At 43.8% G+C, this 115,343-nt stretch carries 93 protein-coding genes, 1 pseudogene and 1 riboswitch (2 of these 95 running past the window's edge); of the genes and pseudogenes, 29 read left to right on the top strand and 65 right to left on the bottom strand.

Annotated elements, in window-relative coordinates; genetic code table 11:
- Window positions 1–1,079: the 3' portion of a HAMP domain-containing sensor histidine kinase gene (locus MHI52_RS16495; RefSeq protein WP_341344019.1), read on the top strand. 229 nt of this gene lie to the left of the window's left edge; only the last 1,079 of its 1,308 coding nucleotides appear in the window; its start codon lies beyond the left edge, outside the window; the stop codon is at window positions 1,077–1,079.
- Window positions 1,080–1,202: 123 nt separating this feature from the next.
- Here MHI52_RS16495 and MHI52_RS16490 read toward each other — a convergent pair whose 3' ends face one another.
- From MHI52_RS16490 to MHI52_RS16480, 3 genes are all read right to left on the bottom strand, one after another.
- Window positions 1,203–1,907, bottom strand: coding sequence for a hypothetical protein (locus MHI52_RS16490; protein WP_340386376.1), 705 nt, complete (start codon window positions 1,905–1,907; stop codon window positions 1,203–1,205).
- A gap of 101 nt (window positions 1,908–2,008) precedes the next feature.
- Window positions 2,009–3,403: a cell wall metabolism sensor histidine kinase WalK gene (locus MHI52_RS16485; RefSeq protein ID WP_101313848.1), complete on the bottom strand. Its 1,395-nt coding sequence runs from the start codon at window positions 3,401–3,403 to the stop codon at window positions 2,009–2,011.
- A 41-nt stretch (window positions 3,404–3,444) separates the two neighbouring features.
- Window positions 3,445–4,152: a response regulator transcription factor gene (locus tag MHI52_RS16480; RefSeq protein ID WP_076250590.1), complete on the bottom strand. Its 708-nt coding sequence runs from the start codon at window positions 4,150–4,152 to the stop codon at window positions 3,445–3,447.
- Between the two features lie 157 nt (window positions 4,153–4,309).
- Here MHI52_RS16480 and MHI52_RS16475 point away from each other — a divergent pair, with 157 nt between their 5' ends.
- The gene (locus tag MHI52_RS16475; RefSeq protein ID WP_024630063.1) at window positions 4,310–4,567 is read left to right on the top strand and encodes a GlsB/YeaQ/YmgE family stress response membrane protein; all 258 of its coding nucleotides are present in this window, start codon (window positions 4,310–4,312) and stop codon (window positions 4,565–4,567) included.
- A gap of 224 nt (window positions 4,568–4,791) precedes the next feature.
- On the opposite strand, the gene MHI52_RS16470 is transcribed toward MHI52_RS16475, so the two are convergent.
- From MHI52_RS16470 to MHI52_RS16435, 8 genes are all read right to left on the bottom strand, one after another.
- Window positions 4,792–5,145 carry a hypothetical protein gene (locus tag MHI52_RS16470; protein ID WP_036671514.1) on the bottom strand — a complete coding sequence of 118 codons (354 nt, stop codon included), beginning with the start codon at window positions 5,143–5,145 and terminating at the stop codon, window positions 4,792–4,794.
- A 51-nt stretch (window positions 5,146–5,196) separates the two neighbouring features.
- Window positions 5,197–6,405 (bottom strand): hypothetical protein, encoded by a 1,209-nt coding sequence (locus tag MHI52_RS16465; protein ID WP_341344018.1) that lies wholly within the window; start codon window positions 6,403–6,405, stop codon window positions 5,197–5,199.
- A gap of 55 nt (window positions 6,406–6,460) precedes the next feature.
- Window positions 6,461–8,128 carry a hypothetical protein gene (locus tag MHI52_RS16460; protein WP_341344017.1) on the bottom strand — a complete coding sequence of 556 codons (1,668 nt, stop codon included), beginning with the start codon at window positions 8,126–8,128 and terminating at the stop codon, window positions 6,461–6,463.
- Between the two features lie 107 nt (window positions 8,129–8,235).
- Window positions 8,236–9,819, bottom strand: a complete 1,584-nt coding sequence (locus MHI52_RS16455; protein WP_405157317.1) for a beta strand repeat-containing protein — start codon at window positions 9,817–9,819, stop codon at window positions 8,236–8,238.
- Window positions 9,820–9,998: 179 nt separating this feature from the next.
- The gene (locus MHI52_RS16450) at window positions 9,999–10,238 is read right to left on the bottom strand and encodes a sensor histidine kinase KdpD (RefSeq protein WP_257467845.1); all 240 of its coding nucleotides are present in this window, start codon (window positions 10,236–10,238) and stop codon (window positions 9,999–10,001) included.
- Between the two features lie 133 nt (window positions 10,239–10,371).
- On the bottom strand, window positions 10,372–10,905 hold the full coding sequence (locus tag MHI52_RS16445) for a DUF1572 family protein (RefSeq protein ID WP_101313845.1): 534 nt from the start codon (window positions 10,903–10,905) through the stop codon (window positions 10,372–10,374).
- On the bottom strand, window positions 10,898–11,023 hold the full coding sequence (locus tag MHI52_RS16440) for a hypothetical protein (RefSeq protein WP_257467838.1): 126 nt from the start codon (window positions 11,021–11,023) through the stop codon (window positions 10,898–10,900). The genes MHI52_RS16445 and MHI52_RS16440 overlap by 8 nt, the downstream gene beginning before the upstream one ends.
- A 423-nt stretch (window positions 11,024–11,446) precedes the next feature.
- Entirely contained in the window at window positions 11,447–12,382 is a 936-nt protein-coding gene (locus MHI52_RS16435; RefSeq protein WP_047843194.1) for an NADP-dependent oxidoreductase, read from the bottom strand.
- Between the two features lie 287 nt (window positions 12,383–12,669).
- Here MHI52_RS16435 and MHI52_RS16430 point away from each other — a divergent pair, with 287 nt between their 5' ends.
- The 3 genes from MHI52_RS16430 (at window position 12,670) to MHI52_RS16420 (ending at window position 15,684) form a co-directional block, all read left to right on the top strand.
- Window positions 12,670–13,308, top strand: a complete 639-nt coding sequence (locus tag MHI52_RS16430; RefSeq protein ID WP_036615355.1) for a nitroreductase family protein — start codon at window positions 12,670–12,672, stop codon at window positions 13,306–13,308.
- A 132-nt stretch (window positions 13,309–13,440) separates the two neighbouring features.
- Window positions 13,441–13,866: a MarR family winged helix-turn-helix transcriptional regulator gene (locus MHI52_RS16425; RefSeq protein ID WP_036671493.1), complete on the top strand. Its 426-nt coding sequence runs from the start codon at window positions 13,441–13,443 to the stop codon at window positions 13,864–13,866.
- 261 nt (window positions 13,867–14,127) lie between these two features.
- Window positions 14,128–15,684 (top strand): BCCT family transporter, encoded by a 1,557-nt coding sequence (locus MHI52_RS16420; protein ID WP_036671491.1) that lies wholly within the window; start codon window positions 14,128–14,130, stop codon window positions 15,682–15,684.
- 52 nt (window positions 15,685–15,736) lie between these two features.
- On the opposite strand, the pseudogene MHI52_RS16415 reads toward MHI52_RS16420, so the two are convergent.
- Window positions 15,737–16,039, bottom strand: a pseudogene (locus MHI52_RS16415) (MFS transporter); the annotation flags it as partial.
- Between the two features lie 177 nt (window positions 16,040–16,216).
- Between MHI52_RS16415 and MHI52_RS16410 the strand changes: the two are divergent.
- On the top strand, window positions 16,217–17,161 hold the full coding sequence (locus tag MHI52_RS16410; RefSeq protein WP_076253201.1) for a D-isomer specific 2-hydroxyacid dehydrogenase family protein: 945 nt from the start codon (window positions 16,217–16,219) through the stop codon (window positions 17,159–17,161).
- 504 nt (window positions 17,162–17,665) lie between these two features.
- Here the strand turns inward: MHI52_RS16410 and MHI52_RS16405 are convergent.
- From MHI52_RS16405 to MHI52_RS16390, 4 genes are all read right to left on the bottom strand, one after another.
- Complete coding sequence (locus tag MHI52_RS16405) at window positions 17,666–17,812, bottom strand: hypothetical protein (protein WP_179087923.1); 147 nt, start codon at window positions 17,810–17,812, stop codon at window positions 17,666–17,668.
- Between the two features lie 184 nt (window positions 17,813–17,996).
- A complete protein-coding gene (locus tag MHI52_RS16400) occupies window positions 17,997–18,482 on the bottom strand; it encodes a nitroreductase family protein (RefSeq protein ID WP_076253200.1) in 486 nt (161 codons plus the stop codon).
- Window positions 18,483–18,499: 17 nt separating this feature from the next.
- Complete coding sequence (locus MHI52_RS16395) at window positions 18,500–19,075, bottom strand: nitroreductase (RefSeq protein ID WP_076253199.1); 576 nt, start codon at window positions 19,073–19,075, stop codon at window positions 18,500–18,502.
- 20 nt (window positions 19,076–19,095) lie between these two features.
- Entirely contained in the window at window positions 19,096–19,578 is a 483-nt protein-coding gene (locus MHI52_RS16390; protein WP_017688279.1) for a MarR family transcriptional regulator, read from the bottom strand.
- Window positions 19,579–19,963: 385 nt separating this feature from the next.
- Here MHI52_RS16390 and arr point away from each other — a divergent pair, with 385 nt between their 5' ends.
- The gene (gene arr / locus MHI52_RS16385) at window positions 19,964–20,380 is read left to right on the top strand and encodes an NAD(+)--rifampin ADP-ribosyltransferase (RefSeq protein WP_047843187.1); all 417 of its coding nucleotides are present in this window, start codon (window positions 19,964–19,966) and stop codon (window positions 20,378–20,380) included.
- A gap of 122 nt (window positions 20,381–20,502) precedes the next feature.
- Here the strand turns inward: arr and MHI52_RS16380 are convergent, their stop codons facing one another.
- From MHI52_RS16380 to MHI52_RS16365, 4 genes are all read right to left on the bottom strand, one after another.
- Complete coding sequence (locus MHI52_RS16380) at window positions 20,503–24,306, bottom strand: GH32 C-terminal domain-containing protein (RefSeq protein ID WP_076253198.1); 3,804 nt, start codon at window positions 24,304–24,306, stop codon at window positions 20,503–20,505.
- A gap of 127 nt (window positions 24,307–24,433) precedes the next feature.
- On the bottom strand, window positions 24,434–26,026 hold the full coding sequence (locus MHI52_RS16375) for a glycoside hydrolase family 32 protein (protein WP_076253197.1): 1,593 nt from the start codon (window positions 26,024–26,026) through the stop codon (window positions 24,434–24,436).
- A gap of 397 nt (window positions 26,027–26,423) precedes the next feature.
- Window positions 26,424–26,573: a hypothetical protein gene (locus MHI52_RS16370; protein ID WP_164783315.1), complete on the bottom strand. Its 150-nt coding sequence runs from the start codon at window positions 26,571–26,573 to the stop codon at window positions 26,424–26,426.
- 228 nt (window positions 26,574–26,801) lie between these two features.
- Complete coding sequence (locus MHI52_RS16365) at window positions 26,802–27,683, bottom strand: LysR family transcriptional regulator (RefSeq protein ID WP_076253196.1); 882 nt, start codon at window positions 27,681–27,683, stop codon at window positions 26,802–26,804.
- A 176-nt stretch (window positions 27,684–27,859) separates the two neighbouring features.
- Here MHI52_RS16365 and MHI52_RS16360 point away from each other — a divergent pair, with 176 nt between their 5' ends.
- Window positions 27,860–28,654: an SDR family oxidoreductase gene (locus MHI52_RS16360; RefSeq protein WP_036615385.1), complete on the top strand. Its 795-nt coding sequence runs from the start codon at window positions 27,860–27,862 to the stop codon at window positions 28,652–28,654.
- Window positions 28,655–28,682: 28 nt separating this feature from the next.
- Window positions 28,683–29,024: a nuclear transport factor 2 family protein gene (locus tag MHI52_RS16355; protein ID WP_036615388.1), complete on the top strand. Its 342-nt coding sequence runs from the start codon at window positions 28,683–28,685 to the stop codon at window positions 29,022–29,024.
- A 118-nt stretch (window positions 29,025–29,142) separates the two neighbouring features.
- Here the strand turns inward: MHI52_RS16355 and MHI52_RS16350 are convergent, their stop codons facing one another.
- The 5 genes from MHI52_RS16350 to MHI52_RS16330 form a co-directional block, all read right to left on the bottom strand.
- The gene (locus MHI52_RS16350) at window positions 29,143–30,237 is read right to left on the bottom strand and encodes a Ger(x)C family spore germination C-terminal domain-containing protein (protein WP_076253195.1); all 1,095 of its coding nucleotides are present in this window, start codon (window positions 30,235–30,237) and stop codon (window positions 29,143–29,145) included.
- Window positions 30,238–30,239: 2 nt separating this feature from the next.
- Entirely contained in the window at window positions 30,240–31,355 is a 1,116-nt protein-coding gene (locus MHI52_RS16345) for a GerAB/ArcD/ProY family transporter (protein ID WP_076253194.1), read from the bottom strand.
- Window positions 31,352–32,812: a spore germination protein gene (locus MHI52_RS16340; RefSeq protein WP_076253193.1), complete on the bottom strand. Its 1,461-nt coding sequence runs from the start codon at window positions 32,810–32,812 to the stop codon at window positions 31,352–31,354. The genes MHI52_RS16345 and MHI52_RS16340 overlap by 4 nt, the downstream gene beginning before the upstream one ends.
- Window positions 32,813–33,158: 346 nt before the next feature.
- Window positions 33,159–34,244, bottom strand: a complete 1,086-nt coding sequence (locus MHI52_RS16335) for an L-dopachrome tautomerase-related protein (RefSeq protein ID WP_179087922.1) — start codon at window positions 34,242–34,244, stop codon at window positions 33,159–33,161.
- A 253-nt stretch (window positions 34,245–34,497) separates the two neighbouring features.
- Window positions 34,498–34,782 carry a hypothetical protein gene (locus MHI52_RS16330; protein WP_076253191.1) on the bottom strand — a complete coding sequence of 95 codons (285 nt, stop codon included), beginning with the start codon at window positions 34,780–34,782 and terminating at the stop codon, window positions 34,498–34,500.
- A gap of 188 nt (window positions 34,783–34,970) precedes the next feature.
- Here MHI52_RS16330 and MHI52_RS16325 point away from each other — a divergent pair, with 188 nt between their 5' ends.
- Genes MHI52_RS16325 through MHI52_RS16305 form a run of 5 tightly spaced genes read left to right on the top strand, consistent with a single transcriptional unit; the run spans window position 34,971 to window position 37,284 of the window.
- Complete coding sequence (locus tag MHI52_RS16325; RefSeq protein ID WP_076253190.1) at window positions 34,971–35,213, top strand: spore gernimation protein GerQ; 243 nt, start codon at window positions 34,971–34,973, stop codon at window positions 35,211–35,213.
- Window positions 35,214–35,224: 11 nt separating this feature from the next.
- A complete protein-coding gene (locus MHI52_RS16320; RefSeq protein ID WP_076253189.1) occupies window positions 35,225–35,611 on the top strand; it encodes a spore coat protein in 387 nt (128 codons plus the stop codon).
- Window positions 35,608–36,744, top strand: coding sequence for a zinc-dependent alcohol dehydrogenase (locus tag MHI52_RS16315; RefSeq protein ID WP_036615410.1), 1,137 nt, complete (start codon window positions 35,608–35,610; stop codon window positions 36,742–36,744). Before MHI52_RS16320 ends, MHI52_RS16315 begins: the two co-directional genes overlap by 4 nt.
- Before the next feature lie 31 nt (window positions 36,745–36,775).
- Complete coding sequence (locus MHI52_RS16310; protein WP_076253188.1) at window positions 36,776–36,976, top strand: hypothetical protein; 201 nt, start codon at window positions 36,776–36,778, stop codon at window positions 36,974–36,976.
- Between the two features lie 11 nt (window positions 36,977–36,987).
- Window positions 36,988–37,284, top strand: a complete 297-nt coding sequence (locus MHI52_RS16305; protein WP_036615415.1) for a spore coat protein — start codon at window positions 36,988–36,990, stop codon at window positions 37,282–37,284.
- Window positions 37,285–37,495: 211 nt separating this feature from the next.
- Here MHI52_RS16305 and tenA read toward each other — a convergent pair whose 3' ends face one another.
- The 5 genes from tenA to MHI52_RS16280 form a co-directional block, all read right to left on the bottom strand.
- The gene (gene tenA, locus MHI52_RS16300) at window positions 37,496–38,158 is read right to left on the bottom strand and encodes a thiaminase II (RefSeq protein WP_076253187.1); all 663 of its coding nucleotides are present in this window, start codon (window positions 38,156–38,158) and stop codon (window positions 37,496–37,498) included.
- A 112-nt stretch (window positions 38,159–38,270) separates the two neighbouring features.
- Window positions 38,271–38,368: riboswitch (TPP riboswitch) on the bottom strand.
- Between the two features lie 206 nt (window positions 38,369–38,574).
- On the bottom strand, window positions 38,575–41,247 hold the full coding sequence (locus tag MHI52_RS16295) for an endo-1,4-beta-xylanase (RefSeq protein ID WP_076253186.1): 2,673 nt from the start codon (window positions 41,245–41,247) through the stop codon (window positions 38,575–38,577).
- 295 nt (window positions 41,248–41,542) lie between these two features.
- On the bottom strand, window positions 41,543–42,394 hold the full coding sequence (locus MHI52_RS16290; RefSeq protein ID WP_076253218.1) for a PRD domain-containing protein: 852 nt from the start codon (window positions 42,392–42,394) through the stop codon (window positions 41,543–41,545).
- A 17-nt stretch (window positions 42,395–42,411) separates the two neighbouring features.
- Entirely contained in the window at window positions 42,412–43,854 is a 1,443-nt protein-coding gene (locus MHI52_RS16285) for a glycoside hydrolase family 1 protein (protein WP_076253185.1), read from the bottom strand.
- A 61-nt stretch (window positions 43,855–43,915) separates the two neighbouring features.
- Complete coding sequence (locus tag MHI52_RS16280; RefSeq protein WP_076253184.1) at window positions 43,916–45,874, bottom strand: beta-glucoside-specific PTS transporter subunit IIABC; 1,959 nt, start codon at window positions 45,872–45,874, stop codon at window positions 43,916–43,918.
- 339 nt (window positions 45,875–46,213) lie between these two features.
- Between MHI52_RS16280 and MHI52_RS16275 the strand changes: the two genes are divergently transcribed.
- Window positions 46,214–46,387, top strand: a complete 174-nt coding sequence (locus tag MHI52_RS16275; protein ID WP_076253183.1) for a tryptophan RNA-binding attenuation protein — start codon at window positions 46,214–46,216, stop codon at window positions 46,385–46,387.
- A 286-nt stretch (window positions 46,388–46,673) separates the two neighbouring features.
- Window positions 46,674–47,057, top strand: a complete 384-nt coding sequence (locus MHI52_RS16270) for a hypothetical protein (protein ID WP_047843165.1) — start codon at window positions 46,674–46,676, stop codon at window positions 47,055–47,057.
- Between the two features lie 70 nt (window positions 47,058–47,127).
- Here MHI52_RS16270 and MHI52_RS16265 read toward each other — a convergent pair whose 3' ends face one another.
- Window positions 47,128–48,867 (bottom strand): ABC-F family ATP-binding cassette domain-containing protein, encoded by a 1,740-nt coding sequence (locus MHI52_RS16265; RefSeq protein WP_076253182.1) that lies wholly within the window; start codon window positions 48,865–48,867, stop codon window positions 47,128–47,130.
- Between the two features lie 307 nt (window positions 48,868–49,174).
- Between MHI52_RS16265 and MHI52_RS16260 the strand changes: the two genes are divergently transcribed.
- Window positions 49,175–49,579 carry a VOC family protein gene (locus MHI52_RS16260; protein WP_076253181.1) on the top strand — a complete coding sequence of 135 codons (405 nt, stop codon included), beginning with the start codon at window positions 49,175–49,177 and terminating at the stop codon, window positions 49,577–49,579.
- 18 nt (window positions 49,580–49,597) lie between these two features.
- On the opposite strand, the gene MHI52_RS16255 is transcribed toward MHI52_RS16260, so the two are convergent.
- On the bottom strand, window positions 49,598–50,461 hold the full coding sequence (locus MHI52_RS16255; protein WP_083684771.1) for a LysR family transcriptional regulator: 864 nt from the start codon (window positions 50,459–50,461) through the stop codon (window positions 49,598–49,600).
- 151 nt (window positions 50,462–50,612) lie between these two features.
- Here MHI52_RS16255 and MHI52_RS16250 point away from each other — a divergent pair, with 151 nt between their 5' ends.
- From MHI52_RS16250 to MHI52_RS16235, 4 genes are all read left to right on the top strand, one after another.
- Window positions 50,613–51,452 carry an alpha/beta fold hydrolase gene (locus MHI52_RS16250; protein ID WP_076253179.1) on the top strand — a complete coding sequence of 280 codons (840 nt, stop codon included), beginning with the start codon at window positions 50,613–50,615 and terminating at the stop codon, window positions 51,450–51,452.
- A 283-nt stretch (window positions 51,453–51,735) separates the two neighbouring features.
- Window positions 51,736–53,490: a methyl-accepting chemotaxis protein gene (locus MHI52_RS16245; protein ID WP_076253178.1), complete on the top strand. Its 1,755-nt coding sequence runs from the start codon at window positions 51,736–51,738 to the stop codon at window positions 53,488–53,490.
- A gap of 270 nt (window positions 53,491–53,760) precedes the next feature.
- Window positions 53,761–54,012, top strand: coding sequence for a (4Fe-4S)-binding protein (locus MHI52_RS16240; protein ID WP_036616061.1), 252 nt, complete (start codon window positions 53,761–53,763; stop codon window positions 54,010–54,012).
- Window positions 54,005–54,286, top strand: coding sequence for a GNAT family N-acetyltransferase (locus MHI52_RS16235; RefSeq protein ID WP_036615433.1), 282 nt, complete (start codon window positions 54,005–54,007; stop codon window positions 54,284–54,286). Before MHI52_RS16240 ends, MHI52_RS16235 begins: the two co-directional genes overlap by 8 nt.
- A gap of 104 nt (window positions 54,287–54,390) precedes the next feature.
- Here MHI52_RS16235 and MHI52_RS16230 read toward each other — a convergent pair whose 3' ends face one another.
- The 8 genes from MHI52_RS16230 to MHI52_RS16195 form a co-directional block, all read right to left on the bottom strand.
- A complete protein-coding gene (locus MHI52_RS16230; protein WP_076253177.1) occupies window positions 54,391–56,061 on the bottom strand; it encodes an alpha-glucosidase in 1,671 nt (556 codons plus the stop codon).
- A 52-nt stretch (window positions 56,062–56,113) separates the two neighbouring features.
- On the bottom strand, window positions 56,114–57,742 hold the full coding sequence (locus tag MHI52_RS16225) for an alpha-glucosidase (RefSeq protein WP_076253176.1): 1,629 nt from the start codon (window positions 57,740–57,742) through the stop codon (window positions 56,114–56,116).
- Between the two features lie 22 nt (window positions 57,743–57,764).
- On the bottom strand, window positions 57,765–58,658 hold the full coding sequence (locus tag MHI52_RS16220; protein WP_076253175.1) for a carbohydrate ABC transporter permease: 894 nt from the start codon (window positions 58,656–58,658) through the stop codon (window positions 57,765–57,767).
- Between the two features lie 13 nt (window positions 58,659–58,671).
- Window positions 58,672–59,586: a sugar ABC transporter permease gene (locus tag MHI52_RS16215; protein ID WP_076253174.1), complete on the bottom strand. Its 915-nt coding sequence runs from the start codon at window positions 59,584–59,586 to the stop codon at window positions 58,672–58,674.
- Between the two features lie 61 nt (window positions 59,587–59,647).
- On the bottom strand, window positions 59,648–61,384 hold the full coding sequence (locus tag MHI52_RS16210) for an extracellular solute-binding protein (protein WP_076253173.1): 1,737 nt from the start codon (window positions 61,382–61,384) through the stop codon (window positions 59,648–59,650).
- Between the two features lie 251 nt (window positions 61,385–61,635).
- The gene (locus MHI52_RS16205; protein WP_076253172.1) at window positions 61,636–63,042 is read right to left on the bottom strand and encodes a response regulator; all 1,407 of its coding nucleotides are present in this window, start codon (window positions 63,040–63,042) and stop codon (window positions 61,636–61,638) included.
- The gene (locus tag MHI52_RS16200; protein WP_076253171.1) at window positions 63,039–64,751 is read right to left on the bottom strand and encodes a sensor histidine kinase; all 1,713 of its coding nucleotides are present in this window, start codon (window positions 64,749–64,751) and stop codon (window positions 63,039–63,041) included. The genes MHI52_RS16205 and MHI52_RS16200 overlap by 4 nt, the downstream gene beginning before the upstream one ends.
- Window positions 64,752–65,025: 274 nt before the next feature.
- Complete coding sequence (locus MHI52_RS16195; protein WP_076253170.1) at window positions 65,026–71,412, bottom strand: GDSL-type esterase/lipase family protein; 6,387 nt, start codon at window positions 71,410–71,412, stop codon at window positions 65,026–65,028.
- A 208-nt stretch (window positions 71,413–71,620) separates the two neighbouring features.
- Here MHI52_RS16195 and MHI52_RS16190 point away from each other — a divergent pair, with 208 nt between their 5' ends.
- A complete protein-coding gene (locus MHI52_RS16190; protein ID WP_076253169.1) occupies window positions 71,621–72,493 on the top strand; it encodes an AraC family transcriptional regulator in 873 nt (290 codons plus the stop codon).
- 131 nt (window positions 72,494–72,624) lie between these two features.
- On the opposite strand, the gene MHI52_RS16185 is transcribed toward MHI52_RS16190, so the two are convergent.
- On the bottom strand, window positions 72,625–73,362 hold the full coding sequence (locus MHI52_RS16185) for an SDR family NAD(P)-dependent oxidoreductase (protein ID WP_076210575.1): 738 nt from the start codon (window positions 73,360–73,362) through the stop codon (window positions 72,625–72,627).
- A 176-nt stretch (window positions 73,363–73,538) separates the two neighbouring features.
- On the opposite strand from MHI52_RS16185, the gene MHI52_RS16180 reads away from it, so the two are divergent.
- Window positions 73,539–74,153, top strand: coding sequence for a TetR/AcrR family transcriptional regulator (locus MHI52_RS16180; protein ID WP_076253168.1), 615 nt, complete (start codon window positions 73,539–73,541; stop codon window positions 74,151–74,153).
- 196 nt (window positions 74,154–74,349) lie between these two features.
- On the opposite strand, the gene MHI52_RS16175 is transcribed toward MHI52_RS16180, so the two are convergent.
- The 3 genes from MHI52_RS16175 to MHI52_RS16165 all read right to left on the bottom strand — a co-directional run bounded on the left by MHI52_RS16175 (window position 74,350) and on the right by MHI52_RS16165 (window position 76,179).
- Entirely contained in the window at window positions 74,350–74,724 is a 375-nt protein-coding gene (locus MHI52_RS16175) for a DUF2750 domain-containing protein (protein ID WP_076253167.1), read from the bottom strand.
- A 376-nt stretch (window positions 74,725–75,100) separates the two neighbouring features.
- Window positions 75,101–75,835 (bottom strand): hypothetical protein, encoded by a 735-nt coding sequence (locus tag MHI52_RS16170; protein ID WP_076253166.1) that lies wholly within the window; start codon window positions 75,833–75,835, stop codon window positions 75,101–75,103.
- A 41-nt stretch (window positions 75,836–75,876) separates the two neighbouring features.
- The gene (locus MHI52_RS16165) at window positions 75,877–76,179 is read right to left on the bottom strand and encodes an immunity 53 family protein (RefSeq protein ID WP_340386366.1); all 303 of its coding nucleotides are present in this window, start codon (window positions 76,177–76,179) and stop codon (window positions 75,877–75,879) included.
- 158 nt (window positions 76,180–76,337) lie between these two features.
- Between MHI52_RS16165 and MHI52_RS16160 the strand changes: the two genes are divergently transcribed.
- The gene (locus MHI52_RS16160) at window positions 76,338–76,694 is read left to right on the top strand and encodes a DUF3221 domain-containing protein (protein ID WP_076253164.1); all 357 of its coding nucleotides are present in this window, start codon (window positions 76,338–76,340) and stop codon (window positions 76,692–76,694) included.
- Window positions 76,695–76,858: 164 nt separating this feature from the next.
- Here the strand turns inward: MHI52_RS16160 and MHI52_RS16155 are convergent, their stop codons facing one another.
- From MHI52_RS16155 to MHI52_RS16125, 7 genes are all read right to left on the bottom strand, one after another.
- Window positions 76,859–78,133 (bottom strand): choline esterase, encoded by a 1,275-nt coding sequence (locus MHI52_RS16155; protein WP_340386362.1) that lies wholly within the window; start codon window positions 78,131–78,133, stop codon window positions 76,859–76,861.
- 112 nt (window positions 78,134–78,245) lie between these two features.
- Window positions 78,246–78,893, bottom strand: a complete 648-nt coding sequence (locus MHI52_RS16150; protein WP_076253163.1) for a response regulator transcription factor — start codon at window positions 78,891–78,893, stop codon at window positions 78,246–78,248.
- The gene (locus tag MHI52_RS16145) at window positions 78,890–80,113 is read right to left on the bottom strand and encodes a sensor histidine kinase (protein WP_076253162.1); all 1,224 of its coding nucleotides are present in this window, start codon (window positions 80,111–80,113) and stop codon (window positions 78,890–78,892) included. The genes MHI52_RS16150 and MHI52_RS16145 overlap by 4 nt, the downstream gene beginning before the upstream one ends.
- A 272-nt stretch (window positions 80,114–80,385) precedes the next feature.
- The gene (locus MHI52_RS16140; RefSeq protein ID WP_083684768.1) at window positions 80,386–82,002 is read right to left on the bottom strand and encodes a glycoside hydrolase family 43 protein; all 1,617 of its coding nucleotides are present in this window, start codon (window positions 82,000–82,002) and stop codon (window positions 80,386–80,388) included.
- Between the two features lie 62 nt (window positions 82,003–82,064).
- The gene (locus MHI52_RS16135; RefSeq protein ID WP_076253161.1) at window positions 82,065–84,041 is read right to left on the bottom strand and encodes a YjhG/YagF family D-xylonate dehydratase; all 1,977 of its coding nucleotides are present in this window, start codon (window positions 84,039–84,041) and stop codon (window positions 82,065–82,067) included.
- Window positions 84,042–84,057: 16 nt separating this feature from the next.
- Entirely contained in the window at window positions 84,058–85,524 is a 1,467-nt protein-coding gene (gucD, locus tag MHI52_RS16130; RefSeq protein WP_036671416.1) for an alpha-ketoglutaric semialdehyde dehydrogenase GucD, read from the bottom strand.
- Between the two features lie 21 nt (window positions 85,525–85,545).
- Window positions 85,546–86,421, bottom strand: a complete 876-nt coding sequence (locus tag MHI52_RS16125) for a fumarylacetoacetate hydrolase family protein (RefSeq protein ID WP_076253160.1) — start codon at window positions 86,419–86,421, stop codon at window positions 85,546–85,548.
- A 216-nt stretch (window positions 86,422–86,637) separates the two neighbouring features.
- Between MHI52_RS16125 and MHI52_RS16120 the strand changes: the two genes are divergently transcribed.
- Window positions 86,638–87,552 (top strand): AraC family transcriptional regulator, encoded by a 915-nt coding sequence (locus MHI52_RS16120; RefSeq protein WP_076253159.1) that lies wholly within the window; start codon window positions 86,638–86,640, stop codon window positions 87,550–87,552.
- Between the two features lie 122 nt (window positions 87,553–87,674).
- Here MHI52_RS16120 and MHI52_RS16115 read toward each other — a convergent pair whose 3' ends face one another.
- Window positions 87,675–89,096 carry a family 43 glycosylhydrolase gene (locus tag MHI52_RS16115; RefSeq protein ID WP_076253158.1) on the bottom strand — a complete coding sequence of 474 codons (1,422 nt, stop codon included), beginning with the start codon at window positions 89,094–89,096 and terminating at the stop codon, window positions 87,675–87,677.
- A gap of 135 nt (window positions 89,097–89,231) precedes the next feature.
- On the opposite strand from MHI52_RS16115, the gene MHI52_RS16110 reads away from it, so the two are divergent.
- Window positions 89,232–90,041 carry an AraC family transcriptional regulator gene (locus tag MHI52_RS16110; protein WP_076253157.1) on the top strand — a complete coding sequence of 270 codons (810 nt, stop codon included), beginning with the start codon at window positions 89,232–89,234 and terminating at the stop codon, window positions 90,039–90,041.
- A gap of 316 nt (window positions 90,042–90,357) precedes the next feature.
- Here the strand turns inward: MHI52_RS16110 and MHI52_RS16105 are convergent, their stop codons facing one another.
- From MHI52_RS16105 to MHI52_RS16085, 5 genes are all read right to left on the bottom strand, one after another.
- A complete protein-coding gene (locus MHI52_RS16105; RefSeq protein ID WP_076253156.1) occupies window positions 90,358–91,530 on the bottom strand; it encodes an MFS transporter in 1,173 nt (390 codons plus the stop codon).
- Window positions 91,531–91,569: 39 nt separating this feature from the next.
- Window positions 91,570–92,388 carry a MerR family transcriptional regulator gene (locus MHI52_RS16100; RefSeq protein WP_076253155.1) on the bottom strand — a complete coding sequence of 273 codons (819 nt, stop codon included), beginning with the start codon at window positions 92,386–92,388 and terminating at the stop codon, window positions 91,570–91,572.
- Between the two features lie 254 nt (window positions 92,389–92,642).
- The gene (locus MHI52_RS16095; protein WP_076253154.1) at window positions 92,643–95,099 is read right to left on the bottom strand and encodes an FAD-dependent oxidoreductase; all 2,457 of its coding nucleotides are present in this window, start codon (window positions 95,097–95,099) and stop codon (window positions 92,643–92,645) included.
- The gene (locus tag MHI52_RS16090; protein WP_036615511.1) at window positions 95,096–95,410 is read right to left on the bottom strand and encodes a helix-turn-helix transcriptional regulator; all 315 of its coding nucleotides are present in this window, start codon (window positions 95,408–95,410) and stop codon (window positions 95,096–95,098) included. Before MHI52_RS16090 ends, MHI52_RS16095 begins: the two co-directional genes overlap by 4 nt.
- Before the next feature lie 231 nt (window positions 95,411–95,641).
- Window positions 95,642–97,456, bottom strand: a complete 1,815-nt coding sequence (locus MHI52_RS16085; RefSeq protein ID WP_076253153.1) for a family 43 glycosylhydrolase — start codon at window positions 97,454–97,456, stop codon at window positions 95,642–95,644.
- 352 nt (window positions 97,457–97,808) lie between these two features.
- Between MHI52_RS16085 and MHI52_RS16080 the strand changes: the two genes are divergently transcribed.
- Entirely contained in the window at window positions 97,809–99,173 is a 1,365-nt protein-coding gene (locus tag MHI52_RS16080) for an alkaline phosphatase (protein WP_076253152.1), read from the top strand.
- A gap of 26 nt (window positions 99,174–99,199) precedes the next feature.
- On the opposite strand, the gene MHI52_RS16075 is transcribed toward MHI52_RS16080, so the two are convergent.
- Entirely contained in the window at window positions 99,200–99,322 is a 123-nt protein-coding gene (locus MHI52_RS16075) for a hypothetical protein (RefSeq protein ID WP_256720127.1), read from the bottom strand.
- A 187-nt stretch (window positions 99,323–99,509) separates the two neighbouring features.
- Here MHI52_RS16075 and MHI52_RS16070 point away from each other — a divergent pair, with 187 nt between their 5' ends.
- Both MHI52_RS16070 and MHI52_RS16065 read left to right on the top strand, forming a co-directional pair.
- Window positions 99,510–99,950 (top strand): CBO0543 family protein, encoded by a 441-nt coding sequence (locus tag MHI52_RS16070; protein WP_076253151.1) that lies wholly within the window; start codon window positions 99,510–99,512, stop codon window positions 99,948–99,950.
- Window positions 99,951–100,056: 106 nt separating this feature from the next.
- On the top strand, window positions 100,057–100,527 hold the full coding sequence (locus MHI52_RS16065) for a ferritin family protein (protein ID WP_076253150.1): 471 nt from the start codon (window positions 100,057–100,059) through the stop codon (window positions 100,525–100,527).
- A gap of 128 nt (window positions 100,528–100,655) precedes the next feature.
- Here MHI52_RS16065 and MHI52_RS16060 read toward each other — a convergent pair whose 3' ends face one another.
- The 7 genes from MHI52_RS16060 to MHI52_RS16030 all read right to left on the bottom strand — a co-directional run.
- Window positions 100,656–101,543, bottom strand: coding sequence for a cation diffusion facilitator family transporter (locus MHI52_RS16060; RefSeq protein ID WP_076253149.1), 888 nt, complete (start codon window positions 101,541–101,543; stop codon window positions 100,656–100,658).
- Window positions 101,544–101,881: 338 nt separating this feature from the next.
- Window positions 101,882–106,945: a hypothetical protein gene (locus MHI52_RS16055; RefSeq protein ID WP_076253148.1), complete on the bottom strand. Its 5,064-nt coding sequence runs from the start codon at window positions 106,943–106,945 to the stop codon at window positions 101,882–101,884.
- A 270-nt stretch (window positions 106,946–107,215) separates the two neighbouring features.
- Window positions 107,216–108,424: an SGNH/GDSL hydrolase family protein gene (locus tag MHI52_RS16050; protein ID WP_076253147.1), complete on the bottom strand. Its 1,209-nt coding sequence runs from the start codon at window positions 108,422–108,424 to the stop codon at window positions 107,216–107,218.
- Window positions 108,425–108,441: 17 nt separating this feature from the next.
- A complete protein-coding gene (locus tag MHI52_RS16045) occupies window positions 108,442–110,673 on the bottom strand; it encodes an FAD-dependent oxidoreductase (protein ID WP_076253146.1) in 2,232 nt (743 codons plus the stop codon).
- Between the two features lie 97 nt (window positions 110,674–110,770).
- Window positions 110,771–112,381 carry a response regulator gene (locus MHI52_RS16040; protein ID WP_076253145.1) on the bottom strand — a complete coding sequence of 537 codons (1,611 nt, stop codon included), beginning with the start codon at window positions 112,379–112,381 and terminating at the stop codon, window positions 110,771–110,773.
- The gene (locus tag MHI52_RS16035; protein ID WP_405157316.1) at window positions 112,381–114,102 is read right to left on the bottom strand and encodes a histidine kinase; all 1,722 of its coding nucleotides are present in this window, start codon (window positions 114,100–114,102) and stop codon (window positions 112,381–112,383) included. The genes MHI52_RS16040 and MHI52_RS16035 overlap by 1 nt, the downstream gene beginning before the upstream one ends.
- A 111-nt stretch (window positions 114,103–114,213) precedes the next feature.
- Window positions 114,214–115,343, bottom strand: the 3' portion of a protein-coding gene (locus MHI52_RS16030) for an extracellular solute-binding protein (protein ID WP_076253143.1). Its footprint extends 457 nt past the window's final position; the window shows 1,130 of its 1,587 coding nt (coding positions 458–1,587); its start codon lies off the right edge, out of view; its stop codon occupies window positions 114,214–114,216.

Raw genomic sequence — 115,343 nt, 5'->3', positions numbered from 1 at the left:
GGCGTTCCTTCTGGCATGGCAGTCTGCTGATGGATTACTTTCATATTTGGAGAACCGGTCTTAGAGCCAGTTTACAAAACGGGAGACTAACGTTTGGCCTCATCATGATGCTTTTGCTAACCGCGATAGCCGGCATTTGTATTTGGCAGGCAGTCACATATTACGGACAGGGGTGGCTTCTACTTTATTTGTTGCTCTACGTGTTGTTCTTGGTTCCATATATACTTTCCAAGCTTAGAAGATTCATCGCCATTATCAACGGGAGCAAAGAGATTGCCGAAGGAAATATTCAAAACACAATTCAGGATACCGGCAAGGATGATCTATCCAAGCTTGCTGGTTATATTAACAATATGAAAGCCGGGTATCAAAGCGCGCTGGAGAATCAAATGAAGAGCGAACGGTTAAAAACAGAGCTGATTACCAACGTATCACATGATTTGAAGACCCCACTTACTTCTATTATCAACTATGTTGATTTATTAAAAAAAGAAAATCTGTCTACAGAGACCACCCGATCCTATATTGAAACCCTGGACCGGAAGGCGCTACGGATGAAGCTGTTGATTGAAGACCTGTTCGAAATCTCAAAGATGGCCAGTGGTACAGTAGAGCTGGATATTGAGTACGTCGATGTCGCGACATTGTTGACACAGGCAATTGCCGAGTCCAACACCAGTATGGGACAAGCGTCGCCTGTGATTCGGGAGAGGATTGCGAAATTCCCGATCCATGCACATTTGGACGGCAATAAAATTTGGCGTGTATTCGAAAATTTAATTGGCAACGCGCAGAAATATTCGCTTCCGGGAACCAGAATCTATATTTATTTGGATGAGTCTGATGATCTGGTGCTATTCAAAATTCAAAATACTGCTGCTTATGAGATTGATTTTGCTGCGGAAGAGTTGTTCGAACGTTTCAAAAGAGCAGATGAATCCCGCCAGACAGAAGGCTCCGGCCTAGGGCTGTCCATTGTGAAAAGTATCGTTGAGCTGCACGGCGGGGAGATCAAAATCGAAATTCATGGTGATCAATTCAACGTTATTCTGCATTTGCCCAAGCAGCGCTTAATTTAAAAGTCCTAAAACTACGTTAACCCTCAATGCTCCTTTTCAGGAGTATGAGGGTTAACTTTTCATTTTTATTCAGGTATAAAAGGTGAATCGTATGAATGGCTTACCAACATCGATTCCTAAATATTAGTCCAGAAGGCTGTAGATCTGAATGCTCTCCACCTTGGCATCCTTGATATGGAACGACATCACATCCACATAATTGGATGGCTCGTAACGGAAGTCATCCTCCTCATTAGGGGCTCCATCACCAAGCAGTTTCCCCTCAGGGTAGGCGTTTTTGAGTGTATCCAGGCTATCTCCTGCTTTAATGTTTCGCACTGTCGCGTACTTGGGATCTGTGATTTCGATATGAAAGATGGAGTCTTGTTTTCCCTCTGGTATACTGATTGTTTTAATCTCCAGACCAGGATACGTATAGACCTTTTCTGTAAAACCGATTAACGTATCCATGTTTGTTCCATCGTCGGCACTGTACGTATGAGATTTCAGGTTATCCGGTTTGCCCAGCATCTGTTCCATCTGATCTTCATTCGCTGTATCCGAAATCGCAATGGTGTGCTCATTATAGACAAAAGCAAGCTCCTTCAGCACCACATTGCCTTCCTTCTCCATCGAACCTTCCTTAATAGCTTCAGTCCCCTTTTCTTCAGAACTTTCGGAAGCAGGAGCATTAGCATTTGTTGCTCCTTCGCCTTTGCTTTGTTCATTCGCTGTGTTCTGTCCGGTTGCTGGGGGCGTAGCATCATTGGACTGACAGCCCGCTAATGCCACCGTTAGTAGAGCACCTAGTACGATAACACCTGTTGCTTTGTTTATCAATTTCATCATGATCCCTCCATAAATGTGTGATTTGTTCTTATGAAGTGATTATAAATAAAACATTTGTTAGTCTCATAACAGAAATGTACCAATCTTGTAACGTTAATTATTTACGATTGTGTTTCCGCACGGGGCAACACAATCGTAACGGTTGTTCCTTCCCCGATTTGACTTTCCATGTCAATATAACCATTAAACCGCTCGACAATCTCCTTGCAAATAGAAAGCCCAAGACCTGAACCGTTCGCTGTGCTAGCATTTTTCGCCCGGTAAAAACGTTCCTGTACTCTCTCCAGCTCATCGCCCGCGATACCAATACCTTGATCACGTATCCGTATAACCACCTCACTTGGCGTATGCTCCATCTCTACTTTAATCTGTGAGTGACTTCCTGAGTATTTGATGGCATTGTCCACAAGATTGGCGATGGCATGGGACATCAACATGGGATTGACATCGGAGTAGACTTTTGTCAGACCTCCATCTGTTGATCCTCCCTCCACTTTACTAACCATAATCTCAATTCCTTTATCTTTGGCCTTGGCACCCATACTCGTTGCGACTTGCTGAATCAGTTCGTTTATTTCCGTTTTCTCGACTTCCAGTTCGTTAGAACCAGCCTTGTCGAATCGGGATAACAACAACAGTTCATTAATCAAGCGCGTCAGCCGATCTGATTCCTGCAACAGATGAGCATAGATTTTTTGTAACTCCTTGTCCTCGTTCTCCCCTTCAACCAAGTATTGAGAGAAACCACGAATGGCTGCCAAGGGTGTTTTTAACTCGTGAGATACGTTGGAGACGAATTGCCTCTGGTACTGAATGTAATCATGAAGCTGCCGCCCCATGGAATCCAGTCCATCTGCCAGCATGCCCAGCTCATCCTTACGGTTTAGATGAACTCTCCGAAACTCCTGCCTAGAGAAACTTTGCGCAGCGTCAAGCAACAGTTTAATCGGCTTGGTTGTGTTGCGGGCAATCCACAGACTGGATAACGTAATCAGTACAATAAATCCGCCTGCACCCGCAAACAGGATATAACGGATTTGATCCATAATCGCATAAAAGTAGGAAATGTCCTCCACGAACTCATACACATAAGCGTTCTCGTAGAATTGATCCTGAATGGGCGTCGCGAAATAAAGCAGATGATCTTCCGTTACGGTGTAGGCATAACTGCCGCTCAGGGCTTTCTCAATATTCTTTTCGAAAATAAGAGGTTTGCCATCATTAATGATGATGCCATCCACAGCCAAGCCCAGCAACTGCTTGGAGCTGTCATAGATACGTACTTCCTTGCCTGAAGCTTTCAGCTTCTCCAGAGCGAGTCTGACAATTTCCTTGGTCTGGGGCTCTCCTGAAGATGACCTATGCTGAGATAACACCTCACGGAAGGACAACTCGGACAGATCCGCCTTCTCCATCATCTGTTTCTCAATGGTAATGAAGCTGTAGTAATCGATGGCTTTATTCACCGCAAAAATGATGATGCCAAAGGACAGCACGGAGAAAAATAAATAATTCAGCAGTAACCGGGTTGCATACTTCAGGCCTCGCCACCTCCAAGTTGATAGCCAAATCCATAGATCGTCCTGACATACTTCGGTTCGTCCGCGTTATCCTCCAGCTTCTTCCGTAATCGCATGATGGTCATATCCACACTGCGACTGTCTCCCATAAAATCATATCCCCATCCGATCTGCAGCAGCTCATCCCGGGTAAAGATTTTGTCTGGCCTTTTGAGTAACGTTTCCAGAATTTTAAACTCTTTGGCCGTTAAAGACACGGGTACACCGTTTTTTAGCACCCTGCGGCTTTCCAGATCAAATGTCAGCTCTTCATGAATGATGCGTGTAGATTTCACTTCTGTTCCTTCACTTGATTCCTCCTTGCTCTCGTTTCTTCTCAGAATGACCTTGATCCGAGCGAGCAATTCACGATTGTCAAAAGGTTTGGTCATGTAATCTTCCGCCCCTAGCTCTAGTCCCAACACCTTGTCGATTACCTCATTTTTGGCAGAGAGCATGATCACAGGAACGGCACGTTTCCCGGTGATTTCCTTGCACAGGTCATATCCAGAGCAGTCAGGCAGCATTAAATCAAGCACCACCAGATCCGGCTGAAAAGTATCCAGCAGCTGCAAGGCTATTTTACCGTTCTCAGCCGTTTGAACGACGTAGTTTTCTCTTCTCAGTACAAGCTCAATTAAATCTCGAATTGCAATTTCATCATCAATGACTAGGATTTTCTTCAACTGTACACCCCTATCTAGCCTTGTTTTCACCAGCTTTAATCAATTATTAACCCATCTTAGCACAGGCGCTTTAGATTCCTCCACCAACAGGAAGATAAGGTATATTCCAACGAACCCAACATAACTTGTAATAAACCCGAAGAAAGGAGAACAATCCATGGATCTGCTCTGGGTACTCATTGTTGGTGGACTTATTGGCTGGTTAAGCGGCAACTTAATTGGGCGGGACGTACCGGGCGGTGTACTTGGGAACATTATCGCGGGTTTTATCGGTTCCTGGTTAGGAACGGAATTGCTGGGACCAAGGGGGCCGGTGATTGGCGGATTTCATATTATTCCCGCCATTGTTGGCTCGATTATTGCCCTGCTCATCTTTTTCGCTCTGGCACGCGGCGGAGCCTTCCGAAGACGTTAACATAGAGAGGCGAAAACCGATCCCGTCATTCATTAGTGCAGGATAAACATAGAAGGACCGAAAGCATTCATCGATGGAAGATGAACACTTACGGTCCTTTTTTTATTTTTGTACTGATTTCATCCATTGAGCCAAAAGACAGATCCACCATCCTCTTCATTTCTTCTCTAAAGTGCTTTGACGAGTTTGTTTTATCTAACTCAGCCCGCCGTTTATCTTGCTTCTTATGCTTCGTCAAGTTGTTCAGAAGCTACTAAGCGATGCGCCGAGACAAGCTGTCCGGCAGCATCCTTACCCCAAACTGAAATTTGAACTTGTTGTTCTGCTAAACCGCTTGTTGTAAAGACGAATTCAAAAGAATTAAAGTCTGCATAATAATTTTTGGTTAGGACTTGATTAGGATTGATAGAAATTAACTCAAGTACATATAGTGTTCTTGTTCCATTCAAATAATAACCCTGAATCAAGATATTTGAGCCATCGACTAAGTTGCGATTATCTATTTTGATCGTCAACTGTTGTGTCGGCCTTACACTATTAACAGGATTATTTTCTATCGGACCGGTGGATAAAATCATTCTCTCTTACCCCTTTCCAACATTTAATGTATTTCACTATGACCTGAGGTTTTACCAGCTCTCAGCAACACTAAATACCACATCAACTATATTTGAGCCTGCCCCACCAATATTTGATACAGCTAATGTTACGACCTGATTTTCAGGAAGCGTGAAATCGAATAGTTCTGAAGAAGCTAATATCCTGTTTCCTCCTGTTCCGCCTCCTGTAATTCCTTGAAAAACGACTTCCCCCCCAGTAATCGTCGTAGAAGAGTTGTTTACCAACAGAGCTGTTTCGCTATCGGGAATGATCGTTGTAGCTGTTGGATAATTAATAAATGCTCCGTCGAGAGTTCCACCCACAAGTACTTGATAACTAAGATCTACGGATGAGATAATGTTTATTTCTTCTAGATCCACTTGAACAGAGTTCGTTCTAGCTGATCCCGAAGGGAAGATTGCTTTTCTTGTAAATGATAGGACGGGTGTTAGTGTTGATGTGAGATTGGTAACCCTCCTCCTTTCCGAAGTGACTCTAAAGGTAGGATCATATTTTCTGATAATACTATATTGTCTTCCTCCTACAAAAAGGGTATAAGCTTCTGCAGTTCCGTTATTATCGATTTGTGCTCTTAATGGAAGATTGGGGTCAATAAAACTCGTTTGACCTGTTGGAGAGAATCGATGGACGGTAGTTACCTCTTGCGCTAAAGTCGACGGATTAGGGATGACCACTCTAAATTCGATTACTCCATATCCATACCAAGTAAATACGATTTGAAATATATTCCCTTTAGATAAACTAAGCGTCGCTCCACTCGGACCTGTTCCATCTAATCGGTCTACATTCCATAAACTTTGAGGAAATGTTGTATCGGAGCCTCCTCGCCGTATGACCACGAATACATTTGTGCTATTTACTCCAAAAAAAGCCCCGTTCTGATCGTCAAAGAATCCCCATCTTCCAATCTGATTGCCTATCGGCAGTATAGGTATTCGAACGCCGATTCCGGCCTCTCCTGCGAATCCTGGCTCGTATCTACCTCGTAATACACTTTCTAGAATGGCCGAATCTGTTCCGTTAGTGGTATTGCTTAGATTAAATTCCGTTGCATCATTGGTAACCGTACCATCCCCAGTGGTTGTAACGGAATCTCTTAGAATGGATAGACCATATGCAGATGTTAACTCCACGATTGGGGTTTTTTCCGATACAATCAGCTCATCGAATTGCGAACTTATATTCGGACCAATATTCGAGATAATAATATCTGACAAGATAGTTCCTCCTTCGCAGAAAGGGAAAAGTGAATCCCTCCTTTTCTATTACTTTTTACCATTCTTCAGTAAGACTAAAGGTGGCAGTAACAGGATTAGTACCCCCGCTTAAATTTCCTACGGCTAAAGTCACAATTTCAGAGTCAGGTAATTGGAAATCCAATAATGAAGAAGAAGCTGATATTCTGACACTTCCCGCAACTCCGGCTACTAAGCCTTGTAATAGGACTTGACCATCCGCTATTGTCGTTAGTGTGTTGTTGATTAGAAGAGCTGTTTCCGAAGTTGGAATATTAGTCGTTGCTGTTGGAAAGTTTACGAAGCCTCCATTAATCGTTCCGCCTAATATGATCTGATAGTAAATATCATCTGTAGTTATAAGATCAATACTTTCTAATTTGATACTCACTGAATTTGCCCTACCTGAACCTGGCGGGAAGGATGTCTTTCTCTGGAAAGACAAAATTGGTGTGAGTGACCCTGTTGCAGTTACAGTTCTCCTTTCGGAAGTAACCCTGAAAACGGGATTATATTTACCCAATATACTGTATTGTCTTCCTCCAACGAATAAATTGAGTTCTGATTCTGTGCCATTATTAAAGATCTCCGCACGTAGAGGAAGATTAGGATCGGCCAGACTGGTTTGCCCATTGGGGGAAAAGCGATGAACGATAATTACTTCTTGTGCTAAAGTTGTAGGATCAGGGATGACAACTCTAAATTCGATTACTCCATACCCATACCATGTAAATACGATTTGAAATATATTCCCTTTAGATAAACTAAGCGTCGCGCCACTCGGACCTGTTCCATCTAATTTATCCACATTCCAAGATGTTTGAGGAATAATAGTATCAACACTTGCTCTTCTGATCGCTACAAATATTCCATTCGCTACGCTCTGTCCAAAGAATAAGCCGTTCTGATCGTCAAAAGCGCCCCATCTGACCACTTGGGTCCCTGTCGGTGGAGCTGGTAAACGAGTACCAATTCCTATTTCTCCCGCTAAGCCTGATTCATACCTTCCTCTCTCCGAGCTTTGAAGGATAGCAATGTCAGATCCGGATATAGTTGTAGTTAATTGAAATTCCGTATTATTACTTCCGACTGTAGCATCGCCCAATGTTAAAACAATGTCTCTTAGGTTGGATAAGCCATATACAGAAGTCAACTCAATAATTGGCGTTTTTTCATTGGTTCTTAATTCGTTAAATTGAGAGCTAACATTGGGTTCTACTCCCACGATGGTCGCATTAGGCTCAATCGTACCTTGGGCTCCTGTTGCTCCTGTAACTCCTGTAGCCCCAGTGGGTCCTATGGCTCCTGTAGATCCCGTAGCTCCCGTTGTTCCTGGTGGTCCTGTTACTTCATTTGCACCTAGCAATTCTGAAGATACAATGCGATGGGGAATTACAAGTTGCCCTTCTACATTTTTTCCCCAAACCGAGATTCCCGTCTGATCTTCTGCTAAACCGCTCGTTGTAAAGACAAATTCAAAAGCATTAAAGTTCCCATCATAATTCTTCGTTATTACTTCATTTGGATTCACATTAATGAGTTCGTTTACGTATAAGTTTCGAGCTCCGTCTAGATAGTATCCTTGAATCAAAACATCGGCACTATTGATTAAATCTCGATTATCCATTTTAATTGTCAGTTGCTGCGTTGGCCTTACACCACTGACCGGATTATTCTCAATCGGTCCGGTTGATAAAATAGCCATAAAATTTTATTCTCCTTTTTTCCAAATGATTAGAGGCAGAAATATTCATCCACCTCCACTCCTTTGGTTTTAAACTAACAAAATTTATGCTCTCATTTTCCACCCAGTTACTGAACCTGAATAATTGAAACAGAACCATCTGTAGATGTAGCTGTTGCTGACCCATTATAAAGAAAATCGATTGTAAGCGCAGTTGAAGTAGCATCAGCTAAAAACGTACCCGATACACTTACATTCGCATCTAAAGTTCCTGTAACTGCTCTCCCTGAAAACCGACTTTGAAATACGAGATTAATTCTTGGTGTAACCGTAACGTTCCCAATTACAGAACTCGTTCCTCTAAACGTATACGAAACCAAATAAATGTGCCCTGATGCCAGTACAAAGGTAGTACTTGTTGGGTGTAATATGTTAGTGCCATTAATAAATACAGTCGTATACGAAATAGCTGTCGCATTTGCAACAGAAGGTACGCTAACATTAAATAATCCATTTTGTATTGTGGCATTTGCCCCGGTTGCACCTGTGCTCCCTGTGGCCCCAGTTGAGCCCGTTGCACCTGTTGCCCCACTTGTGCCTGTTTGCCCAGTCGTACCTGAGATCCCCGTGGCCCCAGATACGCCCGTTGCCCCTGTTTCCCCGGTTGCGCCCGTGATGCCCGTGGCTCCCGTTACGCCGGTTGCACCAGTTTCCCCAGTAGCACCTGTGATCCCGGTTACGCCCGTGATGCCTGTGGCTCCGGTTACGCCCGTTGCCCCTGTTTCCCCGGTTGCGCCCGTGATGCCCGTGGTTCCGGTTACGCCCGTTGCCCCTGTTTCCCCGGTTACGCCAGTGATGCCCGTTGCCCCTGTTTCCCCGGTTGCGCCCGTGATGCCCGTGGCTCCGGTTACGCCCGTTGCCCCTGTTTCCCCGGTTACGCCAGTGATGCCCGTGGCTCCCGTTACGCCGGTTGCCCCCGTTGCCCCTGTCTCGCCGGTTGCGCCTGAGATACCTGTGGCTCCCGTTACCCCCGTTGCACCAGTCTCCCCGGTTGCACCCGTGATGCCTGTGGCTCCGGTTGCCCCCGTTGCACCAGTCTCGCCGGTTACGCCCGTGATGCCTGAGGCTCCGGTTACGCCCGTGGCTCCTGTCTCGCCGGTTGCGCCTGAGATGCCTGAGGCTCCGGTTACGCCCGTTGCTCCAGTTGCACCTCCATCGGGGCCTGTATTCCCTGTAGCTCCAGTTAATCCAGTTACGCCCGTTGCCCCAGTCGCACCGGTTGAACCTGTGTTCCCCGTAGCTCCAGTTACGCCCGTGGCCCCAGTTGCGCCGGTTGAGCCTGTGATTCCCGTGGCTCCATTGTCTTCTAACAATTCTGAAGATACAATACGGTGAGGCGTTACGAGCTGTCCCATGGAGTTTTTTCCCCAAACTGAAATTTCTACTTGTTGTTCTGCTAAACCACTCGTTGTAAAGACAAATTCAAATACGTCTAGGTTTGCAAAATAATCTTTTTTTATGGCTTGATTTGGATTTACGCTAATTAATTCGAGTATATATTCCGTTCTGGTTCCGTTTAGGTAATAACCCTGAATCAAAACAATTGCATTCGTAACCAAATTTCTATTATCAATATTAATGGTCAGCTGTTGTGTTGGTCTTACACCACTGACCGGATTATTCTCAATCGGTCCAGTTGATAAAATGGCCATTTATTTCACCCCGCTTTCTTTACGTTTTAGGAACAGGTGAGAATTGCATTCCTTATATCCTAATCCTTCTCTCACTCCTATAGACCGACAATTTCAACGGTTTGGTCATCCACTTCTCTGTGCCACGAAAGCACTTGTGCCTTTTCTTCACAACAAAAAAAGCCGCTAAAATAGCGACTTTAAAGGGTATTCGTTCTTTTACATCGACCTGAACCGTTCGATGTGCTTGCATTTTTCGCCCGGTAAAAACGTTCCTGCACTCTCTCCAGCTCATCGCCCTCGATGCCGATACCTTGATCACGTATCCGTATAACTATCTCGCTTGTCGTATGTTCCAACTTCAATTCGATTAGCGATGGACTGCCTGAATATTTGATGGCATTGTCCACAAGGTTGGCGATCGCATGGGACATCAGCATTGGATTCACGTTGGCGTGGACTTTCGTCAGAAGCTTATCCTCCGTTTTCTCGACTTCCAGTTCGTTAGAACCATTCTTGTCGAATCGGGATGTTTGAACGGTTCAAGTCTGATCATGACCATCTATGCCCTCCTCAATGGTACTGACCCGTGACATGTTCTTGCGTATCTTGCAGCATCTTGGCAAGCACAACGATCTGTCCTGCGTGATACCCGTAGTGTGCCGATACCTGGATAAGCAGACGACCGATTACTCTTGTATCGTAGGTTTCTTCAGTACACCTATTCGTTCGATGCATTCGGTTCCAATCCTCACGGTCATAGCGAATGATAACCTCTCGGGACAAATCGTCGTTCGATAACGCAGCTACAACATTTTCCGATTCCTTTCTGGTTTCCCGAAGAAGAAGAATCAGCTTTTCTCTCGATATTCCCCCGTCCTTCGTGAATTCACGGGTTCGCGTCCGGATGAACGGTCTGTTGCCGATCGCGCTAACGAAATTCTGATATTCGTTACCTGCCAAATGCAAACAAAGATTACCGACGCTATTCATGGAGCCCTTTATTCTTATCCAAATGAGTTCATCATTCAGCAAGTTCAAACTCTTCTCGATACGGTCAAGCTGCTTGTTCATGTCTTCCATAACGTGTCTGATCAGTTCAATCATGAACATCCCCCCAATTCTCGGTCAGGCGCAAATAATCTTCAAGGGTTACATGCGCGAATTCTCCAACTTGAATGGAGAAACCTGTCAGTATAAAATGAACGACTCGCAAATTTATCATCGTCGTGACCCACCTCCATCTGCTCTATTGAATCCATGATAATGAATTGCCCTTCGAGTGTAAAATGAAAAATACCAGCCAATCGGGCGTTAGCCATACGATTGCCTTCGATGATACTACCGGCTGTGCCAGCTAATATCCTGGTAAAACCGTTACCCGTTCCATTAACCGTGTCATAGGATTAGCAGTCCCCTCCTTGGAAGCGATCTCTCCTGCTATCGCCGCTTTTATTAAAGAGACGCAAAGTTTGCTTACATAAATCTTTTAAATCACAATCAGTACAAGTTCTTGTCCTTGGCTCGGGACACGAACTTGTACTGATAATATAAAAAAGCCGCTAAGATAGCGACTTAATAGGAATATGTTTTTGTCCCTCGACAGATGCCAATTTTAATGTTTAGCGGTTTTTCCCAGTCTTCTTTTTTAAAATGTAATGACAATCTTACCTACAGCGTGGTGAGTTTCACTCAAAGCATGTGCATCATAAATCCCCTGTCTACTAAACGGGAATGTTGCCCCTACAATTGACTTTATCTTGTTCTCTTCCATCAGCTCTGCCATTCTCTGCAATTGATCACCATCTGGCTGTAGCCAAATCCCCTTTGCTAATACATTGTGAGACTTAGCAGTATCATGATTGGGTTCACCAACAATGGTAATTAGTCTTCCGGTATTTGGCTTAAGCACCTTATAGCTATTCTCAGCTACTTCTCCACCCATCGTGTCAAACACTAAATCTATATCTTTTAGAATCTCTTCAAAGTTTTCCTTTTTGTAATCAATGACCTGATCAGCACCTAACGAGTAAAGAAGTTCATGATTTTTTTCACTTGCTGTTGTAATAACATGAGCGCCGGCATGTTTTGCTAATTGAATGGCATACATACCTACACCACCAGCTCCAGCGTGAATAAGTACAGTTTCACCTTCTTTTAGATCGCCATGAGTAAACAGTACCTGCCATGCTGTTAAACCAGCCAAAGGTACAGCCGCAGCCTCCTCATATGAGATTGAATCAGGTAGTTTTGCCAGAAGGTGCTCATCAACTGCTGTATATTCAGCATACGAACCGAAACGTGTTGTATCAGGACGACTGAATACTCGATCCCCAACTTTCCATTTGGTAACGTTTGAACCAATTTCAGTTATGACCCCAGCTACATCCCAGCCTAAGATAATAGGAAATTCCCAATCATACATTTCTTTTAAGTAACCCTCTCTTAATTTCCAATCGATTGGATTAATGGATGTAGCCTCTAATTTTACAACCACTTGATTGGCTTCTGCCCTCGGTTTATTCACTTCCTGCTCAACTAACTCTTCTTTACTTCCATATTGATTAATCACAACTGCTTTCATTTTTGTATCACTCCTCTAAGCTAATATCCTTTTACATGTTATTCCCGATTATTTATTTGTATCTAGTCACTGGGGTTCATGCATATTACCCTTACTCATTTTTAAACAACCAGGATAAAATTATGCAAAAGTTAAGTTAGAATCGTTGGAAATGTTGCTTTTATTGTTATGATTTTACATAAAAAAAACTATTGAGATGGACTTAGTTTTCGTTTATATTTGACTTATCAACAATTGACTAGTCAAACATTGATAGCTCAACAAAATATAAAGGGAGAGTAACTATTATGAAACCATACCAACAAACAAACGATTTTAACGAAATTATTTATGGACGCCGCTCCATTAAGACATACGATTCATCCGTAAAAATCAGCAGGGAAGAAATGACTCAAATCATCAATGAAGCTAGCACTGCCCCTTCCTCCATCAACATGCAGCCTTGGCGCTTCCTTGTGGTGGATACTCCAGAGGGAAAAGAAAAACTCGTCCCACTGTCTCGCTTTAACAAAGAAAAAGTCGCTCAAGCTTCTGCTGTCATTGCCGTGTTTGCGGACAAAAACAACTTCGATTATGCAGAAAACATCTATGGAAAAGCTGTTGAGCATGGCTTAATGCCACAAGATGTTAAGGACTTTCAGTTGAAGGCATTCAAACCGATCTATAACAACATGTCCGATGCTGAAATGAACGATGTCATTATGCTTGACGCCGGTCTGGTTTCCATGCAATTGATGCTGGTTGCCCGTGCACATGGGTATGACACCAATCCAGTCGGTGGTTATGAAAAAGATCAAATTGCTGAAGTGTTTGGCTTGGATAAAGAACGCTATGTACCAGTCATGCTACTGACAATTGGAAAAGCTGCAAGCGAGGGATACACCTCCTACCGTATGCCAGCCGAAGAGACCACGTTTTGGGCATGATTCAAAGCGATAGTGCGAGTATTCTCCACATTGTGATATAGTTGCCTTTAGTTGCTGAATGTCTTGGAAGCAATCTGCCCTTGTTACATGAAACTTTTCAAGACATTCTGCACCATTCAAGGAGGGGCAAACATGAATTGTTCGCTGGAACAAGAAACCTTATTAATATTACTTAAAAATATAAGCAATCAGTTGAAACCTAAATTTGAACGTTGTACGGGGATCAGTTCCTCACGATACGTTCTGCTGTATCATCTCTATCTTCATGAAGAAGTTACACAAAGCCATTTGCAGAAGGCCATTCATATTGACAGTGCTGCTGTTACACGCCATTTGAAGCAACTGGAAGCAGACGGTTTGGTGTCACGAAGAAGAAACCCTGACGATCATCGGGAAACCTTCGTCCGGTTAACAGAACAAGGGCTAACGCATATCGCCAATTTCAAGCAGGATCGAAACCAGTTTCTTCATCAGATGATACTGGATTTCAGTGAAGAAGAAGTTGCAATGATGACCGACATGCTTACACGCATGCAATTTAATCTGAAGGATCTGTAAATTTACAATGACAGTCAGCCTTCTTCAGATTTCTTTTCATAAATGAATAAAACTAGTTAGATGAGATGATACAATATCTCAGATTAACAAGAGATTATAGGCCATATATTATTCAGGCAAGATCAAAACAAACCGCTGAGTGTTTCATTACATGGCGGTTTGTTTTAATTTATCAACAGCTAGCTTTTCGAAATATTACAAGTTAGACTAGCACATACTAAGGAAACAGTTGGCTGAAGCTTACATAATGGAGGTCTCATCATGGTATTTACAATCACAATTATCATCGTTGCACTGTTTGCAATATGGGGAGCCGTCGCTCCTGATCAGCTAGCGGATGTGGCTAATGTTGCCTACAACTTCTCTATTCAGAATTTTGGCTGGTTTTATTTGCTAGCGACACTGTTCTTCCTGATCTTTGCTTTTTATCTGGCGTTCAGCCGATTTGGCGGTATTAGGCTTGGGGATGACGATGATGAGCCGGAGTATTCTACGGTTTCCTGGCTGTCCATGCTGTTTAGCGCAGGTATGGGCATTGGGCTGGTTTTCTGGGGAGTTGCTGAACCGCTGTCCCACTATTTATCTGCACCTGAGGGGGCGGTACCCGAAACAACGCAAGCAGCCATACTTTCAATGCGTTATTCCTTTTTCCACTGGGGGCTGCATCCTTGGGCTATCTATACCGTCATCGGCTTAGCACTTGCTTACTTCCAGTTCCGGAAAGGATACAAAGGGCTGATCAGTTCCACCTTTATTCCTCTGATCGGTGAGCGTCTTGCTGCTGGCTGGCTTGGTAAGGTTATTGATATTCTGGCGGTCATATCCACCATCTTTGGTGTTGCGACCTCGCTTGGATTGGGTGCTCTTCAGATCGGCGGGGGTCTGAATCACTTATTCGGTATTCCTAACTCGACTCTGTCTCAGGTTGTCATTATCATCGTTGTAACCGTACTGTTTTTAATCTCGGCAACCTCCGGTCTGGATAAAGGTATTAAGATTCTGAGCAACGTCAACCTCGTTATAGCTTTGTTATTGATGTTGTTTGTATTGGTGACTGGACCGACTTCTTTTATATTTGACACATTCACAACAACCTTGGGCAGTTACATGCAGAATATTATTAACATGAGTTTGAGACTGACGCCGTTCTCAAGAGAAACCTGGATTGGAGCATGGACGTTATTTTACTGGGCATGGTGGATCTCGTGGGCTCCTTTTGTCGGCACTTTTATCGCAAGGGTATCCAGAGGAAGAACCATAAAGGAATTTGTAATTTACGTCATGGTTATTCCAAGTCTTTTCGGATTTATCTGGTTCTCCGTCTTTGGCGGAACAGGACTTCACATGGAATTGTTCAATGCCGCTCATCTGGCGGAGGCTGTCAAGGAAGATACGACAACCGCTTTATTCCTTATGCTGGAGCAGCTGCCTTTGGGCACGATCGTGGCATTCATCGCCACAATGCTGATCATGATCTTCTTTATTACGTCGGCTGATTCAGCTACCTTTGTACTGGGCATGCTCACTTCAGATGGCAAACTGGACCCAAGTACAAGAGTGAAATTAACCTGGGGAATTATGCAGTCCTCCATCGCGGTAGTACTGCTAATCAGCGGGGGGTTAACTGGCCTCCAGACGGCATCCATTGTAACCGCATTGCCGTTCGCTATTGTCCTTATCGGTATGTGTTTCTCCCTGCTCAAGGCTCTAAAGGCTGAGGACAAAGAGCGCCGTCAGAAGGAAAAACGGCAGCGCCAAAAGCTGAAACGACTGCTGGAGGAACAAGAAATCTCGTTGAATGAAATTTCCGGCAGGTAATGTATACTTGATGTTAAAACTAACAAAAGCCCGCGTCATTGCGGGCTTTTTATTATTTCATGGTATTGATTTTTTGATTACTTGCTGCTCCTATACCAACTACAAAGAGTAACACCGAAGCCCCAAGAAGAATGAAAAGTGGCAGGTTCCAACTATTTGTTGCATCGTGCAGATATCCTATAAGGGCTGGACCGATTGCGGCAAGAAGATATCCGATCGATTGGGCCATGCCAGATAGTTCCGCTGCTTGATGCGCATTTTCAGTACGCAACCCGAAAAACATCATGGCCAAACTAAAGGCGAAACCTCCACCAATTCCGAGTATGACGATCCACAACAGAATGACATTAGAACTATTCACCTCAACAAAAAAAACTATATAGCTAGTATATTGTTTATCTAGATTCTTTTCCATTCCCGTTCAATAGAACGTGATGAGATTTTATTGATAAAATTGTATTAAAAGGATAAAATGACGAGCATCAACGATTTTATTTGAAGAATGGTATAGCTTATGAAAGGTGGTTTAGCAATGAAAATTCTCATCGTTGGCTATTTTAGCGAGACCTCAAAATCAAATATTGCAAGGTGTTTTCCGCAAGACTGGAACGTTGTAATTGTTCCGCCCGGAAAAGAAATGCTGCATCATATTGAAGATTGCCAAGTAATCATTCCTGAACATATTAAAGTGGATCACAGTCTGCTTTCTAACGCAAAAAAATTAAAATTGGTACAGACAGGTGCAGGATTTGATAATGTGGATGTCCCTGCCTGTACACAGCGCGGCATTTGGGTGGCCAATGCTGGAGGAGTGAATGCACAGGCAGTGGCCGAGCACGTCATGGCACTGATATTGTCTTATTATAAAAACATACCGTTTCTTGATACTTTCATGAAAAACAAGATGGATGAAAATCAATTGGACTATACAGGGAGTGAATTAAAGGGCAAAACGATTGGGATTATCGGTTTGGGTGCTATTGGAAAAAAAGTAGCTGCGTTTTCCAGGGTTTTTGACATGAATGTGCTGGCGTATGCGAGAAATGCCATTGTACAATCTGATGGTTTTGTGAAAATGACGGATTTCGATACTCTTGTAAGTACATCGGACATAGTCAGTGTACATGTACCCTTGAATGAGCAAACCAAACAGCTGATCAACAAAGCGGCATTCAAAAAAATGAAAAATACCACTCTTTTTATCAATACAGCCCGCGGAGGCATTGTCAACGAAAGAGACTTGATTGATGCATTAAAAAACGGGGATATTTCAGGCGCATGCCTGGATGTGTTTGAATCTGAACCGCTTCCGATTGACAGCGAGCTCCGGAATCTGGGTAATGTGATACTTACTCCCCATACAGCAGGAATGCCTGATGGTCGGAAATTTCATAAAACAAGATATGAGTTCTTTATAAAGAATATAAGACGTGTAGAAAATGGTGAGGAGCCTGAAAGCAAGCTCAATCAATTATGATGTTTTGGTGTAGGGGTACCTTTCCCCTGCCCGTTTTGCACAGCAATTTACCGCAAGATCCGTAGCGTAAGTGTCCACTTTCTTGACAGAGGTCCAATATACAGATTGATTCGAACTGTCCCACTATTTATGATTTTGCTTAAGTTGGTATTCAAGTTCATGAAGTATGATCTTTTATTGCCAACGGTTAAATCGGTACCAAGTGTTAATATCTTTCCCTGCGTTAAGCGTTCCCTCACCTCTCGTAATGTTGAGCTGTTAATACTCGTTATCTGGTGTTTTGTAGTAAGTAACTAATTGTGACTGCTTGGATTGCCGTTTTTCCTGGTTGGTCATTTCCAGTTCCGTATACATTAGATTGGACTTTGCGTCAAGGTAAATGGTGGTCAAGCGTTCACGGACTTAGGTCTGCATTTTTTCAATGCCTAATGATACAGAAAAAAACCTCAGCCGGGTTAACCGAGATGAGGTTCTTTTAACTTTCTAGCAGGTCTCACGTATGCTTTATTTAATGACTTCAACCTTTTTATCCCCTGCTGACTTCGCTACTTCTAACGTTGTTGTACCCTGAATAGCGACTATCACGCCAGTAGCCAGCATAGAAACGATTAAAGCTGCACTGAGTGCTGTGGACATTTTCTTCTTGACCATAATCATACCTCCTATATTTATTATGTAATAAGTGGCTCAAGACGATGACGAGCCGTGGGTGACTAATAAATTACAATATTTCACTTTTTTATTGAGTAATTCACCTAATGATTGTAGTATAACGTACTGACAATGATTGTAAAACAATTTTTTCCATTTGGAGTCTCATCCCATCGTTCCCACCTTACAGCAGTTCAAAATGAAGTTGAGTCTCAGGTAACTTCGTATTTCCTTTCCACTGATTTGCACCGTATCCCAATTCCAGAACCGCAGCAATGCGCTCGTTACTTAGTACACCAAACATTTCAGTACGGCTCGGGTCGTACATCCAGTCATGCAAGGTACAGCGCACACCCAGACTTTGCTCATGAGCCAGCAAGCGGAAATTCTGAATTAGGCAGCAGACAGCTGCAAAGTCCTCTTCCCGCTTATATTGATCCGCCTCTTCCTTCACCAACACCAGAAGATATGCAGGGGCAGGCTCCTGTAATCCCTGCATGATGTCCCCATACCGGTTATCAGCAAAGATAAATCGCCACGGCTCTCGGAGGCCATCATTTGGCGCCCATACGGCATGATTGAGCAACTCAAGGATTAGATCCTGCGATACCGGTTGATCCAAAAACGCACTCGGACCGTCCATGTCTCCTTCCAAATCTGACAATTTCATTTTCATATCCTCCTCTTCTATGTAAACTGTCCTCGCAATACGGTCCACTTCTGCTCGGCTGGTGTTCTTTTCCGACTTCTTGGCGCTTTGTCGTAATACCCTATATGAAGAATACCAACAAATCTTTCATCCTCACGTAAGCCAATTCCATTGAAGAACCCTTCATGCTGAATCATGGACTCTGTATCCCACAACATTCCTAACCCTCGTTCCCAGCCCAGCAGTTGGAAGCTCTGCATCACCCCGCAGGCAGCCGCATAATTGCGGTCATTGGTCAGACGATTCGGTCCTACAGTCGACATAACAATGACGTGGGCAGGAATATCGGTAAATCTCTTTTTAAAAACATCCAGAAGTTTCCCTGGAATCAACTTGCCGAGCTTGCTTTGTGACATCTGTTCCAGCATGCAGTCCACCAACCGTTTGCGTGCTTCTGGAGTTCCGGCATATACTACACGCCATGAGCCAGACTCAACAAATGGTTGAAGCCGTATAGCCTTACGCAGTAGTTCAACAACCAACTCCTGGTCCACCGGCGTAGAGTTACATTTACGAATACTCCTGCGCTCCCTGATCAATTCCGCCAGACTCATATGCTTCACTCTCCTTTGTTCTATCTGGATTCAATATTTATACTGCTGTCTTGAAGAAATTGATGGATTACTTTTAGCTCCGTTTCCGAATATTTGTCGAGAGTACGATAGAAGCGCTCAGCCTCATGTATATGCAGACGTTCATGCAGTTCAAAGATCTTTTTGCCTTGCGGTGACAACCGGAAATAGCTCTCCTTTTTGTTGTCGTTCATTTTCGTACGTTTGACGAATCCTTCCTCGAGCAGTTTGTTGCCAATTTTGGTGATACTTGCTTTGGACAAATTCATTGCCTCGGCAATACCCGTGTTGTTAATTGGCTCATGCTTGCCTATGCAATCTATCATATGAACCGCGGTCAAATGCTGAGGGATTTTCTCGATGCTTTCACGCTGGGCGATACTTAGGAAATGCTCGATTTCTGTATCCTTGTGGTTCTCATACACATGTAAAAAACGGATAAATTGGTCATAAAGCAACTGTTTTGTTCGATCTTTTGAGATCATTCTTTGATCGCTCCTTATTTACTTGTAAACAAAAATATTCTTTTAAAAATAGAGTTATTCTAAATAAATTCTTATATTTAGTTTATTGGTTAACAATATATCATGAATGATAATGCTTATCAACTATATTCTCTGACATTACAACATTACTCTATAATCCAGGACAGAGACCTGCCTTGAACGGATTATCTTTTAACCTGCTCGTTAGTTAAACAAAAACAGCCGATCACGCTGATCGGCTGCTTTCTTAAACTTGGGTTATTGGACTCAGTATCGTTCTCTCTACTTAAATTATACCGTTATTTTTTATGTTTTTATAGACTGTTTTTTTTGAAATTCCTACACTATACTGCTAAATACAAAACTAAAAAAGAGGTGGATCATTATGGATGACAAAAAAGTGATCATAGACCAAGGTCCTTTTTTTCATGGTACAAAAGCAGAACTGCAAATTGGTGATTTATTAGAACCACAGTTCTTATCAAATTACCAAGAAAAAAATTCTAACCATATATACTTTACTGCAACATTAAATGCTGCCAAATGGGGTGCTGAATTGGCAAGATCTAATGCAAAAGAAAGAATCTACATTGTAGAACCTTTAGGAGATTTTGAAAGTGATCCAAACGTAACTGATAAAAAGTTTCCTGGAAACCCAACACGTTCATATCGATCTAAATCGCCACTTAAAATAATAGCTGAATTAGCTTCATGGGAAAGACACTCTGAAGAAGAGATTAATCACATGATTACATCTTTGAGAAAACTAAGTGAAGAAGGAAAAAATATAATATATGATTGATCCCTCTCGTTTCGTTAAAAGAAAAAAGCCGCTATAATAGCGACTTGAATTGAACATGTTCCCGTCCCACGACATTTCTTTATTGGAATATCTATGAGATACGCCATCATGGAATAAATTTATTATTTCGTTAATATCCACTTTTGTCGATCAAGTGATGGATTCAGTTCACTTAGGAAGAGTTCGGTCCCATCTTCCGATACTTCTAATGCTTTTTGATGATGAGCTGAAGTAATATGAACGGATCCGTCTTTGTTCTCGTGAAGGACCCAACGCTGGTTGTTGTACCCTAAGTAATGATACAGCTGAAGTTTGTTTTGCCCTATATCCAGATCAAGTGTCTGACCGGCCGTAGTACGAATTGAATACGAACCTGCTTCGTCACCTGTCGGAACAAATACCCACTTCTGGATGGAAGCTGCACTTGCATCATGCAAGGTAACCGGCTCCCCGTTGACAAGGTTCACGGTATAAATGGATTTCTGTGTTGCGGCATTTATAAGACTGGACTTGGTGATGTTTGCAGGTTCACCGTTGCTCACATTGACGTTCTGATAAGATGCGGAGCCGCCAAATACATTCAGTCCAAAGTGGCCTTCTGCAAAAGTACCATCCATGATATCTATCACTTTTTGACTGTCCACGTGAACGACAATATGCGGACCATTCGCTTCTATTTTCACCTTATACGTATGATTTGGCTGAATGAACGTTGGTACTTTTGCAAGAACCTGACGTTCTTCAAATCCTCCATTGATTTTATAGAACAGACGAATGGCCTTCATGTTAGGGTCTAGATTCAGATAATAACCACTGCGACCATCTTCGCTAGCCCTGAACAAAATAGAACCTGCCCCTCCTGTTTCACCGAGCAACATGTCTGCTTCATACGTAAAATTCCCAGCCTTCTCTTTGGCAATATAATTCGCATCGCTAAAATATTTACCACGAATCCCATATTCACTAACTAACCATGAAGCAGCAGACAGATCTTTAGTCCATCCACTCAGGTTTGTCCGGAACTCGCCACCTGAGACTTTAACGAGCACACTACTGGAAGCTTTACCATTCGGAGTAGATACAGTGACTGTGGATTCCCCTTCTTTTTTTGCCTTAATAACTGCATGTGAATTGTCTACCAAATCTATGGTTATTACTTCGTTATTACTGGAATTCCACTTAAGCGGTTGAACGCCTAGACCTGGTCCGTACTCGACCATCGCCTCCAGTGTATCCGACTCGCCTACCCCCAGTTCCCGAACGCTCGTATCCATCTTTATTTGAGCTTTTGAAGGAATGTCCTCATTCCAGACAGATTGAAGCTGATGCACTTTCAAGGAAACAACGTTCACATTCCCACCTTTCACGTAAAAACTCATCGCTCTACTAGCAGGATCCGGAAATATTACATCTGAAAAGACGACTTTGCCGTTGTTACCAAAGGCTTCAACAGAAGATTCATCCACAAGAATACGCATCTTGATCCGATTATTCTCCATTTGCGTAGGCGCTTCATGTTTCTTACTGAAAAGATTAGAAAAATCCGTTTCACCGGATGCAGTTCGGTCCACAAACATACGACTATCACTTGCCTTATAACCCACGACCGTCTTCTGATTTGCACCTTCACGAATGTTAAAGCCAAACTCGGTCACTGTGCTGGTTTTAGGGATTTCAATTTCAGCTTCAATTTCGTAAGCACCTGAAATAATACCTTTTAACAGATTCCCGGAAGAAGGACTCACCGACTTGTTAGAAGCAGAATACAAAGGTTTACGCAGTGATTCCAATTCTTCGATTGGACTTTGCACCATCCGAATTCCATCTTTGGTTGTTACCAATGATACTTCTCTCGGAATGGTTAGTTCACCTTTCCAATTGGACGTTGGGAAAGCGAACGGATAGTCCCAATTCGTCATCCACGCCATCATCACTGTGCGATGATCAGGCATGTTAGCGAAAGACATCGAAGCGTAAAATTCTTTACCAAAATCTGTTCTTAACACCTTACCCGCCGGATTATCGTTCACGAATTTACCATCAGCTGTTAAATGACCGATAAAATACTCGGCATCTGATCCACCTGTTTTGGGATTCGCTCCTGTACTGATCATCATAACCCACTTCTTCTGTGACGTTCCGTCTACCGGAAGTTGGAACAAAACCGGGCATTCCCATACGCCTCCGCGTACGTAATCCCCATATCCCCAATTATCTGTCAATGTCCAGTCAAGTAAATTCGCTGACGTGTAGAAACGAATATGATCTCCTCCGGACACAACCATAACCCAGCGGTTATTCTCATCATCACGGATCACTTTCGGATCGCGGAAATCCCAATTCCCAGCTTCATTTCCGCTCTTACCCGGGTTCTCGATCACAATCGGGCGTTCCTTCGAATACTCCCAAGTACGACCTTGGTCTTTACTGTAAGCCAGACCTATACGCTGGTTCCCATTCGGGCTATCTGGATTAAAGGAAGTATAATATGCAATAAGGCCCTTGCCTCCTGAATCTCCGAATAAACCAGATGCATTTGTCATATCCGCAACAGCCGACCCAGACCAGACATGTCCGTGATCATTCCAGGGAAGTGCAATCGGAAGCCGTTTCCAGTTCAGCATATCTTTACTTACCGCATGCGCCCATGTTCCTCCATCCTGATGGAAGAGATGATATTCTCCTTCGAAGTAGACAAGTCCATTCGGATCACTCGCTGAACCACGTATTGGCGTGTAATGATATTGTGGACGATATATCTCATTGTAATATTGGCTCAGTTCCGTCACATAAGTATCCTGGAAGTAAGCCGTCCCCTTTTTTACGACGATTCCGGTACTTCCACTCCTGTAGGTTGAATCTTTCACGTCAATCGCGGCCGTAGTGTATCCGTCCAGGAAGACCTGAATTCGATCTCCTTTTGCCTTGATTTCCACATGATGTTTGGCTCCCATCTGACTCGGATAAGTACGTTGCGAACTGGCAATTACTGTTCCTTTTGTATTCGTCAAACTTACACGGACCTGATCTCCTTCCTTCGTAAGAGTAGCTTCATATCCTTCAGCTCCATCGGTTGAAGATCGAAATGCGAGAGCTGCAATAGAATCAGGACGAAGGGTAATGTTCCCTTCATAAACCATATCAGTCGCCTCTTTGTTATAGATTTGCTGTGCTATACTCCCCTGTTCTACCGTCCCTCTTTTGCCGTTGATATCAGGCTGCCATTTTCCCTTGTTAGAAATCACCGTCCCCAAATTACCTTTCAGATCGCTCACCACGATGTTCGAAAACAAGGCGGATCCATCCCATACATGGAGTCCAAGCTGTCCGCTTTGATACGAAATGTCCTGAACATCAATTAATGGTTTATATTGATTGCCCCAATATACTTTTAGCGAGGAACCCACTGCCTTCACTTTGAGATGATAGATTTGCCCCATTTCAACAGAAACTTTACGCTCCTCCTTTAATTTCCCATCTCCATTTTTTGCATCTCTTAACCGAATCAGACCTGCTTCCGGAACGATTTGTAGCATGTACGAGCTAAATCCATCCTCATTAGATCGAAACAACAATGTTGCATCCGCCTTCGTATCCCTGATCATGACATCAGCTTCATAGATAAAATCATCGGACACTGTCTCTGAGATGGCCATTACATTTTCTTTAGGCTGTGAAGTCAGCAAGATTCCTTCTGAAGTATCCTCTAATCCACCTTTTCCTTTCACTTGCCAGCCTATCAGATTGGTATTCGATTTGGATGCGCTTTCAAAAATATCAAGCTCCTCCTTTGCCTGTTTATTTGTTTCCTGATCAGCAAGTACAGCACTAGCCGCAATTGATTTAGATGTAAAAATACCGTTTGAAGTCAGAGTTAATCCCGTTGCCATCAGAAGACATATTGCGAATTTAGATTTATCTTTCATTCCATACCCTCTTTTCTAATAATATTGTGAAGTTGGTTCAAATTTAATTGGTTTTGGACAACCAGTTCAGTTTGGTTGCCCAAAACCGCGCAGTAACCATTAAGGGGAATCAAGCCATTACTAAATTCTAAACACTCTGATTTTCCCAAATGCTTACGAGATCATTGATTTGAAGCGACACGACCTTTAGTTCTCCGCCAATGGCATAGAGTTCCAGCCCTCTACTTCCCAAGTCGGGGAAAATCGTGTCTGAAATGATAGTTGTCCCATTGTTGCCAAAGATCTCTACACTTGACCAATCAACATAGATGCTCAACTGTATCCGTTTATGCTCTGGCTTCATGGGGGCCTTGTGTTTTGCAGCAAAATCGGGATGGAAATCAACAGCGTTTGACTTCGTTCGATCGACAACCAACTCCTCATCCAAGACATTATATCCGATGACTGTCTCCTGGTTGGAAGAGGAAGACTTTCGCACCTTGAACCCAAATTCTATTGCATTACCGATTTCGAATTCCGCAATAATTTCCATCTTTGCAGCAGAAACAGCAGACAAAACGTTCATATCTGGTTTAATCGTAATGTCTTGTAGAGACAGAATTGATTTTCTGAGTTGATTTAACTCAGTTATGGGTGCTTGAATTAAGCGAAGTCCTTCCGAATACGTCCTGAGCTGAATCTCACGTGGGATGGACATATGACCACGCCATTCTTTAGAAGGAAGAGTGGAAGCATAACGCCAATTATTCATCCAGCCGACCCAAATCTTTCGCCCATCCTCATTCGGGATACCGTCCCAGGTCACGGCCGCGTAAAAGTCAGATCCGTAATCTATCCATTGGATTGTATCGAATGATTCCAATGTTTCATCTAGTGTAAAAGCCTTACCATCAAAGTGACCTATAAAATACATCATGCCAGAACCGCCTGCGGGTGGTTCTGAATCGTTTGGATTTACGCCATTTCTATCTCCGACACTTAGTGTCAGAATCCATTTAGTGGTATTAGGGTCCTCATCCACTTGGAGTTTAAAAACATCAGGACATTCAAAAATTCCACGATGGATGCCCGGAATATCAGAACCGAAACCGCTTGCATAAGACCAATCCTTAAGATTCGAAGATGTGTAAAATTCTACACGGTCGCTAACAGCAAGAACCATTATCCAGTTTGAAGATTCTTCATGCCAGAATACCTTTGGGTCTCGAAAGTCTAGCGTCTCCGTGGGGAATAAAACAGGGTTACCTTCATATTTTGTCCAGGTTCTACCTTTGTCCTTGCTGTAAGCGATGCTTTGAACCTGCGGTTTACCGGGTTGAGTGCTGTTATCATTATTAGTATAAATTGCAACCAATCCTGATCCTGCTTCGTTGAAGAATCCGCTTGTATTGTTCTTATCGACTACCGCACTTCCCGAAAAGATCGCTCCATCTACCCCGGGCGAGATGGCTGGTGGAAGTTCATCCCAATGTACTAAATCATTACTTACTGCATGCCCCCAATGCATTCTGCCGAAGTCAGGCTGCGTATCATGGGGAGTATATTGGTAGAAAAGGTGATATTCTCCTTCGTAATAAACCATTCCGTTAGGATCGTTAATCCAATTTTCCTTAGGGGAATAATGTATTTGCGGTCTATATTCATTTTTATAAATAAAGTTTTCTGGACCTTTGCTGATATTATTTTCACCTGATAGATGTACTTTTTTAATTTTATTCACGCTCCCTTAAGGCTATTTAAAATCTCAAAGAAGTAATATGCATTCCTTATTAACAAAATAAGCCACCTGTTTTCATTTGTCAAAGTATTTTTGTATAAATGAACATTATTTTTTATGTATATATATGTTTTGGTTTACATTTGCACAATTTATGGCTGATTATAGAAAATAACAATTTTTTAGTTAAGTTAATCTAATCATTTCTTTATTATTTCAAACCCATTGGTTTACAAATGTAAAAAAAGGTTGTATCTAAACTTCTCTTTACTTGTTCAGCAAAATATCGTTAGTATTAAACCTAATATTACCGATAAAACAAAAAAAGCCGCTAAAATAGCGACTTCAATAGGAATATGCTCTTGTCTCTTAACATGTTCTAAATAAATTAACGGCTCGCTTATGCTTTAACAACTTCAACCTTTTTATCCCCTGCTGACTTCGCTACCTCTAACGTTGTGTTACCTTGGATAGTGACTATTAGGCCAGTAGCCAGCATAGAAACAATTAAAGCTGCGCTGAGGGCTGTGGAAATTTTCTTCTTGACCATAACCATTCCTCCGATATCTATTATGTTGTGTTATGCGGCTCAAAGAACTATGATGAGCCGGGTGTGACTAGATATTACAATATTTCACTTTTTTGTTGGGCAATCTACCTGGTGATTGTATTATAACGTACTGCCAATGATTGTAAAAGGATTTTTTCCTTGTGTTCAAATACAATAAAGTATGATTGTTTTCTCAGAATTTCTTTTCAAAACTAAAAAATTTGACGGTCATTCTCCTTGATGTAAAGTATCCACATATTCAATAAACCTTTTCGCTGCTGGGGAAATATTATGATCATCTCTCCACTTTAATCCTATTTCCCAGTACCATCCTTCATCAATAATAGGGATCCAGACCAATTCATCTAACATCAACCCCAACGTCTTAGGTAGTACTGATACACCTAGACCCGACTTTATAAAACCGGCTACAGTGATCAGGTCCTCCGCTTCATAAGCCGAAGCAAGAAAAAATCCGGTATGTCGGAACCGGGATATGATCGTTGCTTTTAATCCACAATTGTTTTTCAATCCAATAAATGGCTCGCCAGACAGCTCTGCCAAACTAAGAGCGCTACAAGCTGCATAACGATGTTGGGAGGGAACAACAATGTATAAAGGAACATTTTTAATCGTCTTCCAGTGATGATTATTCAAAGTAGATTCCCTCGATGTAATCATAATATCCGAGAATCCTTGCTCCAGATGTTCATCAATATCTCCTAAGTTCCCTTGTGTCAATTCGAACCGAACTTTGGGATACTTCAATTGATAACTTCGAATTAGGCTAGGGATCAATTCAACACCGAGAATATTTAGATAAGACAACGTAATCACACCAGTATCCGGATTGGACCACTCTTCGATTTCTCTTAGACCATTTTCAATATTATGTAGGGCTCTACCAATCCATTTAGAGAACATAGTACCGTTTCGGTTCAGCTTAATATTTCGTCCATTTCGCTCAAATAAAGGAGCTCCTATCTCGTTTTCAAGCTTGGCAATTGCATGACTTAACGCTGGCTGAGTAATACCGAGTTTTTTGGAGGCTAAGGTCATATGTTCAAGCTGTGCAACGGTCATAAAGTATTCCAATTGTGTAAGTTCCATTAAAACAACCCTCCATATATTAATAATATTCATCATTTCTATTATTATAATAAATTGGACGTTATGAAAGTAGCAAGTGTAGTATTAGTTCTAGCTCCTCTCGAACAACACATTAAGGTTTAGAGACAGAGCAATTTCAAATTAATCATCGAATACCATCACTAGGAGGAATAGTTATGCATAAAGAATTTGAGTTCTCTGTATCAGAATTTAAAGGTAAAAGGGTGCTTGTAACCGGAGGAACAAAGGGAATGGGGCAAGCAGTTGTGAAAAGACTTGCAAACGGCGGAGCTACAGTTCTTACTACTGCCCGTTCCCTATCTGCTGACTTGCCAAATTCGGTCAAATTTGTGCAAGCAGATGTCGCCACACCTGAAGGTGTAGAGCAAATAATTACAGCAGTAAAAGAGCAACTTGGAGGTATCGATATTATCGTCCATTGCGTAGGTGGATCAACGACACCACCAGGAGGCGCACTTGCATTGAGTGATGAGGATTGGCTTCATACATTAAATTGGAATTTACTCGCAGCAGTTCGACTTGATCGTGGCTTAATTCCACTTATGTTAGAAAATAATTCAGGCGTTATTCTTCATTTCACTTCCATCCAGAGACGTTTGCCTTTATATGAAACTACATTGGCTTATGCGTCTGCCAAAGCCGCGCTGGCTAATTATAGCAAGGGATTATCAAATGAATTTTCCCCACAAGGAATTCGCATAAATACGTTGTCTCCTGGGTTTATTCAGACAGAAGCAGCTGACGCATTAATTGATCGGATCGCAACTGAAACCGGAAGTCGAGAAAGTGCCCTTGAACAACTTATGACTTCACTCGGAGGTATTCCAATTGGTCGGCCAGGATTTCCTGAAGAAGTCGCTGAGCTGGTCGCATTTCTGGTCTCAGACCGAGCAGCATCTATTACAGGTAGTGAATATGTCATAGATGGGGGAACTATCCCTACCGTCTAATAATTAATTAATAAAGGGAGAGAACAATATGGATCTCAATCATTTACCGTCTGTAATTGCCAAATACATTACTGCATCTAACAAGCCAGACCCAGTAGTATTTGTAGATTGTTTTTCAGAAAATGCCGTTGTGATGGATGAAGGAAAAAAGCGAAATGGCAAACAGGCGATTCGGAAATGGAGTGATCAAAACCATTTCGCGGCGAATGTAACGTTAGAGCCAACAAAAGCCAAAAAAATAGGTGATGAAATTGTGTTAACATGCAAGCTGGATGGTACCTACGATAAGACGGGTCTACCCGATCCGCTATTATTGGATTATCATTTTGTTATTGTTGACGATAAGATCATTAGACTTTCCATTTTCTAAAGATATCCAAATGGCTTGTCCGCCACGGGCTGCAGTAATAAGCTCTCTTTGTACATGATTTGAACAAAAAGATGCCCCCACAATGATGTATTTGATCATGTAGGGGGCATCTTTTAAATCACGACAGCCGTTCAACATTAATCAAAGGCTGTATTTTGATATCGAAGTCAACATTAATTTTCATATTGTCCCAATATTTTAACCATTGCTCTTCCGTTAGTTCTTTAGAAAACGGCTTAAGTGAATGTGTTCCGACCTCTAAGGGATCCACTTTCAACCGTTGCATACTTTTTAATAATTCTGATGTTTGTTCCTCAAGGTATACCTCAATCTCATGAATTAAATGTTCCAATTGTTCCTCGCTTTGAATATTCTTTTCTCCCTGGTATTCCTCAATTCTTCCTTTCAATCCCACACGTAAAGACAAGGATGAATAATCACTCGATAGATTCATGCGAATATTGGATCGAACACGTCCTAAACTGATAGATAACTTTGGAATGGCCAAGACTTTTAAGAAATGATCGTTATCCAGAAGTTGAAAAATTTCATCACTTACGTCTTGAGTAACCATTACTTCTTTATCATTTCGGAAGAAGGCCGTTCCTACGTAATTGAAATTGTTCTTATCCGCATGAAATACCGGCAGGATCGGATCCTTAAGAGGGGAATATAACATCTTCATGAATTGATGAATATTGACAATGCTCATTTCACCTTGGTTATGTTCCTCGTAATGCTTTAACATCCGATAAAGAAAATAATCTTGGTTTTCTTGCTTCGTCAATTGATTTTTTATGTATTCATCAAAATCTCCTCTGACAATCAATAAATAGACACGCATTGAAATATCGGGATCAACCAATATCGTATTGATCAGCTTTTCAATGCCTTCTTTTTTGGCCAGTTCCTCATTGATTAATAACATTCGCAGCTGCCCCTGTTTTAATTCCCGATAATAAATTAAATTAAACTCCTTGCCTCCCTGCTTTAACAGATCAACTTCCTTGGAGAGAAATCGTTTTTTTTCTTTGATGAGTGGTGGTACTAAAGTGCTGATTTTAAACTTTCCCTCCGTTCCCTTGTCAACCGACCAGAAAACTACCGGAGCGATCTCTTCGATCATATTGTTCTCGGCATATGGAGAAGAGCAACCGGTCATCCACATAAGGCTTACAATCGCCAATAAACCATAATGCTTGTATGGTATCATGCCTACACACTCTCCTTTCGTTTAACCATAGTGAAAAGGATCGTAGGAACAAGTAAATAAATGAATGCACCAAGCCAGATTTGAATGTTCAGTAACATCTTTTGACCCGGAACCGTTTGCCATAACCATTGATCCATTATGATAATACTTATCAAAATGACAAACCAACTCGACAATAATCCGATCCGAGTTGTGCTTTTGTTCATTTTCTTCATAAAGACTCTTCCAGCTCCATATAAACACAACAAAAGAATTGAAATGTCAAATACATAATTAAACATATGGAAAGAGATAAGGATGTAATCGATTCGTTCTAAACCACTCATTTGAATGTAACTTCCCATATATACTACCGGAAAGTTGATCTTGCTTAAAAAGTTTGAACCGTAAAACAATACCGAAGCAATGAACAATAATGAATATTCCATAATCGTCAGCATGTTTCCAATGACAAGATATTTTGATATTTTTTTATTGGAGCTTAACCATGGAACCATAAAGGCCAAATATACTGGACCGGAAAATGCCGACCAAATAAACAACAAGCCCTGCCATGAATGTCCTGACCATTCGGTGGGGATTAGAGGATACAAATCGCGGTAATTTGCAATCGTTGGAAAGAAAAAGGGAATAAACATGATTAAGATCCACGCCCCGCAAAGAAAGGCGATAACGACAAAACGCAATGTTTTTTCCATGCCATGTGAAGCCACAAATAAACTGATCGAAAGAATAACTAGGATCAGCCACTTTTTATTCATTGATGGATATATAAAATTATGGAGCATTTCAACGTAACCCAGTGTGATGATTGAAATTTTTAACAGTATTATTACAAAACCAAGTATTGCGAAAACTTGAACCGCCCGTTTCCCAAAAAGCTGTACAAATCCTTGATAGCCTTTCGATGCATAACTGGAAGTAAACCATTTGGATAGCATCATCAAATTAAGTTGGGACAGTAGCCCCAAGGCGACAATTCCCCAAACCATATAGGAATGAACCAAATAAACCGGCATGATTAAAATAAAATAATGCATTTGCGTTCGATTAACTAATAAAAGGAAATGGATGCCGCCAAGGGTGGAAGTTTGATTGAATAGGGATAAAGTCTTCATTTCTTCATCTTCTCCTGTCGCCATTTCTGTAGTGGTTTTAGATTATGCGGACGCGTTTTCATCCAAATCAAAGGCCCGCGAATAAAGAGGTCAATCCAATCCTTCCCATAAAAAGGTGAAAGCGGCGCTAAATAAGGTTGACCTAATGACGTTAATGCATGGAGATGCGCAAGAATGCCGATTATCCCGACCACGATTCCTGGCAGCCCAAGAAACGATGCAAGGATAAGAAGAAGCAATTGCAACAGAACCATGGATTTTGTCATTTGATAATTGGGAACTAAAAAGAAAGCAATAGCGGATATACCCATCAAAACAATTAATACTTTACTTGCAAAGCCTGCCTCTACAGCCGCTTGTCCAATGACAATACCACCGATAACCCCTAGAGTTTGACTGGTTTTGGTCGGCATTCGCAAACTTGCTTCTTTGATGATTTCCAGCGTTACGATCATGAAAATTCCTTCCACAAACGGAGTAAAGGGCAATTTGCTTCTCGATTCCAATAATACGAAGAGAATCGGCAGCGGAACCATTTGGTAATGAAATGTCGTTAACGCAACATAAAAAGGAATCATCGTCAAAGAAATAATAAAACTTCCATACCTCATTAAACGTAAAAAACTGGCTACCGGCCAACGAAGGAAGTAGTCTTCTGGCGATTGGAATAGATGGAATAATGTAATGGGACAAATTAAAGCAAACGGTGAATTGGAGACTAATAAAGTCAGCTTACCCTCACCTAAGGCGAAGGCGCAGGCATCCGGCCGATCCGTTTGTAGAAACTGGGGAAAGACCGTATGGTTATGATCTTCAATAAAAGCTGCAAGCTGTGCGGAGTCTAAAAACTGATCGAAATCCACACTTTCAATTTTCTCTCTTGCAAGGGAAACAAATTCCGGATTAATTATTCCGTCTATGTACATTAACACAACTTTTGTTTTACTCAGTGATCCTATAGTGAAGCTTTCCGTTTTTAATGTCGTTATAGGCAAACGTCTGCGCAACATTGTAATGTTATTATCGATTTGTTCGCTGAAGCTATCTTTCGCTCCATATATAACCGTTTCCGTTTGGGAAGGTTCAATTGCCCGGCCAAGAGGATTTTCCAACTGTATGCCTAGCCATTGATCGTTGACTGAATCGTATAGAAGAATATATCCTTGCATTATTTTTTGCCCAGCATCTTCGATCGATATAACTTCTGAAACATCAGAATTGATTATGCATGAAGAAAGCGAATTTCCGCCTGATTGATGAAGTGGCTGAATAATCGCCTCGTTTAAACGCTCTTGATCTATTAACGTTTTTATAAATAAAAGATGGACTGAAGCACTCGTACCTATTTTGTGCTCAATGATTTCGGCATCTTCCATATGGTTTAATATCTGTTTTAAATCATCAAGCCATGTAGACTTTTGATGATTTTTCATTTGAGGCTCGTGTTTTTCAACCATGGTCGTCTCCTTTATCAAAGTAATAAAATGGTGATAAGGTTAATATCTTGTCCTGTAATCGAAAAATCATACGACCGGCAATTTGTAGTTTAACAGCAATATCGGGAACAACATGCTACCAGATTAATCTTAATCGAATGAGTGTATTATGGTACCCTACCCTTTGTATCTGTCTCCGGCTTTCCTCTTGGGCGACAAAAAACAAAAAGACAGGCATCAACTGATACCTGTCCCTATCTTAAGTTCATTAGAATTACTATATTGCCCTTAGATAAAGGGCCTACGGTCCCGCAAAATGAACTGAATAATCTGCTATTAAAATCTGCTTTGAAAAGTGGGATGTATATCAAAAGGTAGGAGCAGGTAATTCATCAATTTTCAAACGTAGTAAAATGTACGGTTTTTGTCGCAGGTCTCTTCCATAATGAAATCTCGCCTGCCTATGTAATTGGTTCACAATCACATATAAGTATTGATCCGGACCAATAGAAAACGTATCTGGCCATAAAATTCGGGGATCATGGGCGATGGTTTCCATGATTCCATTCGGCAATATCTTTCGAATACTATCGTTTTCATAATCTCCAGCATAAACGTTTCCTTTAGCGTCCGTGATCATCCCATCAGATGCGCCCTTCTCTCCCCAATACTGCACAAGATCACTTAACTTAAAATCCGGTATCGTTCTGTCTCTTAACGATTCTGTTGAGATCGAGTATAGCTGGCGACTGGTTAATGGACAATAGAATAACATTTTTCCATCAGGGGAAATGGCTATACCATCAGAGGCCAATCGAAACGGAGATGTCGAACCATCCGCGTTTCGATTCATCAAAATTTTACCTTCCACTTTTGGCACAAAATATGGATCGGGTGAGGTCGAGCTTGCTCCATGCAACCGTCTATACGCATTTCCGTTTTCTAAATTTACGACGATAATAGCGCCTGGACCATTGGAAGAAGAATCCGTTATATATGCGAAACCTGCTTTTCCTACACGAAAGTCAAATCGGACATCATTTAGATACGTTGTCGGCAAGACTACATCATCTGCAAATGTATATACTTTTCTAATTGTATTTGTTTCTAAATCTACCGCGACTAATTTTGCGCCGCCTTTAATAGGCTCTGAAAAGTTTGGTGCAGCCGTGTCAAGTACCCACAGGGTTCCCCTTCCATCTGCAACAACACTTTGGACACTGATGAAGGACATAACGATATTCAATGGGTTGATCAAATTCGTTTCTTCATTAGGATAAGGTTGCATCTGACCATCAACAATTTCCGCTACCGTAAATCTAACGTCATCTCCCCATTTTGGAAAGCAAATAAAGGTACGCCCGGTCTCGGATACACTAACGCCTGTAGGCATAGCCCCGTAAAAGGAATGAACGAGTTCTAACTTACCAAAATATTCTTCCATAGGTAACATAGGCTGTATGATGTCCTCCTCAACATAGTTGAATAGATATTACCTATAATTATGTTCAAGACTTTTTCTAATGCCTGGCCCTTAATCATTCTTTTTTTACCTCGATTTTGAAATTGTCCGATACATTTAAAAATACAAAAAAACTTCGGCGTAAGCCGAAGCATGTTGACGTTAACTATATGTGCTCTAGGAAAAATGCTTCCTCCGATCGTCAACGCAAAACTTTGCCAAGCTTATCAGTACCAAAAAGGTTTTATTGTTGGTCCGGTAAACCTAATGCATTGGCTGAAGTTATCGCTTGATCTAAAAATTCCTCTGCTCGGGTCAATTGCTGCCTGGCAATCTCCAACGCTTGTGAATTTGTTGCCACATTAGATTCACTTAACGAGCTTATTGCCTGATTTAAAGCCGTCTGCACCTCAGAAACCGCGTTAGATGCATGCTGCTCCAGCGTATTACTACCACTCGAGTTAAGTGCATCTTCTGCTGGTTTTCTTGCGTTTTCGGTTGCTAGATCAATTTTGTTTTTATTGGGCACCGTGACTCCTCCTTCCATGAGTAAGATCATTCATTTAAACAGAAATAAGTATGGGATTGAGATTTTGTTTATATCCCTGCGACTGTATGGGAATATTCGGATCTTACCTCTCCGGTGATCCATATTAGTATAAGATCCGATGCATTGGAAAATCTAATCTTGATGAAAAAGGAGGGGATCATTTCTGAATGGCTAATCCAACGCTAGCGCCGCACGAATCGATGGAACTGCATGAAGCGTTAAACTTCAAAACGCTCTGCATCGCTAAGTCGAAACTTATGCAAGGCCTGGTCTTTGACCAAGAGCTAAAAGCCTTAATGCAGAAAGACGTAACTCAATCCATACAACAGATCGCTGAGCTGCAAGCAATCTACGCAAGAGCTCCTTTCCAAGCACCCGTTCCAAATAATCCGACACCTATAACACATTAAGGGGAACTCAGATGAATACCGATTATTTAGATCCGATTAATTCATTGAATATGCCGGAAATGGCAGATATGACTTTTGCCATGGACTTCCTTCTTCGTGCCAAGGAGGGTGTACGTAATTTGTCCATCGCCCTGACGGAAACGGCTTCACCGGATGTAAGAGCCCTGCTGCATACTCATCTTAAGCAGGGGATTGCAATGCACCAAGAAATCTCGGAGCTCATGATGCGCAAAAAATGGTTTCATCCTTATGAGTTGAACGAACAGTACCAACTCGATCAGCTTTCGGCGAAAAATACGGTGATGATCGGGCAGATGAATCTGTTCCCGGGTGATACGTCACGTAAAGGGATGTTTGATCGGACCCCAGATGAACATATTGGAGGACATAAAGCATGAAGGCGGTAACGTATCAAGGGGTTAAAAATGTCGTGGTCAAAGAGGTGCCGGATGCGAAGATTGTGAAACCGGACGATATGATCGTAAAGATCACCAGTACCGCCATTTGCGGTTCTGACCTTCATCTTATTCACGGGATGATCCCTAACCTTCAGGAAAACTATGTCATCGGGCATGAGCCGATGGGGATCGTAGAAGAAGTAGGTCCTGGCGTGACCAAGGTAAAAAAAGGTGACCGTGTGATCATTCCGTTTAACATCGCATGCGGAGAATGCTTTTTTTGCAAAAATCAGCTGGAAAGCCAATGTGACAATTCAAACGAACACGGGGATATGGGCGCATATTTCGGCTACTCCGGAACGACCGGCGGATATCCCGGCGGGCAAGCCGAATATTTACGGGTCCCATTTGCCAATTTTACCCACTTTAAGATCCCTGAAAACTGCGAACAACCGGACGAAAAGCTAAGCTTGATCGCCGATGCCATGACGACGGCATTCTGGAGCGTAGATAACGCCGGCGTTAAGAATGGTGATACAGTCATCGTGCTCGGCTGCGGTCCGGTCGGACTCCTGGCCCAGAAGTTCTGCTGGCTGAAAGGAGCTAAGCGGGTCATAGCCGTCGACTATGTCGATTACCGCTTAAAGCATGCAAAGCGAACAAACAATGTGGAAATCGTAAACTTCGAACAGGATAAGAATATTGGGAACACTCTCAAGGAAATGACCAAAGGCGGCGCCGATGTCGTGATTGATGCGGTAGGAATGGACGGCAAGATGAGCGATCTTGAATTTCTAGCCAGCGGTATGAAACTGCAAGGCGGCACCATGAGTGCATTTATCATTGCATCTCAGGCTGTCCGCAAAGGTGGCACCATTCAAGTCACTGGTGTATACGGCGGACGTTATAACGGATTCCCGCTCGGTGACATCATGCAGCGAAACGTGAATATCCGTTCCGGACAAGCTCCGGTCATTCACTACATGCCATACATGTACGAGTTGGTTACGTCTGGCAAAGTGGACCCTGGGGACATTGTTACGCACGTCATTCCGCTCAGCGAGGCCAAGCGGGGCTATGAAGTGTTCGATACAAAAACGGACGATTGCATTAAAGTCATCTTAAAGCCTTAAATATGAATTGATACATGGGAGGACAATCTGAATGGATTCCACATACGCTTTGCATGAGATGCTCGAGGTGCATGAAATAGCTGCGTTCAAGACGGTTTGCATGACAAAATCCAAGACCATGCAAGCTCTGGTAACCGACCCGGAGCTCAAGCAAATTTTGCAACAAGATGCGACATTATCACAACAGCAGCTTCAGGAGCTCGGTGGAGTGCTGTCTAAAGCGACTGTATAGGAGATAAAAAAATGAACCCAATATTAGAACACATGACTGGTCTTAATACGCTGACCGATGACGTGATCGCAATGGATTTTTTGATGAACGCCAAGAGCGGTGTCAGAAACTACGCCATGGCTGTGACCGAATGTGCCACCCCCGAAATCAAACAAATTTTGATGAAACAGCTCGATGAAGCCATAGACTCTCATGAAAAGATATCAAATTACATGGTGCAGCATGGCTTATACCACCCTTACCATATTGCAGAGCAAATTCAGCTCGATCTGAAAAATATTCAGACTGCTATGAACATTCCGTCCTGACACCCTTTTTGATTTTAGCTAGAGACTTCAGTGAACAAAATGTTCCTGTGTCAAGAATTTCAACAATAAAAAAGGCGGATACACTCCGCCCTTTTTTTGGCATCGTCACGAAACACGCATATACAAGCGTTCCTTTACTTAAATCTACTTATTTTTCATCCTGAGACTGTTTATGGACGCTGCTCGCTAATTGAATTAACTATTAGTGAACTCAAGGCTCCAACCTCCATGACATCTCCCAAAAATCAAGCTCAAAGCGACTGCACATCACGAAAATATCTTCCATCCGTTGGTACGTTCCCTCGCTACAGCCTTCTAATAGCTTATCCGTTAACGTCACTAGGGATTGATTGTTGCTGTTGTATTCAGAGGAAGCATATCCTGTGATCCACTCTCCATAAAAAGGATGATCAGCTGCACCTGGCTTTTGAGCAAGGACTTGACCAATCTCCGCATAGCTCCATGAGCAGGCCAGAATGGATACAAGTACTTCTGCTATGCCACCCGCATGGGAAATAGAGAGCATATAGTTAGTATAGGCTGCATTTTTCAGTGCAGGTTTTACCTGGAACACATGATCCTCTGTAATTCCTAATCGCTCCATATAAGAACGATGAATTTTCATTTCACCATTCAGGATGTTATCTACGTTTTTACTAAAAAACTGCATCAATTTGGGGTCGTGCGACTTGACGATACCTAGTGCAAATACACGGGCATAATCGAACAGGTACAAGTAGTCTTGCAGCAAATAATAACGAAATTGTTCAACCGGTAAGGAACCATCTCCGATTCCTTTAACAAAGGGATGCTCGAGACATTCCTTCCACACGGGCTGTGCTGCCTGATATAGTCTCTCTGAAATAGTCAACATGTGTTCCTCCAATTCATAATGTACGTATTAAAAACAAAAAAACGAAACATCCATAGGATGTTTCGCAGACAAATACACTAAAACAAGGGGGTTCGCATGAGCTACCCAAGTACAGTGTTTCATCGTTGCATCCCTACGTTGGCATTATCCAAGTCAGGTAAGGTCGGTTTAACACCCTCTCAGCCGGTTAAGGCTCCCTCGCAAACGGTTGTATGTAGTTGATTACTTTCTTATTCCCATAAAAGAAAAAATAACATCCATTTAGTATATCAAGGGCTGTTAAATATAGTCAAGGCAGATTGTATCGCCCCTCATCACCTTTGGTGACGTATGTAAACGATGAAAACCATCACAACAATGGTTGAGTTTTAGCCACTGTTATGATGTTTTCTATTCTTGCAACTACTGCCGATGGTTTAATGTCCGAGTTTGTTCTTTCCGACAAAAGTGAGTATTCCGTACTGGGAAGTGTTTCTCCAGCTCTCATTGGTCGTATCATTCCACTTGGCTACGCTCTGCTTACCTCCGCCCTGGTTGTCGTTAATTTGAAGCTCGAAACCGAGAACATTTCCTGTTTTGGGCGTCAGTGAATGTAACTGGATTCGGGCTTCTACGAGATATCCTTTATTTGTTTTCTTCACAGCACTTACAAGGCGTCCAGGTGAGGCACCCCCTGCAAAGGTTCCTACATTGTCTGCACTGATTCTGAACTGGGCATCATCATATTGAAAATACGGTGTGCGCTGGTGATTCTCGTCCAGGAAAATCTCAACCGAATCCTGATCCCATGGGTTGATGCTATCTGTGATGATGTTTGGATCAGTGACGTCGATCAGCAGGTATAGATATTCACCTGACCACATTGCGCGAGCCACTGCCTCTGCACCTTCGCTTTGGTTCAACCGGTTTACTTCAATCGGTGCAGCCTTATTCCATGATGTGTCTTTCTTCCCATCAATCTGAACAATCCCTTGTACAGCTTGTGCAGATTTGGGCATAGGGGCAAGCTGAATCACGCCGTATTTGCTTGTATCCTGTTCCTGAGATTGTGTTCGATCATTCCAGTACAGTGGATTATAAGGTTGTGTCCCACTTGAACCGCCATCAGTCACACGGATATCCAATCCGGCTTCATATTCTGATCCGACTTGGATACCACCCCACGGAATGGACAATTCAACCTGATATCCGGCTTTGGTCTCGCGTACACGATATGAACGCTTCTCCACGCCCTCAGCTTTGCCCGACCGCTTAATGATTACATGTCGGTCATCTACTTCATATGAAGTGGTCTTGCCATTATTGAGATCAACAAAGATATCTACTTTGTCATTCACATCTGCCTTCGCATCCTGAACATCCACGAGGATATACAGGTTACTATGATCCCATAAGGTGCGGAAACTGGCTGATCCCGCAGAGTCACCCTTCAGTGGAGTAGACACCGCTTTGTTCCAGAGCGGATCTTGTGACTGTTTTTTGATATCCGGTTTACCCGAAAGTGAGACGGCTCTCTGTGTCAACACAGGCAAGCTGGATTCATCCACAAGTCCCCAGTATGCTTTTTTGGCCTTAAGGGCTGAATCAAACAGCATAGCCTGGTTGTTGTAAGACTTCTCATCTTGGAGTCCCCATAAGGTAACTGAAGAAATGTGGTCTTTGTGTTTTTTGTACAAATCCAACAGTTCCTTATATCGATACGCCTGCTTTACTGCAACTTCATCGGACATCTCTTCACCAAATGGAATTCCGCTATCCACATCCAGTTCCGTGATCTGAATATCCAATCCAAGTTCGGCGAACATGCTGATCGTTTTTTCAATTTCCTTGATGGGCGGGGATTCCAGGTTATAGTGGGATTGCAAACCCACACCATCGATGAGCCCTTTCTCTTTCAGTCGTTTGACCAACTGATACATATGCTCTCTTTTCTCAGGGATTTCCGTGAAGTATTCGTTGTAATATAATTTGGCATTCGGATCGGCTGCACGAGCGAATTCATAGGTTTTCTCAATATAATCCGGACCAATTAGTTCATAAAAGGGACTTTTACGTAAACCGTTGGCATCACCATTGCTATCCGCAATCGCCTCGTTTACCACATCCCAGGCATAGATCTTACCTTTGTATCGGGTCATGACGGTTTCAACGTAATCCTGAATCCGGGCAAGTAGTAATTCTCGACTCGCAGGGTTACCCTGAGGATCCTTGAACATCCACTCTGCTGCATCAATATGCCACAACAACGCATGTGCGCGTACGCCCATACCATGCTCCTCGGCGAACTGAACATATTGATCGGCTGCCTCGAACTCATAAACACCTTCGGAAGGAGACATGTACTTCGGTTTCATCTCATAGGTTGCGGTCAAGCTGTTAAAGTGCTTTGTGAGCAGTTGTCCGTATGCGCCTTCCAACTGCCAGCGATACACCGCTGCACCAATGGGGAAATCATCTTGATACAGGTCCTTCAGAGACAGAATACCTTCTTCAATCTCCAGTTGCTCGGCCAGAGTAAATGATACATCATCCACATAGAACGATAACGTATCTACGCTATCTTCAGAGATGTAGGGTGTTTCGATGAACAAATTCAATTCAGTGGGATCATCGCTATACTGAAATTTTCCGGTGATCTTGTGCCATGTATTCCATTCTGTTTTGGCAATTTTCACGCTACCGATTGGGTTCCAGCTTTCGGAAGTTGTTTTTTTATATGTGGTGAGCTGTAGTGTTTGATCCGTGGTGGGCTCCTGAGTAAGTCTTACATATGCCGCAATTTCGTACTCTTGGTTACGCTTAAGCAGATCCTTCATGGATAACATCGGTCCATGATAGGAACGCTCACGGTTGGCGACCAGCATGCTGGACTGACCTTCGTGTGCTTCCTGCTGTGTCACTGTCAGCCTTTCGCTACCGACACGTGGAGTCCATCCCTGAAGTGTACCGTCTTCAAAGTTTGTGCTCAAATGACCTCCCTCCACTTCCGTAACTGCTTTGGCTGCATGTGAGACATTCGTAAATGGAAGCATGGCGAGTACCAGCACAAGAACCAAGGCCGTTATATTCCATTGGCCTAACCGTTTCATACAATTCCTCCTCTTAATTTGGTCTAAGTATTTCTGAACGGATTAACATCCAGATAAATAGATTATAGCTCTTTAGACAGCGCTTACATATAACAAATTTACAATAATTACAATAAAATGTTATCACTTGGTAATCTTATGTGGGTTTAGGAAGCTGGAGTTCGTTCGCAAGGGATATCAAAAAACCGCTACATATTTGCAAAAATAAAAGACCGTTTCCCGATAAAATACGAGAAAACGGTCATCGTTAGAAAGTATCTTTTTTCTGTTCACTAACAGGCATATAAACTTTGTTTTATAATCGTCCCTCGTGACCCTGATCCTCCTGCACAATTCGAGCTATGTGAATCATCAAATATAATAATTCCTCGTTTGATATGGAGATATCCAGCATATTCTGCACGTAGGTTTTAATCATCTCCGCGCATTTGTATTCAAGCGGATGCTCCTTCACCATGTGCTGAAATATAAAATCTTTCGCCGAATTGCCCAGACGTCCTTCTTGTAAACGCTGGATGAAGAATTGCAAATGTGTGACAAGTCTCACATAATGGATGGAGTTTTTGTTCAATTGCATATCAAAGGTGTATTGTATCAGGTTAAAAATATCTTTTAACATCTTAACGGATTGCATCGTGCGCTCCATATTCTGCTCATGTGTTTGGGCATTCACGAAATGAAAAGCGATATTCCCTGCTTCTTCTTCCGGTAGTTCAATATCCAATTCTAGATTCAACATATGAACAGCTTCAACCCCCAGTTCGAACTCGACAGGATGAAACCTCTGGATCTCCCATAACATGCGATTCTGTAATGCTACACCTTTTTTCCATCGTTCAATGGCAAATGACAAGTGATCCATAAGCGTAAAGAAGATTTGATCGTCAAGAGACAGCTTTTCTTTTGCATTGGTAATCAGTTTGTTTATGACATTCACATGTTTTTCTGGCATGTTTTCGATGGTTCGTACGTAAGCCTGGGCAGACGGATTATTTTGCAGAATGAATCGTTTCTGGATATGCTCTTCATCGAGTCGCTCGCCGACTTTGCCTTTGAATGCCAACCCTTTTCCCATGACAATCATCTCTTGTCCCTGTTCATCTTTGGTCAGAAGCAAGCTGTTATTTAATATTTTGATTACTCTCATGCATTCATCACGATCCTTTATTCTTTCGTGACCGTCTGATCCGAATTTCCGATACATCTGCCATTCTGTTTAATGACCTCTTGATACCACGAGAAGCTTTTCTTCTTCAAACGCTTCAAGTCTTTCAGATCCTGTTCACCGCGGTTTACATAGATCATTCCATAACGTTTCCCATACCCCTGATGTGTGCTTACCACGTCAATAACGGACCAAGGGCAATAACCAATCACATCTACTCCATCTGTTAGAGCCAGTCTGATCTGTTCCAGATGTTTCTCGATAAAATCAATCCGGTACGTATCGTTAATGGTGTTATCTGCCTCAAGTACATCCGGGGCTCCAATGCCATTTTCCGTAATTAGAATAGGGAGACCATACCGTTCACATACCTTACGCAATGTCAGCCTTAGGCCAACCGGGTCGATGACCCAACCATATTTTGTTTTTTCGGTATAAGGATTCTCCGCCGCCCGGTATACTCCCTGCTCACCAAGCATAATTTGCTGATCCCCTGCACGAGCTGTAACATCCGACGCATCGCCCATACTGGCGGCAATGGTTGCCGTCGAGTAGTAGTTGATTGCTACCAGATCGGGGCGGCCAGACCGGATATCTTCCATGTCACCCTGCTCAATAACCGGCTCGATGCCGCGTTCCTGTAAATAACTCCAGAATAATGGATTATACTGTCCCCACACCGATAAGTCGAGAAAACCCCATCCACGAATCGTCTCCCAGTTATGTGCAGCGATTGCATCTGCTGGTTTGGAAGTTGCCTGGTACATGGAAGTCATGTTTAATGCAGGACCAATCTTGCCTTGCGGGAGCATATCATGAAATAGTCGCATCGTTCTGCCTTGAGCTACAAACATGTGATGATTTTGCTGATACAGTTCCTTACTGGAAGGCAGACGTCCGCCTTTTGGTGTACCAATAGCACCTGGATGGAGAATCATCGTATTTTGCTCATTAATGGTCAACCAATATTTCACTTTATGCCCGTAATGTTCAAACAAGATACGCCCATACTCGACGAAGGCATCGATCGTCCCCCGGTTGTTCCACCCTCCGGTTTTCTCAAGCTCGTAGGGTAAGTCGAAATGGTACATGGTCACAATGGGTTCAATACCATGGAGCAGCAATTCGTCAATTAATTGGTGATAAAAATCGAGTCCCTTCTCATTAACAGCCCCTGTGCCTGAAGGCAAGATTCGAGTCCATGCAATTGAAAAACGATATGCTTTGAGGCCCAGCTCTGCAAAAAGCTTCACGTCTTCTCTGAATCGGTGATAGTGATCGCTCGCAACCGTGAAATCGGCGGTTCCAGCCGGATGATCACACATATCGATGACGGACAGGCCTTTGCCATCTTTGTTCCAGGCTCCCTCCACTTGATAGGCCGAGGTAGACCCTCCCCACAGAAATTCATTGGGGAATGGTTTGATCTGTTGATATAACATCTCAAGCACTCCTTCATTTTAAAAGTTGATCATGATATATGACGGGACCATATTACGGTTGTTACGAAAGGTGGATAATGGTTGCTCCAACCTCCACAGGATTCTGCTTCTCCAGCTTAATATCCGAGAAACGCTCCGAATTGGCGATAATGATCGGGGTTATGACTTCATACCCTTCTGCCTTGATGGCATCGATATCAAAGCGGATCAACAAGTCCCCCCGTTGTACGCGATCCCCTACTTTAATGGAAGAGTCAAAATGTCTCCCCTTTAGGTTGACGGTATCCACTCCAATATGAATGAGCACCTCTTCTCCATCATAACCGTTTAATTTGACCGCATGTTTGGAGTCCATGAAAGCCGTAACTTCACCTGCGATTGGTGCATACAGTTCTCCTTTGGAAGGAATAATGGCAGCACCCTTACCCAGTAATCCCAAAGAGAAGACATCGTCTGGTACACGGTCTAGATGGACTAATTCCCCTTGCATCGGGCTGGCGATCGTAAGTGGGCGTAATTCATTTTGGCTCGGTACATTAACATTTGTTATTGTAGAAGACTGTGTGCTTGGGCTGTTGTCTTGAACAGGCTGCCCGGAAAGTGTCTTGTCATCGTTAACGTTGGTATTTCCTTCTTCTTCATCGTCCACTGGATCTTCAAAACCAATGATCCATGTCAGAGCAAAGGTAACGATAAAAGCGATCAGACAAGTCACAATGGCATGAACGATGTTCATCGGATTGCTGCCAATGAATGCAGGTAACGCGGCAAGCCCTGGAGACACGAAGGCATAACGTACTAATCCGGTCAGACCAGCGTATATCCCTGCTACACCACCACCGATCATTGCGGCAATTAAGGGTTTCTTCAGTTTCAGCGTTACACCGTACAAGGATGGTTCCGTGATACCCAGCACAGCGGTGAAACCGGATGAAGCAGCGAGCTGTTTCAGTTTTTTGTTTTTTGTTTTCAATGCTACAGCAAGGGTGGCCCCACCTTGAGCAATATTGGACGCGAGCATTCCGGGACCGTTGATCATTTCATATCCATTTTTGGTCAGTTGGCTAGTTGCAATCGGCGTCATGGCCCATGCGGTACCTGTTACGATCAGGAATGGTTGCAAAGTTCCCATTAACAAAGGGATCAGCCAACTGGCTCTGGCATTAATCGCTTCTGCACCCATCGCAACCAGATCATTCAGGTACGTTCCGAAAGGCCCAATCGCCACCAATGCAAGTGGTGCTGTAATCAATAGTACAATCATTGGTTTCGTGAAAAATTTGATCATTGAGGGCGATACCCGATCCGCGAAACGTTCAATATAAGACATGAGCCAAACGACGATAATAATCGGCAACACGGAGCCCGCGTAATCGGTTAGTCGAACTGGCACACCGATGAAAAACACGTCTTTTCCTTCCGCCATCAGGGCGCTCCATCCCGGGTGTAACAACACGCCGGCAACTGTCATCGCCAGAATGGGACTAGTTTCAAATTTAATGGAAGCTCCATAAGCCAGCAGAATAGGCATGAAATAAAAAGCCGCGTCCGCAATGGTATTAAGGATATAGTAGTTTTGGCTTTCCGTCGTTACGAGGCCTGTCAGCACAAGTACGGCTAATATGGCTTTGATCATACCCGCGCCAATGATTGCCGGAATTACCGGAGTAAATGTTGTTGAGATCACGCTGATGAATCTGGAGATCCAGCTCTGTTTTTGTTTTGGTCCGTTATTTTTGCCAGAATCCGATTTGGATTCCGCACTTCGGGTAGCTGAACCCATCTGCTGAGTGATAACTCGGTAGACCTGCTGCACCTCATTGCCCACAACGACCTGGTATTGTCCACCATTGTTCACAACAGTAATGACACCTGGAAGTGCTTTGAGTTTTTCTGTCTCCGCTTTGGAGATGTCGTGCAGTTCGAACCGAAGTCGAGTTGCGCAGTGCGTAAGCCGAGCGATATTATCCTTCTTCCCAACCAATTCCGTTATCTCTTGTCCCAGCTTGCGATAATCCATACCAATGCCTCATTTCTGAATTTGGATATAAAAAAGACCAAAACGATATGCCTTCCCCTACTCACATAAGGAAAATGCAAAATCATTTTGGTCATGCCTGCTTTACCAGTAACAGCCAAACACTGCTAATATTCAATTCGTTATCGATGTAAACGTTTACTGGATCATAATATCACACAATAAATTAGTTAGCAATCACTTTATTCGACATTTTTCTGCAACATATTTACACCCATGTTATATCAGCACATATTGAAAAAAATCCTACATTAGCTACTATAAAAAAAGCGAATTGAATTTACACCACATTAAATCTAAATGACAGGATGGTGCTAAAAGGTGTCGGTCGTTATATCAACAGATGATTTAGAACTTTCTTGTCCTCATTGTAATGGCGAAAAGCAAGTTAATGAGGAGGACCAAATGGTGCCTTGTCCAAAATGTGAAGGTAAGGGCGTAATTCTAACTACATTAGGACAAACATTACTTCACTTCATAAAAAAACATACTTAAAATAAGTAGAAAGAGACCGTAACTATTATAGTGCGGTCTCTTTCTGTCTTTATCCAATTTATAAACGGTGAAAATGTATCCAATGTACAATCAGGACGTGGTACGCTTGCTTTTCCTTGTTGGATTTAATAAAACATAATATCTTTTGGGCAAATTCTGTTGTCTTTTTTACTATCTAGCTGACAAGCTTATGACCAAATTAGCGGCCTTTTATAGGCTTTCACCCATTCCCCTGCTCAATTGCCTACATACAATACATTAGACTAATGAACAGGAGTGATGTGATATGACATTTTTACCTCCTTTTGGACCTGGTGGAGGGTTTGGCGGACCTGGGGGTCCCGGAGGACCAGGAGGACCCGGCGGATTTCCTGGTCCGCCATCGTTCCCCGGGGGTGGAGGCGGCGGACCACAAGGCGTGCAGGCACCTACAGGGCCGCCACCATCATTCATTCCACAGCAACCCGCTTCGTTATATGCGGTAGATCCAAGAGCCATATCCGGCTGCCTGTTTCGTTACACATATATTTGGCCGGATCGTGGTCCCGGCTTCTGGATGTACCCGGTATTTGTAGGTAGAAATTCGGTGGCTGGCTTCCGTTGGAATGGCTTCTTCTGGCTATACACCGGCATTGATCTGCAGCGAATCAGCTCGTTTAGCTGTTTCTAGAAGTAAATCCCCCTGTATGCGGATTAATCCACATACAGGGGGATTTAGATTTATGGAATATTCACCTTGTCTAAAGCAACTTAATCAGCTTTTCTAGCTCATCAACCAAACTCTTTGCAAGTTCAAAATTAGTATCTTTTAAAGCCAATTCAATTTTCATTTCAACAGACTTTTTCTTTTGTTCATTTTCTAGATAGTTTTCATTAAAATGACTCGTATAAATCATCTGTCTGAATTCTTCTATACTCATTTTACTAATCGTTTTGTCCTCGATAATCAAAACATAATCCATACCATTTACAACCGAATAGAAATCATGAGAAATCATGATAATCGCACCTTTGTAGTCTTCAATGGCTTTCTCCAATGCGATTTGTGTATAGATGTCCAGATGGCTTGTCGGTTCATCTAGGAGCAATACGTTGGCTTGACTGGCAGAAACTTTAGCCAATTGAAGCATGTTTTTTTCTCCACCAGATAAAGATTCAATCTTTTGATCAAGGATTTCTCCTTCAAAGCCATAGTTTGGAAGATATGATCTAATTTCATCATACGTTTGAAAGCCGGAATCAATGAATTCATTTAGTATGGTATTCGAATCTTTTAACATTTCGCCTTGAACCTGAGATAAATAGGCCACTTTAACATCGGTATTTATTTCAATGGAATCCTGATTGTTTTTAAAGATTTCTCGAAGTAATGTCGTTTTCCCGGTACCGTTAGGACCGATCAGGGCTACTTTATCTGTTGATTTGATCTCAAAGTTCACATTTTCCAAAAGCAACTCGTCAAAGGAAACGTTATAGTTATTGACGTTAACCACAACGGTATCTTCCATTTCCTTATCAATCCCAAAACGGATATTCGGCTGTTTGATATCGACAAAGGGTTCTTTTATTCGACGTGCTTCCAATCTCTCTTGAAACTTGACTCTGGCTTTTAACGCTCTTCCTCTGGAGGCTTCCGAATTATACGTGGCGATCTCTCTAAGATTGTCGATGATGTGATCGTATCTCTCAATCTCCTCAGCTTCAGCAACTGCGATTTCTTGCAGTTCGATCTTAGACTGAAGCAGTGAGAAGTTATAATCGATATATCGCCCGTCAAACTCTTGGAGCTCTGTGTTTTCAAGGTGTATGATTTTGTTGAAACAATGGTTCAACAGATACCGGTTGTGCGTAACGACCAGCAGCATTCCCTTGTGGGTGTTAATCAATTTTTTTAGCGCGTTCAGGTTTTCAAAGTCTAAAAATACATCGGGTTCGTCCATAATCATGAAGTCGGGACGATTCAGCATTTCCTTCATCACTTGAATAAGTTTGAATTCCCCGCCGCTTACGGCTGATATACTAAGATCTTTGAGCTTCATGAGGTTGGCAAGGTTTAATTGTTTATTGATGTTTTTTTCGAAATTATCCCCATCCATCGCTTCGAAGGCATCCAAAGCCAATTGAAGCTTTTCCATCAGGGAATCCATATCCGATGTGGTGGCCATCTCCGCATAAATTGCTGTAATTTCATCTTGTATCTTGATGAATTCTTCTGCGATATATTCAAAAACGGTCATTTCTTTTGTTTTATCTACTTGCAAAAACTGACTCACATACCCGATTCTGCAATCGGGGTCTATCTCTAACTTGCCCTCGAACAAATATCGTTCCGGATCCATCAGGATATCGATCAATGTACTTTTTCCACTGCCGCTTGTTCCGATAAAAGCACAATGTTGTGCCTCTTCAAACGTAAATGAAATGTTTTTATATAGTTCCTTTTGTGGAAATGAGAAGGATAGGTTTTCAACTTTTATCATAGTGTTACCTTTCTTTACAACTAAATTGGTGGCTAATATTAAATATATTGTCGAACACAGACTTTTAGAGTAACACTGTTTACCACCAAGTACAATCGATTTTTAGCACTTACCCTCACTTTGAAACTCTAATACGTTCTATAGAATGATGGCTAGTGGACGGTGGTTTCTTCGTAAAACACTACTGACATACTGTTGTCAGTAGTGTATTTGTATAGTTGGAGTAAGCAATTGTAAAGGAGTAGAAGTAAATGCGAAGTGTTTTTGGTCCAAAATGTATTACTTATTATAGGAAGGATGATATCTCGTGAATTTTGCTTCTTTGCGTATCATTACTGATGACGTGGATCGTCTCGTCGAGTTCTATGAGAAAATCACGGGTGTTTCGGCGGAACGCCCTGCACCTGTCTTTGCCGAACTCGTTATGCCATCGTGCACTCTAGCGATCGGCCACTCCCAGACGGTGCAACTATTTGGCGCTGGTTCCGCTGTGGCAGCCAACAATCGTACTGTCATTATTGAGTTCCACGTCCACGATGTTGATGCCGAATACGAGCGCTTGAAGCCGTTTGTCGATGAGTGGGTAAAGGAACCTACCACAATGCCGTGGGGGAATCGTGCTGTGCTGTTTCGCGATCCTGACGGTAATCTGGTTAATCTCTTCACGCCGGTGACCGAGGAAGCAATCCAACGGTTCAGTGGTAGGCTATAAAGGACAGTTGAAATGAGCTCACCAGAGGGAGGCATGCTTTCTAACGATCTCAATAAATGCTTCTACTTGGGGAGAGATCCACTTGTTTTTGGGATACAGCAACTGTGTAGCTAGATTTTGTTTGTACTGCTGACCTGAAAGTTTTTCCTCCTTCAGCTCCTTCTCTACCGTAATTCGAGGTAACAAGGATATGCCCATGCCGCTCAATATCGACTGTTTCACAGCTTCAATACTCCAGAATTCAATATTGGAAGTAATCCCAATCTGATACTCTTCAATGCATTGTTCAAACAATGTGCGATAACCGCAACCTCTTTCGGTAAAAAGTAAATTGCTTCGTACAATGTCCCGTTGTAGCTCAAATGAATTGGGGTACAGCAGCATCATGGGCTCCTCAGCCAATTTCTCACTGTACAGATTGGGGTCATGCACCTCTGTCCCCAGCATGAAGGAAATATCACTTTTACCTTGCATCAAATTCTCTTTATAATATACGGAATCTAATTGGTGCCACTCGATATTGACATGAGGATGCAATTTTTTGAATTCCTCAATAATAGGTGGAAAACGATAAATCAACAACGTTTCCCCAATACTGATCACGATATTACCCGTTAATTCCCCTTGTGCAGCAGTCACTTCCTTAATCATGTGATACAGGTCAAGCATTTTTTGGGCATGTGGCAACAATTTTTTCCCAGTCTCCGTTAAAATAACCCGCTTACCAATTCGATCAAATAAAGGGTAGTTAATCTCCTCTTCTAACGCCTTAATATGCAATGTAATTGTAGATTGCGCGTATCCAAGATGTTCAGCAGCTTTGGTAAATCCCTCGTGTTCCACAATTGTAATAAATGTGACCAAATGACGTATTTCCATCATTGGCTCCCTTCTTTTTAACATCATTAAAACTGATCGTTTACATATAAACTATCAATTTAACTAATGGAAAGCAATCGTTTATATTCAATGTAGCTCATTAAGAGCCCATTTCATTTTTAATCTCAATCGTTTATGGAAGGGAGTAATCACTATGCAAACAGCAGCAACGTCATCCATCTTGATTAATGGATATCGAATCGCTTATGAGCAATACGGAGAAGGCTCTCCCATATGGCTCCTTCACGGAACACCCTCTTATAGCTATGAATGGAGAAAAGTAATACCCGCTCTGGTTCAAAAAGGATACAAAGTCTACGTTCATGACCTTCTGGGATATGGAGCATCCGAAAGACCACTCGAAGCAGATACTTCTGTGGCAGCACAATATACGCTGTTCAGTCAGCTTTTAGACGAACTTGGAATGGATCGTTTACATGTCGCAGCCCACGATCTAGGTGGAATTGTTGGCCTCCAACTGGCTCAGGAACAACCTGAGCGTGTACAATCGCTTACGTTACTCAACATGCCCAGCTATGATTCGTGGCCCTCACCAACCTGGAAGAAAATTATTGAAGAACAGCTTGAACAGGTTGAACAAATGCCCCGTGCTGATTTTGATACCATGCTAAAGAAACAATTACCCATGGCAGTGTATAATAAAGAGCTTATGACTGGCGATACACTGGATGCATATCTGGAACCTCATGCAGGTTCATTGGGCAAAGCCTCTTTTTTCTCCCATCAGGTAGCTCACTATAATGCAAAATATACTGAATCCTATGGAACAGATTTACCCAAGCTGAAGGTTCCCGTTCAAATTTTATGGGGGGAAGAAGATGAATGGCAGCCCCTCGCTTATGCAAAGAGGCTTGTCCAGGATATTCCCCATGCCTGCCTGCATGTCATTCCCAAAGCAGGTCATTTCGTTATGGAAGATGAACCTGGGCAATGTTCCGATTATATCGACCGTTTCTGCAATGAGCATCCATGAGTATATTTGTATATTGAACAGAATGTCTTAGAGAAAAATTAAGCGTTCCACTGGCATAAAGCTGGTGGAGCTTTTTTTGGTTAATGACAACGTTTCTTGATGCAAGACGTAACTTCTACATTCGGGTTGAGTGCACTGGTACTACAAATGATCATATTCTCCTACGTATATGTATATACAAATTTAGTGTTAGTCTTCATTTCCCCCTTCAATATTACGATAAATAGTATGGGGTTATACGAATAACCATATTTACTTTATTACATCCAAGGGGGAACCGTACGTGAGACAGACTCGCAAAAAAAAGATGGATTTAAGGTTCAAACTGTATTTGATTATTCTGGTTCCGCTACTGGCCATGGGCGGTCTAATCATATGGGCCACCATCGACTCCAGTGAAAATGCATCATTAATGACCATGCAGCATAACAATCAGCAGCTGGCTGTGAATACCGCCTCTCAACTAGGTCAGGAGTCGGAATTAATTAAGACATTATCTTCTACTGCTTCAGAGGAGAGCAACGAATATAAAAGTCTTAGGGACGAACTCGTTAAAGTTAGGCTTCAATCGGGAGCCTTGTATGTTTATATGTATAACAAAACTTCGGACGGGTGGATTTACACCGTGGATGGAGCGGATTGGAATGATACAGAGTATAGTCCTTACGGCACTGCAATGGAATTCAATCCCCAGATTCAAGAACGCTTGTTACGTGGTGAAGTCGTCACAACAGGCATTGTAGATGATCCAACCTGGGGACAGCTATTGTCCTCCTTTACACCAATCAAGGATTCGCAAGGTACTGTCATTGGCTATCTGGGCATTGATATTTCTGCTGAAGCAGTGAGTCAAGTCTCCGCGACATCTGTGAATAATGCTTATCGGACCATAATCCCGATTTTTGTGGTTGTACTGATTCTTTCTTTGGTCATGATGTTATTCGTAGTACGAGGTATTCTTAGACAAGTACGCGATATTAAGTCAAGTCTCGAGCAGGTTGCTGATGGGAATCTTACAGTCGTATCCACACATATGTCCAATGATCAACTCGGTGACATTAGTGATTTGATTAACATCATGGTTGCCCAATTGACGAACATTCTGATGGGAATACAGCAAGGATCAAATACATTACAGCAGTCATCAAAAGATATTTCGGAAACCGCTCAGACAAACCAGCGTCAGAGCGAAGAACTTTCCAGAGCGATTGAGGAGATTGCCATAGGTTCAATGAAACAGGCTGAAGAGACAGAACACTCCGTCCAGCATTCAGAGAATCTGGGCAAAATAATGGATGAAGTAGGTTCATATGTGAAACAGTTTACTTATACTTCAGAGCAGCTATCTTCTGTTCAAGTACAAGTTACACGTGAACATGAGGTTCTACTTGAGAAGGGCAGAGAGAATGCCAAGCGTGTTGAGCATCAACAGGATATTTCCAGGTCTCTGACGACTCAATCCGAACTCGCTTCCTCTATTAGCGGTCAAATTCACAACATTTTAAAACAAACTCAAATTCTATCCCTGAATGCTTCAATTGAAGCTGCCCGAGCTGGAGAAGCGGGTAAAGGCTTTGCAGTCGTTGCTGGGGAAATGGGACAGCTCGCTCAACAATCCGAACGTTCGATCCAGGAGATTGATGAGATCCTGGGTTCATTTGTTCAAGAGATACATCGGATGGGCAGTCATTTTGATGCAAATATGGTAGCTGTTAAAGAACAGGAGAAACAGATCGCTGATTGTCTCCAGGCATTTGGACAGGTTAGCCGCTTATCGACCGAAGTGCATGAGTTGGCTCAGAGTTTAGACAGCCGGACGATGGACATGCACTCTATTCGTCAGGAGTTGGAACAGAATCTCAGTTATATTGCTTCCGCAACCGAGGAAACTTCAGCCATGGCCGAAGAAGTCACGGCTAGTGCTGTGGAGCAGCAGCGATCGGCAAACGAACTGTCGAACATCTCCGGGGAACTCGCTGGTCTTGCAGGCAACCTCAAATCATATTCCGATCAATTTCAGATCGAAGTCACTAAATAATTTCCCAATCTCATTAAGGGTGTTGTTAGATGACAATTTAGAATCGCCGCCGGAAACGTAACTTTCTTGGAGCGTTAATTTTTCGGAGGACTCAGGGTTCTGATCAGCAGCTTCCACCAACGAATTAGGAGATTCGTCACGTTGACTTAATAATGATTCCTCATTTATAATTCGAACATTAAGAGCCTGCCAGACATGACTTACCATGGATGCCTGGGATATCGATCTGTAAACAAACTCAAACTCAACAGTGAAAGATGTGAATGCATTATGGTTAAAGAGAAATTATATTACGGTAAAGATATCGAGGTTATGTTTAACTCGGATGTTTGCATTCATTCCGGTATTTGTGTAAAGGGCCTTCCTGCTGTTTTTGATTTAAGCAAGCGTCCTTGGGTTGATCCTGATGGTGACACTTCGGAGGCCATTGCCCGGCATATTGACACATGTCCAAGCGGAGCATTGACGTATAAGCTTCTGGACGGTGAATATTCAACAAAGAAAGAGGATGAACATGCATAACGTAGAACATGAACCTGCCAATAAAAGATTCCTTATTCAAGATAACGGTGACATTGCTGCGGTGATGACCTATGTAATCTCGAGTCCAGAGCTATACATAATTGATCACACTTTGGTAGAAAATGCTTACCGAGGACAAGGGCTTGGCGATGAACTTATCAAAGCTATGGTGGAATACGCGCGGGAAAACGGTATTAAGATTTTACCTCTATGTCCGTTTGCCAAGGGACGTTTCGAACGTATTTCCGAATACGCGGATGTTCTCCATCAATAAAACGAATATTCGCAGCTAATTTTCATGTGGTTATACAACAATAAAAGGCGTCTATATCATTTTCTGAATGATATAGGCGCCTTTTTCTTTTTACGTATCCTACTTTACTTTACTATATCGCTTAATCCAACAATAGTTTCAAACGGTCGCAACACCAGTGGCAGCAAGCCATTCTCATAGTTGGTAAGCCAGATCTCTGAGAAGTTGAGGCCAAGCTCATCTTCCTCAAGCTCCACCATGTGTTCAGAAAGATTGATTACTACCAGCACCTGTTGATCTGCCAGTGTACGTGTATATGCATATACACTCGGATGATCCGGCATATGAAGCTCATAGATCCCATAAGTCAGCGTATCGTGCTCTTTTCGCAGCTGAATCATTTCTTTATAAAATTGAAGAATAGAACGTGGTTCCTGGAGTTGTTTCTCTACATTAATATTAATGTAATTGTCATTCACCTTCAGCCATGGTGTTCCACTGGTAAACCCGGCCTCTTTGGCCGAAGACCACTGCATCGGTGTTCTGGAGTTATCGCGACTCGAAGCCCAGATGATGTTCATGATCTCCTCATGCGACATCCCCTCTTCGCGTTTGATCTGATATAAATTCCGATCGGCTATGTCGTTATAATCCGCTATGGATGGGTAAGCCACGTTTGTCATGCCTATCTCTTGCCCCTGATATATGAAAGGTGTGCCTTGCATGAAAAAGTACATGGCTCCAAGTGCTGTGGCACTTTCATACCAATACTCCGTATCATTTCCCCAAGATGAAACTTTGCGAGGCTGATCGTGATTTTCAATAAATAAAGCATTCCAGCCGACGCCTTCCAGTGATTTTTGCCACTTGGTCAAGACGTTTTTCAGTTTGGGAACATCCAGTTGCCTGTCTGTACTGTTTTTCCAAAGGTCCAGGTGTTCGAATTGAAAGACCATATTAAATTTCCCTCTGACTTCACAGATCCAATCCAGCAGATCTTCTTGGTCCTCTACCTTAACTCCATTTGCTTCCCCAACAGTCACGACGTCATATCTGGATAATGTGTTCTCTTTCATTTCTTGCAGATAACTCTGGATTCCCTTCACATTCATATGCTTTTCAAAAGAGGAGATGTATTTGACGCCTTCTCGGATTGGCATATCCAAGAGGCCCTCTTCTTTGTGAATATGGCTGATTGCATCCACACGGAAACCATCAATCCCTTTATCCAGCCACCAATTCATCATTTCATATATGGATTTCCGAACTTCTTTATTTGCCCAATTCAAATCCGGTTGTTTTTTGGAGAACAGATGGAGATAGTACTGTCCGGAGACTTCATCATATTCCCAAGCAGAACCGCCAAAGATGCTCTCCCAGTTGTTCGGTTCGTCCCCATTCTTCCCATCTCTCCAGATGTACCAATCCCGTTTGGGGTTATCCAGCGAAGCTCTGGATTCAATAAACCACGGGTGTTCGTCACTTGTATGATTGATCACCAAGTCCATAATGAGTTTCATGCCGCGAAGATGAACTTCATACAGTAATTGATCAAATTCCGCCATCGTGCCGAATTCATCCATAATGGAACAGTAATCGCTGATGTCATAAACATTATCGTCGTTAGGTGACTTATACATCGGACAGATCCATATCAGATCAATACCGAGATCTTGAATATAATCCAGTTTAGATATGATCCCCTGGATGTCACCAACCCCATCTCCGTTGGAATCCATAAAACTTCTCGGATAGATTTGATAAGCTACTGCTTCTTTCCACCATACTCTTTTCATTGAATACAATCCTTCTTTCTTGAGAACTGAACATTATATAACGTATTATGCTTTAATCATGGATAAGGTACATCTTGGCTTCATATGGACGTAATTCGCTCTCCGAGAGTTCACCTGTATAGTTAGTTATCAAAAGCCGATGGGACCCTGTCAATTGCTCCTGAAGGGGAAGTTCAGTCGTATATCCCTGGAAATTGCATACCACAAGAATTGTCGTACCGTTCAGCGTTCGGGTATATGCAAACACGTCTGGGTTCTCTGGAAAGATCAGCTCATAATCACCATATACAATGACTTCATGATCTTTTCGTAATTGAATTAACTTCCGGTAATAATGGAATATGGATTCGGGATTATTCAAACTTTCCTCGGCATGGATCTGCTTATAATTTGGATTCACCGTAATCCAAGGTTCCCCTTGTGTAAAACCCGCGTTATCTGAAGTATCCCATTGCATAGGTGTGCGTGCATTATCACGTCCCTTGGCGTAGATCGACTCCATCACGCTTTGTTCAGGATAACCTTTCCCCATTCTTTCCTTATAAAAGTTGAGTAATTCAATATCCCGATAATCCTCGATCGCATATTGAACATTCGTCATACCCAGCTCTTCACCTTGATATATGTAAGGCGTACCTTGCATGCCATGAAGAAGGGTAGCCAACATTTTAGCTGATTCAACTCTGAATTCTCCATCATTTCCCCAACGTGATACGATTCGAGGCAAGTCATGGTTATTCCAGAACAGACTGTTCCAAGCATCACCCTTGAGCTCCGTTTGCCACTTGGACAGCACTTTTTTTAATGCCATCACATCCAAAGGTTTAAGATCCCACTTTCCTTTGCCTTCTTGTTCATCCAAACTGATGTGTTCAAATTGGAATACCATTGAAAATTCACTGCCGTCTGGGTTGCTATACAGTTTGGCGATTTCCGGAGTGGCGCCCCATGTTTCTCCAACCGTAAGCAGGTCTTCTGTTTTTTGAAACGTCTCCTTGCTCAGTTCCCTGATGTATTTATGCAGATTAGGTCCGTTTCCCGTAATTTTCAAATCCGGTTCTTTACCAATTAAGTCGATCACGTCAAGTCGAAAACCACCCACACCCTTGTCGATCCACCAATTGATCATGTTGTATATCTCCTGCCGGACTTTGGGGTTTTCCCAATTGAGATCAGGCTGTTTTACGGAAAAAAGATGCAAATAATATTGCCCGATCTCAGGCACCCATTCCCAGGCTGAACCACTGAAGGTAGACCCCAAGTCGTTCGGAGGCGTTCCTTCAACACCATCTCTCCAGACGTAGTAGTCATGGTAAGGATTGTCTTTACCTTTTTTGGCTTCTAGAAACCAGGGATGTTCATCCGAGGTATGGTTCAACACCAAATCCATGATGATCCGAATGTCTCGTTTCTTGGCTTCAAGAATTAACGTTTCCATATCTTCCAAAGACCCAAACATCGGATCGATGTCCTGATAATCTGAAATATCATATCCGTAATCATCTTGAGGAGACTTGCAGACAGGTGATAACCAGATCGCACCAATGCCGAGTTGCTGCAAATAATCCAATCGAGACACAATGCCCTCCAAGTCTCCGATTCCATCACCGTTTCGATCTTGAAAGCTGCGTGGATATATTTGATATACAACAGTTTCTTTCCACCATTTTTTATTTTCCATGTTCCATTCAACCTTTCTAAGGCTATTCTTTGACCGATCCTACGACAATGCCAGTCACAAAGTATTTTTGCAGCAAGGGATAAATCAGCAATAGCGGGATAACAGCAACTACGATTTTGGCTGCGTTCAGGTTTTTGTTCGAAATTTCAGTCAGGTTGCTGAGTTCACTGGAATTGGTGCCAGCTTGAAGCAAATCGGCAATATTCACGTTAAGGGACTGAATATAGGTCATTAGCGGGTAATTGCTAACTTTGGTCATATAGATCAAACCACTGAAGAAGTCATTCCATGTACCCACGATACTGAACAAGGCGACTGTCGCCAGCGCAGGAATGGACACAGGGACATACACTTTGAACAAGACCTGAATGGGATTTGCTCCATCGATGAATGCTGCTTCTTCAAGCGCCTTAGGTACAGCGGAGAAGAAATTCATCACGAGAATGACACTGAATATGGGGACAGCGCCTGGCAGAACGAGTGCCCATATCGTATTCAGCATGTCCAGGTTTTTGATCAGCAGGTAACTCGGAATCATGCCTCCGCTAAACAACATGGCAAAAATCATGATATTCATATAAATGTTTCTGCCTTTGAAATCCCTCTTCGATTTGGATAGCGGATAAGCCATTAAAATAATCAAAATCATGTTAAGCACAAGAGTAAGCGCGACACGTAGAACAGATATGCCAAAGGAACGCCAGAACTGTGCATCATCAATAATTTTGGTATAAGCCGCTGTTGTAAAATTGACCGGAACGAGACCTACTGCATTTGCGGATACCGCCTCGCTGCTGCTGAATGAAATGGCGACGATATTCCATAACGGAAGAAGGCAGACCAATGCCAGCACGATGACGATGGCATAGATGACAAACCGGCCAATTCGATCTTTGAAGTTTGCAGAATAGGACACAGGTTTGGCCTCCTTAGAATATTTTTCGATCCGTATATTTTTTGGCTAACTGGTTGGCAGACAAGAGCAAAACAATGCCGATTACGGACTTGAACAAACCAACAGCTGTACCGAAGCTATACTGTCGCCCAACAAGACCGATCCGATAGACATAAGTATCCAGAATGTCGCCTGACTCATAGACAACCGGGTTATACAGATTATAGACTTGATCGAAACCGGCGCTCAGAATGTTGGTCAAGCTCATTACGCCCATGAGCAGAATAATAGGCAGCATGCCTGGCAATGTAATATGCCATACTTTTCTCCACCAACTGGCTCCATCCATTCCTGCCGCTTCATACAGACCGGGATCAATGGACGTAATGGCAGCCAGATAGACGATGGAACTGTAACCAAATTCTTTCCATACATCAGTTCCTATAATCAGTGGCTGGAACCAGGTGTTACTGCCAAGGAAATTAATATTTTCGAGGCCAAAAAATGCCAACATTTGATTCACAATACCATCCAGACTGAACATGTTGACAACGACGGATGCCAGAACAACCCAGGATAGAAAGTGTGGCAGATAAACAATCGTCTGCACGGATTTTTTAACGTATTTGATACGAATTTCATTTAATAAAACGGAAAAAATGATGGCCATCATCGTTCCGAGCAGAATCTTGCCAATCGCAATCACCAACGTATTGCTGACGACCTGCGCGATATCCGGCAGCTTGAACATATACATAAAATGCTTCAAGCCTACAAATTCAGAGCCGAACATGCCCTTGGCCGGTATATAATCCTGAAACGCTGTAATGATACCGACCATTGGAACATAGCTGAATACAAGCAAAAATAAAATGCCCGGAATCATCATCATATGGTACATGGCACCTGGGCCGAGCCGCCCTCGCGCTTTCAAATTCCCCTGTTTCATGGATGAACCCCTTTCGTTGAAGAAAGGCTGCGTATCGCAGCCCTTCCACTTTTCATGGATATTATTGTTTCGATGCGATCTCGTCTTCAATTTCCTGAATGACTTGATCACCACCCTGTTTCTTCCAGTTGCTCACGAATGTATCGAAGTAATCGAGCGATTCTGAACCCGTTATGATTTTGATAAACGATTCCTGTTCCAACTTCGTCAGATTGGCCCACGTCTGTTTCATGCTTGGTGTAGTGCCAGAGAAAGCAGGTGTCATCCATACAAATTTGCTTTCTTGTGTCAGTTTGTCGATTAGTCCCACTCCGTTGATCCGCGAATGATATTTTGACCAAGCAGTCACATCATCCGTATCCATGTCGCTCAAATAGGTTTTGATGCTTCCGATATTGTTCTTCGATTCGGTAGTGCGAACCTCATCCAGGGAAATCTCTCCTTTGATTCCTCGAACAACATCAGAGTAATCATCCAGCAGCGATGTAGCCGAGTTGACTTCGATATTAAAAGGTCTCGTAGATCCGTCTACCCCGGTCTCCTGATATTTGGCAGCTTCCGGCATGGTTGTTGCGGCATCTTTATCATTGGCCAGTTTATCGTAGAACAGGTTTACAATCTTAACGGCCAGTTCAGGGTGTTCATAACCCTTTCTCACCACGATAAACTGATTGGATGGATTGGCATGCGCCACGTTGACCTTGCCGTCTGCATCTTCCAGCGTATAAGCCGAGAATTTCGCATTTTTATCCATCTGTTTTGCACTGATCAGTCCCCAGTCAGGGATATGCCACGGTCCAAAGGCAATACCGCTTTGGCCATTGGCGTAGAGTGCGGTAATATCATCAAACGTGCGGGTTCCGAATTGCGGGTCGATAATACCATTCTTGAACCAATCCGCCATGGTACCCAGCATTTTCTTCGTTTCTTCTGTTGTGGAACCATACACGATTTTGCCGTCTTCACCATTCATCCAATATTGCGGGAAGGCTCCCTCGGTTGAGGCCACACCCAGCATCGTATAAGCAGAGCCATTATAATCTGTTGTATTCATCGTGTTCACAAATGGAATACCTACCGGGTTCCCGGATTGACCAGGATCTCTTTTCAGGAATTCCAGTGCTGTTTGCTCCACCTCATTCAGCGAAATGGCGCCGTCTCCATCTGCATCAAGTTGAATCCCCAGCAGATCCAGCCAATCTTGACGGACCCAAACCATCGTTGGTGCGGAATCCAGGGAAGTCGCCGGAAGTCCCATCAAACGTCCATCAATCGTTGCATTGTCTAATGCTCGGCCGTCGTAGGAATCGTACATTTGCTTGATATTATCCGTGGCATATTGATCGTAAATGGATGTCAGATCCTCAATCAGGTCGTTATCCACCAGCTCTTTCAGTTCATCTTTGGAATCAACACGCATCATGTCAGGCAATTCCCCGGATGCGATGGCAAGCGATACTTGACGACTATAATCTTCACCATTGGCTTCAAATTGATCTGTAATCTGAGCGTTAAACGTGTCTTTGACCAGCCGAGTATATGCGTTGTTCTCATAGGTATCACCAGTCGGCAGTTTTGGGTTGGCTGTGGTTACCCGTCCCATGGTTACGGTAATTTCGTCTTTATAGGCACTGAACGGATCTCCAGGCGTTACCTCATATTTGCCTGCTTCCTCTGCAGTAGGAGGATTGGAAGTGCCTCCGCATGCCGCTAGGGCTGCAACCATCAAGGCGGACATGGACAGCACGGCCAGACGCTTTGTCACCCGTTTGCTTTTCATAGACCATTTTGTTCTCATCTAGTTCGATTCCCCTTTATTCTGATGTTCAATATATTTGTTTGCGCTTTCATTATAAAATGAAGTGAAGGCCAATCGAGATAGGGATTACACGTCCGTTTGGATAGAGAAATGGTTACAGTTTTCAGTCCGTATGATGAAGTATGGTTAACTTGTGATCATTTACCCTACCTACTGACTAACATTTGTCTATCTACCCCTCTTCTCGATCAAAACAAAAGCCGGCAGCTCCTAAAACAGGAAGCTGTCGGCTATTTATTTCCTCTACCTAGCTGCCGATATTCGCTTGGCAGAAGACCTGTCAGTTCGCGGAAAATCCGGCTGAAATATTTTTCATCCGTATAACCCACTCGCTCCGCAATCCAGAAAATCGTATTATTCGTATTGAGCAAGTACTCTTTGGATTTCTCTACCCGGATGAAGCGGGAGTACTCATTAAAGGTTTTCCCCATCAGATCTTTGAAACATTGACTGAAGTAACTTCGGCTGATATTGAGTTGTTGGGAGAGACCTGAAGCTGTATAGGCCTGTTCCAAATCCTGCTGCACGATCATCACTGCTTTTTTCACGGCATCGATGATTTCCTGTGAGTACGAAGTCTGTTCATCAGCCTTGCGAATGCTTGCAGCAGTCTGTTTGATCCATTCTTCAACCTCGTACCAAGACTCGAAAGAATGGATCATCGCGATTCTTCCAAGCGTAGTTTGGGCAAAAAGGTGGTTCCATTCCATCACGATTGAGTACAGCAATCCCATCAACTGACCTTTATGTAATCGTAAGGATATAAACTGATCAATGAGTTGATTGTAGTAACTGTCATGGTGGGTCCATGGGGTTTGGAACCAACTTTGTTTAATCCGGTCAAGGTCCTCATCCTGCGGTTCTTTTGAAAATGTATCTTCTTCATTCATGGAAATGGTAATGACTTGGTTATTGGGATTGTACGCATAGAATAAAGTCGTCTCTGTATAATTCCTAATCCAGTTTTTGATTTGCGACCATGTTCGCTCTTGTACATCAGACAAAACTAACAACGTACACTGGGGAACGTGATGCAGGCCTTCCTTCAATTGATGAAATAGTTGATCCTCTTCGGACGGGGGTGCAGCCCACATGCAGCTATTACGCTCAACCTCCCATCTAATCTCATCTTCATGCGCAGTTAGCTCCATTGGCCACTTCTGCTCTGATTTACGATCCTGTGAAACAAGTGCATACACATTTCGATAATGGACATTGATTTCATCCAGCGATGGCATCTTTCTTATCGTGCTTGTCAACCCGTTAATTCGGGTATGAATCCGTTGCAGAACATGTTCGAATTGCTCTTTCTCCAGCTGCACTTTGGCTATATAATCGATGGCTCCGAGTCTTAGCGCTTCCTGGATATAATCGAAATCCTGATGCAGTGTTAACACAACAATATGAAGTTCTGGATAGAGCTGCCTCGCAGCTCGCATCAGTTCAATCCCTGACATGACGGGCATCGCAAGATCCGTTAGCATCAGATCGACTGGTTGGGTTTTTAGGAAATCCAGCGCTTTCGCCCCGTTGCTGGCCTCTCCTACAACCTCCATGTTGAACTCGTTCCATGGCATCGCAGAGCTAATGCCTTTGCGTACCAGCTTATCATCATCTACAATCAATACCTTAATCATGCCGAGATATCTTCTCCTTTAATAGGCAATACGAGCAGTATGCTTGTCCCTGTTCCCAATTCACTCTCGATCACCAGTTGTGCTTGGTCCCCGTACTGTGCCTTTAACATGCGGTGAACATAATTGAGACCGATGCCCATCCCTACTTTTTGTTGTTCAGCTTCACGATTGTTCAGCAGATTATGAATGGTTTCCTCAGTCATACCTGCACCATTATCTTGTATCATAATGTTCAACGTTGAAGTGCATGTCACTTCAATCTGAATAAAACCTTCGTCACTTAATCCATGATATAACGAATTTTCAACCAGCGGTTGCAGAATAAAGCGGGGCACAGGAATTTGAAGTACTTGTTCATCTGCAGTAATGCGGACGTCAAATTCAAAGTCATAGCGAATTTGCTGCAAAATTAGATACTGTCTTAGGGCATCGATCTCCTCTTCCATAGTGGATACTTGCCCTAATTTGCCTAGATTGTAATAGAGCAGCTTGTTCAACGATTGTACCAGCTTGTCGATCTCCCCTTGTCCGTTCATGACGGCCAACCAGTGTACCGTATCGAGCGTATTCATTAGAAAGTGCGGGTTGATCTGATAGAGTAGCTTTTCCACTTCCAGGTCTGCACGAATCTTCTCTTTCTGCTGAACTTCCTTGAAGAGGTCACCAATCTGATGCTGCATATTCGAAAATTCACCCAACAGAAAATCAAATTCGGGAATCTGAGTGCGAGCTCGGCTCCCTTTTGTTTGTGGATTCTTGGACATTCCATTGATCTCCGAATGAAACAGACCGAGTGGTTTGTAGACCATCTTCCACAGAAGCCAAGCGAGAAACACGGTAAAGCCGAGGAAAAATAAAGCGACCAGCAAAATTTGAAGCAACCACTGGTTTTTCTCCTGTTGATATTGAGACTGCGAAATGACCGATACGACACTCCATTTCTGTGAGGAATCCTCCTTGAACCAGTGATACCCGCGGGATATCCCGTCTTTGGCAGGATCTACTGTTAAGCTGGAGAAATTCTCCCCTACCTTCATGGCTTCCGGTATTTCACTGTACACAATGTTTCCCTCACCATCCAGGATGAGATGAGATAATGCGCCGTTGTATTGATTGTAGCCCAAGATATCTTGAGTGAGGCGAAAGCCTGATTCTACGTAAATGAACACGTCGTTCCTCTCGGATAGTTGCACTTTGCGCATAGCAGACAGAACGAGTTGATCATCAAATCGGTTCATACTCATATGGGGGCCATAGTACTTAATGCCATAGGTTTGGAAGAGCACAGGCAGAGACTCAGGAGAGAAACGATCCTTAATCGGAAAGTTGCCGAACTGAGTAGTACCTTCTTTTTGAAAGTAATATAGGGTCAATCCGATATTAGGATTGGTGAAGGTCACAACACTTAACTCGTTTTTTAATTCGTCCCTGGCCTCAATCAGTTCGAAGATATCGGAGGACGGATTCAAGAATTCATCCATTCTTTTGCCTAAAGTACCCCTGTAAGATAATTGTTGCGTCACATGATTCAGATTGGTGATGGAATTCTCCAATGAGGATGTCACCTGCTGTAAATTGCTACGGATACCATCATCGATCTTATTTGCGAAAATGGAGTCGATCGTATAATAAGAAATCGCAAATATACTGATAAAGGGGATAAACGCACTGAGAAAGAACAGTAAAAATATTCTTTTTTTAAGTGTCATGGGAACCTATTCTCCTTCTGAAAATGAAACAGCAAGCCTCCTGCGTATGGAAGCTTGCTCTGAATATACATTCAAGCGGACAGGCTGTCTGTATCCTGTCCAAGTCCAATTTCCTTTCATCATTATAGATTGATATTCAAATAAGTCAAACGCTTTCATACTGTGCATATATAAAAAGTGCTACTCCTCAAAATGATGAGGAATAGCACTTTTGTATGCGTACCTTACTTCAGTTGTATCACTTCTTGTTAATGGAATGCTCGAACATTTCAGTCTACTCTCGTACCGTCACATTTAATTTGTGTGATCTGGTTTCCCCTGAAGAATTACGAAGTACAGCTTCATACTCGTAGATTCCAGGTACCCTTCCAGAGATTGAGGTAACCGCAGACTGTGCACCAGGAGAATGAGATTGCAGCATTTGTGTGTCAATCGATACACCATTTTCGTAAAGTTCGTATTCGGTTGCGTTTGTTCCCCACCACAGATTCATTGTGACATTATAGTTGCCGTCACCGTCCCAGTTGTCGTTCGACAGAACAGCTTGCCCCGGGGAAGCATCCGTGACGATGACTGTCAGTGGAACACTCATGGTTGAACCCAGTGCATTGATCAATTCTCCAGTATAGATATAGGTGCCATTTTTCTTTCCAGTAATATCAACTTGAACAGATTGGGCGGACGGGGATTGATCGACCAGAGAAATTTCTTTAATCAATTCACCGTTCTCATACAGTTTGAACTGATTGCCGTTATTACCCCACCATAGATTCATCGTGATCGTGTAGTCGCCGTCTTTGAGCCCCGTGTCGTAACCATTATTATCAGATAACACCGGAGTGCCTGGGGCACCGTTTGCAAGTGGCGTTGTCTGATGGAGCCATTCCTCCCACTTAATCAGCACACTTGCCTGCTCATCCGTAAATACGGTTCCTCTAGCTGCTTGAACGTCATTACCGTAGGATACAAGCAATTGACGCGCTTTTGCTCCTTCACGATTGTTTGCTGCCTGTTTGGCCTGCTCCAACGTGTTTGTGAGCTGATCAGCAAGAACACCAGCATTAGGATCAGTCGATTCATCTGCAAAGACGTTGGTCAGATTGATCAGGCTGTCGAATGTAGCAATAACGCCAAAACGATATTCTACCGTCTGTTCCCAGCCAGCCAAATCGGAGACCGTTGCCGTAACCTGGTTCAGGCCGGGTTCCAGTGTATACGCAGGAGTGTCGAGAAGCACACCCTCCGGTTCTTCCACACCGGATACCGAATCGGAGGCTGTATAGCCAATTTCCACATGCTGATCAATGGTGTATTCGGTTTGACCATGAATTTCAATGGTTGGAGGTACGAGATCAATGGATATGGACAAAGACTGTTCACTCTCTTTGTTACCGTCAACATCGACGCTCCAGTAGGTGATGGTATGTGTACCTTCTTCAGTTAGGGTCAACTGTGTGCCACTCACCGTTTCGCCACCATTGATTTGATAATAGGTCCCTTCGATATCGGAATCTTCATCGCTTGCTGTGAAGGTTACTTGGACTGGAGAAGTATACCAGTCGTTCTGCGATTCTCCTTCCACAGTTGCCGTAGTATGCGGAGCCTTCTGTTCCGGAGATTCCCCTTCCAGCGTGACAAAATCAGATAGCGGAGTATTCAATTCCTTCACAAGACGTGCCACGAGTTCAGAAACCTTGATTGCACCGTTCATTTGCAAATGTGTATTGTCTTCCGTTGTGCCTACCCACATGAATATCGATTTGGTTCCTTCAGTGCCAAGCTCCTGGAAATGCTCCCAACTGGCTTGGTTCAGATCGATGATAAGCGTTTCCGTTTCCTGCGCCGTTTCTTTCATCGCCTGTACGTATTCCGGGAAGCTTTTGTTCAGCACTTCTCCGGTAAAATCACGACGATTCACTGGCGTGACCAGAACTGGAATTGCCCCTCTCTGCAGAGCACCGTTAATGTATTCTTTCAGATATACCTTAAATTGCTCTGGTGTCAGATAACGCTCTGGACGTGAAGGTGTGGAATCGTTATGAGACCACTGCATGAACAGATAATCGCCTTCTTGAATGTCGAGTAAAATATCGTTAAGATATCCACCGACCAGGAAGGTTTTGCTGCTCAAACCTCCAACTGCCCGGTTATCAATACTGACTTCATTTGGATCAAAATATCCACCCAATGTTTCTCCCCAGCCTGCTTGCGGACGATAGTTTTCCGCGTAATTGGCCACAGTCGAATCGCTGGCCAGATAAATAACCGGTTTATCGCTTGCACTGTGATCTGGCAGGCGCTCCAGCTTCATCGCATTGATCTTCGGTGCATTTCCGGTAAAGTTGAAGTTAAACACCCCATCGATCAGGGCAATGTCATACGTGATTTCTTTGAATTCGCCCTTGGCAATGCTTGTCAGCGGCAGCTTTGTCATCTGCTCTACAACGACATTTGCGCTGGTTGATTCCTCTGCATCTCCGATGGTCATCGTTACCCGGTAATTCGCCGGCTCCATTTCCACCAGGAAAGAGGTACCATTTACTCGTGTGAAATCTTCCTTAAGCAAATCTCCGGTTTCCCGGTTCTCATCTTTGGTCAGTGCAGTATCAGCAAAGCCGTACCCGTTGCCTTCGATGTATGCTCTTTTGGCATCTACTTTAATGTATCCGTCGGCTGCGCCACCAGAACCAAAGTCAAATTTGTATTCGTTTATCTCTTCGCTCGCTTCACTTGTCAAAGAATCCTTCGCAACAGTTAACATGTTAAACGTATGGTCAACTTGAGCTTGGGTAGCTTCCGTATTGAAAATGGCTTCCGCAGCTACCAAAGCCCGGTTCACCACGGCCTTCGACGCATCTGTATAATCTGACAGATCTAGTGCTTTGATCTCATCATACAGAGCGATCAATGCAGTCTGATCGCCACCCTCTGAAGAGAGCTGAGTGCCTTCAATTCGCACGTTGTCGATCTGGGTAGTCCAGTTCAACGTGCCTCCACCGCCTTTTCTCGTGCCCAGGAACCGCATGGATCTGACGTTGTCCGCATATGCGGCGGAACTCAGTGGGATATCTTGAATCGTTTGTGTAAGTGTCGGATTCGCTAGGTTCGTTAATGTCAGATCAAGTGTTTTCTCGGCAAAATTAACGGTAGCATCCACATTGACCCACTGGTTCTTGGAAATATCTGTAGCCGTTCCCCCTTCAGGTATGGCTGTATCACCCGCGCCGTAGTCCGGATTATATGCACCGACATAATAATGAATTTTGGTGCTTCCGGTTTTGGTAAACAGCGTGAAAAGGGCATTTTCGTTAGAATCCTGTATTGTGAGGTGACCTTCTGATGGATATGCACTCACATTACCGGATTGCCAGTCAAAGTTCACGTTCACCTGATCGCCGTTCACGGCATCAAACAGACGGAATACCTTGGCCCGATTGCCCGATCCGGAACCCGCGACGGATAGTACCTTATTTCCGGACTGTTCAACTACCGTTCCCGCCATGGTTCCTGCGATACCCGTAGCATTGACCATCGCATACTGGTAGTTGGCAGCGTCGCCTTCAAAATCCTCCTCATAGAGCTGGGTTTCTGGCTCTGGTTCTGGCTCGGTAATATCTGGGTCAATGACCAGTGATGAGATACTCAGCTCCATGTCTTTGACTGCACCAGCAACGAGTCCGGCAATTTTCTGTGCACCATAGCTGCTGAAATGGGTATTATCGTTGATTCCATTCGGGTATTTCGGATATTCACCCGGATTAGCGTATAGGAATACTTTTTCCGTAGCTGTATTACCAATTTTGTCGTAGTACGCAATACTTAACTTGCTCAGATCAATCAGCGGCACGTCAAGCTCTTCTGCCACTTCTTTGGCAGCCTGCACGTATGCTGGGAAGCTGACGTTGAACTCCTGAGTCACCGTGTTGAAATCTCTGCGTCCAACCGGAGTGAGCAATACGGGTGTAGCGCCGCGCTGTTTGGCACCGTTTACATAACGAGTTAAGTAGATCTTATAATCCTCAGGGGATGCATACCGGTCCGGTATCCCTGCACTAGCGTCGTTATGACCAAAGGAAATGAAGAAGAAGTCCCCCGGCTTAATTCGTTGCAGGATTGTATCCAAACGACCGTCTACCATAAAGGATTTACTGCTTCGGCCACCGATCGCATCGTTCACGACGACTGCCCCATTGGAGAAATAACGTCCGAACTGCTGGCCCCATCCTTCTTGAGGAGCCTGCGCTTCACTATAAGATTGCATGGTTGAATCACCAGCCATATAGATCGTTGTTGCCGCACCAGCCGCTTTCTCTGGATATTTCTCGATGATGACGTCTTGGATGTCTATGGCTGTACCCGTGAATATAAGATCGAGCTGTCCATCCACCACAGCAATATCATAGGAATACTCCAGTGGTGCTCCTGCTGTCACATTGGTTACGGCGAGCTTCTGGACGAATTCGGATTTGACTCCAACGTTCGAGTCATTTGCATCATTGCCCAATCGCAGCGTCACCTTATAGTTTGTATTGGGCAGATCAACGGCAAATGTCGTGCCTGCCGCGACCGAAACCTGGTTTGCCCCTACCGTAACACCACTTGTATCCTTGAAGCCGTATCCCGGATCTTGTGCGTAGAGCGTATCCTGTATGTTCGTACTTCCTGACGCAGTCTCTGTACCGAAATTAAAGCGGTAGACCGGCTCCGGCATTTCAGCTTCGCGAGTCAGCGCCAGATCGGCTTTAGGGAATGCTGTAGCTTCCGCTCCAAGATAAAAGCCGGTATGAGGCGGCTGGTTGTAGGCTACATTTTGCCAGGCTACGCCAAGTCGATACACAGGGTCCTGCATCAGCGTAGGGATGCGATAGTCTGAAGGAATGGTCGTTGTGTAGAGACGATACTCCGAACTATCTTCGCTCCGCAGCAGAAGCTCCTCACGCCAGTCGCCCAGAATGTCCGCCTGAAGTGCCGGATTGCCTTTGGTATGGTTGTTCGTTAACGTACCGGTTGCCCGGAAGATTTCATTCAGCTTTTTGTTTTGGTAATCCCACTTATAGATGAGCGGAATTCCTTTGGCTGTGCTATTATCCCACTCATGGTCCAATAGCTCCCGCTGAAGATCTCCATCCCACCAGATGGCGAAATTGGCGGTTTTGGGCCCTTCGTCCACAGTGTAGATAGCCTCTCCGGCAGCTGAATAAGTATTGGTTACTGGGACACTTTGCCCGTTGGTAACGGTCGTGGCCCATGATTCGTAACCCGGATAGTTCGGATCAATGTCCGCCGACATCCCGCGACCGGTGTCAAAACCTGTTTTCTCACCCCAAAGGATTTCACCTGTTGCCGCATCGCGCATCTCCAGTCCGTATGCCGCATCCGAATGCTCATGCACACTTACGACCTGATAGCCCTCCCGGTTCGGATTGAGCTGGCCGGCATGCATAGCATCACCGTGTCCGAGTCCGGTGCTGTACAGCAAGCTGCCGTCATCGTCAATGGCCAAGGCGCCAAACATAATTTCGTCCTTGCCGTCCTTGTCGACATCCAGCACACTTAGATTATGGTTGCCTTGTGATTGATATTGTGATCCTGCTTCGTTTGTGTCGAACGTCCAGCGTTTGACGAGTTCCCCGCCAACATAATCATAAGCAACAAGCACTGTGCGGGTATAATAACCCCGGCTCATCACGACACTTGGCTTCGTACCGTCCAGATAAGCAATCGCGCCAAGGAACCGATCTACACGGTTGCCATAGCCGTCACCCCAATCGTTGACGTTGCCTCTTGGCGGATCATAATTCACAGTGGATACAGCCGCGCCAGTCTCACCGTTAAACAGTGTGAGATATTCTGGACCTGACAATATGTATCCGCCGTCGTTGCGATAATCCTTCGTGCCATCACCAATGACTGTGCCTTGGCCATCCTTTGTGCCGTCCGCCGTCTTGACAACAACCTCAGCCCTTCCGTTGCCATCGAGGTCATACACCATTAACTGCGTATAATGCGCTCCGGCGCGGATGTTGACTCCCAGGTCAATTCTCCACAGCTTTGTGCCGTCCAGTTTGATAGCATCGATATAGACATTGCCGGTATAACCGGCCTGCGAATTGTCCTTGGAATTGCTCGGACTCCACAGGAAAACAATTTCATATTCGCCATCCCCATCCAAGTCAGCTACGGAAGCATCTCCTGCATAATAGGAGTAAGTTCCACCATCCTTAGTCCGGCCATCGGCCGGTTTATCGAGCGGGATAGGGAGATAATCGTTATGCCAGACTGATACAACCTCCGGCTGCATCTGCTCTTTGCCTTCAATAACGGTGGAGATCTGATATTGCGAGCTGTCGAAACCAGTGGTGTCCACATAGTTCGTCACATCGCTTATGGGTGATGCGTTCACTTTGGTTCCATTTTTATATATATTGAAAGCGATATCATCTGGGTCGTTGTTTAAATACCTCCAGCTTAAAAAAACGCCGTTGTCTACAAGAACCGCAACCAAACTCCGGTTCAGGTATTCTGCTTGGCGACCCGGCAGGCCGTTTGATGATGACTCTGCACGCATCGGTGCCGGAGGAACAGCCAGTGAAATAACCATAAGGAGTGCTAAAAAAGATACAAACATCGATTTCTGGATGGAAACAGTTCTTCGGATCATTCGATTAACTCCTCCTTATCTAAAAATTCATTTTTAGAATCATCAGTTCGATCCTGCCCAGCTTGTTGTCATATGAACACAATTTACAGCCACCTCCTTTTTATGTTACCGCTTACATTTATCTTACAGGTCTAAAAAAAGACAGACAATCTAAAAAATGTGACGTATTATATAAGATAATTGACTTTTTTAGGAAGGAGATGAAACGATGGTTCATACGGTTTCTTATGCTTTTCGTAATGACGATACATCAATCATGACACTGGACTCTATTGGATGGCAGATCGTTTCTAGCGAGGAATATTGTTGTCCAAGTGATGATAGACCGGACCCGGGGCACGTCGTTTTTCAATACACGCTTAATGGCCAGGGTTATCTGGATATTGACAATCAAACGCTCCCTTTACCGAAGGGGCATGCCCTACTTGTCAAAATCGCAGGAGAACATTGCTATTACTATAAACAAGAGAACAACGAACCATGGGAATTTATATGGATCAACATTCGCGGGGATGAAGCTAACCGAATTTGGGATATGATGCATGATAATGAGGGACATGTCATTCGACGAAACGCGGACTCTCCCTTGATTCAAGAGTTATGGCAAATTATCAATTTGATTCATCAAGAGAAAGTTACGGACAAGTATCGCTTGTCCATGCAAGTCTATCGGTGGTTGCTTATCCTGGTACAGACGAGTCGGGATGCGGAGAAGGATATCGGTGCCCTTTCCATAACAACAATTGAGAAATGTAAAAAGTTCATTCGAGAGAATTATGCATCTCCATTGACGTTGGATCTTCTAGCCAGCCATTGCGATATCAATAAACACTATTTGTGCAGGTTATTTCAGAAATCCGAGAAAACATCACCGTTAGCCTATCTCAAAGACAGACGCATTGAGGTTGCAATCCGGCTACTCCGCACAACGGAACTTCCGATTTCTCAAATTGGCCAACATTGCGGCTTTGAGAGTCCCAGCTACTTCGGCAAAGTTTTTCGTCAATATATGTCCATGTCTCCCAAAGAATATCGTTTGAATAAGTTAGAGTTTCCTTATGAGGCCATCTATTATGAGTAGCTAAACTCGCTGTTTGCTAGATGTCCTTGGCTCGGGAACTGCTCTTATACCAATACAATAAAAAAAGCCGCTAGAATAGCGACTTTTAATGGAACTATATTCTTTCTTGTGTGCTTCGACAATTGCTGCAATTATTGAGCGGTGTATCCTCCGTCTATGATCAAGCTGTTTCCTGTCATATATGAAGAATCGTCACTAGCTAGGAACAGAACGGCTTTGGCCATCTCTTCTGCTTGACCCAGACGTTTCATCGGTGTTGCCGCAGAAAGTGCTTGCTTGCTCTCTTCCGGGATAATCGGTGTATCGATAAAGCCTGGGCAAAGGGAGTTCACCCGAATATTCTGCTCAGCATACTCGAGCGCGAGTGAACGAGTCAGATTCACAACGCCGCCTTTAGCTGCATTGTAGGCTGCTGAACCAGGCGAACCAACCCATCCGTACATGGACGCCGTGTTAACGATTGTGCCTCCGCCAATTTTCAGCATTTCGCGGATCGATTCACGAGCGACCAAGAATACGCCGTCCAGATCAACATTGACCGTATTGCGCCATTCGGCATAATCAAGCTCATGCGTCGGATGAACACGTCCAATTCCCGCATTGTTGAATACGATATCGACTTGACCAAATGCTTCTACGGTTTGTTTGAAAATCTCAGAAACCTCTTCTTCACTTGTTATGTTTGCTTTAATAAAAAGAGCCTCTGCTTTAAGCGCTTTCAGTTCCTGCTCAAACGCCTTGCCTTTTTCTTCATTCAGATCCACCAAGACCACTTTAGCTCCTTCGGAAACGAATAAGCGAGCTGTCGCTGCACCAATCCCGGATGCTCCTCCTGTGATGACTGCAACTTTATCTTGAAGTTTGCCCATGAATAAATCCCCCAGTATAATATTTTGAATAGCGCCTATATAAATAGTGCTATATGATGTTTACAAAACTAATTCTATGCTTAAAATTGTAACAATCCAATCATTAAGATGTGACCAAGTGTCTACCTCGTAGACACTTTATAAAACTATGTCTATATTTATAGGAGTTTTCTTGAATGAATAATGAACTTATTGTGACATCTCAACATCGTAATCGAACCAAGGAGCACCTAAAAACTGCTCTGATTCAGCTCATTAAGAAAAAAGGATTCCATGGTGTTTCTGTCAAAGACATCGTTGATCAGGCGGGTTATAATCGCAGCACGTTTTATTTACACTACCAGGATAAATATATTCTCGCCGAAGAGTTGTTGAGTATGACACTCGAAGGATTGAGGGGCGCAGTAGGTAAACCCTATTGGCACGGTCAAAAGGTTTCAACAAACAAGCTGGATGCCGAATCTTTTCAAATCGTGGATTATATCTACGAACACCGTGACTTCTTCGAACTGATTCAATACGATGATACGTTACCTGGTTTACATACAGGCTTTCCACAAACCATACTCAAAATCTATCAGGAGCAATTTGTCTTTGAGACGATCAACAACTCGCCAGTTAACATGGACTATTTCAAATACTATACCGCCTACGGTTTTTTTGGGCTGTTGAACAATTGGATATTAAGCGGATATCGTGAGTCACGCGAGGCATTTATCAAAAACGTGATTGAACTCACCAAAACGCATATTCACTCTTTTCATTATGTCGGTAACACGTTTGAATCATGATCTCGAGTAAGTTGATTAAATTAGATGCATACATAAAAAGTCGCTATATTAGCGACTTCTAATGGGACTATATGTTACCTTATATGCATCACAGCAATCCTTATTGAATAGCCAATTTCACAAATCACAATTATTTATTGTCCAATCGGAGATGACACAATGGTATTGTCCGTAGCTTAAATTTGTCCAAATGAGATTAATATCTTTCGAGTTCTGCCTTCAAATCTTCAATTAGTATCTCGACATCTAGTACAGCAGAATCAACTTTATTAAAGAATATTGATGGTTTGTAACCCTCTGTCTTTAAGTTTGGCAGAAATTCGTCTATGAATTCGTACAAATCAATACGTTCACTTGAATAAATCTCCCAATCATCGGTTGCACAGTACTCCGCGAATTCTTTTTTAGGCCAAAATGGAAGTGATTTGTTGCCTTTCTCATCTTCAGTAACTGACCATCCATTCTCATAAAGACCCCACACTTCCTCTGTATCTACTACTTTTTTGATGAAGTATTCATAACGAATATTTGCAGGGCGATTGATAACAGATTCCAATTCTTTTTGATTCATATTTCCTCCTAATCATGTTTTATCATTTTCATTTGATATCGTATCTGTATTACATCTTATAGTTTTTGAATATTTTAAACACTGTTTTCGTAACCTCTTCTTACCTTGTAACCACGTTTATGCTGCATTGGTATCCCCTGAGGACTCTTACATTTTTGTGTTTCTTGCTCATATTATATTTAGATCACTTTTGATTTCACCTCGCAATGAAGTTGAAACCTTATCATCATTTGCTACTCTGTAAGTCTAACTTGTTTTCCTGACCATCCCATTTTCTTTGCGGCAGACGACGTTCCCTTTTTGATTGCTTTTACTGCAGATTTTGTTATAGTCTTCTTAATAGAGGATTCGACAATGTTTTCTAGAGGCAAAATAATTAATGTTCTAGGGTTGCAGAAAATTTTTCAGTACCTCTTTTATTAATTAAAGCAACTTCAAAATCAGATATCCATGTAAGTTCACCTAGATGTTCAGCATAGGCAAATTCATCTGGTTGTTCTGATATGACCTTCTCTAAATGTACTTGCGTACCATCATCACGTTGTAAAATAGATAGGAATATATCCATGCTATCTACATTATGATGACAAATGACTCTAGCATTGTACTTTTTATTAGGGCTCTTCACGTCTTTTTTCCAAGTCCATTCATTTACATAATCTAACTCCTCTATTTGCAAAGCTATCTCCTTAAACGGATCAATATCCCAATTTTTACTTAGAGCAAGTTTCTCTATGCCTTCCATTAGCAGGCGAAGCGTAGCCTTTTTTTTCTCCAACTCATTTTTTCCACTAAAGTCATTCAAACTAAATTGGATCGGTACCGAACACACACCAGAAACGTTAACAATACGTTCATCCGTAATGTTTTCTACACACTCTATTAGGACTTTCCAACAATCTTTCGTTTTGTATTTCCCCAACAGACGTTCATACATCGCTGTAATACAGCGAGTTTCCAAACTAAAAGAGCGTCTTTTCCATTTCCAATTCAACGCATAATCTAATTTCGTAGCTTCGTTGTACTCACATTTTTGTTTTTTCATTATAGATTCAATATTTTCATCATCTACAATATACGGTAAATCCAAATTGAATCCTTTTAGATACATCTGGTTCTCTCCTTAGATTACTCCCGATGGTAAGTGCATTATTAACTTCTATCCAAACTTGAAGCCCAATTTTTGAAGCAATTAAGCATCTCTTCTAAATTTTTTGCTCCCCCTGCACTGTGAAACACTCCATCTCTCACGATACAGTAGAACCAATCTTCTTCAGTTCTCTCTTCTTCAATCGAATCAAATGGCGCATCTTCTAAATAGGTATCCGTCAAATCGATTTCGACAGACCAACCAGGATTATCCACCGTATCAATTCGCACACCGTATGAATGCTCCCAATCTCCGTCACAGTTTTCATAATACCAGCTTTGAATCCATTTTAGGATATCCATCATCGTGACCTCTTTTTAGTTTTTTCTACTCTAGGAACTATTTATTTAAAGGGGTCCTCATGCCATGTTTCATACTTTTTTCGTATGAATTACCTTTTAGTAATAATTTGCTTTTTTTATATAGGGTATACTTAAAAGCAAGGGGAATCAAGGAGGTTATTATGAAAAAAATAATATTGTTTATATTCATTAGTATGATTATACTTGCGGGCTGTTCTAACAAGGATGAGAAAGAGAATTATCCAGTTTTCGATGGCACTGTAGTATTTAAAACAGATGAAAATGACAAGTACAAATTTCTTGTACTACAAAATATAAGTAAGGAAGACCTGGAGAATGGAAATCTTGAGGATTTTATAGAACTAGCACAAGACCAGGAAGCTTCGTATTATTTGGTCGATAGAGAAACATATGAAACATTTGAAGTAGGGCAAAGAGTAAGAATCACTGCTGGCTTTGACCAACTAGAACCCTCGCCACCCATTAGAACGGTTGTGAGTATTGAACAAATAGGCTAAGAATTCTTCGATTGTTCAAAACGATAAAAAGACCTTAACGTTTCCACGAACGTATGGTCTTTTTACCATTTTGGTTTCAAGAGTTCGGAGTTAAATCTCGTGCGGTTAAATCCGTCCGCCCTCTTCTCTCGTTACCCCTTCTGAAAACTCCAGGCAAATCAATACTAAGGCTTTTGAGGTTTCTTAATCATCTCTACGCCGTCAAAGGTAAGGCTGTCAATATCCGTATCCTTTTTCAACATATATTTATCAAAGAACGCCTTTGTATAAGAAGTGATGATGTTGCGCTGTTCCATCGCGTCTCGGGTTCCTCTGGATTTTTTATCCGTAGTTGTAAACAAGGAATCGGAGAAGTCACCATGGACTACATTATCAATAATGGCAAAGTAGGTGTCCTTACTGTTGGATTCAAGGAGAAATGCATTCGTGTTATAGGCTAGCACGGTGCTAAGCTGCATGAAAGGTTTCTTAAAATCGCTATCCAAGGCACCTAACATATTACCGTCAAGGTTTACAGCGCCGACAAATCGGTCATCGTCACGGCTAACAATTGCCGCTGTCGTTCCTCCAAAAGAATGTCCGAACACACCCATACCGAGATCAAGCTGTAATCTGCCTTTAAATATGGATTCCATGTCACCTGTATTCATTTTGTACAAGTTATCTGCAACATATCGAATATCCTCGCTCTGTAAAACGGCATATTTTGCAAACTTGACTGCTTCAGGCGCCGAAGTTAATTTGCGAGCAATTTCAATAGCTTCTTCTTCCTCAAGCTTCTCAGTCACAATTTCAGGTGGTGTTAGGGTGGCCGCTTCCATTCCGTATTTCGTTACTTCGTCCATAAATTTCTCTGACAACCCAACCGTTCGTCCATCTTTAAGTTTGTACACACCACTTTCGGCATGGCCAATGGATACCACAATATAGCCAGCACTTGCCAGGTCTTGAGCGAACAAAGTGCCTTGCTGTGGGTAAGCGCCTGCGCCATGAACAAAGAATAAAACCGGATATTGTTTTTCCTTTTCAGACAAGGCCAGATCGTCGTAAGACCACGTCTTGAAATTGGAATCAAAAAGCTGCTCACCACCCGCTGTGCCCCCTAATCTAACCAAAAGCTTATCCCTCAGTGAATGAAACTCCGGAAATGCATATTCTGCCGTCGGCTTGCCCTCATTACTGTCGGACGGATAGAAAAATAATGCCGTCAGTTCTCTTTCTGAATGGTCTGATGCTGTGTACTTGAAGTCCATCTGTGTACGCCCGACCGTATAACTTCCCATCGGTTTCGGAAACTCATTCTGTGCGGAAGCAACGCTATTTTCAGGTTTCGGAATTTCCTCCTGTGTGGAAGTCCCGCTACTAGTGCTACTGCAGGCGGATAGCATGGTCAGTGAGATAACAGTTGCCAGAATCGTTGTCAGTCTTTTTTTCATCATTTTTCCTCCAATTTGTATTCATGCAACTATCATAAACGGAGGAGAAAAATAAAAAATCGTACAAAAGGGCAAGTCCCCAGTGTACGATCGGGCAAATCTATGAAATGTTAGATTATAAATGCAATATTCCACGCTCCACCGCGACGGCGACGGCCTGCGGTCTCGAATCCACACCCAATTTATTGTAGATACTCGTTAAATGAGTCTTTACAGTCCGTTCGGATATGCCCATATCAAAGCCGATTTCTTTACTTCGAGAGCCACGGGCAATTGCTTGAAGCACGATTAGCTCTTTGTCTGTGAGAGATATCCTCGTCGAGGATGATTCTTTCGCCTTTTCTGATGTCTTGTGAGCAAATACTTTCTCGCTGATCTCCGGAAGTAGCAACGTTTCTCCCCGCATCGCTGCATCAATCGAACGAAATATCATCTCTCTTCCCGTGTCCTTTAGCAAATACCCTTTAGCACCTAAAGCCAGCCCGCGGATCATCATTTCATCCTCGTTATATGTAGTCAAAATAATGATCGGTATATCCATTCCTTTAGCTCTGAGCGCTGTCATGGTATCAAGGCCACCCATTTCAGGCATGTTTAGATCCAATAGAATAATGTCCGGCTTGTAAGTATCTACCCATCGAATCGCTTCCATACCGTTAGATGCTTCTGCAACTACCTCGTACCTTTGATTGGTTTCCAGGATCAGCTTAAGTCCCTCCCGAACGACGAAATGGTCGTCCACGATAAGAATCTTGATTGTCATACGTTGGTTTCCTCCTGTTGTAATGGGATGCGAACAGAAACTTGGGTTCCTTGCTTTCCGCTTTCAATTTCGATCTCCCCGCCCATAATTCGGGTTCGTTCATATAAGCCAATTAGACCATAACTACCGCATTGTTTCTCGATGAGGTTGGTATCGAACCCTATTCCGTCATCCGTTATGCTTAGCTCGATTTCGTTTTCCCGCGCAGCAACCACGACTTCTACATTCGTAGCATTAGCATATTTAGCTGTATTGGCCAAGCATTCTCGGATGATATGTAAGCTATGTTCGAAGATCAACTTCGGCACCACCAGATGGGGCATCGATAACCGAGTGACAATACGAATCCCTGTCATTTGTGAGAAATGTTCAGCCTCTTCCTTCACCGCTTTAGAAATATTTATGACCTCTGCAGAATACGAACGCAAGTCGTCAATTGCGCTTCTCGCTTCTGAAAGCGTGCGCTTGGCTTGGGCTTTTGACAACTGAACAATCTCGTGGGCACGGTGGTTATTATCATTTTCTAAATGCGCATCTACGGCATCAAGCTGCATGATGAGACCTGCCAGCCCTTGTGCCAAGGTATCATGTAAATCACGGGCCATCCTTTGACGTTCATTGGCAATCGTTAGCTCCTCAACTTTCCTGTGCGCTCGTTCCAACTCACGTAAAAACGACTGGGTCCGCAATTTGGCACGAACTTGTTTATAGAACAAAGCAGCATAGCCGATTACGAAAAACATGATGAAGAAGAGCGATGGTACTGTAGATGGCAAATCCTCGGTAGTCCCGAGCCAAACCAGGGAGACAGAAAACAAGGTACAGTAAAAGGTACATACCAGAAGCACCTTCATCCGTTGAGCGTATACGCCAATACTCTGACCGGCCAAAGCCGTCAATAGACTTACAAAAATGAGAGAATGAGCATTAGGCATGAATAACGCACACCCCCAGACAATACATCCTTGTGTCACAAAATAAATCCAGGGTCTTCGATCGACAACGTATCCTGCATACCAATGCAGCAGAACGTGAACCAGAATGAGAGCTGTAAACATCATAAATTCAAACCATGTGGGCAACATCGGTAGCTGGGAGTACAATGCAGAAAAATAAATCAGAATACCCCAGATCAAAGCAGGCAGACGAGAATCACGCAGAACATTTTGAATATCAGATCGGGAGCTTGTATACGGTTTGTCTTTCGAATAATCACTCATGCTTGATCACCTCTATCAAGTACTATCTCAAAACAATCTCTCTAAACACAAAAAAAACGGTACATTACTGTACCGATCATTGACTCACTCCATCTATGTTAATGTACGAAGTGTCTCGAAGTCCAGCCCCAGCAGAATCGTCACAATTCCACGCAGCCTTACCGCCCCGCACTATCCCATCATCCATTTCTTCTGTGAGCATGTATTCCTCTATTCTGCTGCTATACTACCCAATTTCATTTCATGGTCCTCTGCTCCTTCCAAAAAGACCGTCACATGTTTTCCAATACACCAGCTGCATGCTTTGTTTCTTTATATTTAAAGTAATCAAAATCGGCATGTTTTCGGGTTCCACCTAGATCCTGCACACAAAGACCGATATAGGTTCCCGTAAACCGGATATACTCCGGAGATTCATCGGACAGATGTGTGATATCAACCCACTCGCCTGCTGTATTCCAGGATGAATCACTATTTAACGAATAATAAAAGCGGGCGCGATCTTGATCCACCACAGCCTTTAAACGGAGCGTGCTCACCGAATCTAGCGGAATATCCTCCAGCAGTTCGTCGTATACCCCGTATTTGGACTGAATAATCCCCAGGCAGTGCTCTTTCTCTTCATGATAAGTTACACGTAAGTAGAGATAGTCCTGGGTATCGTAGTACAAAATCAATCCTGCCATTTGCTGTGGATGGTCCGGCGCAAATTCCAGACACGTCTCGGCTTCACACTCCAAGGCCTGAAGTCTCCGTGCGATCATGCTTTGCCTGTGCGTTGAACTCATCGACTCCATGCCGTGCAAGCGTAAGTAACCGGGGCGTTCCGTCAAGCTGAGCCAAGTCGAATCGGGTGGAATGCGAAGTGTATTCCAATCATGCCGAAGCTCAAAGTGATCGAAATGATCCATTTCAACAATCGGCTCAAACGGATGGGACTGGTTCATCGGTGCAGGCACCTGAACCTCCGGATATCGGTCACCGCTCGCAAGTCTCAGCCAGCCGTCCTCACTCCACGTACATGGCTGAAGTGCGGTCTCACGTCCAAGAATGCAATATTTGTGCTGAACGGGTCGTCCGACCAGATGAGCCATGTACCATTCGCCGGTATGCGTTTCGACCAGACTACCGTGGCCTGCCTTTTGCAGAGCTAAATCCGGTCTGCCGTATGAAGTGAGGATCGGATTGGCAGGATCGACCTCATAAGGACCTTGTAACGTACGGGAACGTGCTGAGGTAACCGCATGCTCATAACCGGTTCCACCTTCAGCCGTAATGAGATAATAATAGTCGTTGTGTTTATACAGGTGGGGTGCTTCGGTCAGGCCTAATTCTGTTCCCTTAAATATGTTAACGGCCGGTCCGATCAGCTTATGTTCCTGGACGGAATATTCCTGAAGAACGATGCCTGCAAACCGATTTTTGCCCTTACGATGATCCCATATCATATTGACCAGCCACTTACGCCCGTCTTCATCATGAAACAGGGAAGGATCAAAACCGCTGCTGTTCAGATACACCGGATCGGACCAAGGGCCCTCGATATCCGTTGCTGTCACAAGGTAATTGTGGGTATCTTTAAAAGCGCCTACCCGGCTTTTAACATCGGTGTAGATCAGGTAAAACACACCGTTGTCGTAACTAAGACAGGGTGCCCATACGCCTCCGGAATTAATGTTGCCCTCCATGTTCAACTGCGTTACACGAGTCAGCGGAGAAGCGATGGGTCGCCAATGAACCAGATCCCGAGAATGGTGAATCCGTACACCAGGGAACCATTCAAAGGTGGAAGTAGCGATATAATAATCCTCCCCTGCTCGGCAGATGGACGGATCGGGATGGAAACCGGGAAGGATGGGATTGGTGATCATTTTCTGGATCTTATTCATGGAAGAAACCTCCGGTATGAAAGTGATGATCTGTACAACAACAGATATAAGAAAGGTGGATATCAGTACCAGCCTAGCGCTTTTTTGCCGGCTTCCAGGGCGGTTATGATCCGCTCGACATCATATACATTCCCTCTCCAAGTCCCACCGCTGACCGATTGCAATGCAGCCCAGAGCTTTGTATCATCCGGCAAAGCTTCATCAGGTCTCATATCCGGATGGAAGGGCCTTTGTGCCAGGATGAGAGCACCTTCTTCCGGCGAAAACGCCAGCTCTCCTTCTCCGACAAAGTTAATGCTACCCTCCAGTGTGTTACGATCAACCTCGATGTCAATCAGGTCTCCGTTCCGCAGCTTGCCAATCGGTCCGCCTGCCAGCGCTTCGGGGCCAACATGACCAATACACGCTCCGGTGGAAACACCGGAGAACCGGGCATCCGTAATCAGTGACACGTATTTGCCAAAAGGCAAATGTTTAAGCGCAGATGTAAGCTGGTACGTCTCCTCCATCCCGGTTCCCGATGGACCTCGCCCGAGAAGCACAACAACGTCGCCAGCCAGAATACCTCCGGTCTTAATCGCATGGATCGCCTCACGTTCGGTGGTAAACACCTTTGCTCTGCCACGATGACGGTATACGCCATGCTCATCCAGCACAGCAGGATCAATAGAGGTGGATTTGATGACAGAACCTTCTGGAGCGATATTCCCGGTTGGAAATGTTACAGTCGATGAGATTCCAAGCCGCTGAGCGTGTTCTACACTCATGATGACACTGTCCGGATCGATGCCGTCCTGCTCTTTTAACTGCTTCCGCATGAGATGACGGCGTTCCGACGATTCCCACCAGTCCAGTACCTGACCCAATGAAGTACCTGTAACCGTTGGTACAGACTCATCCAACAGACCAAGCTGTCTGAGGTGTAGCATGACCTCCGGTACACCTCCTGCCTGAAAGACACGTATGGTCGGATAAAAGATCGGTCCGTTTGGCAGGGCACTAACCAGCCGCGGAACATTTTTGTTGACCTGTATCCAGTCCTGTACCGTGGGTACGGTTAAACCCGCTGCATGGGCAATCGCCGGTATGTGAAGAAGCAGATTGGTCGATCCTCCAAACGCAGCATGGACGGTCATCGCATTGCGAATGGATGCATCCGTGACGATGTCTGCCATCCTCATCCCCTGAGACTCCATATGGATGAGTGCACGTGACGATTGGCGCGCCATTTCAAACCAGATCGGCTGCCCGGAAGGTGCAAGCGCGGCATGTGGCACTGTCATACCCATTGCCTCGGCTACAACCTGGGCTGTAGCCGCGGTACCTAGAAACTGACAGCCTCCTCCCGGTGTAGCACAAGCTCGGCATCCTAAATCCGACGCCATTTCCAGAGAAAGTTCCCCGTTGACGTACCGTGCACCGATGGTCTGAATTTTACCGGCGTCCTCTCCATCGGTAGGCGGAAGTGTGACGCCACCGGGAACGATTACGCCAGGCAATTGCGGCATGCCGGCAAGCGCGAGCATCATCGCTGGAAGGCCTTTGTCACAAGTGGCGACACCAAGCACGCCTTTACGTGTTGGCAGCGAGCGAATCAGTCTGCGAAATACCATAGCGGCATCGTTCCGGTACGGAAGCGAGTCAAACATGCCGGTTGTCCCCTGAGATCTGCCGTCACACGGATCGCTGACATATCCAGCAAACGGGATTCCTCCCCGGCTTGACAGTTCTTCTGCGGCAGCCTTCATCAGCAGGCCGACCTCCCAGTGACCCGTATGGTAACCGAGTGCTGCCGGGCTGCCATCTTCATTGCGTATGCCACCTTGCGTACTTAAGATCAGATATTGTTTTCCGTTCAATTCCCCGGGCTTCCAGCCCATTCCAACATTCTGGGACATGCCAAACAAGTCGCCGCTTGGAGCATTCCGCAGCAAATCATCCGTTAAAGGCAGACGTCCGGCAGCCCCTGGAGCATGTGCTATGATATCGAAGCAGTTGGACGCGGTCTCTCCCATAATCGACGTAATCTGTTCGTACATGATAGCCTCCCACAGTTTATGACTTCACAAAGACCGTTTTGATGGCCGTGAAAAACTCGATAGCCGCTTGCCCCTGTTCTCTGGAGTGTGAACTTGACATCTTCATTCCGCCAAACGGAGCCTGCAGCTCTACGCCGGCTGTTTCTGCATTAATTCTGACCAGTCCTGCATCCATGTCCCGGATGAAAGACAACATGGCTCCGACGTTCTGTGTATAGATGGAAGCACTCAAGCCATAATCGCTATCATTAGCCGCTTCGATGGCTTCCTCCAGGGAATCTACCGCAATCAAGGCCAGAACCGGGCCAAAAATTTCTTCCCGGGCGATGGACATATGGGATTCGACCCCTTCAAATACGGTCGGCTGCACATAGAATCCCTCTTCTAATCCCGGACCGTCCCCTCTTTTTCCACCAGTGAGCAGAACGGCACCTTCATCTTGGCCTTTTTGAATATAACTCAGCACGGTATTGAGCTGTCCTTCGCTTGCACATGGACCCATCCAGCTTCCAGAAGACATGCCGTCACCCAGCCGAATTTCCTGGATTTGCGAGAGCAGCTTTTCTTTGAAGGCATCGTATACTTTTCGTTCAATAATGACCTTGCTGGTGGCCGTACATTTTTGCCCGGTCGATTTCAACCCACCGCTGATCGTGGCTTCCACAGCCAAATCCAGGTCAGCGTCAGCCGCGATAATAATCGGGTTTTTCCCACCCATTTCAAGTTGATACTTGGCCCCACGTGCCAGTGCTGCGCCGCCGACCCGTTTGCCCACTTCATTGGAACCTGTGAACGTTATTCCGCCCACATCCGGATGCTCAGCAAGTGCAGATCCGATCACTGAGCCTCTGCCGCATACCAGATTAAGAACGCCTGCCGGAATGCCCGCCTCTTCAAAACACTCCATTACTTTAGCCGCAGTGACCGCAGTTTCCTGAGCAGGCTTCAACACAACCGTATTGCCGTAAATCAAGGCCGGAGCCGTTTTCCAAATCGGAATGGCTACCGGGAAATTCCAAGGAGCAATAACCCCAACAACGCCAAGGGGTACGCGAGTCGTAAACATCAGTGCTTCGCTGTCCGTTGATGGAATGACATCCCCGGTTTTTCGCATGCCTTCTCCGGCGTAATACCTTAAGATTGCTACACCGCGCAGTGTCTCTCCTTTAGCTTCTGGGAGTGTTTTGCCCATTTCCCTGGTCATCGCCTCTGCAACTTCATCGGCCCGGCGTTCCAGCACATTGGCTGCTTGAAATAGATAGTTTCCGCGTTCCGCGCCCGATAACCTCCGCCAATCTTTTGCTGCTTCCTTCGCGGCTGCAACAGCCCGGTTCAGATCCTCTACGCCTGAGGTGGGTACGTAGCCAACTACCTCCTTCCGATTCGCCGGGTTGATGCTCGGTTCGGTTTCACCGGATGTCGCCTTCACCCATTCTCCGTTAATGTAATTGCTGTATGTCTGCTCTACCTGAAATGTGGTCATTGCATTCATCCTCCTTGTACATTAGTTTGAAATGACTGGATTAATAAGTGTCCCGATATCGCTAATGGATATTTCAATGCGGTCCCCGGGTGCAAGTGTAAAATCATTGGGTGGCACGATGCTTGTGCCTGTTAATAACACCGTACCGTCAAAGAGATCGTTATCTCTGGCCAGAAAAGAGACCAGCTCATCGAGTTTTCGGTTTAACTCACTTGTGCTTGCCTCGCTTTTGACAACTATTTCACCTTCGCGATATATTTCGCAGACGATGTTGAACGCATATGGATTTTGCACCGTTTCCGCTAGACGAATGGCTGGCCCTATCGAGCAGGAATTGCGCCACATTTTTGCTTGCGGTAGATACAGCGGATTCTCCCCTTCAATATCGCGGCAGCTCATGTCATTACCAACGATGTATCCCACAATGCTGCCATCCGCGGCAAGCACCAACCCCAGCTCAGGCTCCGGGATCTGCCAATTGGAATCGCTGCGAAGTGTGACAGCCTCATTGGGCCCGATGGTGCGGGCTGCTGTAGATTTAAAAAAGATCTCCGGTCTTTCGGCATCGTAAACTTTATCGTAAAAGGTCTTTGCATCCAGCTTGCCTTCCGTTGCTTCATAATTTCGCGCTTCCCGGCTGCGCTGATAAGTCACACCCGCGGCCCATACTTCCGGAGCTTCCAATGGAGTGAGTAGATGTAAGGAAGTCCAATCGTCAGTTAACTTGTTTAACGGTTTAAAAGCGCTTTCAACAAGTTGAACTGGAGAAATCCCCTGCTTTCTTGCTTGATAGATCAAAGTCATAAAATCTGCTTGTGGCAAACGATACGCTTGTTCATCATCCGTAACGGCTGCCAGCCACTTCTGTTGTCCGTCCAGAAATCGAATAATTCTCATTCAAGCTTGCCTCCATTTTTCCCCATCGGGTTGATAATACTACCATAGCACCCGCTATGGTTCATGACGATGTTCTAATCACTCCGACGATTTACCCTTTTCACGCATTTTTTTCTGTTAAGATGAGGTTAGATCCATTAAACTAAAGATAATTTACGAGGACAATCCGATGACAGGATGTTGGTATATAGAATAGTACAAGGGGGTTGGTTTGCTGTGACCAAGCTTTTGGATGCTGTGTATTTAGGGCGTCTGCCCGATGTTCGCATGTCTTTTCAATTATTGGGGCTGCATGCAAGAAAAGTAGATTCCAGCTGGACTTATCCGTCTCATGAACATTCAATGTATGAAGTGCACTGGATGATGGACGGGCAGATGAACATGGTTGTCAACGGGCAGTCTTATCGGCAGTCGGTTGGCGACCTTCTGTTCATCCGGCCTGGTATGACCCACTCTTGCACCGGAGCCGGACCAGAGGGGTTCACTTATTTTTCTGTGCATTTCAGCATACACGATACATCCTTTTGCAGAGAACTTAACCGTTGCAAAGACATCTATTATCCGGCAAATTCGAATTTGGCTCTGGGGCTCTCCCCTTCCCTGTCTACCTTGTATAGTTTGGCTACAGAGCATTTGTCTAGCTCGCTATCTTCCTCCAAACAAATGAAGGTACACGCCGCCGTGTTTGAACTGCTCGGTTCCCTGGTCGGTCAGTTATCTCAGCAAGCATCCGTTACGTTGTCGAGAAAAGAAACCATTGCCCATCAGATTGCTGAGCACATTGAGGATTCGGTAAGGTATATCCATCTTCACGGGGAAATTCAGGAGAGCGATCGAACCTGGATTCAGGACATTGCCAAATCGCTGAGCATAAGCCCGTCACAGGTTAATCGTATTTTTCGGGAGGTATACGGCATCGCTCCACGCAAGTTTCTATCCGAAACCCTTCTGAACGAAGCGCAGCGGCTGTTAAAGCAAACCGACTTGAACATAGACCATATTGCGATGATGCTGGGTTATAAGACCAATGCGCATTTCAGCCGCCAGTTCAAGCGGTGGACAGGCATCGCGCCAAGCGAATATCGCAGCCATTCGCAACAGGCCGGAGAAGCCAACGATGCGGATGACTAAAAGTTTAATCATAAAAAAACCAACTATCTGAGCCGCATAGGCTGATCGGTCAACAAAACAGCTACTGGATGACCAGCAGCTGCTTTGTTTTGTCTGGATTGCTTAGATCATGTGTTTGAGGATTACGCTAAAATAAATGATGCAAGGCTTGCACTTCCAGAACCTCTGTACGTAAAATACAAAGCTTGTATACCATCCGGAATGGTCATCTCGACTGAATAGGGTTTCCAATGATTGGTGAAATGTACCGGGATTGTACCCAGGACAGGACCGTCCCATGCGGTTTTGACCTCAAATACCCCGTGACAATATCCCCGTACCTTGATCGAGACCTGGCGAATTCCTCGGCAATCAAAGTATTTAAAACCTGCCGTTGCGGATTCAACCATATTGGCGATATATCCGACTTCTTCATCACCGTCTCTACCATCCTGGGTGATCTTTGGAAAGCGGCTGTCCAGCCAGGCTCCTGCTCCAAAACCTCCAGTGTACTTCTGATCATCTTTGGTCAAAAGATTACATGCAAGATATGCGGGGTACTCGCCTTTTCCTTCAAGCGGTCTCCCACTTGGACCAGAGGAGGTCATTTCCACCTGAGGAATGCTGCCGTCCTCTGCAAAAGATATCTTCTCAATACAGCCCTGCCGGTTGAATGCGTCCCCATTGGTATGACGGTGATAGAAGACATACCAGTCTCCGTTGATCTCCACAATGCTGCCATGGTTATTGCCTCCATAATACATGGGTTTGTCAGTAGGTTTGTAGGAGTCGATATGGAGATCACAGTTGCTTACGATGACGCCCTGATATGTAAATCCTTTATTTGGAAATCGACTGGTGGCATAACATAATTCATGCATAACGATAGAAGAATACACCAGATAGTAGGTATCACCTCTCTTCCGAATGGAAGGCGCCTCAAAAAATTCATGGCCCTCATAACCGCTGCCCTCACTGTAAGGCTCGCTCGGTGCTACGAATATGGGTTCTTCCACAATCGTCAGCATATCCGGACCTAGCATCGTGGCCATCGCGCCATGTCTTGATTGGTCTCCGGCCGCACAGAAGCCGGTATACAGATAAGTGTGCTGTCCTTCAGTCATCACGCCGGGATCGAACTGGGGCTCGTCCCCTTCTCTTTCACCCAGACGAGTGCCGTCGCCATATTGTACATAACCGTAGAATTCATATTTACCGGCAGGTGCATCACATACAGCCACCGAAACAACGGGTACCTTATCCAGCACATAATACAGATAATACCGCCCATCAGGACCCAGCGTAACATCTGGTGCATACAAGCACATATGGCCATTCGGATTCAACGGGTCATCTGTTTTTCGGTAGATCGCCCCTTCATTTCTCCAATTCCCCAGGTCATTCACGGGTGCAGACCAGCATACATAATCGTTCAGACAGAAGGCATGTCCGTTAAAACGGTCATGTGAACCATACACATACACTCTTTCATTGAATACATAAGGCTCACTATCAGGTACGTACTCCCAGGATGGAAGATATGGGTTGAACCCCTGCTTGTTCATTCCAGCTACACTCCTCATATAATTGTAATAGTACATTCGTTCTATGAAATAAAGATAACTCTCGTATAATAGAAAATAGCTTAAGTAGTGTATGGGTTATTCTTTTCTACAACTTAAATATAAAGGGGAAGAACCATGACATCTATTTTTTACGTTGAATGTGACGCGGTACATCAGAATCATTTTGTTTTTGATATCCCTGAAGGGCATGATGCCTGGTTATTAGTCATTACACAGACCCCTGCCCAGTTTTGGGTTGATGGACAACTTAAGGAATACCCGGCTCATTGTGCTGTACTTTTCAAACCGTATCAAAAAATATATTATCGGGCTTGTTCAGAGCGCTATATAAATGATTGGATTCGTTTTGAAAGTGATGAACCGTTTGTAACCGATACCTCCCTTCCGCCAGGCACACCTTTCCCACTGGATGATCCGGAATACTGTCATAAGCTGTTCCAATTGCTTGTTGCAGAGCATTCTTTTCAGAACGATTACCGGGAATCATCCATCAATTGTCTGCTGCGAACCTTGTTCAATAAATTGCTTGAGTCTTGTGTCCAAGAGGATATTAGTCCTCAGCACTATCCTCTGTTGAAGCTTCGAACGGCAATTCATAACCGTCCCAGCCATCCTTGGACAATATCAGAAATGGCGAAGATCATAAACGTCAGCCCGGGGTACCTGCAGTTGATGTACAAGAAATCGTTTGGCCTCTCGTGTATGGAGGATGTTATTCATAGCAGAATACGTTTGGCCAAAGAATATCTCAGACATCATTTGTATACGGTTGCAGAGATTGCCGATCGATGCGGTTACCGTAATGTCGAGCATTTTTGCAGGCAGTTCAAACAAATGACCGGTTCCTCGCCTAAACAGTTTCATAAACGACGTGAAGGTGTCCCGGCTGACTTAACAGATTTGGGATATAAATCTCACTTTTAAGGGGGATGTACTTAGATCTATGGAAAAATTCCCACTCTGTCCAATACGCGTTTACACATACCTTAGCCATCCAATCGGTATAAACGTCATCGAGGTTGTTAGCGTTCTCTGCTGTCATTTTAAGTTAAGGTTTTAGACTGTATGATGCAATGACATATTCTCAAGCATGATTGATCAATTATCATATTGTGATACGCAAATCACACGTGATTCTCGTTATAACCTTGTTATACACCAAAAAGATCTCTTGAGCAGTGAATGCTGAAGAGATCCTCTTTTTATTTTACTCATAAGCAAGAATTACCCATCACTGAAATTACACTGGATCTGGCGTTCCAGTCCTGCTTCTCGATTTCTTAAATAGTAAGATGGCAAGAAGTAAAGCAATGCTTACAGCTCCAAACCCCAACCAATTTAAGTACAGGACAGATGTACGACTGATCACAATCCCACCTAATCCAGATCCCAGTGCAAAACCAAATTGGATAAATGACGTATTTACGCTAAGGGCAATGTCGGGATTACGAGGTGCCAGTGTAACCAGATATAGTTGCTGGGCCGGAGATATGCTCCACGTTGCTAACATAAAAATCATTAAAACCAAGATTAACATGATAAGATTAACTCCAGCTAGAGCAAACAAAAGAAGAGTTACGCCTTGTAACAGAAGGCCTAGACAAATTGTAAACTTTGATCCCTTTGCATCTGCCAATTGTCCGCCCACTTTTGATCCGACAAAGCTGCAAATTCCCGCGAGAAACAGAACACCGCTTATCTCGGTCATAGAAAGAGTGGATGTAGCTTGCAAGAAAGGCGTAATATACGTGAACAGTGTCGAATAGCCGCCGATATACAATAATGTAATAAGCAAGGCAGTCAGAATGAGTGGATTTTTCAAAATGGAGAGCTGCATTCTGAGGGTGATCTTTTCTTCCTCTTTGATTGCCGGAACCTTTTTGTAGATAATAAGTAATGGAAGAACACTTAACAATCCAATGAATATAAATAGAACTCTCCATCCAAACATTTCACTAAAAAATGTGCCCAATGGGACACCGAGCACTAGCGAACTGCTTAGCCCCATCAAAATGATGCCGATGGCATTGCCCCTTTTTTCTTTTTCAACCAGTCGTGTCGATACGGCCATTGCTACTACGGTAGCCACTCCTCCGCTAGCCCCTTGAATAATTCGCACCCATAGTAAAGTTTCGTAAGAAAGGTCAACAAGCATAAGTCCGTTGCTGGCAATAAACACACTGAGGGCGGACAACAGTAACTTCTTGCGATCCATATTTATTGTAATTGCAATGAGAATCGGAGCGATAATGGCCGCTGCCAGAGCGAATACAGTCACCAGTAAACCCACTTCGGAAGTAGATACGCTCAAGTCTGAGGCGATCATTTCTATGACTCCTGTAATAATGTATTCAAGGGTTCCGATCAGAAAAACAGCCAATGCCAAGATATATATAATCCATTTATTTTTCACTTTAATCCACTCCGTCTTCTTCAGTTATCTATTCTTCAGTTATCTATTTAATATTGGAATTTGTATTTCTATAAACTGTACATCTTGTTCTTGAGATAAGGGTAAATATAATTCCCTACCAGCTCCGTTCTCCTTGATCTGATAGTTATTCTTCTCAATCCATGTAGCTAGATGAACACAGGCTTTACAGGCAAAGGTGGCATTGGAACGATAAGCTATGGTGGCCATCATGGGCTCGGCAGGAAGAGTCCGCAGTTGAAATGGGTCGGGAGGTGAGCGCAGATCACAGGTTAAGAAGTAACCTATTTCAAACTCGAACTCTTCCTCTTGTCCTGCGATTTCTTTCCACAAAACAACCTGAGGACCGTCAATCAGTTGGCGCATTTCTTTTGTTAATGACTGATCAAACTGACGAAATAAACTCGGGATCTCCTCTTCCCTCCCACACCCTGTCTGAAAAAGAAACTGCCGAGCACCCTCCTCTTTGATTAGAATTTCTTGTCCAGTTTCGACGTGCCCCTCTTCCTCTATAAGCTGCATGCGTTCCTCAATCCGGACGAGTTTGGCTTGTTCCGTATCGATAATCTGCTGAATTTCGCTTCTTTTTAGCTTAAACATGCCTTGAATATTCTCCAATGTAATATGCTCCTGTAACAGCTGTGTGATTTGTGGCAACGTGAACCCCAATTCTTTATAAATGAAGATTCGGTTAAGCTCGAGAAGCTGATCTGCGGAATAGTAACGGTAACCTGTATCGTGATCTACCTTTCTCGGCTTAAGTATGCCAATCTGGTCATAATAACGCAGTGTTTTTAATGAGACCCTACTTAGCCTGGAAAACGCACTGATTTTGAACAACATATCATCTCCAATCTTTTAACATAATGCGAGTATATAGTTTCCCGTACAGGGGAAAGTCAAGGGTGTATATGCTTCTCATTTGCCTAGCTAAATCAACCACCGTCCTTGTCATCACTCTATGTTGCTGTTAAATGTAAGTCAAAGAACCGTTTCTGAATGAAACGTTCATTTTTTTTGAACAAAAAAATGCCACTCATCGTGGCATTCTCTCGGTACGCATTCAATTATCCTGCTCAGCATTACTAATTTTTTTAAATAAACAGATTATGATTGGCTTGTGATGCTTGTCCAAGATAGTAACCTACGCCACCAATTTTGACTTGGTCTATTAATTCTTCACGCTGAATTCCCATTAAATCCATGGACATTTGGCAGGCAACGATCTCTACTCCTTGTGCAATTGCGCTCTCAATCAATTCCTCCAACGACGGCACATGATGTTTTTTCATCAAACCACGGATCATTTTCGGGCCTGCTCCAAGCATATTCATTTTAGACATGCCAAGCTTCTGGCTCCCGCGAGGTAACATCATATCAAACATACGGCCGATCATATTTTTGGATAACTTCTGCGACTGCTGCTTGCGAATAATACTCAATCCCCAAAAAGTGAAAAATAGGGTTACTTTCCGTCCACTGGCTGCTGCCCCATTTGCAATAATGAGTGAAGCGATCGCTTTGTCCAGATCACCACTAAAAACAACCATCGTGCTGGCAGGATCGCTGATTGGGGCATCGGATACGGGTTGTGCTGTATTTTTAGCAATGACAGACTCAATCGTACCGCCTTTCAGTCTTTCCAACTGCAAGATTGTGGAACCCGACATTGTCGCCCATGCTTTGACATCTTCATAGAATCCTGGATCGGAAGCTTTCACGCGAAGTGTTTCCCCGTTCGAGAGTTGATCCATTTTCTGCTTAACCTGAATTAGCGGACCAGGACAACTTAATCCGCACACGTTCAACTCATGATCAATACGTTGCGGCTGTGTTGAGTCAGTGGGAATAGACTCCTTTTCCACAGGTTCAGGACGGTCTTTTTTTGCAGCAGTAAATGTAGCAGGCTTAAACTGGGCTTGACGGTATGTTTTATAACCACCACTCAAGTTTTTTACACTAAAACCATGCTGACGCAAAATTTGCGAAGCAGTGTAACCACGTAAGCCGACTTGACAGTATAGCCAAATTTCTTTGGATGGGTCTAATTCATCTAAACGTTGACGAAGCTCATCAACTGGAATAGAGATTGAGTCCGGAATATGACCATTTTGATGCTCAATTTCACTGCGTACATCCAGAAGTATCGACCGCCCCGGCTGACGATCAGCCAGTTGATTATAGGTGTACGTCTGAACACGTCCGGTAATCATATTCTCTGCTGCATATCCAGCCATATTCACGGGATCTTTGGCAGACGAATAAGGAGGCGCGTAACACAGTTCAAGCTCTGTTAAATCCCGGACATGTCCTCCAAAATGAATGGCTACAGCAATATCATCAATTCGTTTATCCACTCCATCATAACCGACTGCTTGTGCGCCTAAAATTATGCCTTCAGGAGTAAACAGCAGTTTAAGAGTAATTGCGCTTGAACCCGGATAATACGATGCATGAGAAGCAGGGTGTACGATAACGGTTTGATAGTCCACGCCCAGGCGCTGTAGTGTTTTTTCATTACTGCCTGTCGTAGCTGCGGTCATTCCAAATACTTTGATAATGGACGTACCTTGTGTCCCTTTATAGGTAGAAGGAAGCCCTGCGATACGGTCGGCAACAATACGGCCTTGTTTGTTGGCAGGTCCGGCAAGTGGTATCGTTGCCTTCGTACCATGAATGGTTTCCGTTACTTCGATGGCATCTCCAACAGCATAGATATGTGGCACACTACTTTCCAAGGCTTCATTTACGATAATATGTCCACGTGCACCCAGCGAAACGCCGCTATCTTTCAAAAAATAGGTGTCCGGCGTTACGCCTATCGCAAGAATAACCATGTCAGCTGTCAACACATGACCATCGGCAAGTTCAACCCCTATGCCCTGCTCCAGGGAATGAAATCCCTGAACACGTTTGGAAAACAGCAGGTTTACACCATGATTCTCCATTTCCTGTGCTAATGCGGCTGCTAACTCGGTATCATAGGGTGTGAGTACTTGTGCGTTCCCCTCAATCAGCGTTACATCCAGACCAGCTTCCTTTAAATTCTCAGCCATTTCCACACCTATAAATCCACCGCCTATGACAATCGAAGACTTGTTGTTAGACGAACTTACTTGGTCTTTGATCCGATCAATATCTGGAATACTTCGTACGGTATAAATTAGCGGATTGTCCTTACCCGGCAGATCGGGAATGATCGGTTTTGCACCTGGTGACAATATCAACTCGTCATAACTTTCTTCATATGCACCGCGCTCCTGGGATTGTATCTTAACCACTCGCTTCTGCGAATCAATAGCTACGACCTCACTTCTTGTACGGACATCGATACGAAAGCGATCTGCCATCCCTTTTGGCGTTTGCACCAGCAGACGCTCTCGATCATCGATTGTGCCACCTATATAATAAGGTAAACCACAATTGGCAAATGAGATATAGGGTCCCTTCTCAAAGATAATAATCTCGGCATGTTCATCCAGACGGCGAAGGCGTGCAGCTGCAGATGCACCTCCAGCTACACCGCCAACAATGAGTACTCTTTTGCTCATGATTCACAATCATCCTTTTCAAATAAAGTTTTGATAATCTGTTCAACCCGTTGATCGGCAAGCACATAGTTCACTTCAAGACCATTCCGCTCCGTAGCAACAATACCTGCACTGCGAAGTTTCTGGAGGTGTTGTGAGACTGTTGATTGGGGAAGATCCAGACATTCCTGCATATAAGAAACATTACATTTTTTTTTCATCATCAGTCCCCGCACAATGCATAAACGAATGGGGTGAGACAAAGCTTTCAGCAGATTAGCTGGTTCATCGAACTGTTTAATGTTATTACTGTCAAAAGCGGGAGTGTTCAAAAGTATTCCTCCTAAATCGTTATATCGTAATAATACGATTTATTGATTCGCCTGTCAAATGTATTCTGGATTGAATGCGTTCAATAAGTCGCATACTCGCTCAACCCTACGGCTTTGCTTGTTCCAGGTGGATGATAAAAATGCCTGCCAAAACCGCTAAAAGCGACATTTGACAGGCATTCATGCTGTATCAAGCCTTCATTAAATAGCGATTCAATTGAATTGCTTATTTTAGAGTATAACAGGCTGAATCAGTCCGTCCTTACCAAAAAGAAGCGGGTCCATACATATTTCGCGGTGATAACCCTTTCCAGAGGAGAATCTGGATAGTGGCGTGACAAAACGGTGATAGGCAATCCGGTATTGAACTGTTTCGGAATCATTAAATATACAGTGATGCCCTGTGCCCAGCATGCCCTTCTCGACATTTTTGCTCAGGATTGGGTATCGATAGGTAATTGGACCGTATAACTGCTCTGCCGTACCGTAATTCACATGATAGTCTTCGCTGCCTGTATCATCACAGGACCACGTAAAGTGGTATAGTCCACCCTGCTTCAGCACGGTAACCGCCTCACGAAAATCATGCAAGCCCGCCAGATTGCTCATTGTGTCCTCAACGACACTTATCATGTCTTCACCAAGCTCCACAATGGCACCATGTCCATTGCCAAATAGCAGATACGGTCTTCCATCATCTTCGACATAGATGGAGGGATCAATAGCTTGGCCCATAGTAATGCCCAGACGTTTCAACTGCTCCATTGTGATTAAAGGCTGTGACTCGGCCAGGAATGGACCAATCGGTGTATCTGCTACAGCAACGCCGATGGCACTCTCGCCGTTCAGCATTTTGCCGCAGAAATAAAAATAGAACTTTTCGTTACGGTTGGCTATTGCCGGTGCCCAGGCATTACCGGTTGCCCAGGCGACATCCTCTGTTCCCAGATCAAGGATAACACCTTCATCTTGCCAATGCTTCAAGTCAGAAGAAGAAAACACTTTGAACTGTGTCCCCGACCACCCCTCGAAACCATCTGTTGTCGGATACATATAGTAACGATCCCCAAACTGTGCGACATCAGGATCGGCATATTGTCCGGGAAGCACCTGATGACCATCCCCAAAAGCCGCGAGAAGCCGGCTGCACTCCTCAGCTGTGATTGGCAGGACACTTCCATGCCGCTTTTGAGTCGTTCCCATATCGAATTCACCATCAGGGACGATTCGGAATTCTCCACTTCCCAGATCTGTAGTCAGCAGAGGAAGATAACCCTTGCCTTCAGCAAATCGATCAACAATCAGGCACCATTCCTCCCGGTCATTGAATTTAAAGATTTGAGGTCCCTCCACACCTGCCATAGCCTCCAGTACCGGAGCTTGAAGTGTAACAAATGCCCCTTTGTCGAGAGAGTCTCCTTTTTCTACCCGTATGTTTTTGGTTGTTTCATCCTTGGAGTATCGATAATAAGAGCCATCCGCAGGAAGAATCGTTGTATCAATAATATGATTATCCCGCTCAATGTATTTTTCTGATGCAGAAAACGTACGAAAGTCTTTTGTACGAGCGCTGTATATTTTTTGTTTTCGTTCTTGCTCCTGTGGTTCCTGCGTCGCAGAAGCCCAGAATACAAGAAACTCATCTGCCATTTCATCATACACAGCTTCTGGTGCCCAGACACATCCAGCGCCCTCAACACCTAGTGTAACGTTCCATGGGGATGACCAGTTTACGAGATTGCTGGATTCCCATACGATTACGTCAAGGCTCCCGGCATTAACGGCATGAGTCCATCCTTTGCCGCTTGCGATGCGGAGATCCGTAGCAATCAGATAAAATTTATTATCCTTGACTGAACGAACCAGAAACGGGTCCCGTACCCCCTTTTCTCCAAGGTCTGAAAACAGCACAGGTGAGCCGCCATTAAGATCCTTCCAGTGAAGGCCATCCTCGCTATAGGAGAAATAAACCTGCTCTCCGTCTGGTTGTTCGCCAATAAAATGTACAAAGAGATACCCATCATATTTTGGAGTTGTTTTGGTCAATGGTAAAGAGCCTCCTGAAAATGAAATTGATTTTATATTAACAGTAATATAAAAATGAAAGCGTTCTACTTATGTTGTATCATACTTCAAAAACAGTAGAATGAGTATATTTTTATAATCTCGTATGTTGCAGATCATGTGAATTTTTCGCCGGAAATATATTGCCCTGATTGGAATGTTTGACTTGCTCCTCCTGCAAAGAATTATCACATCCCCTTTATTTTGTTTATTTTACCTCTGGTAAACAAAGTTCTTGGTGTTCATTTACATATAAATGCTAATCTTCTTAATGATGAACAAATGAATATAGATTCATGCATTCATTTTTGTTGTTGAGATATTACGAGGAGGAATCATTGTGAAATTATCCAAAAGAGTATTACCAGCGGTAGCGCTGACTCTGGCTGTATCGGCTTCTACTCTCTTGTCTGCAGGACAAGCAAGTGCCGTTCAAGCTGTAAGTGTGGAGAAAAAACAAATCAAGAACATCATCTTCCTCATTGGGGATGGCATGGGGAGCTCTTATACTTCTGCCTACCGTTATATGAAAGATGATCCTTCGACAAAGGGCATGGATAAAACCGTATTCGACCCTTATCTGGTTGGAGCACAAATGACCTATCCGGATGATGATAAACAAAATGTAACGGATTCCGCTTCCGCAGCAACGGCCATGTCGGCGGGTGTGAAAACCTACAATGCGGCCATTGCGGTTGACCCTGAGCAGAAGGAGGTCAAAACCGTACTTGAGCAGGCAAAAGAAAACGGGAAAGCCACCGGACTCGTGGCTACGTCGGAGATCACTCATGCCACACCAGCTGCATTTGGTGCCCATGATATCAGTCGAAAAAATATGGATGCTATTGCGGACGATTATTATGATGAGTTGATTAATGGCAAGCATAAGGTGGATGTACTTCTGGGTGGAGGGAAATCCAATTTTGTACGCGAGGGTCGTGACCTGACGAAGGAGTTCCAGAAGGCCGGATTCAGCTATGTGACGGATCGTTCCTCTCTCCTCGCTGATAAGAATCAACAAGTTCTTGGACTGTTTGCGGACGGAGGTCTGGACAAGTTGATTGATCGTACTGCTGCAACTCCATCATTGGCTGAGATGACCAATACAGCGATTGATCGCCTCAGTTCGAACGACAAAGGATTCTTTCTAATGGTCGAAGGCAGCCAGATCGACTGGGCAGGACATGATAATGATATCGTTGGTGCGATGAGTGAAATGGATGATTTCGCAGCAGCATTTCAGGCAGCTATTGATTTTGCCAAAAAAGACGGTGAAACACTTGTCGTAGCTACTGCCGACCACTCCACAGGTGGACTTACGCTTGGAAAAGACGGAGAGTACAACTTCTTCGTAGACCCGATCAAAGCTGCACTGCGTACACCTGACTTCATGGCAGCACAAATTGCAAAAGGTGCTTCGGTTGAAGAAACACTGAAAAGTTATCTGAAACTGGAGTTGAAACCTGAAGAGATTCAATCGGTGAAAGAAGCAGCCCAAACTGCGGATGTAACAAAGATTGATAATGCTATTGAAGCGATTATTGATAACCGTTCATTTACCGGCTGGACAACAGGTGGACATACAGGTGAAGATGTTCCGGTCTATGCCTACGGTCCGGCAAGTCATCGCTTCGCCGGTTTGATCGACAACACAGATAATGCCAAGATCATATTTGATATTCTCAGCAAGCACCAATAATTCGACAATAATTCAATAGTTTAGGATCATCCCTTCTCTTCTTTCATCCGAAGAGAAGGGATTTTTTTCATAAAATCCTTATTGATATGCCACTCTACCTTTTTATGAACATCCTTAACCGTAGCCGTTCTATACTTTTCTTTTTTCATGACCGAAACTTGTCCATTCACTTCGAGTAAGGCGTACGCCTATTCCGAATTTGCTAATATGCATTATATCCCATGGAGTTGGTTACCTTATACAACACCACTTGTATTGAAGTGAGAAAAATCCGATAAATGCTGATGCGGCTTATAGTGAAACTACAGAAGTAACAAAGCTTTGGAGGAAAATGGCATGTTAGGAAACATTCTGTTGGGTATGGTCATTCCCATTATATTGGGTGTATGGATTCTGCGTCGGAACTTTACAATCCTTATTCTATATTATCCACTTGGTGTGGCTATTTCAGCATCCATCAACAATATCGGGTTTAATTACTTCTGGAATATTCTGCCGAATACTCATAATCAATCCTTGGCTGCTCTTCCAATGGATCTTGGAGTCTATCCGATCGCTGGTTGCCTGATGATGTATATGATTTCAGAAAAAGGCGCCAAGCCATGGTTGGCGATTCTTGTTGCATCATTGTCGCTGACATTAATCGAATGGGTTGCCAAAATAATGGGGCATGTCATTTATTTTAATGGATGGAACATTCTTTGGACCTTTTTGTCATACCTCCTGCCATTTGTTCTTGCTTATGGTTACAGTAAAATATTGAGGTATACCAAGTGAAGTTTTACTGAAGCTTTCCACTAATAAGGCAGGGCAGATGATATGGGTTAACGCTGATGGGCATACGTGCATATCTTAACTCATATTTGTCTTGGAGGGATTCGTAATGTATGTGGCATATCCGTATGGTTACAGGTACACTTTTACTCCGGTATGGGCAACATCATCAGCCGAAGCACTTGAATTAATCAAAACGGCTGTTCAAGGAGAAAGAAATGATGAGATATTCTATGATTCACTGATTCAGATGTCACCTGATGCCAATCAGGCTGCCATCATCACGAGCATCCGCAATGATGAACGCGGACATAATCAAATGTTCCGCCACATGTACAAGGATCTGACAGGTCAGGAGATTACGGGCGTAAGCAGTGAGCCGGTTGAGACGGTCACCTCTTATCTTGCCGGACTGCAAAAGGCGTTTCAGGGTGAATTGGCCGCCGTGGAAAAGTATAGAAAAATATGGTTTGGTCTCCCTTATGGCATATATAAAGACACGGTGTGGGGAATCATCCTGGACGAACAGAAACATGCGGATAAATATAACAATCTGATTACCTACAATTTGCCGAGATAGTCATGTATGGGATAAATAACGCGCGTATTCTTTTAGTGATGAACAATTGAAATCAGCAAAAAACCAGTGAATGAGTAAAGCTCACTGGTTTTTTTCCTTTGCTGAGTCTCTCTTATATAAACTTGCTATCAAATGCACTCTTCCAACGTATCAGGTTCCACATGAACGTGAACGGTGTATACGTCATGTTCCTCCATTAACTCGTTCTCTACGTCTGTACAGATATCGTGTGCTTGTTGAAGATCCAGCTCAGCATCAACTGTTATGACAACATCCACTACAACGTTATTGCCATAGTTCCGCGCTCTCACGTCTTTAACTGTCTCTACGCTGTCAATTCCGGCAATCGTTTTTTTGTACTCCTGAATCAGTTCAACATCAAAACCATCCGTCAGATGATGTGTGGCTTCCTTGAAAATGTCCCAAGCGGTCTTGCAGATCAGGAAACCTACGATGACAGCCGTTACAGGGTCCAGCCATGGGAGGCCGAACTGGGAACCCACGATCCCAATGACCGTACCGGTGCTCACCCAGGCATCGGAGATATTATCTCGAGCTGCAGCCATGACTGCCTGACTTTTAATACGAGTAGCAAGTCTCTTGTTATAGCGATAGACCAGATACATGATAACTGCGCAGAAAATGCCTGTGTACCCAGCGATGATATCCGGAGATTCATGTTTACCCTGAAACACAGAACCAATGGCTTGAAACAGTACTTGTAAACCTACTGCCATCATAATGAAAGAAGCAACAAGTGACGCAACGGTCTCTGCTCTCCAGTGACCATATGTATGATCTGTGTCGGCTGGGCGTTGGGCAAGCTTCAAACCGATCAGTACAGCTATTGAGGCCACAATATCGGTGGCATTGTTTAATCCATCCGCCTTGAGCGCTTCTGATCCGGCCATACTGCCAACGATCAGTTTTAATACGGTCAAACATATGTAGGCGATAATGCTGATGATAGCTCCGCGCTCCCCCAGCTTTAAATTATCGTATTTAAGTTGATCCACATGATATCCTCCTGCAATCTTCAATTCAAGCACGTGTATGATGGTACCATTGAAGATTTGTGTGGGTCTAGAGAAACGTTTTGAGTGTGACGAAACATAATCTGAACGCGGCAATTTTTTTACGAGCATCCAAAAAAGTTGGATTTGGCAAACTTAAGTGATTAATGGGTGGTAAGAGGAAGGTGGCCGACTGCCTTCCCTTGTAACCACACTTTCTTGCACTTGGACACAAAGAGCCAAATGGATCGTTTTGATCCACTCGGCTCTTTATGTTATTTTACAATAATTTGTATAACATCACTTACCGTTGTTCCACTTCCATTCATAAATCACTGCCCTTATTCAGAAAGTGTCGATTCAACTGGCGGCTCATTGGCAAGCTGCTCCGAATCATCGGAATGCCGTTCGAACATAACTGCGTCAACCCTCGTATAGATCATATCCGCAGGAAGCGTTGGCGGGTCTACCGTGGTAGGCGAAACTCTGGTTAACCGGACATACTCGCTACCGTCACCCGTAAAGTCGAACGTTCCCAAATTAACCCAACCCGATGAGCCGGCCGTTGCATCGATATAGGTGACCTCGGTACCCGTTTTATGTTTCACTTCCACTTTGACATTGTTATCGTTTGCTGTCGTATGGACAAGTTTGTAGATCGAGACCGTATATTTCCCCTCTGGAAACTCGCCTTTCCACGTTGCTGATGATCCTTGAACTGTTGAATAGCGGGATTTAACCCCAATTTTGTATCCGGCTAAATTGCTTTGGCTCCACGACCCTTCTGTCGTGTATAACCCTGTTGTATTTGTACTGTCCACGATAACCGTTAGGTCCCTGATCGTGATATTCAAAGGTGCTGTGGTTAAGGTCACACCGTCAATCGTGACCGTAGCCCATACCTCAATGTGATCCGTGTTCCCATCGAGATTAAGAAGGGTCAACACCCCACTGCTATTCACTTCAGCCAGATCCGTACGATCAACGAAATACTGTACATCGGCATGTGTTAGATCACCGATCAAACCGTTATCCAAATAGCCGGTTACGCTCAGTTGTGCGGTTTGAGTCATCTGCAGCTCGTTCCGATCGGACAGGATCACAGCAGACTCCAATTGCGGTATCCTGTTTGGGTCCACCCACATGATTGCATCGGCAACGACTCTGGACTTGTTGGCCTTATTGGTTAATTCCACGTACCCGCTATCGCCTGCAACAAAAGGATAATCCCCCAGGTGCACCCAAGTACCATTCGCTGTTGTCTCATCAACTGTCACCGTCTCGGAGCCTCCGCTATAATAAACGGTAAATGAGGCATTTGTTGCCCAATTTTCACTCGCAGCCGTGATTTGCGGAATCTTGTAATACACACTGTAAGTGACACTTTCCGGCAGCTCAGGCCGCCATCTCATTTTGCTTGTTGCTGTGCCGGTCGTAGATTTGGCATACACATAGTTATCATAATAATAATCGTTAGCTGTCGTATCCCTTATCCAGACGCCTTCTGTCTCCGCCTCCGTATTATCCACGATGATGGTTGAACTATCCTGCCCATCGGGTTGGACTGGAGTTTCCGAAACCTGATCCGGCAGATAAAGTGTCCGCTTGCGGGTCTGTTTCCCCTCCGATTCCACGTAATACGTGAAAGTTTGGGATAAATCATTCACTCGTATCGACCATTCCATCGGGTATATCGTATCTGGGATGGTCGTGTACGTGGCCCCGCCATCCAAGGAATAATGGATTGTCGCTGGTTTTGTCGTTTTGGCCTGCACATAAGCATCATAAACCGTTTCGTCGGGCTTAACCATCAGCATGCCTTTAACCGCATCAATTGGACTGTGGGTATCAAAGAAATAGCTTGCACCCGATGTATCAGCCGTTCTAACCTGATGCAGCGGCACATTAATGTTAAGTCCTTCTACAATGATCGCGGTGATGCCCTTGCCTGAAACCGTGGTTTGAATGATTCCGCCACTCATTACCGTTTGCTCTGGTGTGCCATTGTCGCGGATGATCGTTACGGTATAATCCTGTGCCGGGTTGAATCCAATGATCTGTTCATTCAATTCAATCGGAGTCTGAACTTCTTCAGACGATGCATTGCTTAATCCGATGTAGAATTTATCCCCGCTCTCACCCGTTATCCAATTCAATTGAGGATGGTTGGTCTTAATAATCCCCTTGGGCATCCAAAGCCAAACGTCGGAGTTACCATAAAATTGACCTGGTTTATTCCCATAAAGGTGATATTTGAACCATAAAAAATTCGTTTCAAATACGGAAGGAAACGTAATGCTCCCGTTTGATTTCAATGATTGTTCGCTGATCAAATAATCCATCGTTTGCCCGAGTTGCCCCGGAATATGGTGATAATAGATGGATGTAGCCCCGCTTGGGCCTTCCAGAGGAAAGTCCGGTTCAAGTTGGCTAACGGCGAAGCCTTTATAATAATAACCTGGATAACTGGAATATCGTCCAATAACCGCATTATGAGCAATATCCTGCAGCAGTTCATCCCCTGTATAGAGCGACAATCTCAGCATGAACGGAGCTTCCTGAGCATTCATCCGATAATAACCGGTTGTACTTCCTGCTTCAAACGTCAATCCGCTCGGTGAAACAAGCCAACGCTCCGCTTGAACACCTCCGGCAATATCTTCGGGAAGCTTGAGTCTTGGATATTGAAATTTACCACTTTCCGGCCAATGGAACGACTCGGCGTAATTATATGTCTCCGGCTGAGGAATCGTAACGTTACCTTCAGGAACTGGACGAGCAACAAACATTGTTGCATAGCGTTTGGCTTCCTTATAGGCGGCATCCAAGTATTTGGGATCCTGAGTTTCCTCATATAGCTCCAAGATCTCCATCCACAGCTTGCTATAATAATAAATGAACTCATTTTTACTCACATCGACGGATGCTGGCGTATCGATATGTTGCGTGATATAACTGTCGGCTGCATCCTTCGCAGCTTGCAAATACTGCGCATCTCCCGTCATCCGATACATCATCAGGGGTTGAATAACAGGCCCGCGGTCTTTCTGATCCGGGTCACGTACGAGGTATTCTTCCTGTGCCAGCGCCCCAATACCAGCTGTAGTTCCCATCATCTGGTGAACAGCGGTGACACTTGAAACATCAAACGGCAGAGTAGCCATTTTCCATAACGAAGGCACACCGTATACTTTTTTCTGCGTTGGCGACCAACCGATACCATTTCGTGATACGCCATACTGGACGGACGGTAGTGCTCTCGTATCGTAAAGCTGGTCATCTCCAGTCAAATAATAAGCTCCCAAAAGAACCGCATTTGAGCTTGTTCGGACGCTATCCTCGTTTTCGATATCAATAAAACCCTTGGCACGGCTCCACCACCCGCTGGGTGATGGGACATAATTCACAGAGTCGTCCCCTTGTGGCTCAACTTTAAGCAAATCGATCATATTAAACATCGCATCAGTAAGCGATTGATCTGACACATTTTTCCGGTATGCCGAATAATCGTACTCATTGCGAAGAATATCCACGTAGGACTCATATAGATTGCTTTTTTGAGCGATTAGCCCCATATGAAATTGATAGGTGTTTTCTGCGGTCATTTGCGAATAAGTCCCTAATTGAGGCGCATACAGAATTGGCTGCACGCTGCCTTCGTTGTTAACCAGGCTCATGCCAAGCCGTTGTTTCGTAACACCTCCCGTCGGTTCAAATTCAACCGGAAGCTCTGCCGAAGGTACAAATACGCCATACGTTAATGGATTTCCCGCACCATCATTTTTCTCAACCAGGCTTATCGGAGCGCTCAGCTCTCTTAAACTTGTTGATTCCACTGTACCTACCATTTTGGCATGTGACCGGAATCCATTTAACACTTCATTGATGCCCGAGACTGCCTCTGTTGTGAAGGACTGATATCCAATCACATAATTGCCGTCGCGGCGAGGCGTAAAGGCAAAAGAAACATCTGGTTTATCCCCTGCCATGGACCAGTTCACTTCAAAATCGTAATCACTGCCATGCGCAGAATCGGTTAATACCGCCGTCTGGCTGTCTGGAAAATGGACCTCGTCGAATGTAATCCAGCGTTTGTTCATCGTATCGTAGTAATTGGTTCGGCTGCCCGCGTTCCCGTCCAATAGAACCCATTGTTCCTCAAGTCTTTCCGATTCATTATTGATTGGAAGCCAGTTCCCTGTCTCCGTGTTTTTGTAGAACATGTCACGAACGATGGATTTACCTTCATCCCATGCTGCCTCATAGAAGGTTGCCTTATAGTTCGCATTTTCGATGCTGCCTTTCTCTGTGTAACTGAGATTCGCTAAGGTACGGCTTCTTAGCGGGGGGAGCGGTGGTGCTTGTTGACGGATATTCCCCTCGAACTTGACTGCATCAGCCCGCGTAATAATTGTACCCGTAGAAGGCTGTGTTCGAGTCAGCCTGACAAATTCGCTATCATCACCACTAAACTCATACTCCCCCAGATCCACCCATCCAACCGATGGACCTGACGAAGGTCTTAGATCCATAAACTTAACATCCGTAATCCCGTTATGAACAATCTCAATTTTCACATTACTATCTGCTTTATCCGCCCAATCCAGCTTATAGAACGATATTCTCGCCGTCCCTGCTTCCAAGCGTGGATTCCAGGTGATGCTTCTACCTACAGCGTCTGTAAATTTGGAACTTGAATTATTGTATCCCTTCACTCCCGCGCTTGTGCTCCAATATGGAGCGGAGAATCCGTTATTAGCGTTGCCGGAATCAACCGTAACGACCTGATCAATTGTGAGGCTCCCATCATCAATGATGATTGTCTTATGTGGCTCTTTCTGCGTTATATTCCCTTCGAACTTGACCGCATCCGCGCGTGTAAGGATCGTGTTTGTGGTGCCGGTAGAACGGGTCAATTGAACGAATTCTTCACCAACTCCAGAAAAATAGTACTCTCCCAAATCAACCCACCCTGCTGGAGCGCCAGATGAGGGTCTTAGATCCATAAAGACTACATCCGTTGTTCCATTATGAACAATTTCGATTTTTACATTGCTATCAGCCTTATCCGCCCAATCCAGCTTATAGAACGATATTTTCGCGGTTCCTTCTTCCAAGCGTGGATTCCATGTTATCTTTCTGCCTGCTGTACTCGTATATTTGGTGCTGGAAAGATCATACCCCTTCACCCCTGTGCTTGTAGTCCAATTTGGAGCCGCATATCCATTGTTCTCGTTACCCGCATCAGGTGTCACAACATCATTGATCTTGATACTCCCGTCATCGATGATAATCGTCTGATAAGGTAAGGTCTCCGCATAAGCGGTCCTTATTCCGATCAGGCTGGAAGGAACTACGACCGTCAACATGAAAACGATGAAGAAAAACAGCTTCCTTTTGACCATACAATTCACAGCCTCTCCTCATAATGATAACGCTTCCAAAAATGAGTTACCTTTTGCTCTAATGATCGTAAAAAAGCACTTAACCTTCCCTTCTGCCTAATCCCGCTCTGTCGTTTTTATCTTAGCATGTTAGATTACGGTGATATTTCTTTCATTTTAAGAATTTCTTATACGATTTTAAGTAAAAAAAGAAACCTACATCCTAATTGATTGCTCAGTAGCAGTCAGATAGAATATAGGTCTTCCAAGTGTTGCAAGAGGACTTATCAATTATAAAGGCGGCTGCACCAATAACAACTTTCCAAGCTGAATGACGGTTTGATCATACCAAGCTGGATGTTGCCGAACATGTTCCATACCTCGTTCATTGCCACTTGCCTCAAACACGGCCGCTTTGTCAGTTTTCTCGTGATCGATCTCGAAGAGAACTGTATGTTTCCCATTTGGTAGCTCCGGCAAGAAAATATATTGATTTCTATTATGATCGTTGTAGAGCGTGAATCGATCAATAAGGAAGGGTTCTCCTCCATCCACCGACACCTTCAATCGGCCAGAATCCGGCCCCCCGATATCAAATAAGCCGATGTGGGTTCCCTCAAACTCCACTGTGATCGCCTCTCCGGCATCAACTGCTCGCCATAATCCGGGGAACAACCAATCATACTCACGCACTAAAGGAAAATCATCAGAGGTCATGTAAGACCACCCTGCGGAAAAATGAGTAAGACGATCCAGTGGCAACATGGTTGCATACTCCCAAGGATTGGCCGGGACCAAGGGGTCCTGCGGCAAGTGATGTTCGACTTTTCCCACGTGATCTCGAAGTTCTCTGATTTTCTCAAACGACCGGGTGATTGTATCGGTGTAAATCTGATGTCCTTTGGGAATCGTCGGATGGATCGAATCATGCGTGAAAATAACGGCTCCGTGGATGGACACGTCTGCTCTTGAAGTAAAAATAAGCTTTCCATCCGAAACCAATTGACTGACCGCTACGCCCAGATGAATGGAAGGAATGCCGTAATAGTCGGCGACTTCCTCTTGCATAAGAGCGCCCTTCTGGTACTCGCCGGATTGAAATGAGGTCAAGTCCCGCTCCTTAACCGTATATACAAACAGGATATCGGTAAACCAGCTCCGCTTGCGAATCTGTCGGACAATGCCTTCGATCCGCGCTTTGGATTCGGGCACTCCGCCATCGTTGCCAACGAATTCAACAAATACGAGATCAGGCTGATGACGAAGCACATCTGTCTCTAAACGGGCGCAGCCGAGGTCCGATCCTGTCCCATCAATGCCTGCGTTCACAGCGTGGATATCGGCATGGGGATATTGCCCTCGCAGCCAATCCGCCGTCATGACCCTATATCCTTTCGAACGTGTATTACTACCGCCGAAATAAACGATGGTCACGGTTTCTCCATTTTCCAACTTCTGAATGACATTAGGTAGCCCTCTTCGTGGGAAAAATTCCTTCATCACGACTTCACCCGCCCTCACTTAGCGTTATTAGGAGCATAAAGTTTTACAGCAAACACTTCATAATAAGGCGAACCATACGTTGCACAGAAATCAAACCGGATGTGGGTTACACCTTGTGCAAACACCTGATGTTTGTTCAACGAAAGATAATTCCCACGGACTTTAATTTCACTCTCGCTTCCATCTTCCAAAGTTAAAGTCACATCATAACCTTGAATCAACGACTCGATTGGATCATCGAAATGCTCCAAATTCAGCTGCGAATTGAAAACAAGATGGATTTCATCCAGATTCTTGGGGCTTGCAAAACCAAATTCCAACCATTCCTGTCCTTCCGTACGTTCCGAAATCCAGCCGTTCGGCAGACCATAAGGTCTGGAGAAGCCGTTGACGACATTCGCGGGATTATACATATCCTGGGATGGTAGCAGATCCTTGAAGCAAATGCTCTTATTAAGTTTCTTCAGCCTGGATGGCTCTTCCGGTCTATAAAGGAAGCTCACCGCTCCAGTCATTTTCTCTTCATTGCCATACACGGCAAGGCTCGCCGTACCTTCCAATACGATGTAGATTTTGTCGTCTTCTGGCTTCTTGCAGTTGAGGTCCAGTGTAATCCAGTCATCGTGACCCGCTGAAATCACCAAGTTGTAGCCCTTCAGCTCGCTGGTGGGAATATAGTTTTCCTTTCGATCCCCACCAAACAGCTTCACTTGCAATGTTTCCGAATGCTCGGATCTATTTTTGATTTTGATCTGCACGCTTTCAACCACGGGTGTCTGAATCGGCAAGACCAAACATAACGCTTTCTCCAAGGAGATCTCTTCGGTTGTATGAAGTTGTTCATAGCTTCGCTGAGACGAGGCACGAATCGTTAATCCGTCTGCGAAATAAGGATCTAACGGCTCTTGAAGCCCTACAATTGTTTGCCCGTCGCGAAGCAACTGCGCCTGAAGCTCACCCATATGCGCTTTGACGATGGCCGCAGGGTCTGTATCATATTTTACGCATAACGCAGCAGCCGTTCCTACCGCCTGCCCCATACAACCACAAGTTGCCATCACCCTTGTAGACCCAAAAGCCACATGAGTAGCACTTATATTACGGCCAGCGAACATGAGATTAGGAATATTGCTTGAAAATAAGCTGCGAAAAGGGATATTATACAATCCCGGCACAAAGTTCCACGCGGTAGCCGGCCCTTCATCGTAGATGCCTTTATTTGCATGCAGATCCATATACCAACCTCCGACGGATACCGCATCTTCGAAATGAGTCTTTTCTGTAAGATCGTTCTGAGACAGCATGTGTTCCCCTATAAAACGTCTCGACTCCCGCTTTCCCGGAATCGGGCATACATAATCCAGGATAAGGTTGTCTACATCATCAAACTCACCGCTATTTTTGATATAATCCCATATCCCGTATACCAATTTCCGCAGTTCCAATGCGATGTCTTCATTATTCTTGATAATATCCATATGTCCGCCGTATTCCAGCCACCACAATCCGCCAAGCCCGTTGATTTTCCTTGGAAAAGATCGATGATTTAATCCTTTTCTGATACTATCAAAAAACTCCAGCTTCGTAATATCATACGCAAAGCCTGGCCTTTTGTAAGGAACGGAATAGTTTACGTCACGGGCTTGAAACAGAATCGTATCACCCATCGTGTAATGATCTGCCACTTCTGGAGCGAGCTCCTCCTGGTATTCAAGCTTCGCCTCTCTTCCCCATCGGAAGTGAGCACCTGCTTGGTATCCAACAATTCCATCACCGGAGCAATCGATATAGGTTGGGCTTTCAAAACGAAATTTTCTTTCGGAAGCCAATTGAAGGCCCTCCACCCATTGAATTCTGCCGTTCTCCATGCCCGTTTCATGCACACATGTATTCAGAAATAGAGAAATGTTGGGCTCATCATACACCATGTCAAGCAAGACCGTATCCGAAAGTGAAAGCATAAGTTTTTTGTTGTATAACGGATTATAATGAAAGATCTTTAGTTTGAGTTCTTCCACCAACCCGCCTTCGCGAGCATAATAGGATGGACTATTTCCGAGATATGCAGACCCGTTAATGTGAACTCTGACCTCGCTGCTCGCATTTCCCCCCAGAACCGGTCGATCATTAATAAGTGAAACGTGCAGACCTTGGCGTGCGGCAGCAATGGCAGCGCATATCCCGGCAATTCCTCCACCTATGACGGTTACATCTGATTTCATAAGCTCCATTTTGATAACCTCCATGATTAGATGCTCCTATCATGGTAATGGTTTTGCCCCCTTTTTTTTTACAGGATTTCGCGAAAAAATCATACATTTTTTTGTATCCTTATTTGAATTCCTACCGTGTCATTTTTATCCGATATTGCTTAGGTGTATCCCCCGTATATTCTTTAAAAAGTTTGCAAAAGTACCCTTCATTGACGATGCCTACTTCCTCGCACAATTCTAATAATGAATAATCTCGAACGTTTAACAACTCGAGGGCGAGATGGATTTTTTTACGGTTAATGTAGCTGATCACGCCTTCGTTCATTGTTTTTTTGAATAAGCTACTAAAATACGATGGTGCTAAATTCACTTCCTCGGCAATTGCCTCCAACGTTAAACGTTGTTTCAGGTTTGTCTCTATATAATGCATTGCACTCATAATTTCTGCACGATGTAATAGTTGGCCCGCATGCACGTATTCGAATGTGAAGTCGCCAATATAGGCGAGTTGCTCCTGAAAAGCCATAAATTCCATGGGGAAGTCTGGAACTTCCGTGGCCATCTTATTCCCCGATTTAAATTTTACGGTAATGTCTCTGTACAAATCTCTAATCATTGGCGCCATGATGGACTTGTGGATTTTATGGTCCGTAACAAATTGCGACAGATCGGCAAGTGCATTGTCCAGCTCTTCCTTGGAAATCTTCCTCTTCAGGCGTATAAGAAAATCAGCCAGCTTCTGTTGAAAATCTGCTTTTTTGTCATTATGGTATTGGAACCGATGCATCGGTGTTTTTACAACTTTTTCGGTATGATAATAGAAATCCTCACTCACATTTTTAGCTTCCGTGTACGCCTGTTTGATCGATTCCCAGCCTCGGTGTGGACTTCCAAAAGCGACAGACACCCTTTTATTCAAATATTGATGCAAATGAGAGATGATCTGCCCTCCCAAGGATAGGCAAGCATATTCTGTTTCCATATCACTGCGGTTATTTTCCCAAGATAAAAAGCCAATAAAACGATTATCGGACAGATCCGCAGCTACGCCACTGCTACCATTCATCACCGTTTCTTCGATGATATTTGTTATCGCATACTTCAAGATGTTTTGATCTGCGGCCGCGTATTCGTTTCGGAAACTTTCATATGTATTCATTTCAACGATGAAACAGCAATAGTTGGCTTGAAAGAAATGAAACTGCATGCGATTGGCAAAATCCGATGCCCGATGAGAAGGAATTTCACCTCGGATCAATTCGTTAAAAAATTGCTTGCGGACTCTGTATTTATTTTCAAGCACGGATACGTTTAATGAGTGAAACTCCGCCTCTTTTTTCTCAAACTCATTTAAAATTCCGGCTGCCTTATCCAACGCTCGATTCAAATCGGCTTCCCGCAGCGGAACCTTTACAATGTACTCCAATACGTTGGCTTGAATCGCCCGCTGAGCGTATTCGAAGGATGAATAGGCGGTCAGAAGTATGTATTGGGTATGGGGGAGCTCTGCCTTGAGCTCCTCAATCATGGAGATGCCATCCATACGCGGCATTACAATATCGGATATGACGATATCCGGTTTAAGTTTTATGATCTCCTCGATCCCATTCAGCCCATTATTCGCTTTGCCCACCAGAACAAATCGTCGATCCCTATGAGAGAGTTCATTAAAAAACAATTCCAATCGCTGAATGATCAGGTCTTCATCGTCAACAATGAAGCAGGTATAGTCTCTCCCCATTATGCATCTCCTTTTGGCAATTCTGCCGGGAATACAGCGCGTATACGGGTTATTTCCTTAGGTATGCTAATGATATCCAGCCCGAATTGATCTCCGTAGTGGAGTCTTATTCGCCCATGAATATTATTCAGTCCGATTCTTTTCCTTTTTACTTCCTCTTCACTCGGTTCTGAGATTAAAATATGTTTTATTTTATCAGCTGGAATTCCCTCTCCTTGATCAATAACTTCGATGATGACGATGCTGTCCTCCCTGTACGCATGAATCGTAATTGGCCCCTCAATTCCCCCTCCGTTATAACCATGGAAGATACTATTCTCCACAAGGGGCTGTAGCAGCATTCGGAAAACTAGGAAATCCATCAGTCCTGCTTCGATATTTTCAATCAAGTGGAAGTTTCGGTTATACCGAATGTTCTGGATCTCAATATAGTCTGCTACATTGCGTAATTCCTGGCGTAGGGAAACCTTCTCTGAAGCGTCGTCTATCCCGTACTCCAATAATGAAATGAGCGACCCGATCACCACATCTACTTTCTCTATTTGTCCGAGACGTATCACATTGCTGATTGAACCAAGTGTGTTATACAGAAAATGTGGGTTTATTTGAGACTGTAACACTTGGATTTCCAGCTTCCGCTCAAGTTCATTATGAAGCTCGGCTCGGCGAATCAGTTCAACAATTTGCTGAAGCATACGATCGAATGCTCGTGAAAGATCGCCAAACTCATCGTTTCGATTAATCGTAACTGTTGTTGTAAGGATACCTTGTTCCACCTGCTTCATTTTTGTTTTGAGCGTATAGAGTGGTTTTCTTATATATTTGGCAACCAAAAAAGAAATGAACAAACTTAAAAGAAGACCTGCAGCGAGAAGCTCGAGGTAATAGGTTTCCAATCTGGACAACGCTGCTTTTAAGCGTGATTCATCGTTGATCGAGATGATGGTCCAGTTGAATTTCTCCGTTGGTTTTTTTAAAAGGGAGACCGGAATACCATCGTTGGTAGACAGTTGAAGGTTTGTTTCCGTCGTATCCAGAATTTCTTCCGCTGACGTCTCTCCGATCGAAAAAGAATGATCTTGAATATTCAGAGGTCCTTTATTTTCAGAAAATCCGGCAATGATCTTACCTGACGCAGTGATCAGAGCCAGATTCATTTGTTCCTGTTTATTAATCTTGAACAAGGTTTCTTCAATGGCATTTAGATCCAAATCAACCGCAATGGCCATAGGAAACGGAGCACCGTTCAGATATCGAACCATCGTAACGGTCCAGCCGGAATACTTCGATTTGTAAGGTTCACTAACAATGGTAGTCCTTCTATTTTTTTCAGCCGCATCAAATAAAGGTGCTCTTTCAGATAAAGGTTCATCGAATATTCGAGTAGGTGTACTTCCACCCAGAATGGATAAATCGCTTTTGATCAAATAAATATTACTGACATAAATACTGTTGAGTTCATACAGCTCCCTTAATTGCTTTTTAATCACTTCGGTATTGTTAATGTTGGCTTTCACTGATGTTTCAACTGAGAAGAGAATCGTCTGGAAGGAGGAAAAATTAACGGTAAAATACTGGTCAACCTTGTCTAGTATTTGATTGGTGTAAAAAATGTCATTGGTTCTTATTTCCTTTTGGACATAGCGATAAGACAATTGGCTTATCAAGATGATGCAGCCTAATACAAAGGCAAACACGATAAAAAATAATTTTAAAGGCAAGCTGATTCTTCTTCGCATCGATCATCTTCCTTTTAGTTCCGTTTTAAACTAAGAATAGCATATGCTAATAAAGAGAGGGGCTACGAATAGCCACTCTCTCTTCGTTTATTTTTACTTGATAAGGCCGGCTTCTTTAAATTGCTGGATTGCTGTTTCCTTATATTTCTGCATGTCAAACTTGGTATCCAGCGTCTGAAGGAAATTGTCCCAGTTGGAAAGAGGCTCTTTGCCCGTCATAAATTTAACTAAGCTTTCATTAATGAAACGTGTGCGGTCAGCATCCAAGGTATCGCTAGGGTCTGGGGTCAATAAATTTCCGGGCAACGTTGGCCCCACATATTGCTGATTGTCCTTGAAAGCTTCCGCTGTCTTCGGATTCTGGAAACTGAAGTACTCCGCATCATCACCACGGCGCGGCATTCTATAATGATCAACCCATAGGTACTTCTCTTTCATTTCCTTCGATAACTCGGAGGTTTTATTTTTGATCTTGCCGTCTACAACATCCCAATGGATGCCTTTAATTCCGTATGCAAAGTTCGGATAGGCTTCTTCATCCGTAAAGAGATAATTTAACATGGACAAGATCCGAATGATTTTGTCCTCGTCCGCTTTTGCGGATATGGCCCATGAATTGCCCTGAAATGATTTTCTCTCTACAATTTGATCCCCGTAAGGACCTTTCATCGGAGGAATAACGATCCATTCGGGCACCTCGCCACTAATTTCTTTCATTTTCTGTTGATAATCCGGTTCCAGTCTACGAGCATCTCTGATCATGAAGCCAACTCTACCCTTAAACATCTTTTGGTCCAACAGATCCGGCGAATTCATCGTCACCCAGTCCGGGTCAACCACCTTGGCTGTCATCATTTTATTAATGTAAGCAAGCGCCTCTTTCATTTTGGGATCGATAAACAGAAATACCGGTTCATTATCTTTTATCTCAACGGCTGAAGGAGGATTGACGCCAAACATCCACATCAAGCTATCAAAGCCATAGGTTTGCAGATTACCTTCTTTATTCATACCACCGATGAATCCGTACGTATCGTTTTTGCCATTCCCGTCCGGATCTTTCTCTGTAAAGGCTTTCATAACTTCGAACAACTCATCAGGTGTCGTTGGTACCTCCATATTCAGCTTTTTGAGCCAATCGTTACGGATGAAGAAGCTTCGACTGATACCGTTTACATTATCATAGCCTGGAACTCCAATGGTCTTCCCTTGATAGGACATTG

The sequence above is a fragment of the Paenibacillus sp. FSL H8-0283 genome (assembly GCF_045040675.1).
GTDB lineage: Bacteria > Bacillota > Bacilli > Paenibacillales > Paenibacillaceae > Paenibacillus > Paenibacillus amylolyticus.
The sequence above is the reverse complement of the archived record's forward strand: the minus strand, read 5'-3'. Positions and strand labels throughout refer to the sequence as shown.

Excerpts from the sequence above, each read along its gene's own strand:
- MHI52_RS16040 (WP_076253145.1), bottom strand. The coding sequence starts at position 112,381 with ATGGGGAGAGACTATACCTGCTTCATTGTTGACGATGAAGACCTGATC.
- arr (WP_047843187.1), top strand. The coding sequence starts at position 19,964 with ATGGATGACAAAAAAGTGATCATAGACCAAGGTCCTTTTTTTCATGGT.
- MHI52_RS16470 (WP_036671514.1), bottom strand. The coding sequence starts at position 5,145 with ATGATTTTATCCACCGGTCCGATAGAAAATAATCCTGTTAATAGTGTA.
- MHI52_RS16365 (WP_076253196.1), bottom strand. The coding sequence starts at position 27,683 with ATGGAACTTACACAATTGGAATACTTTATGACCGTTGCACAGCTTGAA.
- MHI52_RS16165 (WP_340386366.1), bottom strand. The coding sequence starts at position 76,179 with ATGATGGATATCCTAAAATGGATTCAAAGCTGGTATTATGAAAACTGT.
- MHI52_RS16460 (WP_341344017.1), bottom strand. The coding sequence starts at position 8,128 with ATGGCTATTTTATCAACCGGACCGATTGAGAATAATCCGGTCAGTGGT.
- MHI52_RS16265 (WP_076253182.1), bottom strand. The coding sequence starts at position 48,867 with ATGATAAAAGTTGAAAACCTATCCTTCTCATTTCCACAAAAGGAACTA.
- tenA (WP_076253187.1), bottom strand. The coding sequence starts at position 38,158 with ATGTTGACTATTTCAGAGAGACTATATCAGGCAGCACAGCCCGTGTGG.
- MHI52_RS16115 (WP_076253158.1), bottom strand. The coding sequence starts at position 89,096 with ATGAACAAGCAGGGGTTCAACCCATATCTTCCATCCTGGGAGTACGTA.
- MHI52_RS16340 (WP_076253193.1), bottom strand. The coding sequence starts at position 32,812 with ATGGTTGAAAAACACGAGCCTCAAATGAAAAATCATCAAAAGTCTACA.
- MHI52_RS16325 (WP_076253190.1), top strand. The coding sequence starts at position 34,971 with ATGGCTAATCCAACGCTAGCGCCGCACGAATCGATGGAACTGCATGAA.
- MHI52_RS16045 (WP_076253146.1), bottom strand. The coding sequence starts at position 110,673 with ATGGAGGTTATCAAAATGGAGCTTATGAAATCAGATGTAACCGTCATA.
- MHI52_RS16350 (WP_076253195.1), bottom strand. The coding sequence starts at position 30,237 with ATGATACCATACAAGCATTATGGTTTATTGGCGATTGTAAGCCTTATG.
- MHI52_RS16210 (WP_076253173.1), bottom strand. The coding sequence starts at position 61,384 with ATGAGAACAAAATGGTCTATGAAAAGCAAACGGGTGACAAAGCGTCTG.
- MHI52_RS16420 (WP_036671491.1), top strand. The coding sequence starts at position 14,128 with ATGGTATTTACAATCACAATTATCATCGTTGCACTGTTTGCAATATGG.
- MHI52_RS16360 (WP_036615385.1), top strand. The coding sequence starts at position 27,860 with ATGCATAAAGAATTTGAGTTCTCTGTATCAGAATTTAAAGGTAAAAGG.
- MHI52_RS16240 (WP_036616061.1), top strand. The coding sequence starts at position 53,761 with ATGGTTAAAGAGAAATTATATTACGGTAAAGATATCGAGGTTATGTTT.
- MHI52_RS16150 (WP_076253163.1), bottom strand. The coding sequence starts at position 78,893 with ATGACAATCAAGATTCTTATCGTGGACGACCATTTCGTCGTTCGGGAG.
- MHI52_RS16235 (WP_036615433.1), top strand. The coding sequence starts at position 54,005 with ATGCATAACGTAGAACATGAACCTGCCAATAAAAGATTCCTTATTCAA.
- MHI52_RS16145 (WP_076253162.1), bottom strand. The coding sequence starts at position 80,113 with ATGAGTGATTATTCGAAAGACAAACCGTATACAAGCTCCCGATCTGAT.
- MHI52_RS16255 (WP_083684771.1), bottom strand. The coding sequence starts at position 50,461 with ATGATGGAAATACGTCATTTGGTCACATTTATTACAATTGTGGAACAC.
- MHI52_RS16410 (WP_076253201.1), top strand. The coding sequence starts at position 16,217 with ATGAAAATTCTCATCGTTGGCTATTTTAGCGAGACCTCAAAATCAAAT.
- MHI52_RS16435 (WP_047843194.1), bottom strand. The coding sequence starts at position 12,382 with ATGAAAGCAGTTGTGATTAATCAATATGGAAGTAAAGAAGAGTTAGTT.
- MHI52_RS16475 (WP_024630063.1), top strand. The coding sequence starts at position 4,310 with ATGGATCTGCTCTGGGTACTCATTGTTGGTGGACTTATTGGCTGGTTA.
- MHI52_RS16055 (WP_076253148.1), bottom strand. The coding sequence starts at position 106,945 with ATGGTCAAAAGGAAGCTGTTTTTCTTCATCGTTTTCATGTTGACGGTC.
- MHI52_RS16270 (WP_047843165.1), top strand. The coding sequence starts at position 46,674 with ATGACATTTTTACCTCCTTTTGGACCTGGTGGAGGGTTTGGCGGACCT.
- MHI52_RS16445 (WP_101313845.1), bottom strand. The coding sequence starts at position 10,905 with ATGATTGAACTGATCAGACACGTTATGGAAGACATGAACAAGCAGCTT.
- MHI52_RS16440 (WP_257467838.1), bottom strand. The coding sequence starts at position 11,023 with ATGATAAATTTGCGAGTCGTTCATTTTATACTGACAGGTTTCTCCATT.
- MHI52_RS16140 (WP_083684768.1), bottom strand. The coding sequence starts at position 82,002 with ATGAATAAGATCCAGAAAATGATCACCAATCCCATCCTTCCCGGTTTC.
- MHI52_RS16065 (WP_076253150.1), top strand. The coding sequence starts at position 100,057 with ATGTATGTGGCATATCCGTATGGTTACAGGTACACTTTTACTCCGGTA.
- MHI52_RS16160 (WP_076253164.1), top strand. The coding sequence starts at position 76,338 with ATGAAAAAAATAATATTGTTTATATTCATTAGTATGATTATACTTGCG.
- MHI52_RS16390 (WP_017688279.1), bottom strand. The coding sequence starts at position 19,578 with ATGATCTCAAAAGATCGAACAAAACAGTTGCTTTATGACCAATTTATC.
- MHI52_RS16125 (WP_076253160.1), bottom strand. The coding sequence starts at position 86,421 with ATGAGAATTATTCGATTTCTGGACGGACAACAGAAGTGGCTGGCAGCC.
- MHI52_RS16070 (WP_076253151.1), top strand. The coding sequence starts at position 99,510 with ATGTTAGGAAACATTCTGTTGGGTATGGTCATTCCCATTATATTGGGT.
- MHI52_RS16345 (WP_076253194.1), bottom strand. The coding sequence starts at position 31,355 with ATGAAGACTTTATCCCTATTCAATCAAACTTCCACCCTTGGCGGCATC.
- MHI52_RS16425 (WP_036671493.1), top strand. The coding sequence starts at position 13,441 with ATGAATTGTTCGCTGGAACAAGAAACCTTATTAATATTACTTAAAAAT.
- MHI52_RS16215 (WP_076253174.1), bottom strand. The coding sequence starts at position 59,586 with ATGAAACAGGGGAATTTGAAAGCGCGAGGGCGGCTCGGCCCAGGTGCC.
- MHI52_RS16405 (WP_179087923.1), bottom strand. The coding sequence starts at position 17,812 with ATGGTCAAGAAGAAAATGTCCACAGCACTCAGTGCAGCTTTAATCGTT.
- MHI52_RS16110 (WP_076253157.1), top strand. The coding sequence starts at position 89,232 with ATGACATCTATTTTTTACGTTGAATGTGACGCGGTACATCAGAATCAT.
- MHI52_RS16370 (WP_164783315.1), bottom strand. The coding sequence starts at position 26,573 with ATGGTCAAGAAGAAAATTTCCACAGCCCTCAGCGCAGCTTTAATTGTT.
- MHI52_RS16310 (WP_076253188.1), top strand. The coding sequence starts at position 36,776 with ATGGATTCCACATACGCTTTGCATGAGATGCTCGAGGTGCATGAAATA.
- MHI52_RS16280 (WP_076253184.1), bottom strand. The coding sequence starts at position 45,874 with ATGGATTATCGCAAGCTGGGACAAGAGATAACGGAATTGGTTGGGAAG.
- MHI52_RS16180 (WP_076253168.1), top strand. The coding sequence starts at position 73,539 with ATGAATAATGAACTTATTGTGACATCTCAACATCGTAATCGAACCAAG.
- MHI52_RS16315 (WP_036615410.1), top strand. The coding sequence starts at position 35,608 with ATGAAGGCGGTAACGTATCAAGGGGTTAAAAATGTCGTGGTCAAAGAG.
- MHI52_RS16490 (WP_340386376.1), bottom strand. The coding sequence starts at position 1,907 with ATGATGAAATTGATAAACAAAGCAACAGGTGTTATCGTACTAGGTGCT.
- MHI52_RS16250 (WP_076253179.1), top strand. The coding sequence starts at position 50,613 with ATGCAAACAGCAGCAACGTCATCCATCTTGATTAATGGATATCGAATC.
- MHI52_RS16190 (WP_076253169.1), top strand. The coding sequence starts at position 71,621 with ATGGTTCATACGGTTTCTTATGCTTTTCGTAATGACGATACATCAATC.
- MHI52_RS16075 (WP_256720127.1), bottom strand. The coding sequence starts at position 99,322 with ATGAAAAAAGAAAAGTATAGAACGGCTACGGTTAAGGATGTTCATAAA.
- MHI52_RS16295 (WP_076253186.1), bottom strand. The coding sequence starts at position 41,247 with ATGAAACGGTTAGGCCAATGGAATATAACGGCCTTGGTTCTTGTGCTG.
- MHI52_RS16175 (WP_076253167.1), bottom strand. The coding sequence starts at position 74,724 with ATGAATCAAAAAGAATTGGAATCTGTTATCAATCGCCCTGCAAATATT.
- MHI52_RS16450 (WP_257467845.1), bottom strand. The coding sequence starts at position 10,238 with ATGCTGATGTCCCATGCGATCGCCAACCTTGTGGACAATGCCATCAAA.
- MHI52_RS16155 (WP_340386362.1), bottom strand. The coding sequence starts at position 78,133 with ATGATGAAAAAAAGACTGACAACGATTCTGGCAACTGTTATCTCACTG.
- MHI52_RS16400 (WP_076253200.1), bottom strand. The coding sequence starts at position 18,482 with ATGAAATTGTCAGATTTGGAAGGAGACATGGACGGTCCGAGTGCGTTT.
- MHI52_RS16380 (WP_076253198.1), bottom strand. The coding sequence starts at position 24,306 with ATGAAAGATAAATCTAAATTCGCAATATGTCTTCTGATGGCAACGGGA.
- MHI52_RS16050 (WP_076253147.1), bottom strand. The coding sequence starts at position 108,424 with ATGAAGGAATTTTTCCCACGAAGAGGGCTACCTAATGTCATTCAGAAG.
- MHI52_RS16455 (WP_405157317.1), bottom strand. The coding sequence starts at position 9,819 with ATGGCCATTTTATCAACTGGACCGATTGAGAATAATCCGGTCAGTGGT.
- MHI52_RS16195 (WP_076253170.1), bottom strand. The coding sequence starts at position 71,412 with ATGATCCGAAGAACTGTTTCCATCCAGAAATCGATGTTTGTATCTTTT.
- gucD (WP_036671416.1), bottom strand. The coding sequence starts at position 85,524 with ATGACCACATTTCAGGTAGAGCAGACATACAGCAATTACATTAACGGA.
- MHI52_RS16395 (WP_076253199.1), bottom strand. The coding sequence starts at position 19,075 with ATGAGTCTGGCGGAATTGATCAGGGAGCGCAGGAGTATTCGTAAATGT.
- MHI52_RS16205 (WP_076253172.1), bottom strand. The coding sequence starts at position 63,042 with ATGATTAAGGTATTGATTGTAGATGATGATAAGCTGGTACGCAAAGGC.
- MHI52_RS16170 (WP_076253166.1), bottom strand. The coding sequence starts at position 75,835 with ATGTATCTAAAAGGATTCAATTTGGATTTACCGTATATTGTAGATGAT.
- MHI52_RS16095 (WP_076253154.1), bottom strand. The coding sequence starts at position 95,099 with ATGAGCAAAAGAGTACTCATTGTTGGCGGTGTAGCTGGAGGTGCATCT.
- MHI52_RS16290 (WP_076253218.1), bottom strand. The coding sequence starts at position 42,394 with ATGAGAGTAATCAAAATATTAAATAACAGCTTGCTTCTGACCAAAGAT.
- MHI52_RS16200 (WP_076253171.1), bottom strand. The coding sequence starts at position 64,751 with ATGACACTTAAAAAAAGAATATTTTTACTGTTCTTTCTCAGTGCGTTT.
- MHI52_RS16230 (WP_076253177.1), bottom strand. The coding sequence starts at position 56,061 with ATGAAAAGAGTATGGTGGAAAGAAGCAGTAGCTTATCAAATCTATCCG.
- MHI52_RS16305 (WP_036615415.1), top strand. The coding sequence starts at position 36,988 with ATGAACCCAATATTAGAACACATGACTGGTCTTAATACGCTGACCGAT.
- MHI52_RS16320 (WP_076253189.1), top strand. The coding sequence starts at position 35,225 with ATGAATACCGATTATTTAGATCCGATTAATTCATTGAATATGCCGGAA.
- MHI52_RS16185 (WP_076210575.1), bottom strand. The coding sequence starts at position 73,362 with ATGGGCAAACTTCAAGATAAAGTTGCAGTCATCACAGGAGGAGCATCC.
- MHI52_RS16285 (WP_076253185.1), bottom strand. The coding sequence starts at position 43,854 with ATGTTATATCAACAGATCAAACCATTCCCCAATGAATTTCTGTGGGGA.
- MHI52_RS16355 (WP_036615388.1), top strand. The coding sequence starts at position 28,683 with ATGGATCTCAATCATTTACCGTCTGTAATTGCCAAATACATTACTGCA.
- MHI52_RS16430 (WP_036615355.1), top strand. The coding sequence starts at position 12,670 with ATGAAACCATACCAACAAACAAACGATTTTAACGAAATTATTTATGGA.
- MHI52_RS16225 (WP_076253176.1), bottom strand. The coding sequence starts at position 57,742 with ATGGAAAATAAAAAATGGTGGAAAGAAACTGTTGTATATCAAATATAT.
- MHI52_RS16335 (WP_179087922.1), bottom strand. The coding sequence starts at position 34,244 with ATGTTACCTATGGAAGAATATTTTGGTAAGTTAGAACTCGTTCATTCC.
- MHI52_RS16135 (WP_076253161.1), bottom strand. The coding sequence starts at position 84,041 with ATGTACGAACAGATTACGTCGATTATGGGAGAGACCGCGTCCAACTGC.